The 115,343-nt window shown below is 38.0% G+C and carries 106 protein-coding genes and 2 pseudogenes (2 of these 108 cut by a window edge); 88 read left to right on the top strand and 20 right to left on the bottom strand.

Going from position 1 to position 115,343, the window contains the following annotated elements; all coding sequences use genetic code 11:
- Together LAV82_RS07405 and desA are read right to left on the bottom strand one after the other, a co-directional pair.
- On the bottom strand, positions 1–1,016 hold the 5' portion of the coding sequence (locus tag LAV82_RS07405; RefSeq protein WP_013056198.1) for a sensor histidine kinase. Its footprint begins 127 nt before the window's first position; the window shows 1,016 of its 1,143 coding nt (coding positions 1–1,016); the start codon lies at positions 1,014–1,016; the stop codon falls past the left edge of the window.
- 117 nt (positions 1,017–1,133) lie between these two features.
- Positions 1,134–2,177 carry a Delta(5) desaturase DesA gene (desA, locus tag LAV82_RS07400; protein ID WP_013056199.1) on the bottom strand — a complete coding sequence of 348 codons (1,044 nt, stop codon included), beginning with the start codon at positions 2,175–2,177 and terminating at the stop codon, positions 1,134–1,136.
- Between the two features lie 223 nt (positions 2,178–2,400).
- Between desA and LAV82_RS07395 the strand changes: the two genes are divergently transcribed.
- The 10 genes from LAV82_RS07395 to LAV82_RS07350 all read left to right on the top strand — a co-directional run bounded on the left by LAV82_RS07395 (position 2,401) and on the right by LAV82_RS07350 (position 12,107).
- Positions 2,401–2,796 carry a ribosomal maturation YjgA family protein gene (locus LAV82_RS07395; protein ID WP_499715827.1) on the top strand — a complete coding sequence of 132 codons (396 nt, stop codon included), beginning with the start codon at positions 2,401–2,403 and terminating at the stop codon, positions 2,794–2,796.
- 158 nt (positions 2,797–2,954) lie between these two features.
- On the top strand, positions 2,955–3,509 hold the full coding sequence (locus LAV82_RS07390) for a hypothetical protein (RefSeq protein ID WP_098325709.1): 555 nt from the start codon (positions 2,955–2,957) through the stop codon (positions 3,507–3,509).
- Between the two features lie 257 nt (positions 3,510–3,766).
- Positions 3,767–5,269: a cardiolipin synthase gene (cls, locus tag LAV82_RS07385; protein ID WP_013056202.1), complete on the top strand. Its 1,503-nt coding sequence runs from the start codon at positions 3,767–3,769 to the stop codon at positions 5,267–5,269.
- A 35-nt stretch (positions 5,270–5,304) separates the two neighbouring features.
- Positions 5,305–6,159, top strand: coding sequence for a DUF1206 domain-containing protein (locus LAV82_RS07380; RefSeq protein WP_499715826.1), 855 nt, complete (start codon positions 5,305–5,307; stop codon positions 6,157–6,159).
- An 84-nt stretch (positions 6,160–6,243) separates the two neighbouring features.
- Positions 6,244–6,465: a spore germination protein gene (locus LAV82_RS07375; protein WP_013056204.1), complete on the top strand. Its 222-nt coding sequence runs from the start codon at positions 6,244–6,246 to the stop codon at positions 6,463–6,465.
- Between the two features lie 157 nt (positions 6,466–6,622).
- Complete coding sequence (locus LAV82_RS07370; protein WP_499715825.1) at positions 6,623–8,128, top strand: glycosyl hydrolase family 18 protein; 1,506 nt, start codon at positions 6,623–6,625, stop codon at positions 8,126–8,128.
- 287 nt (positions 8,129–8,415) lie between these two features.
- Complete coding sequence (locus LAV82_RS07365; protein WP_499715824.1) at positions 8,416–9,618, top strand: macrolide family glycosyltransferase; 1,203 nt, start codon at positions 8,416–8,418, stop codon at positions 9,616–9,618.
- Positions 9,619–9,664: 46 nt separating this feature from the next.
- Positions 9,665–10,573, top strand: coding sequence for a UTP--glucose-1-phosphate uridylyltransferase GalU (gene galU / locus LAV82_RS07360; RefSeq protein ID WP_029324171.1), 909 nt, complete (start codon positions 9,665–9,667; stop codon positions 10,571–10,573).
- A gap of 103 nt (positions 10,574–10,676) precedes the next feature.
- On the top strand, positions 10,677–11,888 hold the full coding sequence (locus tag LAV82_RS07355; protein ID WP_499715823.1) for a sugar efflux transporter: 1,212 nt from the start codon (positions 10,677–10,679) through the stop codon (positions 11,886–11,888).
- A gap of 3 nt (positions 11,889–11,891) precedes the next feature.
- Complete coding sequence (locus LAV82_RS07350) at positions 11,892–12,107, top strand: hypothetical protein (RefSeq protein WP_499715822.1); 216 nt, start codon at positions 11,892–11,894, stop codon at positions 12,105–12,107.
- Here LAV82_RS07350 and LAV82_RS07345 read toward each other — a convergent pair.
- A complete protein-coding gene (locus LAV82_RS07345; RefSeq protein WP_013056210.1) occupies positions 12,102–13,325 on the bottom strand; it encodes an MFS transporter in 1,224 nt (407 codons plus the stop codon). The genes LAV82_RS07350 and LAV82_RS07345 overlap by 6 nt on opposite strands.
- Positions 13,326–13,746: 421 nt before the next feature.
- Here LAV82_RS07345 and LAV82_RS07340 point away from each other — a divergent pair, with 421 nt between their 5' ends.
- The 15 genes from LAV82_RS07340 to LAV82_RS07270 all read left to right on the top strand — a co-directional run bounded on the left by LAV82_RS07340 (position 13,747) and on the right by LAV82_RS07270 (position 28,051).
- Positions 13,747–14,118 (top strand): thiol-disulfide oxidoreductase DCC family protein, encoded by a 372-nt coding sequence (locus tag LAV82_RS07340; protein ID WP_098449049.1) that lies wholly within the window; start codon positions 13,747–13,749, stop codon positions 14,116–14,118.
- A gap of 154 nt (positions 14,119–14,272) precedes the next feature.
- Positions 14,273–15,196 (top strand): oxidoreductase, encoded by a 924-nt coding sequence (locus LAV82_RS07335; RefSeq protein ID WP_346254468.1) that lies wholly within the window; start codon positions 14,273–14,275, stop codon positions 15,194–15,196.
- A gap of 154 nt (positions 15,197–15,350) precedes the next feature.
- Complete coding sequence (locus LAV82_RS07330) at positions 15,351–16,451, top strand: amidohydrolase/deacetylase family metallohydrolase (protein WP_064471494.1); 1,101 nt, start codon at positions 15,351–15,353, stop codon at positions 16,449–16,451.
- On the top strand, positions 16,429–17,532 hold the full coding sequence (locus tag LAV82_RS07325) for a DgaE family pyridoxal phosphate-dependent ammonia lyase (protein WP_029324176.1): 1,104 nt from the start codon (positions 16,429–16,431) through the stop codon (positions 17,530–17,532). Before LAV82_RS07330 ends, LAV82_RS07325 begins: the two co-directional genes overlap by 23 nt.
- A gap of 1 nt (position 17,533) precedes the next feature.
- Positions 17,534–18,289: a 2-dehydro-3-deoxy-phosphogluconate aldolase gene (dagF, locus tag LAV82_RS07320; protein ID WP_013056215.1), complete on the top strand. Its 756-nt coding sequence runs from the start codon at positions 17,534–17,536 to the stop codon at positions 18,287–18,289.
- Positions 18,282–19,298, top strand: coding sequence for a sugar kinase (locus tag LAV82_RS07315; RefSeq protein ID WP_029324178.1), 1,017 nt, complete (start codon positions 18,282–18,284; stop codon positions 19,296–19,298). Before dagF ends, LAV82_RS07315 begins: the two co-directional genes overlap by 8 nt.
- An 11-nt stretch (positions 19,299–19,309) precedes the next feature.
- A complete protein-coding gene (locus LAV82_RS07310; RefSeq protein ID WP_013056217.1) occupies positions 19,310–20,026 on the top strand; it encodes a GntR family transcriptional regulator in 717 nt (238 codons plus the stop codon).
- A 78-nt stretch (positions 20,027–20,104) separates the two neighbouring features.
- The gene (locus LAV82_RS07305; RefSeq protein WP_013056218.1) at positions 20,105–21,430 is read left to right on the top strand and encodes a GntP family permease; all 1,326 of its coding nucleotides are present in this window, start codon (positions 20,105–20,107) and stop codon (positions 21,428–21,430) included.
- An 84-nt stretch (positions 21,431–21,514) separates the two neighbouring features.
- On the top strand, positions 21,515–22,327 hold the full coding sequence (locus LAV82_RS07300) for a BtpA/SgcQ family protein (protein ID WP_211078099.1): 813 nt from the start codon (positions 21,515–21,517) through the stop codon (positions 22,325–22,327).
- Between the two features lie 18 nt (positions 22,328–22,345).
- The gene (locus LAV82_RS07295; RefSeq protein WP_013056220.1) at positions 22,346–22,573 is read left to right on the top strand and encodes an HAD family hydrolase; all 228 of its coding nucleotides are present in this window, start codon (positions 22,346–22,348) and stop codon (positions 22,571–22,573) included.
- 253 nt (positions 22,574–22,826) lie between these two features.
- Positions 22,827–23,807 carry a DUF3231 family protein gene (locus tag LAV82_RS07290; RefSeq protein WP_211078097.1) on the top strand — a complete coding sequence of 327 codons (981 nt, stop codon included), beginning with the start codon at positions 22,827–22,829 and terminating at the stop codon, positions 23,805–23,807.
- Positions 23,808–23,947: 140 nt separating this feature from the next.
- On the top strand, positions 23,948–25,204 hold the full coding sequence (locus LAV82_RS07285; RefSeq protein ID WP_211078096.1) for an alkaline phosphatase: 1,257 nt from the start codon (positions 23,948–23,950) through the stop codon (positions 25,202–25,204).
- 143 nt (positions 25,205–25,347) lie between these two features.
- A complete protein-coding gene (locus tag LAV82_RS07280; RefSeq protein ID WP_211078095.1) occupies positions 25,348–26,088 on the top strand; it encodes a DsbA family oxidoreductase in 741 nt (246 codons plus the stop codon).
- 200 nt (positions 26,089–26,288) lie between these two features.
- Entirely contained in the window at positions 26,289–27,251 is a 963-nt protein-coding gene (locus LAV82_RS07275; protein ID WP_211078094.1) for a S8 family peptidase, read from the top strand.
- Positions 27,248–28,051, top strand: coding sequence for an endonuclease I family protein (locus LAV82_RS07270; protein ID WP_211078093.1), 804 nt, complete (start codon positions 27,248–27,250; stop codon positions 28,049–28,051). Before LAV82_RS07275 ends, LAV82_RS07270 begins: the two co-directional genes overlap by 4 nt.
- 49 nt (positions 28,052–28,100) lie before the next feature.
- On the opposite strand, the gene LAV82_RS07265 is transcribed toward LAV82_RS07270, so the two are convergent.
- Positions 28,101–28,562 (bottom strand): MarR family winged helix-turn-helix transcriptional regulator, encoded by a 462-nt coding sequence (locus LAV82_RS07265; protein WP_016763546.1) that lies wholly within the window; start codon positions 28,560–28,562, stop codon positions 28,101–28,103.
- Positions 28,563–28,841: 279 nt separating this feature from the next.
- On the opposite strand from LAV82_RS07265, the gene LAV82_RS07260 reads away from it, so the two are divergent.
- The 4 genes from LAV82_RS07260 to LAV82_RS07245 all read left to right on the top strand — a co-directional run bounded on the left by LAV82_RS07260 (position 28,842) and on the right by LAV82_RS07245 (position 31,873).
- Positions 28,842–29,480 (top strand): biotin/lipoyl-containing protein, encoded by a 639-nt coding sequence (locus LAV82_RS07260; protein ID WP_013082429.1) that lies wholly within the window; start codon positions 28,842–28,844, stop codon positions 29,478–29,480.
- A gap of 33 nt (positions 29,481–29,513) precedes the next feature.
- A complete protein-coding gene (locus LAV82_RS07255; RefSeq protein WP_499715820.1) occupies positions 29,514–31,139 on the top strand; it encodes a DHA2 family efflux MFS transporter permease subunit in 1,626 nt (541 codons plus the stop codon).
- A gap of 62 nt (positions 31,140–31,201) precedes the next feature.
- Positions 31,202–31,630, top strand: coding sequence for a MarR family winged helix-turn-helix transcriptional regulator (locus LAV82_RS07250; RefSeq protein ID WP_211078091.1), 429 nt, complete (start codon positions 31,202–31,204; stop codon positions 31,628–31,630).
- A 45-nt stretch (positions 31,631–31,675) separates the two neighbouring features.
- On the top strand, positions 31,676–31,873 hold the full coding sequence (locus tag LAV82_RS07245; RefSeq protein ID WP_013056230.1) for a helix-turn-helix domain-containing protein: 198 nt from the start codon (positions 31,676–31,678) through the stop codon (positions 31,871–31,873).
- 31 nt (positions 31,874–31,904) lie between these two features.
- Here the strand turns inward: LAV82_RS07245 and ytzI are convergent, their stop codons facing one another.
- The gene (gene ytzI / locus LAV82_RS07240) at positions 31,905–32,039 is read right to left on the bottom strand and encodes a YtzI protein (protein WP_013056231.1); all 135 of its coding nucleotides are present in this window, start codon (positions 32,037–32,039) and stop codon (positions 31,905–31,907) included.
- Between the two features lie 128 nt (positions 32,040–32,167).
- Here ytzI and LAV82_RS07235 point away from each other — a divergent pair, with 128 nt between their 5' ends.
- Complete coding sequence (locus tag LAV82_RS07235; protein WP_499715818.1) at positions 32,168–32,335, top strand: YfhD family protein; 168 nt, start codon at positions 32,168–32,170, stop codon at positions 32,333–32,335.
- A 112-nt stretch (positions 32,336–32,447) separates the two neighbouring features.
- On the opposite strand, the gene LAV82_RS07230 is transcribed toward LAV82_RS07235, so the two are convergent.
- The 4 genes from LAV82_RS07230 to LAV82_RS07215 form a co-directional block, all read right to left on the bottom strand.
- Complete coding sequence (locus LAV82_RS07230) at positions 32,448–33,455, bottom strand: FecCD family ABC transporter permease (RefSeq protein WP_013056233.1); 1,008 nt, start codon at positions 33,453–33,455, stop codon at positions 32,448–32,450.
- A complete protein-coding gene (locus LAV82_RS07225; RefSeq protein ID WP_499715817.1) occupies positions 33,452–34,462 on the bottom strand; it encodes a FecCD family ABC transporter permease in 1,011 nt (336 codons plus the stop codon). The genes LAV82_RS07230 and LAV82_RS07225 overlap by 4 nt, the downstream gene beginning before the upstream one ends.
- A gap of 81 nt (positions 34,463–34,543) precedes the next feature.
- Positions 34,544–35,464, bottom strand: a complete 921-nt coding sequence (locus tag LAV82_RS07220; RefSeq protein ID WP_499715815.1) for an iron-hydroxamate ABC transporter substrate-binding protein — start codon at positions 35,462–35,464, stop codon at positions 34,544–34,546.
- Complete coding sequence (locus tag LAV82_RS07215) at positions 35,465–36,259, bottom strand: ABC transporter ATP-binding protein (protein ID WP_499715813.1); 795 nt, start codon at positions 36,257–36,259, stop codon at positions 35,465–35,467.
- 188 nt (positions 36,260–36,447) lie between these two features.
- On the opposite strand from LAV82_RS07215, the gene LAV82_RS07210 reads away from it, so the two are divergent.
- From LAV82_RS07210 to LAV82_RS07185, 6 genes are all read left to right on the top strand, one after another.
- Entirely contained in the window at positions 36,448–37,497 is a 1,050-nt protein-coding gene (locus LAV82_RS07210) for an NAD(P)/FAD-dependent oxidoreductase (protein WP_013056237.1), read from the top strand.
- Between the two features lie 154 nt (positions 37,498–37,651).
- Positions 37,652–38,839 (top strand): methionine gamma-lyase, encoded by a 1,188-nt coding sequence (gene megL / locus LAV82_RS07205; protein ID WP_499715811.1) that lies wholly within the window; start codon positions 37,652–37,654, stop codon positions 38,837–38,839.
- A gap of 206 nt (positions 38,840–39,045) precedes the next feature.
- Positions 39,046–40,290 (top strand): Bcr/CflA family efflux MFS transporter, encoded by a 1,245-nt coding sequence (locus LAV82_RS07200; RefSeq protein ID WP_064471497.1) that lies wholly within the window; start codon positions 39,046–39,048, stop codon positions 40,288–40,290.
- A gap of 117 nt (positions 40,291–40,407) precedes the next feature.
- Positions 40,408–41,250, top strand: a complete 843-nt coding sequence (locus LAV82_RS07195) for an aldo/keto reductase (RefSeq protein ID WP_057274620.1) — start codon at positions 40,408–40,410, stop codon at positions 41,248–41,250.
- 139 nt (positions 41,251–41,389) lie between these two features.
- Positions 41,390–41,875, top strand: coding sequence for a PaaI family thioesterase (locus tag LAV82_RS07190; RefSeq protein WP_211078083.1), 486 nt, complete (start codon positions 41,390–41,392; stop codon positions 41,873–41,875).
- A 38-nt stretch (positions 41,876–41,913) separates the two neighbouring features.
- Positions 41,914–42,162: a hypothetical protein gene (locus LAV82_RS07185; protein WP_013056242.1), complete on the top strand. Its 249-nt coding sequence runs from the start codon at positions 41,914–41,916 to the stop codon at positions 42,160–42,162.
- Positions 42,163–42,314: 152 nt separating this feature from the next.
- On the opposite strand, the gene zwf is transcribed toward LAV82_RS07185, so the two are convergent.
- Positions 42,315–43,829 carry a glucose-6-phosphate dehydrogenase gene (zwf, locus tag LAV82_RS07180; RefSeq protein ID WP_499715810.1) on the bottom strand — a complete coding sequence of 505 codons (1,515 nt, stop codon included), beginning with the start codon at positions 43,827–43,829 and terminating at the stop codon, positions 42,315–42,317.
- A 164-nt stretch (positions 43,830–43,993) separates the two neighbouring features.
- Here zwf and hxlR point away from each other — a divergent pair, with 164 nt between their 5' ends.
- The 11 genes from hxlR (at position 43,994) to LAV82_RS07125 (ending at position 58,804) form a co-directional block, all read left to right on the top strand.
- Positions 43,994–44,359, top strand: coding sequence for a transcriptional activator HxlR (gene hxlR / locus LAV82_RS07175; RefSeq protein WP_499715808.1), 366 nt, complete (start codon positions 43,994–43,996; stop codon positions 44,357–44,359).
- A 202-nt stretch (positions 44,360–44,561) separates the two neighbouring features.
- Positions 44,562–45,203: a 3-hexulose-6-phosphate synthase gene (gene hxlA / locus LAV82_RS07170; protein ID WP_013056245.1), complete on the top strand. Its 642-nt coding sequence runs from the start codon at positions 44,562–44,564 to the stop codon at positions 45,201–45,203.
- A gap of 362 nt (positions 45,204–45,565) precedes the next feature.
- A complete protein-coding gene (locus tag LAV82_RS07165; protein ID WP_499716128.1) occupies positions 45,566–47,989 on the top strand; it encodes a GcvT family protein in 2,424 nt (807 codons plus the stop codon).
- A gap of 30 nt (positions 47,990–48,019) precedes the next feature.
- Positions 48,020–49,180: an N-methyl-L-tryptophan oxidase gene (solA, locus tag LAV82_RS07160; RefSeq protein WP_053487048.1), complete on the top strand. Its 1,161-nt coding sequence runs from the start codon at positions 48,020–48,022 to the stop codon at positions 49,178–49,180.
- A gap of 66 nt (positions 49,181–49,246) precedes the next feature.
- Entirely contained in the window at positions 49,247–50,395 is a 1,149-nt protein-coding gene (locus tag LAV82_RS07155; protein WP_211078079.1) for an aromatic ring-hydroxylating oxygenase subunit alpha, read from the top strand.
- A gap of 80 nt (positions 50,396–50,475) precedes the next feature.
- The gene (locus LAV82_RS07150; RefSeq protein ID WP_192997566.1) at positions 50,476–51,729 is read left to right on the top strand and encodes a quaternary amine ABC transporter ATP-binding protein; all 1,254 of its coding nucleotides are present in this window, start codon (positions 50,476–50,478) and stop codon (positions 51,727–51,729) included.
- A 2-nt stretch (positions 51,730–51,731) separates the two neighbouring features.
- Entirely contained in the window at positions 51,732–52,595 is an 864-nt protein-coding gene (locus tag LAV82_RS07145; protein ID WP_211078078.1) for an ABC transporter permease, read from the top strand.
- 21 nt (positions 52,596–52,616) lie between these two features.
- On the top strand, positions 52,617–53,498 hold the full coding sequence (locus LAV82_RS07140) for a glycine betaine ABC transporter substrate-binding protein (RefSeq protein WP_499715805.1): 882 nt from the start codon (positions 52,617–52,619) through the stop codon (positions 53,496–53,498).
- Between the two features lie 129 nt (positions 53,499–53,627).
- A complete protein-coding gene (locus tag LAV82_RS07135; protein WP_499715803.1) occupies positions 53,628–54,680 on the top strand; it encodes a pyruvate kinase in 1,053 nt (350 codons plus the stop codon).
- Between the two features lie 497 nt (positions 54,681–55,177).
- The gene (locus LAV82_RS07130; protein ID WP_499715802.1) at positions 55,178–57,931 is read left to right on the top strand and encodes a CHASE3 domain-containing protein; all 2,754 of its coding nucleotides are present in this window, start codon (positions 55,178–55,180) and stop codon (positions 57,929–57,931) included.
- 18 nt (positions 57,932–57,949) lie between these two features.
- A complete protein-coding gene (locus tag LAV82_RS07125) occupies positions 57,950–58,804 on the top strand; it encodes a CheR family methyltransferase (RefSeq protein ID WP_427126867.1) in 855 nt (284 codons plus the stop codon).
- 28 nt (positions 58,805–58,832) lie between these two features.
- Here the strand turns inward: LAV82_RS07125 and LAV82_RS07120 are convergent, their stop codons facing one another.
- The gene (locus LAV82_RS07120) at positions 58,833–59,975 is read right to left on the bottom strand and encodes a SpoIIE family protein phosphatase (RefSeq protein WP_211078075.1); all 1,143 of its coding nucleotides are present in this window, start codon (positions 59,973–59,975) and stop codon (positions 58,833–58,835) included.
- Positions 59,976–60,160: 185 nt separating this feature from the next.
- Entirely contained in the window at positions 60,161–60,775 is a 615-nt protein-coding gene (locus tag LAV82_RS07115; protein WP_211078074.1) for a LysE family translocator, read from the bottom strand.
- A 290-nt stretch (positions 60,776–61,065) separates the two neighbouring features.
- Here LAV82_RS07115 and LAV82_RS07110 point away from each other — a divergent pair, with 290 nt between their 5' ends.
- The 16 genes from LAV82_RS07110 to LAV82_RS07035 all read left to right on the top strand — a co-directional run bounded on the left by LAV82_RS07110 (position 61,066) and on the right by LAV82_RS07035 (position 81,253).
- A complete protein-coding gene (locus tag LAV82_RS07110) occupies positions 61,066–62,439 on the top strand; it encodes an amino acid permease (RefSeq protein ID WP_499715800.1) in 1,374 nt (457 codons plus the stop codon).
- 172 nt (positions 62,440–62,611) lie between these two features.
- Entirely contained in the window at positions 62,612–63,304 is a 693-nt protein-coding gene (locus LAV82_RS07105) for a Crp/Fnr family transcriptional regulator (protein WP_013056257.1), read from the top strand.
- Between the two features lie 36 nt (positions 63,305–63,340).
- Positions 63,341–64,057, top strand: a complete 717-nt coding sequence (locus LAV82_RS07100) for a YjjG family noncanonical pyrimidine nucleotidase (RefSeq protein ID WP_499715799.1) — start codon at positions 63,341–63,343, stop codon at positions 64,055–64,057.
- Positions 64,058–64,287: 230 nt separating this feature from the next.
- The gene (gene ggt / locus LAV82_RS07095; RefSeq protein WP_499715797.1) at positions 64,288–65,976 is read left to right on the top strand and encodes a gamma-glutamyltransferase; all 1,689 of its coding nucleotides are present in this window, start codon (positions 64,288–64,290) and stop codon (positions 65,974–65,976) included.
- Positions 65,977–66,563: 587 nt separating this feature from the next.
- Positions 66,564–68,018, top strand: a complete 1,455-nt coding sequence (gene sacB, locus LAV82_RS07090; protein ID WP_499715796.1) for a levansucrase — start codon at positions 66,564–66,566, stop codon at positions 68,016–68,018.
- Positions 68,019–68,113: 95 nt separating this feature from the next.
- The gene (locus LAV82_RS07085; protein WP_211078068.1) at positions 68,114–69,679 is read left to right on the top strand and encodes a glycoside hydrolase family 32 protein; all 1,566 of its coding nucleotides are present in this window, start codon (positions 68,114–68,116) and stop codon (positions 69,677–69,679) included.
- Positions 69,680–69,786: 107 nt separating this feature from the next.
- Positions 69,787–70,221 (top strand): ferritin-like domain-containing protein, encoded by a 435-nt coding sequence (locus LAV82_RS07080; protein WP_013056263.1) that lies wholly within the window; start codon positions 69,787–69,789, stop codon positions 70,219–70,221.
- A gap of 302 nt (positions 70,222–70,523) precedes the next feature.
- Positions 70,524–71,984, top strand: coding sequence for an MDR family MFS transporter (locus tag LAV82_RS07075; RefSeq protein WP_499715794.1), 1,461 nt, complete (start codon positions 70,524–70,526; stop codon positions 71,982–71,984).
- Between the two features lie 487 nt (positions 71,985–72,471).
- Positions 72,472–73,662 carry a glycine C-acetyltransferase gene (locus LAV82_RS07070; RefSeq protein WP_211078066.1) on the top strand — a complete coding sequence of 397 codons (1,191 nt, stop codon included), beginning with the start codon at positions 72,472–72,474 and terminating at the stop codon, positions 73,660–73,662.
- 37 nt (positions 73,663–73,699) lie between these two features.
- Entirely contained in the window at positions 73,700–74,659 is a 960-nt protein-coding gene (locus tag LAV82_RS07065) for an L-threonine 3-dehydrogenase (RefSeq protein ID WP_211078065.1), read from the top strand.
- Between the two features lie 210 nt (positions 74,660–74,869).
- A complete protein-coding gene (gene hutP / locus LAV82_RS07060; RefSeq protein WP_013056267.1) occupies positions 74,870–75,334 on the top strand; it encodes a histidine utilization transcription antiterminator HutP in 465 nt (154 codons plus the stop codon).
- Between the two features lie 354 nt (positions 75,335–75,688).
- Positions 75,689–76,909, top strand: a complete 1,221-nt coding sequence (locus tag LAV82_RS07055) for an MFS transporter (RefSeq protein WP_013056268.1) — start codon at positions 75,689–75,691, stop codon at positions 76,907–76,909.
- Between the two features lie 261 nt (positions 76,910–77,170).
- The gene (locus LAV82_RS07050; protein WP_499715792.1) at positions 77,171–77,836 is read left to right on the top strand and encodes a type 1 glutamine amidotransferase domain-containing protein; all 666 of its coding nucleotides are present in this window, start codon (positions 77,171–77,173) and stop codon (positions 77,834–77,836) included.
- Positions 77,837–78,040: 204 nt separating this feature from the next.
- Positions 78,041–78,331: a putative quinol monooxygenase gene (locus LAV82_RS07045; protein ID WP_013056270.1), complete on the top strand. Its 291-nt coding sequence runs from the start codon at positions 78,041–78,043 to the stop codon at positions 78,329–78,331.
- Positions 78,332–78,812: 481 nt separating this feature from the next.
- Positions 78,813–80,252: an aldehyde dehydrogenase family protein gene (locus LAV82_RS07040; RefSeq protein WP_013056271.1), complete on the top strand. Its 1,440-nt coding sequence runs from the start codon at positions 78,813–78,815 to the stop codon at positions 80,250–80,252.
- 152 nt (positions 80,253–80,404) lie between these two features.
- Positions 80,405–81,253: an MBL fold metallo-hydrolase gene (locus LAV82_RS07035; RefSeq protein ID WP_029324209.1), complete on the top strand. Its 849-nt coding sequence runs from the start codon at positions 80,405–80,407 to the stop codon at positions 81,251–81,253.
- A gap of 137 nt (positions 81,254–81,390) precedes the next feature.
- Here LAV82_RS07035 and LAV82_RS07030 read toward each other — a convergent pair whose 3' ends face one another.
- On the bottom strand, positions 81,391–81,627 hold the full coding sequence (locus LAV82_RS07030) for a hypothetical protein (RefSeq protein ID WP_013056274.1): 237 nt from the start codon (positions 81,625–81,627) through the stop codon (positions 81,391–81,393).
- Positions 81,628–81,793: 166 nt separating this feature from the next.
- Between LAV82_RS07030 and LAV82_RS07025 the strand changes: the two genes are divergently transcribed.
- The 3 genes from LAV82_RS07025 (at position 81,794) to LAV82_RS07015 (ending at position 84,102) form a co-directional block, all read left to right on the top strand.
- Positions 81,794–82,420, top strand: a complete 627-nt coding sequence (locus tag LAV82_RS07025) for a LysE family transporter (RefSeq protein WP_211078063.1) — start codon at positions 81,794–81,796, stop codon at positions 82,418–82,420.
- A gap of 127 nt (positions 82,421–82,547) precedes the next feature.
- Entirely contained in the window at positions 82,548–83,891 is a 1,344-nt protein-coding gene (locus LAV82_RS07020; RefSeq protein ID WP_499715789.1) for an amino acid permease, read from the top strand.
- A gap of 70 nt (positions 83,892–83,961) precedes the next feature.
- Positions 83,962–84,102, top strand: a complete 141-nt coding sequence (locus LAV82_RS07015; RefSeq protein ID WP_013056277.1) for a hypothetical protein — start codon at positions 83,962–83,964, stop codon at positions 84,100–84,102.
- 44 nt (positions 84,103–84,146) lie between these two features.
- Here LAV82_RS07015 and LAV82_RS07010 read toward each other — a convergent pair whose 3' ends face one another.
- Complete coding sequence (locus tag LAV82_RS07010) at positions 84,147–84,299, bottom strand: YpzG family protein (protein ID WP_013056278.1); 153 nt, start codon at positions 84,297–84,299, stop codon at positions 84,147–84,149.
- A 225-nt stretch (positions 84,300–84,524) separates the two neighbouring features.
- Entirely contained in the window at positions 84,525–86,198 is a 1,674-nt protein-coding gene (locus LAV82_RS07005) for a ribonuclease J (protein WP_211078062.1), read from the bottom strand.
- Positions 86,199–86,416: 218 nt separating this feature from the next.
- Between LAV82_RS07005 and LAV82_RS07000 the strand changes: the two genes are divergently transcribed.
- The 3 genes from LAV82_RS07000 (at position 86,417) to LAV82_RS06990 (ending at position 87,420) form a co-directional block, all read left to right on the top strand.
- Entirely contained in the window at positions 86,417–86,557 is a 141-nt protein-coding gene (locus tag LAV82_RS07000) for a hypothetical protein (protein WP_013056280.1), read from the top strand.
- Positions 86,558–86,625: 68 nt separating this feature from the next.
- The gene (locus LAV82_RS06995) at positions 86,626–86,772 is read left to right on the top strand and encodes a hypothetical protein (RefSeq protein ID WP_155660526.1); all 147 of its coding nucleotides are present in this window, start codon (positions 86,626–86,628) and stop codon (positions 86,770–86,772) included.
- Positions 86,773–87,003: 231 nt separating this feature from the next.
- Positions 87,004–87,420: a hypothetical protein gene (locus LAV82_RS06990; protein WP_499715786.1), complete on the top strand. Its 417-nt coding sequence runs from the start codon at positions 87,004–87,006 to the stop codon at positions 87,418–87,420.
- A gap of 91 nt (positions 87,421–87,511) precedes the next feature.
- Here LAV82_RS06990 and LAV82_RS06985 read toward each other — a convergent pair.
- Positions 87,512–87,715, bottom strand: a pseudogene (locus tag LAV82_RS06985) (KGG domain-containing protein); the annotation flags it as partial.
- Between the two features lie 220 nt (positions 87,716–87,935).
- Here LAV82_RS06985 and LAV82_RS06980 point away from each other — a divergent pair.
- Positions 87,936–88,160, top strand: a complete 225-nt coding sequence (locus tag LAV82_RS06980; protein ID WP_211078061.1) for a transcriptional regulator — start codon at positions 87,936–87,938, stop codon at positions 88,158–88,160.
- Between the two features lie 97 nt (positions 88,161–88,257).
- On the opposite strand, the gene LAV82_RS06975 is transcribed toward LAV82_RS06980, so the two are convergent.
- Entirely contained in the window at positions 88,258–88,989 is a 732-nt protein-coding gene (locus tag LAV82_RS06975) for a ZIP family metal transporter (protein WP_064471505.1), read from the bottom strand.
- 461 nt (positions 88,990–89,450) lie between these two features.
- Here LAV82_RS06975 and LAV82_RS06970 point away from each other — a divergent pair, with 461 nt between their 5' ends.
- The 3 genes from LAV82_RS06970 (at position 89,451) to LAV82_RS06960 (ending at position 91,571) form a co-directional block, all read left to right on the top strand.
- Entirely contained in the window at positions 89,451–90,836 is a 1,386-nt protein-coding gene (locus LAV82_RS06970; RefSeq protein ID WP_064471506.1) for an amino acid permease, read from the top strand.
- A 156-nt stretch (positions 90,837–90,992) separates the two neighbouring features.
- Complete coding sequence (locus LAV82_RS06965; RefSeq protein WP_013056286.1) at positions 90,993–91,214, top strand: hypothetical protein; 222 nt, start codon at positions 90,993–90,995, stop codon at positions 91,212–91,214.
- Positions 91,215–91,370: 156 nt separating this feature from the next.
- Positions 91,371–91,571 (top strand): hypothetical protein, encoded by a 201-nt coding sequence (locus LAV82_RS06960; RefSeq protein ID WP_013056287.1) that lies wholly within the window; start codon positions 91,371–91,373, stop codon positions 91,569–91,571.
- Between the two features lie 89 nt (positions 91,572–91,660).
- On the opposite strand, the gene LAV82_RS06955 is transcribed toward LAV82_RS06960, so the two are convergent.
- Both LAV82_RS06955 and LAV82_RS06950 read right to left on the bottom strand, forming a co-directional pair.
- Positions 91,661–91,870 carry an alpha/beta-type small acid-soluble spore protein gene (locus tag LAV82_RS06955; protein ID WP_013058452.1) on the bottom strand — a complete coding sequence of 70 codons (210 nt, stop codon included), beginning with the start codon at positions 91,868–91,870 and terminating at the stop codon, positions 91,661–91,663.
- A gap of 90 nt (positions 91,871–91,960) precedes the next feature.
- A complete protein-coding gene (locus LAV82_RS06950) occupies positions 91,961–92,944 on the bottom strand; it encodes a LacI family DNA-binding transcriptional regulator (protein WP_499715784.1) in 984 nt (327 codons plus the stop codon).
- Between the two features lie 309 nt (positions 92,945–93,253).
- On the opposite strand from LAV82_RS06950, the gene LAV82_RS06945 reads away from it, so the two are divergent.
- The 12 genes and pseudogenes from LAV82_RS06945 (at position 93,254) to LAV82_RS06890 (ending at position 110,937) form a co-directional block, all read left to right on the top strand.
- Entirely contained in the window at positions 93,254–94,495 is a 1,242-nt protein-coding gene (locus LAV82_RS06945) for an MFS transporter (protein ID WP_211078059.1), read from the top strand.
- A gap of 21 nt (positions 94,496–94,516) precedes the next feature.
- A complete protein-coding gene (locus LAV82_RS06940) occupies positions 94,517–95,974 on the top strand; it encodes a glycoside hydrolase family 32 protein (RefSeq protein WP_499716127.1) in 1,458 nt (485 codons plus the stop codon).
- Positions 95,975–96,246: 272 nt separating this feature from the next.
- On the top strand, positions 96,247–97,707 hold the full coding sequence (locus LAV82_RS06935; protein ID WP_499715783.1) for a protein adenylyltransferase SelO: 1,461 nt from the start codon (positions 96,247–96,249) through the stop codon (positions 97,705–97,707).
- Positions 97,708–98,295: 588 nt separating this feature from the next.
- A complete protein-coding gene (gene sacB / locus LAV82_RS06930) occupies positions 98,296–99,747 on the top strand; it encodes a levansucrase (RefSeq protein WP_211078057.1) in 1,452 nt (483 codons plus the stop codon).
- A gap of 353 nt (positions 99,748–100,100) precedes the next feature.
- Positions 100,101–102,887, top strand: coding sequence for a sigma-54-dependent transcriptional regulator (locus tag LAV82_RS06925; RefSeq protein ID WP_029324242.1), 2,787 nt, complete (start codon positions 100,101–100,103; stop codon positions 102,885–102,887).
- A gap of 254 nt (positions 102,888–103,141) precedes the next feature.
- Complete coding sequence (locus tag LAV82_RS06920; protein ID WP_014460796.1) at positions 103,142–103,582, top strand: mannose/fructose/sorbose PTS transporter subunit IIA; 441 nt, start codon at positions 103,142–103,144, stop codon at positions 103,580–103,582.
- On the top strand, positions 103,579–104,073 hold the full coding sequence (locus LAV82_RS06915; RefSeq protein ID WP_013056296.1) for a PTS sugar transporter subunit IIB: 495 nt from the start codon (positions 103,579–103,581) through the stop codon (positions 104,071–104,073). Before LAV82_RS06920 ends, LAV82_RS06915 begins: the two co-directional genes overlap by 4 nt.
- Before the next feature lie 12 nt (positions 104,074–104,085).
- Positions 104,086–104,892, top strand: coding sequence for a PTS mannose/fructose/sorbose transporter subunit IIC (locus tag LAV82_RS06910; protein WP_013056297.1), 807 nt, complete (start codon positions 104,086–104,088; stop codon positions 104,890–104,892).
- A 26-nt stretch (positions 104,893–104,918) separates the two neighbouring features.
- A complete protein-coding gene (locus LAV82_RS06905; protein WP_013056298.1) occupies positions 104,919–105,746 on the top strand; it encodes a mannose/fructose/sorbose PTS transporter subunit IID in 828 nt (275 codons plus the stop codon).
- Positions 105,747–105,832: 86 nt separating this feature from the next.
- Positions 105,833–109,408, top strand: a complete 3,576-nt coding sequence (locus tag LAV82_RS06900; protein ID WP_499715782.1) for a glycoside hydrolase family 32 protein — start codon at positions 105,833–105,835, stop codon at positions 109,406–109,408.
- Between the two features lie 194 nt (positions 109,409–109,602).
- Positions 109,603–110,398 (top strand): annotated as a pseudogene (gene map, locus LAV82_RS06895) (type I methionyl aminopeptidase).
- Between the two features lie 230 nt (positions 110,399–110,628).
- Positions 110,629–110,937 carry a DUF5634 family protein gene (locus LAV82_RS06890; RefSeq protein WP_013056316.1) on the top strand — a complete coding sequence of 103 codons (309 nt, stop codon included), beginning with the start codon at positions 110,629–110,631 and terminating at the stop codon, positions 110,935–110,937.
- A gap of 867 nt (positions 110,938–111,804) precedes the next feature.
- Here the strand turns inward: LAV82_RS06890 and LAV82_RS06885 are convergent.
- Complete coding sequence (locus LAV82_RS06885) at positions 111,805–112,278, bottom strand: YbaK/EbsC family protein (RefSeq protein WP_499715781.1); 474 nt, start codon at positions 112,276–112,278, stop codon at positions 111,805–111,807.
- A gap of 315 nt (positions 112,279–112,593) precedes the next feature.
- On the opposite strand from LAV82_RS06885, the gene LAV82_RS06880 reads away from it, so the two are divergent.
- From LAV82_RS06880 to hutH, 3 genes are all read left to right on the top strand, one after another.
- Positions 112,594–112,785, top strand: a complete 192-nt coding sequence (locus LAV82_RS06880) for a hypothetical protein (protein WP_034275619.1) — start codon at positions 112,594–112,596, stop codon at positions 112,783–112,785.
- Between the two features lie 37 nt (positions 112,786–112,822).
- Entirely contained in the window at positions 112,823–113,647 is an 825-nt protein-coding gene (locus LAV82_RS06875; RefSeq protein WP_013056320.1) for an aldo/keto reductase, read from the top strand.
- Between the two features lie 360 nt (positions 113,648–114,007).
- Positions 114,008–115,343 carry the 5' portion of a histidine ammonia-lyase gene (gene hutH, locus LAV82_RS06870; protein ID WP_013056321.1) on the top strand. Its footprint extends 176 nt past the window's final position, so 1,336 of the gene's 1,512 nt are visible here — the first part of the coding sequence; the start codon lies at positions 114,008–114,010; the stop codon falls past the right edge of the window.

The following is a 115,343-nucleotide window of genomic DNA, read 5'->3' as shown; positions in this document are numbered from 1 at the left end:
CCGTTTCCTTTCCAGCAGGTTTTCTTCGTATTAATACCAACTCCATTGTCTTCTACCGTTATGCCTACTTCTTTTGCAGACTGATGTAAAGTAATCGTGCAAACTGTGGCTTGACTATGTTTGACCACATTGGTTACTGCTTCTTTTAAGCACATGCTAAGAATATTTTCAATTAGCAACGACACATTCTCTAATGAAATGGCCTCTTCTCCTACAAACTTAATTTCGGCAGCTTCTAAAAGCTCCTGAACGCGTTTTAGTTCTTCACTAAGGCGGATTCCACGCATTTGAGAAACCATGTTTCTCACTTCATTAAGAGCCGTGCGCGCTGTTTGCTGGACATCTTTTAATTCTGATTTTGCTTTTTCAGGATCTTTTGTAATAAGTTTTCTTGCTAAATCACTTTTTAGACCGATAAGAGACAGCTTTTGTCCTAACGTATCGTGCAGATCGCGAGCTATCCGCTGGCGTTCTTCCTGTTTTACAAGCTCAGAAATACGTTTATTTGCATCTTCAAGCTGTTCTTCCAGCCGGTCTCGCTTCTTCCGATTATAAATGCTAAATGGCAGTACAATCACACTGATGGAAATTACAAAAATGAAAGGCAGCTGTTTTAAAAAGATCTCTTCTTGCATAACAACGTTAAAGTTTACCGAAATAACGGTGCTAATTAAATGAACAGCATACAAAGTAAAGAAAGCGAGCCGTTTTTGGATATTTCCAATAAAATAAGCGATAAAAAAAGCAAAGTAAAAGGCAAAGTAAATATAATTGAAAATAGTTGTCAGGGCTAAGGAAATAACGATTAACAAAGCCGTCCATACGTAAACGGACTTGTCCGTTGAAACAAATGCAAAACGATAGAAAATAAAAAATAAGATGGTGAGTAACGAACCAACAATAATGTGATTCATGGATGAAGACTGTAAGATAAAATAAAATGGTAAAATGGCAAATACCGTCCATATGTAAGGAGATAGCCCAGTGATTTTTTGGAAAAACGTATATTTTTTCATAAAGAACCTCGTTTACTTGTTAAAATACACTATTAGTTTACCACAAAGTAGAATGAAATAAGTTTAGACGGATAGATAAAACAGTCAAGCTTTTGAAAGCTTGACTGTTTTGTTTTATTAAAGTTCTGCTTTTGTTTGAGATGACATTCTGCTTGCTTTTGGTACAGCTGAGCGTGTTTTTATTTCTTTAAAGCTCACAAACATTTTGTTTTCTTCATCCCATAGACGGAATCGAAGAGAGCGAAGACTTGTTGCGAGTGTAATGGTTGGTACATTTTGAAGAGGCTGTGTGTGTTGATGAACAGCTTCAAGCTTATAGTTGGGCACTCTTGGGCTTAAATGATGTACATGGTGAAACCCAATATTGCCTGTTAGCCATTGCAATAGTTTTGGAAGCTTGTAAAATGAACTTCCTTCAACGGCTGCTTTTACATAATCCCAGTGCTCATCTTCTTCAAAATAAGAGTCTTCAAACTGGTGCTGTACATAAAACAGCCAAATTCCAATTGAACCTGAAATGAAGAAAATCGGTCCTTGAATTAATAGGAACGCCTGCCAACCTACCAACCAGCAGGTTGCTGCCGCTAATGCAACGATCAATACATTTGTAAGGTACGTATTCATTCTTTCATTTTTCTTCGCATTTTTTTGATTGAATCGGTTTGTAATCAAAAATACATATATAGGTCCCACGCCGAACATAATGAACGGGTTGCGATAGATACGGTAAGCGATTTTTTTCCAAATAGAAGCTTCTTTATATTCTGTTACGGTTAACACCCAAATGTCACCCGTACCTCTTTTATCTAAGTTGCTGCTTGTTGCATGGTGAATTGCATGGCTATGTCCCCATTGACTGTAAGGGAACATCGTTAAGACACCGGTAATTGTTCCGAGAATTTTATTGTGTTGTCTACTCTTAAAGAAAGAGTAGTGACAACAGTCATGAAAAATAATGAATATTCTTACTAAAAACCCTGCTGCGATAACAGTTAGCGGAAATGCTAAAAAATAAGAAATTGAAAGGCTCTCATAAGCGAGAAACCACAGTGTGAAAAAAGGTAAAAAAGTATTGATCAATTGTCTTATGCTGTCTTTCATTACTGCTTTTTCAAAAGGTGCAACTTGTTTTCGTAAATTTTTTTGTTTTTGTATAGTCATATGAAATTCCTTTCATCACCGTATATTACCCTCAGTATAAAGGGATTTTTCTGACTATTTAAGACATACGTGTCATATAGAAACTATGACACTTGTCATATATACGTAGGGGGAAGCTGTAAAAAATGAAAAAAAGCGGTATTTAACAGTCTTCGGTTCTGATAAAATTATACAGTGAAGGCTTATTGTTACGGAGCATTTAAGAAGAAAAAAGGAGTTTGAAATGAGTAAAAGAAATAGATGGGTATATCTGCTTCTAGCTATTGTTATCATGGGAGTAGGCCTTTTATCAAGAAAACTTACCGCGTATCTTCCTCACATCGTAAATATATATGCGGGAGATTCGTTATGGGCCTTAATGATTTTTGTCAGTGCGGGTTTTTTGTTTCCTGCATGGAAGACAAAAACGATTGGTATGTTTGCTATAGTGTTTTGTTACTTCATTGAATTTACACAGCTGTATCACGCTCCGTGGATTGATGACATAAGAAAAAATGCGCTAGGAGGGCTCATTCTGGGGTATGGCTTCTTATGGAGAGATATACTAGCCTATTCGATTGGAGTCGCAGCAGGAATGAGCTGGGAGTATTATAGCTATCAATTTAAAAGATCCGCCTAGCAAATACGGTTTAACGAATCTTAGAACTCAGCTGAGGATGGAATAAGCCGTAAGGTTATGAAGCAGGATGTATATACATAAAAATAAACTTATGCATAAAAATTTTTTATTTAAAACCAATTATCTATTCGTTGAACGAGAGGAAGAGAGGGGATTATTTGAATTTAATAGCCTGGATGATTATTGCATGTGAAATCGCTTTTTGGATAGTCATCATTTTAGGATTAGCAACAAGGTATATGTTTAAAAAACAAAAGCTCAGTTTTTTTATTTTAGCTCTAACACCTGTTGTTGATTTTTTTCTTCTGATTGTGACGAGTGTAGACCTTTACCGAGGTGCTACAGCGACCTATGCTCACGCTATTGCAGCCGTGTATATTGGAATTTCGATCGCTTTTGGAAAAAGTATGATTCAATGGGCAGACGAACGCTTTCAATATTATGTGATAAAAAGCGGGGAGAAACCTCGTAGGCGCTATGGAAAAGAATATGCAAAGCATTATTTTAAGTCATGGATACAGCATCTTGTTGCTTACGCTATTGGAGCAGCTCTTTTAGCGGCGATGATGCATATAGTACCAAATGGAAAAACCAACGTGCTGCAAAATGTAGTGGAATTTTGGACAGTTATTGTAGGAATTGATTTTTTATTATCTCTTTCTAATTTCGTTTGGCCTAAAAAAGAAAAAGAGTCCGGTTATACCAACTCATAAAAAGACATCGTCATGCGTGTAAAACAAAAAACCTCCCCGTAGGGAGGTTTTTTGTTTTACCATCCAGGGTATAGGTATATGAATGATGCTTGTCTGAGGTAGTTCAGTTTAGTTGCTTAAGCGGCTAAACTGCTTTTTGTGCAAATATATGTACATTTTATGTAGCATGCATGATAAGAATTCTGTGTATTCCATATACTACCTCATATGAAAGATAGACAAGTGATACAATACAGTTTGTTTTTAGGAGAGCTTTTATGAAAAAACGCCGGTTGGACTTTATTTTTTTATTTATTATTTTACTTTCCATTTATGCTTTCTTTTTTACCTCTATTGATGTTCATTGGAAGTATGCCTTAGTTGGATTATATGGTGTCATTATTTTCATTTGTATGTATTCACTTATGCTTGAAAATCGAACGCCTGAAAGTACGTTGGTTTGGATGTATGTCCTCTTTTTCTTCCCTGTTGCAGGCTTTTTCTTTTATTTGTATTCAGGACAGCTCTATTTAAAGGGGCATATGTTCAAAAAAAAGCGTATGCATAACCGAGAGATGCTTAGAAAGATGGCAGATAAAGAAACGACGCCTGATCTATCGCCGCTTCAATCTCATCAGCGTTACTTTGCTCAGTATCTTCAATGTGTATCTTTGACCAAGATGAATGTTCATACAAAAACCTACGTCCTTAAGAACGGGCAAGAAACGTTTAATGAAATCAAAAAGCATTTGCAATCAGCAAAACAGTTTATTCATATGGAATACTATATGTTTCACTCAGATTCTCTAGGAAAAGAAATCATTGATATTTTAATAAAAAAAGCAAGCGAAGGTATAGAAGTGCGCTTTACATTCGATACAATGGGAAGCTTTACACTATCGGGTTCAGATATTAAACGAATGAAAAAAGCGAATATTAAAGTGCATCCTTTCTTACCTATTAAGTATGGGTTTTTTAATCAAAAATTTAACTTTCGAAACCACCGTAAAATAGTCGTAATTGACGGGGAAGTAGGTTTTGTAGGGGGATTGAATGTTGGGGATGAGTATCTAGGAAAAAACAAAAAAATTGGTTTTTGGAGAGATACTCATCTGATGCTAAAAGGAGAATCTGTTCAAACCTTGCATTCAATCTTTATGTTCGATTGGGAATACGTTTCTGGAGAATGCTTAATTAACAATGAAGCATATACAAAGCCTCATCCTGTCGAAGGCGAAGGCTTTGTGCAAGTGGTGGCGACGGGGCCGGATACGCAGGAAAATATGAGTGATTATTACTATACTATGATTACAAGCGCGACGAAATCAATCTGGATTTCAACCCCTTATTTTGTTCCAAATGAAGCCATAAGAACCGCCCTTCGTATTGCGGCTAGAAAAGGTGTAGAGGTACGAATTATGGTACCAGAAATTAATGATGGCTTTCTGACTCAATATGGAACGAGGTCATATTTTGCTGAACTTCTTCGATGTGGAATTGAAGTATATTCGTATAGAAAAGGTTTTTTGCATCAAAAAATTGTGATTATAGATGGAGATATGGCTTCGGTCGGTACTGCAAATATGGATATGAGAAGTTTTCATCTGAACTTTGAAGTTAATGCATTTTTAATTGAGGGAGAGACGATTCAAACGCTCATCAAAAATTACGAAGAAGATATTGAAGACAGTCATTTGATCAAACCAGTAGCATTTTACAAGCGAAGCTTAGTAGAACGTTCGAAAGAGTCATTTGCGCGCTTATTTTCAGGTGTTTTATAAAATAAAGTTTGTTTTCAAAAAGCAGGAGGAAACGTATGGGTGAATCTCCATTTGTTAAAAAAGATACGTTTGGTCGAAAGTTACATCGCTTAAAAGAACGTACTAAGCCATTTGTCGGGCGTTTTTCACGGTTTGGTCATGTGGCTCAAGGTGTGGTCTATTTTATCATCGGTATATTAGCGATTCAGACAGCTTTCGGATTAAAAGGCGATTTAGTTACTTCTCAAGGAGCCCTACACACAATTGCAAAGCAGCCGTTTGGATTTTTAATTTTAATTGTTTTGGCAGTAGGTTTAAGTGGATATGCGTTTTGGCAAATCATTTCTGCTATTTTTGATCCTCACCACGTTGGGCATGGGGTAAAAGGCGTTTTTACTCGTTTAGGCTATTTAGTTGTAGCCACGTTTTATATTAGTCTTTGTGTGAGTTCGGTAAAAATTTTGCTTCATGCTCACGTTCATACGTCAGGTAAGCATTATCAAACGGTATCAGCCAAGTTGTTATCTTATCCCTTTGGGCAAACCATCATTGCGCTTACAGGTATCGGCGTTATTATCTTTGGGATTGGACAAGTATATTGGGCTCTTTCAGGACGCTTCCTAAAAAAACTAAAGAAAAACGAAATGTCAAAAGAAGAGTGGCGATGGAGCGGGCATATTGGAAAAGTAGGTATTATTGCTCGAAGTATCGTCTTTGGCATTATTGGTTTCTTTCTTATTCGCACGGCTCTTCAAGCGGATCCAGACGAAACGAAAGGGTTAGATGGAGCCCTTGCTGAAGTAGCACAGCGTCCTTTTGGGTCTGTACTGCTGGCTATCGTATCAATCGGGCTTATGGCATACGGAGTATATATGTTTGCAGAATCAAGGTATAAACGAATTGATCCTTAATAAAATTAAAAAGATGAAAAAGCTACTTTTTGGCCTTCTGCTCATATCATATAGCAGATAGATAATGAACAGGAGGAGAGGCAGATGCCATCGGTAGTAGGAGCCGTAAATATTTCGAATGTATTGGTTTCATCTTCAGTGGAGTTTGGTGATTGTCTGGCTATTAAGCCAAAAAGTACAGCTTTTACAACAGTCGGTTCTGGCAGCGGGAACACAGGGAATTTTATGAATATTACAAGCAGTTCCAGTACCGCTAATACAATTGATATGGATATTAAGGATCAAAATGTAGTGGGAAATGCATAAGAAACGAAAGCTTATCGTCATCGGACGGTAAGCTTTTTTATTTGAATTTTACGTATACCCAGACGTTGCTTTACCACAATGTACCTCTAGGATTCTATCTTATAGGAGTAGTAAACTAGACAGGTGATGTCAAAAAGTGGGGAGGCGAAATTATAAAATGAAGAAAATATGTATGAGCCTGATCGTTCTCTGTCTTTTAAGTGGAGGATTGGCCCCGATGAGTAAAGGAGCCGCTGCTTCTTCAGTGGGCACTGTCAAAGGTGACAACGTAAACGTATATCGTTCTCCTTCCTTACATTCTTCTGTTATGCAGACAGTGAAAAAAGGAGAAGAATTTCCTGTCATTTCATCTGAAGCTGGAGATGCAGCTCAGGTTACTACTCATACGGTAGTGCCGGGAGATACACTATGGCTACTAGCTAAGCAATACGGTGTAACAGTCAGTGATCTAATAAAACAAAATCAGCTAAAAAAGACGGAGCTGATTCCAGGACAAACGCTGAAAATACCACCAAAAGGCTTGTTACATAAAGTAGTATCAGGAGATACGCTTTGGAAAGTCTCCGTAAAGTACGGTGTAAAAGCGAATGAATTAACAAAGTTAAATCAGCTATCCTCAACAAATATTAAGCCCGGACAAATGCTTATTATTCCTGATTACTATGTACAAGTACAGCTTTTGGAAGGGAAAAAGGGCTGGATCAAAAAATCTGATTTAGCGCAAAAGAAGCATCAGACTGTAGTTATGGGTTGGAGCTTTAATGAAAAAACAGCAGGCTATACAGAATCGATGAAGCAAAAGAATTTAGACGTTGTTTCACCTCGTTGGTTTACGCTAACGTCGAATGACAAAGTTGTTTCATCTTCTATAAATGAATCATATGTTCAAACGGCTCATAAAAACGGCAAAAAAGTCTGGCCGCTTATTGGTAACAATTTTGATGATGTACTTACACGTGATGTGCTAAGCAACAAAGCAAAGCGGAAAAAGCTTGTATCATCAGTAGAAAGTTCGCTAGTAAAAACAAACAGCGATGGGATCAATGTTGACTTTGAAAACATTAATATCAAAAACAAACAAGATTTTGTTTTATTTATTAAGGAATTAAAAGCAGCGTTAAAACCTCATGGTATGACTATTTCAGTAGACGTAACAAGAGAAAATAATGATCCTTTTTGGTCGGGAAGCTTTGATAGAAAACAGATTGGTCAAGTGGCAGACTATGTCATTATGATGGGATATGAAGAACACTGGGGAGGAAGTCAGGTTCCAGGATCTGTTGCTTCACTGCCTTGGGTGAAAGAAGGCACACAACTTCTTATGAAAGATGTACCTGCACACAAAATCCTTCTGGGAGTTCCTTTTTATACGCGAGAATGGAAAACGGACCTATCGACCAAAAAAGTTGTCACAAAAGACTTAACGATGAAAGAAGCCGAAGCTGTTATCTCTTCTAAAAAGTTAACTAAAAAATGGGATAGCCAAGCCTCACAGTACTATGTAGAATACACGGAAAATGGTACGAAGCATCAAATATGGCTCGAAGACAAAGCATCTATGCAGCGTCGGGTTAAATTAATTAATGACTATCATTTAGGTGGGGCGGCAGCTTGGTATATTGGTTCAGAAACCTCAGATATATGGGAGTTATACACCTTTTAAATAAAAAACACACCTCTTGCTTGATTTAGTGAGGTGTGTTTTTTATTTGCATCATAATGAAGCGCATACATCTATTTACAAACAAGATAAATTTTACAATATATGTTTTTCTTGAGTTAGTTTATAACTATATTCCAAAATGAGCCTATTTAACCTTTTTTTAGTTGAAAACGCTTAATGACTTTACGATAAAGATAATTTATAGTAAATTCAGTTTCTATACAATAAATTTACTAAATGAACAATTAAGCGATTTAATTATTAACTAAGTGAAAGGAATGGATGTTATGGGAAAAGTATTAGTAATAGGCTTTCCAGGTGAAGGGCATGTGAATCCTTCTTTAGGAATTGTAAAAGAGTTGATGGCTCAAGGGGAAAAGGTCGTCTATTACGGCATTGAAGACTATGCTGAAAAAATTCGGAAATCAGGCGCGGAATTTCGTGAATACGAAGATTTTCGTCCAAGTCTTGATATGAGCAACCGGATGACAAACGAAGAGTCTTATGACCGCTATGAAATAATGAATTTGTTTTTAAATGAATCTGAAAATATTATTACTAAAATTATGAGTGAAACGAAACATGAAACATATGATTATGTACTTTATGATTATCACCTTTTAGCAGGTTCCGCTGTGGCCGACCTTCTTCAGCTTCCGAAGGTTTCTCTTTGTACAACATTTGCGTTAAATAAAGAGTTAGCAACTTGTATGATGCCAAGTGGTCAAACAGAACCTGACCAATCTTCCTTTTATCCTCAATTCGAAAAATCATTAAATAAGTTCAACAACCAATATAATACTCAGTTAAAAGATTCCATTGACATTATGTCGAATCCAGGGGATATTACGCTAGTATTTACGTCAGAATTCTTTCAGCCAAACGTATCTGAATTTACGAGTGAGTACAAGTTTATTGGTCCTTCAATTGTTAAACGATTAGACATTGAAGATCCTTCTTACTTACAAAATGAAAATGAAAAAATTATTTTTGTTTCCATGGGAACTATTTTCAATCAGCAGCTAGAAATCTATAACTTATGTGTAGAAGCATTAAAAGATTTTGAGGGCAAAGTTATTTTATCTATTGGTAAAAATACAAAACCTGAAGAATTAGCACACATTCCAGAAAACTTCGTTGTGAAACAATACGTACCGCAGCTAGAAATTTTAAAACGTGCGGATTTATTCATTACTCACGGCGGGATGAACAGCAGCAGTGAAGGTTTATACTACGATACGCCCCTTGTCGTTATTCCAATGGCAGTGGATCAATTTATGGTTGGCGATCGCGTGCAGGAGTTAGGAGCAGGTGTAAAATTAGATAAAAATAATGTATCTGCTGAGCTAATCAAAAATACAGTTAACGACGTTTTAACTACTCACACATATAAACAGCATGCACAACAAATTGGAGAATCACTTCGCTCAGCGGGAGGATACAAGCAAGGAGTGAAAGAAATTTTCAATGTGGCGCCTGTCAAAGCGTAATAGATGTAAGGCAGCTAGATAACTAACAGAGAGGAGTAAATATAATATGCAGACTATAAAAAAAGCAGTTATACCAGCAGCAGGGTTAGGTACTCGTTTTTTACCCGTTACAAAATCTATCCCAAAAGAAATGCTTCCAATTGTAAATAAGCCCGTAATTCAATTTATTGTAGAAGAAGCCTTAAAATCAGGAATCGAAGATATTTTAATTGTTACAGGAAACGGGAAACAAGCAATTGAAAATCATTTTGATCACAATATTCAACTGGAGCACTTGCTTCATCAAAAGGGAAAAACTGAACTATTAGAAGAAATGGAGCATATCTCTGAACTAGCGAATATTCATTACGTTCGTCAAAAAGAAATGAAGGGCCTTGGCCATGCAATTGGCTGTGCTCGACAGTTTATTGGAAACGAACCGTTTGCAGTTTTACTTGGAGATGACTTAACAGACCCAGACCAGCCTTGTTTAAAACAGCTGATTGACCAGTATAACCAAACGGGATCGTCGGTTATCGGCGTACAGCGCGTAGAGGAAGAATCCGTTCACCGTTACGGGATTATAGATCCAAAAGCAAATAAAAACCGGTTATACGAAGTGAATGGTTTTGTAGAAAAACCATCAGTCGAAGAAGCTCCGTCTAATTTAGGAATTATTGGACGCTATGTATTTACACCTGACATTTTTGATTATCTTGAAACGCAGGAAGCTGGAAAAGGCGGGGAAATTCAGCTAACGGATGCTATTCAGCGTATGAATATAGACCGTTCTATTTATGCTTACGAATTCGAGGGCGAACGTTATGATGCAGGAGAAAAATTAGATTTTATTTTTACGACCCTTGCTTTTGCATTAAAGGATGAAGAATTAAAAGCACCTCTTTTAACTAAATTCAAAGAGCTGATCAACAAGGAAGAACAAAAAGAAAAAATTGCTGTACCAATTGGAAAATAACCTTCATTTACACACCTTTCTTCTACTGTTTCTGGAAGAAAGGTGCATTTTTTTGCGGAAATTGAACGTTTGACAGCTGGATAGAAAGGGTTGAAATGAGTTTATGTCGAAAACAGAAAATTCGTTTGTATCAGGCATAAAGATTGTATTTACAGACCGGGATTTTCTAACGATTTTTATTTCATTATTTATTATTGGATTATCTGTTGGCGGCTTTATGCCTTATTTAACGGTTTGGGCAACTAATACATTGCATGCCACTTCTTTTCAAGCAGGATTTTTATTTGTGCCAATGAGCATTATTGGTTTAATCGTATCGTTTTATTTAGCTTCGTTATCAGACAAATGGGGGAAACGAAAGCCATTTATTATTTGGGCGTTACTGATTGGAACCATTTCAAGAGTGCCGTTAGCGTTTACGCATTCTTATACAATAGCACTCATTTTACTTGCTATAGGAGGGTTTAATGCGTTTTCTTTTTTCTTTGCCCTGCTGAATGATTTTATTGTTAAAAAGCAAGAAAGCAAATCGCAGGCAGGTACGATCACTGGTACCGTGCGAATGGCTTTTTCACAAGGCTATATTTTTGGACCTATGCTTGGCGCTTTAATTATTGACCACGGAGGGTATACTCTTTTATTTTTATTATCAGGGTTGTTATCGCTAGCAACTTTAGGGTGGGTTCTTTTTGCGCTTAAAGAAGACAGTATGCCTCAAACTTCAGCTCATGCATCTTCAAAAGCGCCAGCAGGTATACCTTCTGTATTAATAGCTGTATTCGTAGCAGCTCTTTTTATTTTTGCGGGTGATTCCGGGCGTTCTATGTATTTGCCGCTCTACATAACGGATACGTTAAAACAATCCGTTTCGATTGTAGGGGTTCTCTTTACCGTTACATCTGTTTTTGAGCTAGTATTTATGCCGTTAGGGGGCTATTTTTCTGATAAGATCGGAGTTAAACGATTCTTTATCATTGGAATTGCTTGCCAAGTGCTTTATTTTATTTTAACGAGTCTTCATTTACCGCTGAGTGGGTTAATTGTGCTTCAAGTATTTTATGCTTTTATTCTGTCCGCTACAATGGGAGTGGGAATGGTGTATGCTCAGTCACTGGCTCCGCGTCAAATTGGACTAGCCACAACGGCATATATGACGGCTATACAAACTTCAGCAGTTGTCAGCAGCTTAGCTATGGGGGCGCTAGTCAGCGTGATTCCGCTGCCTTCTACTTTTTACATTTTAGCTGTTTTCGCGGTTATTTCAGGTGTGATGTTCTTGTTTTTTTATAATCATGATGAACGCAGGTGCTTTTAGCTGTTGGTTGAAGGGCAAGGCGAAGACTCCTGCGGAAACAGCGGAACAGATGAGACCCCGCAGGAGCGCAAGCGACGAGGAGGCTCATCGGCCGCCCGCGGAAAGCGAAGCCTTGCACGGAAAGCAACAGCGTTCGAGCAAGCAGTCCAGATCATGTATTCAGATTGTTCGTCTTTGGGTTGGATTCATTTTGGTATGTCCAGCCTCTTTTTTTTATGAGGCTGTTTCTTGAATTTGTTCTCTGCGATTTTTATTTAAAATTTTGCGGTAGCGGTAATTAACAAAAGCTGCCGCTGCCATACCTACTACTGAAAGCATCGCATCAAAGATAAAGATAATTGAAATATGCCCAGTTTTAGACATGAGCCCTGTTGCTAAAGGCAATAAAATAGCAGCTAATCCAGCAGCCGTGGCTACAATTCCAGTAACCGTTCCTTTTTTGTTCCAGAAAAGCTCGGTCATAACAGTAATCGCTAATTGAAAGACCCCAGCCGTAGAAAACCCCATGAAAAAAGCAGCTACAATTGCAATAGTAGGTACTTTAACAAACAGAAGCGTAAGTACGGCTATAAGAGTAATCATCGGGTAAACGAGAATAACCGTTACAGGACGAAGCACTTTGCTTAATAATACAGCTAATACTAAAACAGAGATTAAAGCTCCGATGCTGTAGTAGCTTAAAAGGCGAACCGAGCTGCTTTCAGCCATACCTAATACTTGTTGACCATAAGTAGGAAGCCAAATTTGAGCCACTGTAAACAGCGCTGTAGAAGTAAATCCAATCACAATAAGAGCAATTCCTTCTTGTTTCATTTTAGGAGGAGAGATAAATTTATTCTCCGCTGTATTTTGTTGTTGAACTGTACTCTGTTCGCGTTTATGATTGGGAAAAGGCAGTTTGAACATAAAGATCATATTTAGTAAATAAATAAGAGCCGGAAGGAAAAAAGCATACCCATAAAACAAATCACGATCCGCAAAAAAGGCAATCATAAACGGAAGAAGTGCCGCTCCAGCTGAAATAAATGCTTTTACAAGAACACTGGCTGAACCTGAAGATTTAGGAAAAACTTCAATCAAAGCAGGGTACGTTCCAGCGTCCATAGCAGAATTTGCAATACCCGCAATAATGGCAAAGATAAAGGCTGTTGGATAATTTGGCGATAATGGAATGCCAATTAAGAAAATAGCCATCGTCAGAGACGAAACAAGAATCAAAGGCTTTCGTCCGAATTTATCAGACAAGATGCCTGATAGAGAATATGAAAGCAGCTTTCCAATTCCGATAGCAGAAATAATATAGCTGATTCCGGCGCCGTCGGTATTTAATTGTTTTGTCAAAAATGACATATTTGATGCAAGCATGATATTTACCATGCCAAGTAGAAAGTAGTTAATATACATACCTGAAGCTGACAGCATGTACTTATTTTTCATCGTTTACACATCCTTACGTAAATAAAGCTTATATGAAATGGATAAAAGTAATCACCTGTTTCTCCTTTTTTCTCCGTCATTTATAAACCTACTTCCATGATAAGTTTATGAAGACATTACCTTTACCTTTTATCATTGGATTCATTCAGTTCTTTTTAGTATGTGACTAAATGCGTGCATCTAGTGCTTTAAATCAATATGGAATCTATTCTAACATGTTTTTAGCGCTTTAAACCAAAAAAGTGATATTTTATAAAAAAAACCCTGTCTTCTTTCGCGGCTTCACTAAAGAAACCCCACAAAAAACGTTCGCTTTAAAGCCTGGCTATACAAGAAATGCCTCCTAATGGTGGTTATTAAAAAGGGGAAAAGGGTATTTATAAACTAAGGAAAAAGAAACAAAGGAAGAAAGGTGGAAACAATGAAGCACAAAGTATTTTTTGATGCGGAATGTCCTTTATGTTACAACGTAAAAAAAATAATTAAAGCGCTGGACTGGACGAACCAAATCCAGTGGATTCCAGTTCAATACATTGAACGAACAGAGTATAGTTATTTAAAAAAAGAAGGAAGGGATTTGTATGACCAAATTCATATGGTAACCAAAAAAGGTGAAGTGCTAGCAGGATTTGAGACGGTTAGACGGCTTTTAACTGTTTTGCCTCTTACATTTCCAATCGGCGTACTTCTGCACTTACCATTGATGAAGAAAGCGTTCAGTCCGCTATACAATTGGGTCTCCACAAACCGATACGACTGGTTTGGACGCTACGATTCGCCCCGAACCACATAAACATATAAAAGGGACGAGCTTTGAAAAAGCTTGTTCCTTTTGTTTTGAAGACATTATACTTTATACATACCTTAATTTTAAAAAAACGTTAATTTAGTGTGACTTAGACGCGTAAATTCTAGAAAAACAGCTATAGCTGAAAGGGAGAACTTATATGATAACAAAATGGACAGCTGAACGAATGCCCGATGTAACGGGAAAAACAGCCCTTATAACGGGAGGAAACAGCGGTATTGGATTTGAAGCTGCAAAGGCTCTAGCTGCGCGCGGAGCAGAAATCATTCTTGCTGTACGTAATGAAGCAAAAGGGAAAGAGGCTGAAAAGAGAATTAAAGCGGCTAACGGGAATGCTAAAGTGACGATTATGTCATTAGATCTCAGTGACTTGAGCTCTATTCGACATTTCACCAATCAATTTCTTCAACAATACTCGTCTTTGAATCTTCTCATTAATAATGCAGGCGTGATGGTGCCGCCTCACAGCAAAACGAAAGATGGATTTGAACTGCAGTTTGGCTGTAATCATTTAGGGCATTTTGCATTGACGGGTTTGCTTCTTCCTTTGCTAATGGAAACTCCACATTCACGAGTCGTAACGGTAAGCAGTATAGCTGCTAATTCTGGAGAAATCTATTTTGATAATCTAGACGGGGAAAAAGGCTACAGTCCAATGAAGTTCTATAGACAAAGTAAACTCGCCAACCTGTTGTTTGCAAAAGAATTGCAAAACCGCTTAGAAGCAGCTGGATCAACGACAATTAGTGCCGCTGTGCATCCAGGCATTTCGAATACTAACCTATTATCACGCGGTTCAGGCAAAGAGCCAAACGCTTTGTTGAAATTTTTAGTCAAGCTATTTAGTCAATCTGCAGAAATGGGCGCGCTGCCTACTCTTTATGCAGCCACTGAATCAATAGAAGGAGGTGCGTATATTGGGCCAGACGGAAAAGCTGCTAAAAAAGGATATCCTGTAAAAGATATGATGGGAGATGTTTTATTTAAAGCGGACGTAGCGGAAAAACTATGGAGCGCATCGGAAGAGTTAACAAAAGTGACATATATATTCAAGAAAAGGTAAAAACCAGCGGCTATTGGCCGTTTTTTATCTTTTTTTGAATAAAAACATTATAACGTTATATTTACTTATTTAATTCTTTATGTTATTCTACATTTGTAAAAGCAGAAAAATAATTAACATTAGTGTAAGCGTCATCATAAGGGGAGTGAACGAAATGGAGAATCGGTTTCTATTACGGAATGTCAAATCGGTCACTGAAAAAGAGTTTGATATTGTTATAGAAAATGGAAAAATCTCTGAGATAGCAAAAGCTGGTGAAGGAAAAGCACCGCTTGTTTATGATTACTCAGGAACCTACATATCAAGCGGATGGATTGATTTACATGTTCATGCATTTCCAGATTTCGAGCCGTATGGAGATGAGATAGACGAGATAGGAGTGAAACAAGGAGTAACAACACTTGTAGATGCAGGTAGCTGCGGTGCTGATCAAATAGCAGATTTAGTTCAAAGCCAATATGCAGCAAAAACTAATTTGTTAGCGTTTTTAAATATTTCGCGTATTGGTCTAAAACGCACAGATGAGCTTTCAAATATGGAGTGGCTAAAAGCGGAAAAAATTTTGGAAGCCATGAAAGCATACAGAAGCATTATTGTAGGTTTAAAAGCCCGTATAAGTAAAAGTGTAGTAGGTAAAAGGGGTATTGAGCCTTTATATTTTGCTCGAAAAATGTCTAGTGAAATTTCACTTCCATTAATGGTTCATATCGGATCTGGCCCTCCTGCTATTGAGGAAGTTGTTTCGATTCTAGAAAAAGGAGACATTATTACTCACTATTTGAATGGAAAAGCTAATAATCTATTTGATAATGAAGGAAAGCCGCTTCCACTCCTAATGGAGGCCATCCAACGAGGTGTTCATTTGGATGTAGGGCATGGAAATGCAAGCTTTTCGTTTCAAGTAGCAGAAGCTGCCAAAAAGCATAATGTTAAATTCGATACAATCAGTACAGATATTTATCGGAAGAACCGACTAAATGGGCCTGTATATAGCTTAGCTCATGTATTATCTAAATTTCTTTATTTAGGATACAGCCTTGAAGAAGTAGTTAATGGTGTTACTGTTAATGCGGCAAAATGGCTTAACAGACCCGAGTTAGGAAGGATACAAGTTGGAGAGCGTGCCAATTTAACTCTCTTTACTATAGAAGACGAGCCTGTTCTGTTTATTGATTCCGAAGGAGAGCAGAGAGAAGGTAAGCAAATAATTAAAGCAAAAGGAGTAGTTGTAAATGGAACGTTCATTGAATGCTAAATATGGCTTGAAACGAGTAATTAATGCGAGCGGCCGAATGAGCATCTTAGGAGTATCAGCACCAACTGATACAGTAATGGATGCAATGAAGCAAGGAGGACAAAATTACGTTGAGATTGCTGATTTAGTTGATAAAGCAGGTGACCATATTGCTGACATTCTAGGATCAGAAGCAGCTGTGGTTGTTAACTCAGCTTCAAGTGGAATTGCTCTCTCTATTGCTGCTCTTGTTACACAAGGAAACCGCCGTAAAAGCGAGCGCCTTCATCAAGAAGTCATCTCAAAAAATGAAATTATTATGCTGAAAGGTCATAACGTACAGTACGGGGCCCCAGTTGAAACCATGGTTTATTTAGGTGGCGGAAAGCTTATTGAAGTTGGCTATGCTAATGAGGGTAGAGCAACTCATATTGAAGAAGCGATTTCCGAAAATACAGCTGCTATCCTTTATGTGAAGTCTCATCACACTGTTCAAAAAAATATGATTTCTGTGGAAGAAGCGTGGGAAGTTGCACAGAAGAATAATATTCCATTGATTGTGGATGCCGCGGCAGAAGAAGACCTTCAAAAGTATGTAAAATACTCAGACCTTGCGATTTATAGTGGTTCAAAGGCAATTGAAGGTCCAACGTCTGGAATTGTTGGTGGTAAACGTAACTACATTGAATGGTTGAAAGTTCAATTACATTGCATTGGAAGAAGTATGAAAGTTGGTAAGGAAACAACGTTTGGATTACTTCAAGCTCTTGATGAGTATCGCGAGAAAAAAGATAAAAGTGAACAAGAAAAAGAAAGTTTACAAGCATTGATGTCATTAAAAGATATAGAAGGCGTGAATGTGACAATTGTACAAGATGAAGCAGGTCGAGCTATATTCCGTGCACGAATTCAAATCAGTCCAGAACGGGCTAATACAACTGCGAAAGAGGTTGTAAAAGAGTTGTGTGAAGGTGAAATTGCTATTTATACACGCGATTATGGGATAAGACAAGGATATTTTGACATCGATCCCAGACCTTTAAAGGGCGACGATATACATGTAATTGAGTCTAGAATACGCGAAATTGTGGGAGGAAAGTGACATGTCAAACATTACAAAACGTTTTTATAAAGAGCGCGCAGCGTTAAACGTATTAGCAAACAGTATCGAAAATGCCAAAGAAGTATTTGAGGCTGCAGAAGGGCATGTCTTAGTAGGCGTGTTATCCAAGGATTATTCTACTGTCGAAGAAGCAGTAAAAGCAATGAAAGAATACGGAAAAGAAATTGAAGAAGCAGTATCAATCGGTTTAGGGGCTGGAGACAATCGTCAGGCAGCTGTAGTAGCAGAAATTGCAAAGAACTATGCTGGCAGTCATATTAATCAAGTATTTCCCGCTGTTGGAGCAACACGTGCTAATCTAGGTGAAAAGGATAGCTGGATTAATAGTTTAGTGTCCCCAACTGGAAAAGTCGGCTACGTAAATATTTCGACTGGTCCAGTTAGTGCAGCGCATAATGAACAAGCTATTGTACCAGTAAAAACGGCTATTGCCCTAGTCCGTGACATGGGAGGCAACGCGCTCAAGTATTTTCCTATGAAAGGGTTAAGCCATGAAGAAGAATTCCGAGCTGTGGCACAAGCATGCGGCGAAGAAGGATTCGCTCTAGAGCCAACTGGCGGAATTGATAAAGAAAACTTTGAAACAATTTTGCGTATTGCTTTGGAAGCGGACGTCCCAAAGATTATTCCACATGTCTACTCGTCAATTATTGACCAAAAAACAGAAAAGACAAAAGTAGATGATGTACGTGAGTTACTTGAAAAGATGAAAAAGTTAGTTGATCAGCATGGCTAAGAATTTTGCAGCATTTGGCGAGGTAATGATGCGTTTACAAGTACCAGGATATGAATTACTTTCTCAAGCTAATACATTAAGCTATTCGTTTTCTGGTACAGGGGTAAATGTAGCGGCGGGATTAGCTAACTTCGGATATACGGGATATTTGATTTCTGCTTTACCGGATAATGCTGTGGGAGATGCGGCTTTATCTTATCTTAAAAAGTTAGGTATTTCACAGTCATTTATTAAACGCAGCGGAAAACATGTCGGTATGTATTTTTTAGAAAATGGATTTGGGTCCCGGTCTAGCCGGGTTACATATACCAACCGTTTAGAAAGCAGCTTCAACAGAGCTCCTGAAGGCATATATGATTTTGAGAATATTGCAGAGAAAGTAGATGTGGTGCATTTTTGCGGAATCTCTCTGGCAATGAATGATTCCGTCCGGTCCCATATGAAATCCTTTGCCAAAGCGGTAAAAGAACGCGGTGGTACGGTCGTATTTGACTGTAACTACCGTCCGTCTCTATGGGGAGATGGAGGATATGAAAACGCAAAACCTCATTATGAAGATATGCTGTACCTTGCAGATATCGTAATGATGAATGAACAAGATGCTATGCACATTCTTAAGATGGAAACAGAAGAAGCAAGCAGAAGAGAGCAGCTGATGAAACTAATTCCAAAGGTAGCAAAGAAATACGGCCTTTCTGTCGTAGCCGGCACGCACCGATCTATTAATAAGGACAATAAGCACTCTTTATGCGGTTTTATATATAAAAATCATACATTTACATTTTCTGATACGATTACTTTTTCTGTCTATGATAGAATAGGCGCAGGAGATGCCTATACAAGCGGCATTTTATATGGCGAGTTGGAGAGCTTTTCAGCAGAAAAAACTGTTGCATTCGCTGTAACAGCGGGAGTGCTTGCTCATACAATCGTAGGCGATACTCCTATGTCATCTCAGTATGATATACAAAAAGCGATGACAGAATCAGTAGGCGATGTAGAAAGGTAGAGGATGTAATAGTGAACGTATCTCGAAAAAAAGGACCATTGTATTTGCAAATAAAAAATATCTTAAAAGATCGAATTTTGCATGGCGTGTATCCCATTCAAACAAATATTCCTTCTGAACCGCAGCTGGAAGAGGAATTTCAAGTAAGTAAAATTACGGTTCGAAATGCTATCAAAGAACTTGTGAAAGATGGATATTTAGAAACAAAAAGCGGTAAAGGAACAAAAGTTATTCGAAATACATCCATTTCAAGGCTGTCAAAAGGAAAACGCTTTACCGAAGTGTTGGTGGAAAAAGGGCATATCATTCAAAAAAGGCTGCTTGGGGCAGAGACAATTGAAAATGCACCAGAAACAACTTTATATACGCTGTTCGGTGAGCAATGCATTCGAATAGAACGTCTTTACTATTTAGATAATGAACCTTATATTCATTACACGCATTATTTAACCATGCAGCGCATGGAAGGGATAGAATTAACACACTTAAATGCACAATCGTTATACGATTTGATTGAAGAACAGGATATTTCATTGGAGAAATTTCGAGATCAGTTTGCTGTTGCAAAAGCTGATTCTTATGTAGGAGAAAGACTAAATATGCAGGCCGGAGAAGCGCTATTAAAAAGATCACGATATTCATATGATGAAGAAGGAAATATCATCGAATACAGTGAGGGCTATTATAATACAGAGATGCAGCAATACATTGTGAATTACGATATTTAAGAAGTGCGAGAAGAATACATATTCTTTTCGCCTGAAAAATGAGAGCGTTTACTAAATGGGGGAAAAGAGGAATTTAGTATGGATATGTATCTATTGCTTGTGACATGCCTAGCAATTGTTATTGTTGTATTAGGAGTCTCTTGGTGGAAGTGGCATGCTTTTATCAGCTTAACCGTTGCCAGTTTATTTCTGGCTATTATGTCAGGGCTTTCGATGGACAAAATTGTGGGAGCTTATGAAACAGGAGTGGGCAGTGTTTTAGGTCACCTTGTTGGAATCTTGGCGCTTGGAACGATTTTAGGAAAAATGATGTCAGACTCAGGTGCTGGCATGCAGGTCGCGGAGTTTTTCATTAGGTTTTTTGGAATCAAAAAGTTGCCATGGGCGATGCTCTTTGCTGGTTTTATAATAGGCATTCCGGTTTTTTTTGAAGTCGGAATTGTTATTTTACTGCCGTTAGTAATTTCTATTCATAAAACAACAAGACAAAATATTCTATTAATTGCACTACCTGTAATTGCAGGACTATCGATTGTACACGGTCTTGTTCCCCCCCACCCGGGAGCGATGACAGCCATTGGAATATATAATGCAGACTTAGGAAGAGTTTTGCTCTATTCATTGGTTATTGCTCTTCCAGCAGCAATAGTAGCAGGTCCCGTATTCGCAAAATGGGTGCATAAACGTGTGATTCCTGAAGGGGAACCTGAATTAATTCGTGTCAGCACTTCATCTAAAAAATTACCTAAAACAGGTATTTCATTTTTCATTATCTTATTACCTGTGTTATTAATGGTGTTATCTGTTATGGCTCCGTATATACCGCTTTCTAGCTTTTTAACTAAATTTTTTGTGTTTATCGGCAGTCCTGTCATCGCACTTTTAATTTCTTGCTTTGCCGCATTTTATCTTTTAGGCATGCGTCAGGGAATGAAGAAAAATGTGATTAAAAAATTAGTGGAAGAGTCTTTACTTCCGGTCGGATCTATTATTTTAATTATTGGAGCTGGAGGGGGATTTAAACAAATTTTAATTGATAGCGGTGTAGGTACATCAATTGCTCAAATGTCTGAGCAATTATCGCTTTCTCCTATTGTCTTAGCATTTATGGTAGCAGGATTAATTCGTATTGCTACAGGATCAGCAACCGTTGCATTAACAACAGCCGCCGGCATTGTTTCACCAATCATTGTGCATATGTCTGGAGTTAATCTGGAACTGCTGGTTATTGCGACAGGAGCAGGATCACTAATGTTCTCTCATGTAAATGATGCAGGTTTTTGGCTAGTAAAAGAATATCTTGGTTTAACAGTAAAAGAGACGTTTAAAACTTGGACGGTCCTAGAAACACTGCTCTCGTTTATTGCTTTTGGAGGCGTTTTATTATTTGATATTTTTATTTAAAATTTGCCTCCTTCTAATTATTTTGGAAGGAGGTTTCCTAGTTGACTTGAAATATAGTATTTGTAGAATAAGGGGGCAATGTATATGACGTGGTTAAAAGAAATACTCGGAACGGAAAAAGCTATTATTGCTATGTGTCACTTGTTACCGTTGCCGGGAGATCCATATTTTAATAATGAAAAAGGCATGGACTATGTGGTAGAAATGGCAAGAAAGGATTTGCATGCTCTTCAAGAAGGCGGAGTGGATGCCATTATGTTTTCAAATGAGTTTAGCATGCCATATTTAACGGATGTTAAAACGGAAACTGTAGCTGCGATGGCCCGAATTATAGGTGAATTGATGTCGGAAATTAAAGTGCCCTTTGGGGTAAATGTATTGTGGGATGCTAAGAAATCTTTGGATTTAGCGGCTGCTACAGGGGCTAAATTTGTTAGAGAAATTTTTACAGGCGTATATGCAAGTGATTTTGGTACTTGGAATACCAACGTTGGAGAAACAATTAGACATCAGCATCGAATTGGGGCACAAAACGTTAAATTATTATATAATGTTGTTCCTGAATCTGCTGCGTATTTGGCTGAGCGGGAAATTGAAAGTATTGCTGCATCTACGGTATTTAATAATAGACCAGATGCACTATGTGTATCTGGATTAACCGCAGGGGACAAGACGGACGTGCAGTTATTAATGCGCGTAAAGGAGGCTGTTCCCAATACAATTCTACTTGTTAATACAGGAGTTAATTTCACTAATTTCAAAGAACAGTTATCTATTGCTGATGGGGCAGTTGTAGGTACAACATTTAAATACGACGGCAAATTTGAAAACCATGTGGATGTTGATCGTGTAAAAAAATTCATGGACAAAGTAAAAGTTTTTCGTGACAATCTTTAAACGAAAGAAGGGGTAAAGATGAATCAATTAGCTTTTATTTTTGATATGGATGGCGTAATTGTCGACAGTGAACCTGTATACCGCATCCGTAATAAAGACATCTTTAAAAAGCTGGGAATAGAAGTAGATGAGGATACACAGCTCAATTTCATTGGAGGAACAGCTAAAAGAAAATGGACAATATTAAAAGAGCAATTTTCACTGTCCCCACCCAATTTGGAGAATACAAACTCTCTGGTCAATTAACTTTTATTGTAGCAACGATTTAATAAAAAACGAGCCTTTTCATATTAATTAGAATCTTAACTATACAAATTAAACGTAAAAACAGCTCTGTAATCGGAGCTGTTTTTTGTTGCCTGAAAAGCTGTTTGTTAGAGATTTAAATAAAAAAAAGAATGTTGGATAGCATAATGATAAGTAAATGTACAATGAGTATGCTCTATTTTCAAAGAAACAGACGTACTCAACAAAGCTGAAGAAGCGGAGGGAAGTAACAGTGCCTGACAAACCTAGTATTACCTCAAGCGAAATTGGGACGCTGTGGATGACATATCAGCAGAAAACGTTAATTATTTGCTTGTTAGATTATATGATTGAACATGCGGATGATGAAGATGCTAAAACAATTATGACGGACTTGCGTGAGCAGCTCATTATATACATACGAAAAATAAAAACCATATTTGAAAAAGAAGGAGCGGTAGTGCCAATGGGGCTTTCATCTCAAGACGTAAATGTACAGGCTCCAAAACTATTTACTAACGGATTTGATATTATGTTTCTTCGTGTCATCAAAGAAATTAGTATGGGGATGTATACATTAAGTTTAGGCAAGGCCTACAGAGAAGATGTGGTGAAATTTTATCAAGATTTAACAAAAATTACGCAAGAGTGCTACGATTCCTGTACGCAGTACTTATTGAGAAAAGGAATTTTATCACGTCCACCCTATATTCCAATGCCAACTACCGTTGAGTTTGTTTCGGATAGAAAATATCTGAGCGGCTTAAATGTATTTGCGGACAAAAGAGTACTAAATACGATGGAGCTAGCGCAGATTTATCATGGAGTCGAAACAAACATTGTCGGGATGAAGTTAATGAAGGCTTTTTCTCAAACGGCGAAAGATACCGAAGTGAAAAAGCATTTTTTGAAAGGAAAAGAGCTTAGTAAAAAAATTATTACGCGACTTGAAGAAATAATTATACAAGACGATATTTCACCTTCTGTTGCCTCAACAGGAAGCATAACGACTTCTGAAACGCCTGCTTTTTCGGATCGTTTGATGCTGACATGCGATATTTTACTAAGTAACTTCAGTATCGGAAGTCAGGCGTTTGGAGCAGCATTTAGTTTTCGAAGAGATATTGTGGCTAAAATGATGCTGATAGGAGAAGAGGCGTTTCAATATGCAAGCGAAGCAACAGAAATTATGATCAAAAAAGGCTGGCTTGAAGTTCCGCCAAGTATTGATTAGCTAAAAGGAAAGCCTCTTTCATGCATTGTAAATGGAAGTTTATATATCTTTACACACCTTTAACCTTTTATTCAAGTTGATTTAACAGACTGCGTGTACAGTTAAGTTATGTCAATAATAAACAGTAAAGGGTGTAAACAATGAAAAAACGTGCAATTGGAGCGGCAGTATTATCAGCGGTAACTGTAGCAGCGCTGGCATTTGGAACAAATTTACCAACAGATGCTAAAGCAGCTAAAGGCGTAAATAACCAAAAAGCTAAAAATGTTATTCTTTTTGTTGGAGACGGTATGGGTACCGATCATCGTGATGCGATCCGACTCGCCGCCGTAGGAGCAAATGGAAAGTTAGCAATGGATGATATGCCGGCAGTAGGGAGAGTCCATACATCTTCAGGAAATTCATTTGTTACGGATTCTGCTGCAGCTGCTACAGCCATGGCTTCAGGAGTTAAAAGTTATAATGGCGCTATTGGCGTAAATATGAAAGGAAAGCCTGTTCAAACAGTTTTAGAAAAAGCAAAATTAGCTGGGAAAACGACGGGGCTTGTGACAACAAGTCAAGTAACAGACGCAACTCCAGCTGCTTTTGGCGCACATGTTAAAGATCGAAGTGCTCAAAGTGACATCGCGAAGCAGTATCTTGAAAACAGTAAGATAGATGTGATTCTAGGTGGCGGAGAAGATTATTGGTACACAAAAGGAAATGAAGGTGCACATCCAGATGCCCCGCCAGAAGATAAAACTGAAGGGAGCAAAGGAACGCAAGGAAACTTAGTAAACAAAGCACAAAAACTTGGGTATACGTACGTTAATAACGAAAATGAATTAAAATATGCTAAAGGAACAAAATTGCTTGGTCTGTTTGCTAATGAAGAAATGTTTCAACAAGCTCCTGAAGGCCAAGGTGATGTGTACAACCCTCAAGTATCTCTAAAAGACATGACAAAAAAAGCAATCAATACGCTATCACAAAATAAAAAAGGTTTCTTTCTTGTAGTAGAAGAGGAAGCCATTGATGAAATGGCTCATAATAATAATGCTGAACTCATGATTAAAGCAGGTAAGCAGCTTGATGATACGGTGAAGATGGCTAAAGCTTATGCTAAAACACACCCAGACACTCTCGTATTAGTAACAGCTGACCATGCAACCGGAGGTTTAGCACTTGAAAAAGTAGACAATAAAGATAACGGTGGAGATGAAGTATCAAAAGAAGATGGGCCATTTGCAATCGCTCATTCAAAAGAGCAGTTCGTTGCGGATTGGACAACTGAAGAGCATACGTCATCAGACGTTCCTTTAAATGCAATGGGTGCCGGCTCAGAAAGATTTACTGGAGTATACGAAAATACGTATTTACATGATGCTCTTCTAAAAGCAATGAATTTAAAATAAGCGAGATAAAAGTACGGTGTTGATTTAATATACTTAGTATGTAAATCAACACCGTATTTTTTGCTTTGTGTGAGCAAGTTATGATGGAGTTTCTTCAAAGGTATGCTACGATAAGAATTATCTTGAATTGAAGAGGTGTCACGATGAAAATAGAAGTATGGTCAGATTTTGTCTGTCCTTTTTGTTATATTGGAAAGCGCCGATTAGAGCAAGCGCTTCAGCAATTTGCACACAAAGATGATGTGCAGGTTGAATTTAAAAGTTTCGAGCTGGATCCAAACGCCCCAGTTAATACTGGCAAAACAATTAATGAAGCTCTTGCTGCTAAATATGGAATGACGATTGAACAAGCGAAGCAAGCAAATGAAGGAATCGGACAGCAGGCAGCTAGTGTGGGCTTATCCTTTAATTTTGACGATATGAAGCCAACTAATACATTTGATGCTCACCGCTTAGCTAAATTTGCAAAAGCTCAAGGAAAAGAAGCAGCCATTACAGAAAAACTCTTATATGCATACTTTACTGAATCAAAACATCTAGGTGAAGAAGAGACGCTGGTTGCTGTTGCAGAAGATGCAGGTCTTGACCGAGAAGAAGCACGTCAAATTCTCGCGGATAAAAACGCATACGCAAATGAAGTGCGCAGTGATGAAGCAACGGCGCAGCAATATGGCATTAGCGGTGTTCCATATTTTGTTGTTAATCAAAAATATGCGATTTCAGGTGCACAGCCAGTCGAAACATTTGTAGGAGCTCTCCAACAAGTATGGGAAGAAGAAAATCCGACTCCCGCTTTGAAGAGCCTTTCTCCAGAAGGCGCAGATGATGCCTTTTGTGCAGATGGTCAATGTACCGTTCCTGATTCCTCTAAAAACCAACAATAAATAAAAACCAGAAGCGGAATTTCCGCTTCTGGTTTTTATTTATTTGCAAAAAAATTTACAAAAATACAAACATGCGTTCTGTTTTTGTGTTATAATAAGTTTAGAAGCAACAAACCTCGATGAGTAAGCTCCAAAAATAAGCGATTAAAAGTGATCCCACCATGAACTAGCTTCCATTTAATCCTGCAGGGGGAATCTGAATGAAGAGCAAAGTGCGCATTATCCCATTTCAAGTAGTTGAACAATTGAATCAATTTAATGAAGTCCCAGAAGGAGTCGCTCTAATTGGAGCAGAGCAAGTATGGAAGCAAACAAAGGGACGGGGAATAACCATAGCGGTTTTGGATACCGGCTGTGATGTTACACATCCAGATTTGCAGGAGCGAATTATTGGAGGAAAAAACTTTACACAAGATGATCAACAAAATCCAGATATTTTTCAAGATTATAATGGTCACGGCACTCACGTAGCAGGCACAATTGCAGCAGCGCATAATGGAACGGGTGTTGTAGGAGTGGCTCCTGAAGTGGGCTTACTTATCCTAAAAGTACTTGATGGGAATGGTTCAGGTCAATACGAGTGGATTATTCAAGGTATTAACTACGCCATCGAGCAAAAAGTAGATATCATTTCGATGTCGCTTGGAGGTCCGTCGGATGTGCCTGAGCTACATGAAGCGATTCAAGATGCTGTTGATCAGAATATTTTAGTTGTCTGCGCAGCGGGAAATGAAGGAGATGGAGAAGGCTCCACAGATGAGTTTGCGTACCCAGGCTCATATAATGAAGTGATTAGCGTAGGAGCTGTTGATTTAGAGAAACGATCTTCGTTGTTTTCCAACTCAAACAACGAAGTAGATGTAGTAGCTCCGGGAGAGAAGATCGTATCAACTTACTTGAATGGAAAGTATGCCGCACTGAGCGGAACCTCTATGGCAACACCTCACGTAGCAGGGGCCTTAGGATTGATAAAAGTTCTTTCAAATGAAATGTTTGGAAGAGAACTTACAGAACCAGAGCTTTATGCACAGTTAATCAGAAGAACCCTTCCATTAAATGATGAATCACCAAGAGAAGTAGGAAACGGATTTGTGCACTTGACCGTTGTTGAAAAGCTGTTGCGTGAAATTCAACGTCAAATGACTTCAGAGGTGATCGGATGAGAAGCAGTTTAGATATGCTAATGATGGAAAAGCAGCAGGCAAAAGCTCTTTATCACGAATATGCAAACAATCGAAGTTATTATAATGAAAAGACAGATGAAGAAAATAAAAATCTTTATTATCAAGATACGCTCTTTGAAAGAGAAGCCATGCAAACGTTGTTAAAGGAAACGCATCAGCATTTGCTAAGTTATTCCCCGCATAAATATGTATATCCCTGGGTGGATCTACAGGAGAATGGGGAGCTGAAAAGTCTATACTCAGGGAAAGGGATGGATCCGTTAGAAACTATACAGCAAGATATAGATCAACTTCAGTCGCTTAGTAACTCCTCTCTTTCAAGCAATGATATACTGCTAAACTGTGAGCACGTTGTCCCGCAATCTTGGTTTGGGAAACAAGAGCCTATGAGAGGCGATTTGCATCATTTATTTGCGTGTGAACCTTCTTGTAACAGTCGAAGAGGTAATTCTTCTTATATTGACTTCGCGGATTATACGCCGGAAGTAAAGCAATCAGATGTGAAAGAAGGATGTGGCAAAGCAGAAAAAGGTAAGTTTGAACCTGAATATGGAAAAGGAATTGTGGCTCGATCAACTCTTTATTTTTTAATTCGCTATCATAATAAAATTGACTCTTCGCGAGTAGATATTCCTCTTTTACTAAAATGGCATGAAGAATTTACTGTTTCACTTTATGAAAAACATCGCAATGCAGCAATCTTTGAGTTGCAAGGCAACCGAAATCCTTTTATCGATTTTCCTGACAAAGCAGGTGCGTTAATGAGTTCTGCTTTCTAAAATAGCGAAGAGCTCCGCTTCAATTCGAAGCGGAGCTCTTTTGGATAATCTAATATGAAAATCCATATTTATCACTTAAAAGGGCGTCCATTTTATTTAATAAGCGAAAATATTCTTCTTGTTCTTCTACACTTAGAGCTGCTAGCATATCTTTTAAAAATCCATTTCGCTTCTCTGTAATCATTGAAACAAGTTTCTTTGATTCATCGGTCAGTGAAACCCACACGACTCTCCGGTCTTTTTCGTCTCGCACGCGCTGAATGAGAGATTCTTCTTCCAATTGATTTAATAAGCTAGTTGTAGCGCCCGAGGTTAAGTGAAGTTTATTTGAAATATCTGCTACCATATACTTTGTGCCGCTGGCAATGTAGTTTAAGATATAAAATTTAGTGGGTGTTAAGTGATAAGGCTGTGTTTTTAATGTTTCTTCGACTAAATGCCGCATATATTGAAAAAAAGATGTGTTAATTTGATAAAGGTGTTCAATTTTTGAATCTAAATTGTTATCCATGCTAGCTTCCATCTCCTTGTACACTACGGACGTATATAAACTAACTCTAAAATAAAATGAAACAATTGTAAAGGATGGCAATGATTATCTTTAACCACCATTATTATTTTTAAATTAATATCTTTACGAAAAAATATCTTTATGATAAAGTTATTTAGGCGGTTAACCAAATAGATGATTGTAAAGAAACATATCTCATAATAAATGGAGATAATATCTTTATGAAAAAGCTATATAAAAAAGTAATTTTATTAGTGAAGTATTAAGGAGGAGTAATGAATGTCTAGAAGTCGCTTAATGGTAACAAATTTTATTGGAATTATCGTTATTTTAGCTTTATTAATTGGAGGAGGATATTATTACGTTCAAAAATCGAACTATATTACAACGGATAACGCTAAAGTATCCGGAGATGTATACAATGTAGTTGCACCTGCAGCAGGTAAAGTAGCAAGCTGGACAGTAGAAGAAGGAAATGATGTATCAAAAGATGCTGAAATTGCTAAAATTCAAGCTGAAAAAGGGTCTGTAGCTGCTAAAGTGCCAGCAGATGGAAAAATTATTCAAACAAACGTAAAAGAAAATCAAATGGTTCAAGCTGGACAGCAAATTGCAACGGAAGTAGATATGAAAGACCTATTTATCGTAGCAAATATTAAAGAAGATCAGCTTAAGGATATTAAAGAAGGCGACGATGTAGATGTAACCGTAGACGGAGACAGCAGTGCAAAAATCGACGGAAAAGTCGAAGAAATTGGATATGCAACCAATTCACTTTCATCTTTAACATCGAACTCAAGCTCAGATGGAAACTACACAAAAGTGTCTCAAACGGTTCCTGTGAAAATTTCTATTTCTAATTATTCAGAGCATGTACTGCCAGGTATGAACGCCGAAGTGAAAATTTCGAAAGACTAATTCTTACTACAACAGTTCAAGAAGGGAGGAAATATGATGACAGCCAGTATAGAAAACACAAGTGATGGATCCATCAAAAAGCATATTCCGCTATTAATTGTTTTAATGCTTGGTTTGTTTCTTGCAATATTAAACCAAACGTTACTAAACGTAGCCATCCCGCATTTGATTACTGAGTTTGGCGTAACGGCAAATACAGCTCAGTGGTTGTTAACTGGATATATGCTTGTGAACGGGGCGTTAATTCCGCTTTCAGCTTTTTTAATTGAACGATTTGGTGTACGTCGCTTGTTCTTATTTGCAATGTTTTGTTTTACAGTAGGATCATTGATTTGCGGAATTGCACCTACGTTTCCCATTATGCTTACGGGCCGTTTAATTCAAGCTATTGGCGGAGGTGTCTTATCGCCTCTTGTCATGACTATTATTGTGTTTATTTTCCCTCCTCACATGCGAGGAAAAGGGATGGGGATTTTTGGATTGGCCATGATGTTCGCACCGGCTATTGGTCCAACTTTATCTGGATGGGTTATTCAAAACTATGATTGGCACATCCTTTTTAACGGCATGGTGCCATTAGGTGCCATTGTACTGATTATTGCTTTCTTTCAATTAAAAGATATTCAGCCTCCAAAAGATGTAAAAGTACACATGCCTTCTGTTGTGACATCACTTGCAGGTATGGGGTTATTGCTTTATGGATTCAGTGAAGCTGGAAATGACGGCTGGACGGATCCAGTTGTTCTTTCTACAATCATTGGCGGGGCAGTGCTGTTAATTATATTTGTCCTTCAGCAAATTAAATCTGAAAAGCCGCTGTTGGATATGCGGGTATTTAAATATAATATCTTTTCATTATCGAATATTATTAGTATTGCAATTACAATCAGTATGTACGCAGGTATGTTCTTACTTCCAATTTACTTGCAAAACATCCGCGGCTATTCTGCTTTTGATTCAGGACTCCTGTTACTTCCTGGAGCACTTGTTATGCTGGTTATGTCGCCAATTTCAGGTACATTGTTTGATAAAGTGGGACCTCGTCCGCTAGCAATCGTTGGTATGCTCATTACATCTATTTCAACGTTTGAATTTACGAAGCTGACGATGGATACACCGTTTAATCATATTTTAGGGATTTATATTATCCGTTCGTTTGGTATGTCACTTTTAATGATGCCGATTATGACAGCCGGTTTAAATCAGCTTCCGCAGCGACTAAGCAGTCACGGAACATCAATGTCTAATACGCTTCGTCAAGTAAGTGGTTCAATTGGTATTAGTTTGATGACGACGATTTTTACGAACCGTACAACGTATCATGTAAATGAAATCAGCAGTTCCATGAATATGTCAGATCCATTCTTTATGAATAGCTTTCATTTATTCGTCCAAAAAGTGGCAGCTACTTTTCATTTATCACAAGATCAAGCTCAGCAGCAAGCGCTCACGATTTTATCTGGAAAAATGACGCAGCAAGGTACGATTCAAGGTATTAACGATGCCTTCTACTGGGCAACAGCGATTTCTGTTATCGGTTTGATTTTAAGCTTCTTCCTTCGTGACGTACGTAAAGATAAAGTAGTCGAAGAAAAGAAATCAGAAGCTCAAGAGGAAGATATTCGTATGCTTCCAGCTCCCAAAAGTATAAATTCATAAGGAGCTATAGAAATCTAACGTTCATCATAAGGCATGTTAGAGAGAAAGGGGCGGTGAGGTGGATGGATCCAATGATATTTGGTGAAGAAATTCAAAAAATTTCAATATCTTTAAACAAAAAAGTAATGACAAATGTAAAAAGTCTTTTACAGCATTACGGGATTACCCCTTTTCAATATCATATTTTACTGATTGTTGAACGATCACATACAATACCTGTTACCAAAGTGGCAGACGAAATGAAGGCGAGTCCAAGCGTTATCACAGCATCGATTACACGTTTGTATGAACTGAATCTTGTGGAGCGCTACCATTCAAAAGATGATCGGCGTAAAGTTATGATTGAACTTACAAACAAGGGGAAACAAGTCATTCGAGCTGCTGAGAAAGACGTGCAGCAAGAAGTTGAAAAACTGTTTGCATGCTATAAAGAAGAAGAACAGCAGCACTTTCTTACGCTCTGTCGGCAGCTAGATGAACATGTGACTTGAACTTGAATAGACAAAAGTATATTGAGTTAAGCGGAGTGAGTGTAAATGGATAAAGAGATGGTAAAAAACATTCGGAAAAACTACAATATGAATCAGCGCAGCTTTGCTCAAGCGGTGAACTGCAGTTTTTCTTTAATTGCACTGGTTGAAGTGGGTAAGCGAAGAGTAACAAAAAACTTGGAGGACAAAATTAAACAAGCATTTCAATTGAATGATCATGATTTAAAAACACTGCAGAGCTAATACAAAAAGTAGGTGTGTGAAACGAGCGCACCTACTTTTTTTCGTCTTGTTTTTTTGTAAGAGGATCTACGGTATGTTTGTAATCATAAGCTTTCGAAGTAGTAATTACGCATAGCAGTAAAATAACAAATACAATGATAATAGAGAGCGTAATAATGACAATCATCTAAACCATCCTTTCTTTTTCTCGTTATGTATGCTTTCGGTCTTATTAGTAAAATTCCTTCTTTCCCCACATAGTGCAGAAATGACAAACGCATACTAATAACAGTCTAGAATAAAGGAGTGTTTATAATGAATGAAAAAGAGTTGAAAAAACAATTAAAAAAGGTAGCGGATTATCCTGCATCTAAAGCAGATGGAGTAGACGAAGAGTTTTCTCGTGAATTAGCAGACCAAGCCGATTTAGAAGCACAGGCTAGAGCGAACGCTGCAAATGAAAGACAAAAAAATAATAACTGAGGCTGGGATAAAAGTATTTTGGCCCAAGTGAAAAACGAACAACTAATCAAACATTTTGATTAGTTGTTCGCTTTTAGATTGGATTAATGTTGTTATCTCTCAGCCTCGTTTGTTATTTTTTCAAAAGCAAATAAACAAAATAAGGAGCACCGATTACGGCGGCGACAATTCCTGCTGGTACACCGTTAGGATCGGCAATATTATGTCCTATTGTGTCTGCAATCAGCAAAAGCCAACCGCCAAGTAAAATAGCGACGGGAATAAAAAGCTGATTTCTCGGTCCCACTAAGCCTTTAGCAATATGAGGAGCAAGAAGTCCAATAAAAGCAACGCCGCCCGTCACTGAAACTGCCGCTGCCGCTAATGCAACCGCGGCTAAAAGCAATGTTATACGTTCTTTCTCCATAGAAATGCCGACTCCAATAGCTGCAGCTTCATTTAAATTAAAAATGTTTAATGAGTTTGCTTTGTACAATATAAAAGGAATCAAGACAAGAAGCCAAGGTAGAAGAGCCCATATAAAAGGCCAGTCTGTCCCCCAGATGTTCCCTGCAATCCATTTAGCAATAAAATCAACTTTAGCGCGATCAGCTGATGACATAATCACCACCATCATTCCAGAAAGAGCCATCGAAAAACCTACGCCTGTTAAGATAAGCTTTACAGGCTGCAGTCCTTGGCTTTTACTATATGCACAAAGATAGATGAGACTAGCTGTAAACAAGGCACCGATGAACCCTACTAGCGGAAGGGCATAGACGAAAGAACCAGCTTCAATTGGGGCAAATAAAAAGAATACAGCAATTGCGACTCCTGCTCCTGAATTAATTCCTATAATCCCAGGTTCCGCTAAATCATTGCGCGTAACACCTTGTAAGATAGCTCCTGATAAAGCTAGAGCCATTCCTGCTAGAAGCGTAATGATAATGCGCGGAAGTCGAATTGAAAAAAGGACGAACTCATCTGCAAAATCACCTTTGCCAAAAAGAGTAGGAAACACTTTATTATAAGGAAGGGGTGCATCACCGAGCGCCATTCCTATCACAACCGTTCCAAGAATCAAAACAGTGAGCAGCATCATAATTATTCGTTGTTTTCTAATAAGCACTGGGTGAATCATGAGAATGCTTTTCCTCCTTTACGAACAATGACTAAAAAGAAAGGTAAACCAATCATCGATACAACTGCTGCTATCGGTGTTTCGTAAGGAGCACTTACTGTTCGAGCCAATGTATCAGCAAGCAGCATAAACGCTGCGCCAGTGATAGCGGACATAGGGATGATATAACGATAGTCGGTTCCTACGATTCCTCGTACAATATGAGGAATCATCAAGCCAATAAACACCATGTTTCCGACTAGCGCAACAGAAGCGCCGGCAAGAAGAATCATGACGACAAATAAAATGGTTTTGACTTTTGTTGTTTGCTGGCCTAACCCTACAGCGACTTCTTCATTTAAGCTCAAAATAGTAAGCTGCCGAGAAAGCAAAAGGGCAATGAATATACCGCCGACAATAAAAGGAACGATGATTTGAAGCTGTTCCCAAGAAGTGCCTACAATTCCGCCAGCAGTCCACATGGATACATCTTTTGAAATCTTAAAATAAATACCGAAGCCTTCTCCAATGGCATATAGAAATGCTGAAACGGCAGCCCCCGCTAGTACAATTCGAAGCGGAGAAAATCCTCCTCTTTTTATAGCAGCAATTCCAAACACCAGGATTGCGCCAACCCCGGCTCCTATAAAGCAAGCAATCGTAATACCCAAATAATTTATAGAAGGGATCAAGGCAATTGTTACAGCTAAAGCCGCATTTGCGCCAGACGTTAACCCTAAGAGTCCTGGATCTGCAAGAGGGTTTCTTGTCATACCTTGCATAATTGCTCCTGATACGGATAAAGCAGCGCCAACAAAAACAGCGGCGATTTCACGGGGTAAACGAATATCCCGGATGATCGAGATGTGTTCGTTTACACTGCTTGATGAAAGTGCTAACGACACATCTTTTATAGATATATCAGCAGCGCCAAAAACCATTGAAGAAACAAACATTGTGATGAATACGAACAGCATACCTATTAATTTATATAAAAAGGGAATGAAACGCTGATTGTCTTTTTTCATAAAACACCCATCTTTTCATGTGAGAATAAATTTAGTAACACAAAGCAAGAGGAATCCTAAAAAGAATTCCTCTTGAATGAATTACTTACCAAGAAATTTTTGAGTAAAGAAATCTAGTTGATAATCTAGTGTGATTGGATCATTAAAATAAAATTCTTTTGCATTTGCTTCAAATACGTGATTGTTCTTTACAGCAGGAATATTTTTGTACGTATCTGTTTTCTCAAATGATGTATCTCCATCTTGGTTTTTGCTAAAGATTAAATAATCTCCGGCATATTCAGGAAGAACTTCCGGTGAAATTGCATAGTAACCATCTTTCAAAGCCATGTCCTTTACTTTCTCTGGCATCTTTAATTTCATTTCTTGATAAAGAATTTCCGTTCCGCGTCCCCAGTTATCGCCAAATACATACAACTGCTTGTCAAAGTTCTCAATAACTGAAACCGTGGTATCTTCGCCAATTTTAGCTTTGATGTCAGAACCAGCTTTTGCCGCACGCTTTTTAAAATCGTTTACCCATGACTGTGCTTCTTTTTCTTTATTTAATAGTTTTCCGATTTCTACATGCTGAGTAAGGTAGTCTACTTTATCGTATGTATACGTGACGGTAGGAGCAATTTTTTTCAATTTATCAATGTTTTTTGTAGTAGATAAGCCAATAATTAAGTCAGGCTTTAATTTAACGATCTTTTCTAAATTTTCATCTGATACTTCTTCAACGCCTTTTAATTTCTTTTCAAAGCGGGGATTCATTTTAGACCATGAATCAACTCCGACAATATTGACACCTAACGACATGACGTTACCTGCGTAGGAACCTAACACTACAACACGTTTCGGATTAGCCGGAACTTTTACAGGACCGTCTTCAGATTGATATGTGATCGTCTTGGATTCGCTGTTTTTGCTAGAATCATTTTTGCTTTCAGTTGAACCGTTGCTGCAGGCACTAATAAGTAGTACGAATATGAGCATGAATGGAAGCAGTAATTTTTTCATTTAGTTATCTCCTCTTAGTAAGTTATACGTGATGCACATTGGTTTATTTGTTCTTGGGTCTCGTCCGATTTCAGCGTCGATATGAAACACTTTTTTTAGAACGTCATGCGTAATGACTTCTTCACATTTTCCGGCTTTGACAATTTCACCATCTTTTAAAGCAATAATATAATCCGCAAAGCGAGCGGCTTGATTTAGATCATGAAGCACCATTACAACTGTACGTTCTTGCTCTTTGTTTAGTTTTTGCAGGAGTTCAAGTACTTCTAACTGATGAGCCATATCCAAGTAGGTAGTAGGCTCATCGAGGAATATAATATCGGTTTCTTGAGCTAAAGCCATCGCAATCCACACTCGCTGGCGCTGACCGCCTGAAAGAGAGTCAACGGGACGAAACTTGTAATCTTTTGTTCCGGTTACTTCAAGCGCCCAGTCAATCATTTTATAGTCTTCTTTCGATAGACGCCCAAAACCTTTTTGATAGGGAAATCGCCCATAAGATACAATTTCTCCAACAGTTAGGCCGCTGGCACTTTCTGGTGTCTGAGGGAGAATCGCCATTTTTTTAGCGAGTGATTTTGTATGTTCTGTTGAAATATTTTCGCCATCTAAAATGACGGAGCCAGATTGATGGGAAATAATGCGGGTGATGGCTTTTAAAAGCGTTGATTTGCCGCATCCGTTTGAACCAATAATCGTGGTAATCTTTTTGTCTGGAATGTTAACGCTTAAATTCTTAACTATTAGACGTTCACCATAACTAATATGTAATTTCTCTGTATATAGGCGAACCATATTTGCCCCTCCGTTTGCGTTTAATACAACAATACTTGATAATGATTATCAATGTCGTTTACTTTACATACTATAATTCGAACGTTTTCAGATGTCAATAGTTATTTTTATTGTCAAAACGGTGAAGAAGATGTATATTCAAATGAGAATGATAATCAATAACGATTAATTGCAAGGAGTGGATGTTTATGACAAAAAACGAACTGTTTGACGTGACAATTATAGGAGGGGGGCCGGCTGGCCTTTACTCGACTTTTTATAGTGGACTAAGAGAAATGAAAACAAAGCTGATTGAATATCAGCCAAAGCTAGGCGGAAAGCTTCACGTTTATCCTGAAAAAATGATTTGGGATGTCGGAGGCCAAACTCCTATTACTGGTGCGAAGCTTATTGAACAGCTTGTTGAACAAGGGCTGACGTTTGATCCAACTGTTGTTTTAAATGAGAAAGTTGACTCCATTTCCCGCTTAGAAGATGGTATTTTCCAGCTGACGAGTTCTTCAGGGAAACATCATTACTCTAAAACGATTATCCTTGCTGTGGGAGGAGGTATTTTAAATCCGCAAAAGCTCAAAATCGAAGGGGCAGAACGATTTGAAGTAACAAACTTAAACTATACGGTTAAATCTCTGCAGCATTTTAAAAATAAAACGGTGATTGTTTCCGGAGGAGGTAATTCAGCCATTGATTGGGCAAATGAGCTAGAGCCCGTTGCTGAAAAGGTATATATTACGTATCGAAACAGTGAACTAACTGGTCATGAAGCACAGGTGAGACAATTAATAAACAGTTCAGCTCACTGTCTGCTTAACACATCTATTACAAAATTAGTGGCTGATGCGACGCATGAATTTATTGAAACAGTTGAGCTGACTAATCATCAAACCGGTGAGATTTCTTATTTGCCGGTTGAAGAAGTTATCATTAATCACGGTTATGAAAGAGATACAGAGCTGTTAAAAAACAGTAAACTACATATCAAAACCATTGATGACTATTACATCGCAGGTAATGCAGCAAGCGAAACGTCTGTAGAAGGCGTATATGCAGCGGGAGATATTCTCATGCACGAAGGGAAAGTCCATTTAATTACGGGTGCTTTTCAAGATGCTGCTAATGCCGTAAACAAAGCAAAACAATTCGTTCAGCCTTCTGCGGCTAAGACAGCTATGGTTTCTTCTCACAATGAAGTATTCAAAAAGCGTAATTCAACACTAATTAAACAAATGATGAAGTAAAGCGAGATGCAGGGTGCATGTCGCTTCTTTCTCTACGGTAGAATTATCTAAGTAAGGAGGAAGGGAACGAAAAAAGAAAAGAGAAATATAATAAAAGAAAACGCTTACATTTTTAAAGATGACACAGCGCTTGTTTGCATAAGGGGGAAGCCGTATGAACGGAAAAGAGAAATATCAGTTTGAAACAAAAGCCATTCACGCAGGGTATGAATCAAAACATCATTTTGATAGTTTAGCTCCGCCTATTTATCAAACGTCTACATTTACATTTTCATCTCTAGAACAAGGTGCAAACCGGTTTAGCGGAGCAGAAGATGGTTATGTATATTCCCGGTTATCTAATCCAACAATCACCATTTTAGAAGAGCGTATGGCACAGCTTGAAGAAGGAGAAGCCGCTTTGGCATTTGGATCGGGAATGGCTGCAGTATCGGCTGTATTGATTGGACTTACAAAAGCAGGCGATCATATTTTGTGTTCTAAAGGAGTGTATGGATGCACGTTTGGTCTCTTAGAAATGCTTGAGGAAAAATATCAAATCCGTCATTCTTTCTCCAACTTGGAAACTGAGGAAGAAATTCTTGCTGCTATCAGAAAAGATACAGCATGTATTTATATTGAAACACCGATTAACCCGACTATGACTTTAGTAGATTTAGAGTTAGTTACTTCTATCGCCAAACAAAAAGGAATTCCTGTGGTAGTAGACAATACCTTTTCAACTCCTTATTTGCAACAGCCGCTGAAGCTTGGATGCGACTTAGTCATTCATAGCGCAACAAAATTTATTGGTGGACACGGAGATGTTGTCGCGGGAATTGTAGTAGGGAACGAAGAGGTTATTTCCGTACTGCGCAAAACGACGCAAAAAGATATCGGAGGCATTCTTTCACCGTTTGATGCTTGGCTGTTACTCCGAGGCTTAAAAACGCTGGCCGTTCGAATGGATCGTCACTGTGAAAATGCTGAACATATCGCAAAACAATTAAGTCTCCATCCCAAGGTGAAAGCCGTTTATTATCCAGGTGATAAAAAGAGCACTGCTTATTCTCTCATGCAAAAGCAAATGAAAAAAGGAGGGGGGCTTCTCTCCTTTGAAGTGAAAGGAGGTTATGAAGAAACCGTAAAAGTGGTTAATCAGCTTAAGCTCATTTCCATTGCGGTGAGTCTTGGAGATGCTGAAACACTTATTCAGCATCCTGCCTCGATGACGCATGCAGTTGTGCCGGAAGAAGCTCGAAAAGAAATGGGAATCTCAAACGAACTCCTTCGCTTATCAGTTGGACTGGAAGCATGGGAAGATATTATGAGAGATTTACAGCAGGCATTAGATAGTATATAAAAAAACAACGCTTGAAGTATCTTAAGGATATTTCAAGCGTTGTTTTTTGAATATCAACCGTATGTCATCACTCATACATCCTTTTTTGCGAGTGGAACTTTACCTACATCTTTAGACAAATGTCCTAGACAGAAGAGATGCCTTTCAATAGACTAAAGGTTATCTGTGAAAATACAATATTTAGGTAAGGAAGGTGCTCTGCTATTATGCTTCATAATCCAACTGGGAAAAAACGTCTAGGATTGGCGTTTCTTCTCAGCACGCTTGCGATATTAGGTCCGCTTAATATCGATATGTATTTGCCAAGTTTTCCTGCTATTGCTGATCATTTAGATGCGCGAGCTTCACTTGTTCAGCTTAGTTTAACATCGTGTTTACTAGGCCTTGCCGTTGGTCAAATCGTGATTGGTCCAATCAGTGATGCGAAGGGAAGAAAAGGACCTTTACTCATTTCCATCTCTTTATTTATGCTATCGTCATTGCTCTGTGCGCTGGCTCCTACTATCACGGCTTTAGTTATCGCACGCTTTTTGCAGGGGTTTACGGCTTCGGCAGGAGTTGTTCTTTCTCGAGCCATTGTCAGAGACGTTTTTAGTGGAAGAGAGCTTACGAAGTTTTTTGCTCTGTTAATGGTTATCAATGCCTTTGCACCAATGATAGCACCAATGGCCGGAGGTGCTATTTTACTTCTTCCTTTTGCAAGTTGGCATACTATTTTCTTGTTTTTAAGTTTAATAGGTCTTTTAATTGTTTTAACAATCTCAATGCGTTTAAAAGAAACTTTGCCAATTGAAAATAGAACGCCAAGTTCAATTGGTCATTCCGTTCGCACAATGGGCAGTTTATTACAAGACCGTTCTTTTATTGGTTATGCCTTAATTGTCGGACTGGTCCACGGAGGAAGCTTTGCTTATGTATCAGGCACTCCATTTGTCTATCAAGGGATCTACCATGTTTCTCCGCAAGTTTTTAGCATTTTGTTTGGGATTAACGGCTTGGCCATTGTGACTGGAAGCTTTATTATTGGGCGCTTTAGCGGAATTCTTCATGAAAGAAGCCTGCTTCGCATTGCCGTGATTACGGCTGTAAGTGCTACTAGCGTACTTCTTATCATGACCATGCTTAAAGGGCCGCTGGCTACGATTGTTATTCCCATTTTTATTTACATGATCTCTATAGGAATGACGATCACAGGCTCGGTGACATTGGCAATGAAAAATCAAGGACATAGAGCAGGAAGTGCGAGTGCCGTGTTAGGCATGCTTCCACTAACTTTAGGATCAATTGTTTCTCCTTTAGTGGGTATTAACGAAACCACAGCGATTCCGATGGCTGCTATTTTATTTAGTACGGCGCTTTTGGGTTTTGTAGCTTTCTTTACGTTAACTAAAAACAAGAAAGAAACAGAAAAGTGCGACGTTAACGAGTTTAAAACGGAAGTTTCTCCGTAATCACTTTTTTGATTGTTTGAAAGCATCACTCCTTTGTGAAAATGAGTGATGCAAATTTATTCAAGTATTGGATAATATATGCTAACCTTAGGGCATGATCGGAAGGAGTGGATAATAATGAGTAAAGTAATTCCTGAAATAACCCTTAATGACGGGGTAACCTTGCCTGCTATAGGCTTTGGTACATACAAACTTAACGGAAATGAAGGAGTCAACGCTATAACGAGTGCGATTGATGTAGGGTATCGTCTAATTGATACGGCTTATAATTACGAAAATGAAGGCACCGTGGGCCAAGCTCTTCGAAGAACGCCGGTTTCTAGACAAGAACTATTCGTTACGTCTAAACTCCCAGGGCGATACCATACGTATGACAAAGCAATTCCTACCATCCAAGAATCTTTATATCGCGCGAATTTAGACTATTATGATTTGTATCTTATTCATTGGCCTAATCCTAAACAAGATCATTATGTAGAAGCTTGGCAAGCATTGATTGATGCGAAGCGCTGGGGCTTGATTCGTTCAATTGGTGTTTGCAATTTTCTTCCCGAGCATGTTGAGCGCTTGGAAAAAGAGACCGGCATTTTACCAAGTATCAATCAAATAGAACTGCATCCTTTTTTTAATCAACATCAATATCGAAATTGGTATCAGGAGAAAAACATTCAAATTGAATCTTGGAGTCCACTAGGGCGAGCAAGTGCTGTTTTAGAAAATGAAGCAATTAAACAAATTGCCGACCGTCATAATAAGACAGTTTCACAAGTGATTTTGCGATGGCATTATCAGCTAGGGGCGATTTCAATTCCAAAATCGTCATCTCGCAAGCGGCAGCTTGAAAACATATCTATTTTTTCATTTTCTTTAGATGAAACTGAGATGAATATGATTTCAGAATTGAACCGCGAGGATGGAAGACTTAATAATCAAGACCCCGCTGCTTATGAAGAATTTTAACTATAAGGCCTCACTTATTTTTTAAGTGAGGCTTTTATTCTATGATTTTTCATTATTTAAGAGTGAAAATAGTCCGTTTAGTTCTAACGATTGTAGCAGAAAATGTGTTAAAATATTCCGAAAAAAGGAGTGGTGAACCATGGAAGAAGTAGTAAAAGCGATTCAAGACGAATATCCGGATGATTTTGCATGGTGTTACGGCTGCGGCCGATTAAACCAGGACGGCTATCATTTTCGCACAGGATGGCTAGGAGAAAAAACTATTACCCTTTATACACCTAAGGCTGAACATACAGCTATACCAGGATTTGTTTATGGCGGACTTCTTGCATCACTGATTGATTGCCATGGAACAGGCTCTGCATCTCTTGCTCTATACCGTAAAAATGGCTACGAAATAGGAGATTCAGCAGAGCCGCCGCGGTTTGTTACCGGTTCTCTCCATGTAGATTTTAAAAAACCAACGCCACAGGGTGAAGTACTAAAAGCGATAGGAACGGTTGAAGAAATTCACCCGAAGAAATGGAGAGTTAAAACAGAAGTATACGCGAGTAACATCATTGTTGCGACCGGAGAAGTTGTGGCAGTTGTTATGCCAAGTACGTTTAAACGAAAAGAAGACTAAAAAATGCAAAACAGTTACATAAAAAGGGAGGAAAAGGTATGGGTAAATGTAATTTAGACCACTCGGTAGAAGATGTACAACAGAAGTTTAACTCGCAGTCACAATGGCTGCCAGAAGATATTCGCTCGTTATTTCATGAGTTTCTCGTACGAAATCCTTCGCAAACAACATTAAACGAGATGTTTCATTTGCTGAAGAAATATGATTTGGTTGATGAACAAGAAAGAAAAGAGCGAGATCGAAAAATCAAATGGCTGATATTAAATAAAGAAGAGACGAACAACTAGAAGCAACTACATACAGTAAACCTACGCTTACGACCACAATGAAAAAATCCGAACGAGTTGGATTCTCCATCAAGAATCTCGCTTCATCGTTCGGATCTTTCTTCAAATAAAATGCTTTTACCCCAGCCTCTTTTTAACGAGATTAAAAGTAATCACCACCACTTAAACCCGTCGTCTTCTAACAATTGATTTGAAGCTGCTGGTCCCATTGTACCCGCAGGATAAAAATGAAGAGGAAAGCGTTCATCATTAAAAACTTCTAAAATAGGTTGCACCCATTTCCAAGATAATTTAACTTCTTCCCAATGAGCAAAAAATGTGGAGTCCCCCTGTAAAGCATCAAATAACAGCAGTTCATAAGCTTCGGGTACTTCTTTTTGATTTGTTGAGAAATTGATAAAAATCGGTTCGATTTTATTGTCATTCAAAGGGTTTTTGCTGTTTAATTGCAGTGATATACCTTCATTTGGGCTGATTTCGACAACCAAAAGATTGGGAATAACTTCTTCGTCTGTATAAACATCCTTTAAAGGATGTTTAAATTCAATGACGATACGCGTGCATTTTTTACTCATTCTTTTTCCTGTGCGAAGATAGAAAGGAACTCCTTTCCAAAGCTCATGATCAATCCATACCCGGACTGCTATAAATGTGTCATTAACGGAAGCAGCATTGATGCCGGGCTCATCTTTATATCCTATAACGGAACGATTTTGGATTTTTCCCGCTTCGTATTGACCTCTTATGACGTTAGAATGGATAAACTCTTTTTGTAGAGGACGAAGGCTTTTCATAATTTTTATCTTTTGTTGGCGAGTCTTTGCGATGTTAAGTGTCTTTGGTAGCTGCATGGCAGTCATCATAAGCATTTGAAGCATATGGTTTTGGAACATATCCCTAATTGCACCGGACTGGTCATAGTAATGCGCTCTTTCTTCTACACCAACTGTTTCACTAGCTGTAATTTGGACATTCGCAACGTAGTGATGATTCCATAGTGCTTGTAAAATAGGGTTTGCAGATGCTAGAGCCTCCAAATTTTGAATCATTGGTTTTCCCAGATAGTGGTCGATACGATAAATCTCTTCTTCATTGAACGTTTCAGTAAGCTTTTGATTTAACACTTGAGCAGATTGTAAATCGTGTCCGAAAGGCTTTTCGATAATAAGGCGTTTCCAGCCTTTTGTAGATCCCAATCCGCCGCTATTTATATTTGAAGCAATAACGTCTACAAATTCAGGAGCCACTGATAAATAGAAAAGACGATTTTCAGGAATATTTAATTCTGCTTCGCCTTCTTGAATAGCATGCAGCAACTGGTCATATCCATCACTATTGGTAACATCCATTTTATGATAGCGAACTGTCTTAAGAAATTCTTTTATCTTGGATTCACCCTGGCTAAAGCGCCTTGAAAAAGTCTTTACTGATTCTTCTACATATATTTGAAAGGCATCATCAGACCAGTTGCTTCTACCCGTACCAACCATAGAAAAGGAAGAAGGCAGCTTTTTATCTAAAAATAAATTATATAACGCAGGAAAAATTTTTCTTTTAGCTAAATCTCCTGTTGCTCCAAATAAGATAAAGGTCATGGAATCCACTTCTAACGCTTGTGGCGAATGAGACTTGAGACAATTATCACGTGAACGAGCTACACTGCCCAATTAATCTCCTCCTTTATTTTAACGGTCTATTGCAGTGAATATAGTCTTTTACCACCTTTACAGATTACAGTATAGCAGGTACAATTTTCCTTTATAAGTAGACACTTTATTTTCATATAGTGTCTAAAACTATACTATTACGCATAAAAAGGGAGGAAAAAGGATTGAGCAGACTTTTTAGCAAAACGTTTAACTGTGAAAAGGAATTAACGTTAACGATTATTGGAGGCAAGTGGAAAATGTTGATTATGTGGCACCTAGGAAAAGAAGGGACGAAACGATTTGGGGAGTTAAGGTCCATGATGCCGGGAATTACTCAGCGAATGTTAGTAAGTCAGCTGCGAGAATTAGAAGAAGATCAAATCGTTCACCGAAAAGTCTATCCGGTTGTCCCTCCAAAAGTTGAATATTCCTTGACTGAACACGGGAGAAGCTTGATGCCCATCCTTGAGAGCATGGATGAGTGGGGAAAAAATTATATGGAAACCGTTATAGAGCCTGAAATAAATAATTCCAGCCATATGGGTTAAAATCTTTTGTTGAAAAAGGATAAAACCACCCTTATTATTCAGAATTTTCTAAAATAAATACGAATGATACGCTGCATTGAAGCGTCCATAGTATATTTTTAGTGACTATATGTTTTAAAAGTGCCTACTTTTTTTTTGAAAGTAACGGTTTTACAATGAATTCATGCTAGACAACCCCATTTAATGAAGGAGTGAAGTAGGTATGGAACTTCAATTAGCATTGGATCTTGTAAATATTTCAGAGGCAAAAGAAGTAGTGCAGGAGGTTCAAGAGTATATCGATATTGTAGAAATTGGAACTCCAGTTGTGATTAACGAAGGGCTAAAAGCAGTCAAAGAAATCAAGGAAGCCTTTCCGTCTTTAAAGGTATTAGCTGATTTGAAAATTATGGATGCAGGTGCTTATGAAGTAATGAAAGCTTCTGAAGCGGGTGCTAGTATTATTACCATTCTTGGCGCTACTGATGATTCGACTATAAAAGGCGCTGTAGAAGAGGCCAAAAAACAAGGAACACAAATTCTTGTTGATATGATTAATGTAAAAAACCTTGAACAACGTGCAAAAGAAGTCGATGCACTCGGTGTTGACTATATTTGTGTACACACAGGGTATGATCTTCAAGCTGAAGGAGAAACCCCGTTCGAGCAGCTTCAAACGATTAAACGAGTTGTGAAAAATGCAAAAACAGCGGTGGCAGGAGGCATTAAACTGAATACACTTCCTGAAGTTGTGCAGTCACAGCCTGATCTTGTGATTGTAGGCGGGGGGATTACAAGTGAAAAAGACAAAAGAAACGTTGCAGAAGAAATGAAAAAAGTAGTCAAACAAGCAACTTTGGTCTAAAAATAAGCAAAAGTATTTAGGCCTTCAAAATTAATTAATCGGTAAATGGTTTAAAAAGAAGATAGCTAAGTTATTTTAGCTATCTTCTTTCCGTCATTTTTAGTATAACCATTCATTGATAAGAGTCATTTTGACAGATAGATAGTTTCTTTAAAATTCGTTATTCGAAAGAAAAAGACGGCGGTTTTTCTGGGATTTTAAAGTTAAGAAAGCGTTATCCGAACATTAGCGGAAGAAAGTGCAAAAAAATCTATGTCACACTTTTTGACAAAATACTTTGAAAATTATTAATATTAAAAATATAATTAACTATCGACAATATTTAACATCTTTAAACCAAAAAAGGAGGGAGATATGAAGTGATGGAACATAAGAGGATAGTAGTCATAGGAGCTGGAATTGTCGGGTGCAGCATTGCCTACTATTTAAGTAAAATGGGGCAAAGAAACATAACAGTGATTGAGCAAGGCCCTTTGTTTGAAACGGGAGGATCTACTTCTCACGCTCCGGGGCTTGTATTTCAGCTTAGCTTTTCAAAAATCCTGACAACACTAGCTTCTCAAACGGTCGAGACCTTTAAAGAGTTGAGTACAGATGAACAGCGCTCTTTTTACCCGGTCGGCAGTTTAGAAGTTGCCCGTACATCCGAGCGATTAGAAGACCTAAAGAGAAAGGCTGGTGTTGCCAGCTCATGGGGAATCGAAGCTTTTCTTCTTTCACCGCAGGAATGCGCGGAAAAAAATTCGCTGATTTGTCCTGAGCGTATTTGCGGAGGTCTCTATGTTCCGTCAGACGGTATTGCCAAACCTTTGCATGCCGTTGATAAAATGACTCGTTTTTCTAAAGAGTGCGGAGTAGAATTTTACGGTCATACAGAAGTGACGAATATCGAAGTGACAAATGGTCAAGTAAAAGCAGTGTACACGAGCGCTGGAAAATTTGAAGCAGATGTAATCGTGTGCTGTGCCGGATTTTGGGGACCTCGCATCGGAGAAATGGTCGGTGTAACGATTCCTCTTCAGCCGATGGCTCATCAATATGTGTTTACAAATGATTTACTTGAATTAAACGGAGAAACGGAAGAAACCGCGACTCCTCTTATTCGAGATCAGGATAATGCAATTTATTTTCGTCAGGTAGAGAAAGGGCTTGGGATTGGATCATATCAGCATGAGCCGTTTCCAGTCGAACTCAGTGACATTACAAAATACGGAGAAACAAAAGAAATGCCTTCTGTTAAACCTTTTACACCAAAAGATTTTGAAAAACCGTGGGAAGATGCAATGGAATTAATTCCGGCATTAAAACAAGCAGGAATAAAAAAAGGAATGAATGGCATTTTTTCCTTCACACCTGATGGGATGCCGCTGCTTGGCGAATCACAAGCAGTAGGGGGATTTTGGGTAGCGGAAGCCATATGGGTAACGCACTCTGCGGGTGTCGCTAGGCAAATGGCCGAATGGGTGATGAATGGTGCTCCGACTGTGGATTTGGAGCTATGCGATATTAATCGTTTCGATACGTATGCATGCAGCCCTGTTTATTACAAACAGCGGTCTATTGAAGAGTATGAAGAGGTTTATAGCATTCATCATCCATTTATGCAGCGAAAAGTATCGCGAAACATGCGCGTAAGTCCATTTTATATGCGTCAGCAAGAACTAAAAGCGTATTTTAACGAAAAAGCAGGGTGGGAGCAGCCGCAGTGGTATGAAGCTAACTATCCGCTTATATCCACATATGAAAAGAAGATGGTAATAAGAAAGGGGTGGTCCGCTGAATATTGGTCACCAATTATCGAAGCTGAACAGTTGCATACTCGTCAGTACGCAGCGATTTACGATACAACGGCAGCAAAGAAAAGGTTGGAGATTAAAGGGGAAGGAGCTCTCCAGTTTTTACAGAAGCTAACGACAGGAAATATAGACATTACAGTAGGTCAAAGCATACGTACGTGTATGTTGCATGAGCGAGGCGGCATAAAAGATCAAATAACGGTTATTCGCAAAAATATATCCACTTTCTTGATTGTTTGTACGGGAGCTGTAGAAGCAAGCTGGATTCAAAAACACGTGCCTCAAGACGGTCAAGTTGTTTTTCAAGATGTAACGTCAGGGACATGCAGTATAGCATTAATTGGTCCTAAAGCTACAGGAGTAATGAAGTCCGTGGTTCAACGCTCAGACCTTAGCAGCACTTGGCTTCAAGGGCAAGCGAAAACTCTGTTTATTGAAAATAGTTCAGTTCTTGCTCTGCGTGATTCCTACGGGGGAATGGAGAGCTGGGAGTTGATTACGACTTCTGATCAAGGCCTGAATTTATGGGATTTATTAATTGAACAAGGACAGCCTTATCAGCTGATTGCCGCGGGAGACCGAGCTCTTGAAAACCTTCGAATTGAATCTTTTTCGTTAAAAAGCGGGAAAGACTTTTGGAGCGAGCATCATCCATATGAAGTTAACCTTCATGAAATGGTTGATTTAACAAAACCAGTTTTTATTGGGAAAGAGGCATTGCTTGATCGTCAGCGAAAAGATTCTGAAACAGTATTAGCGACGCTCATATTAGATGATCCCTCAGCGATAGTAATGGGATATGAACCGGTCTTTTATGGGGAAACAGCCCTCGGATTTGTTACAAGTGCCGGCTATTCATACAGCTTAGGAAAAGGAATTGTACACACTTTATTATCTCAAGCTGTACATGAAGAAATGGTTTTAGAAGTTGAATACTTTGGTCAGCGTTATAAAGCAAAAATGATGACACACTCCCCAGCGGTAGTTTAATTGATCAATCGAAAGACAGGAGGAATGCAGATGTCAACACATTATGATGTCATTATTATCGGATTAGGAGCTATGGGGAGTACGGCTGCTTATCAGCTCGCCAAAAAAGGTCAGCGGGTATTGGGGTTAGAACAATACGGTCCCGCTCATGACCTAGGATCGAGTCACGGCGGTTCTAGAATCATTCGACAGTCGTATTTTGAAGACCCTGCTTACGTTCCATTATTGCTTCGCGCCTACGAATTATGGAATGAAATTGAAAGAGAAAGCGGTCAAGAAATTCTTACGGTTACCGGTGGACTTATGATGGGACCTCCTGATAGCTTGACGGTTTCTGGAAGCATCGAAAGCTCTAAACAGTGGAATCTTGCGTATGAGATTCTAGAAGCAAAGGATATTTACAAACGGTTTCCGGCGTTTACACCTTCACCTGCTACGGTTGCTCTATATGAAGAAAGAGCTGGATTCGTTAGGCCGGAAGCGAGCGTATATACTCACCTTCTTCAAGCAGAAAAGTACGGAGCTGAGCTTCATTTTTTTAAGGAAGTGGTGTCGTGGGAAGCTCATCCTTCTGGTGAAGGCGTGCGCGTTGTAACAGCTAATGGAATATACGAAGCTGGAAAAATCATTATTTCTGCAGGCGCTTGGGCACCCGATTTATTACGGGATTTAGGTGTTAGCTTACAAGTAGAGCGTCATGTGCAAATGTTTTTTGAACCAACACAAGGAATAGATGTTTTTTCAGTGGGAAAACAGCCGATTTATATTTGGGAAGCAGATGATTATGTACAGTTGTATGGTTTCCCTTCTTTTGGATTAAAGGCTGAAGGAGCAAAAGTGGCGTTTTTCCGAAAAGGAACAGCGTGTACGCCGGAAACGATTGATCGAAATATATATGAAGACGAAGTGAACATGATGCGGCACTATCTAGCTCAAGGTATTCCGCAGCTTAACGGTCGATTTTTACAAGGGAAAACGTGCATGTATACCAATACACCAGATGAACATTTTGTCATTTCACTGCATCCTGAATATCCTCAAGTAGCGATTGCAGCGGGATTTTCTGGACATGGTTTTAAGTTTGCAAGCGTAGTAGGAGAGATTTTAGCAGATTTAGTGATAGAGGGAAAAACCAACCACCCAATTGATTTGTTTACTCCGCAGCGATTTGCGGCGAATAAAATAGTATAAATCGTCGTCAGCTCTTGCGAATGGTTCTATTTAAATGTTTCTAAAGAAGCGAAGGAGGAATAGTAAATGGTTATGGAACATGGTTTAGTGAATGATAATGGGAGACTTGAGCCCACGTTGAAAGGAGAGCTGTATACATCTTCGGACATTTTTAAGTTAGAAAAAGATCATATATTTTCTAAATCATGGAGTTTAGTTGCATTTGAATACGAAATAGCAGAACCAGGACAATATATTACGACGAAAGTTGAAGGCGAAAATATTTTAATTACTAGAGGAAAAGATCACGTGCTGCGTGGATTCTTGAACGTATGTCGGCATCGAGGAGCTAAGCTGTGCAGCCAAGCATCCGGTAAAGCAGGTGTCATTCGCTGTCCATATCATTCGTGGAGCTATAGCTTAGATGGTGATTTAGTAGGTGTTCCTAACACAAGCCACTGTCGAGAAGAACTCGTGCATAATGAAAATTACGGACTAACATCCGTTCACATTGAAGTGTGGCACGGCATGGTTTGGGTTAATTTATCTGACAATCCTATGTCTGTTGAATATCAGCTAGACGCACAAATTTTTGATCGTTTTGGAGAACTTTATACGTTTGCTAGATATGAAATTCAAAACTTGAAATCCGCTCATCGTGAAGAATATGAAGTCGAGGCAAACTGGAAGCTTATTGTAGAAAACTTTCAAGAGTGCTATCACTGTTCCTCTATTCATCCTGAACTTACGGCAACGCTGCCTGAATTTCGTTCGGGAATCGGCACTCAAAGTTCCGTGGGAGGCGGAGCTAAGTTTGGGAATGAATTAGAAGCTTTTTCAATCAGCGGGAAAGGAAGCCGTCCTATGCTAAAAGGATTGCTTCCTGAAGATGACCGCACGTATTTTGGCATTACCGTTCTGCCGCTTGTATTTATCAATTTAACACCGGATCATGTTATTATTCATCGGATTATTCCAATTAGTGCGGAAAAGTCTAAAGTGATTTGTGAATGGTTATTCGACCCAGAAGAAATGGCTAAGCCTGGTTTTGACCCAAAAGATGCCGTGGAATTGTTTCACCGCGTTAATTTACAAGACTTTGAAGCGTGTGAGTGGTGTCAAGAAAATATGAGCTCAAAATCTTATAAAGAAGGAGGTATTTTAGTACCTATCGAACAGCACGTTTCTCATTTTTACAATTATGTATTGGAAGCAATCGGTATGAAGGTCGAATAGTAAGTAGAAGTGGTCTGACACGTTACCTTGAGGTGTCAGACCACCTCTAACAATCTACTTTAAAATAAGGGGGAAATAAATTGAGTACAAGCTCTAAACTAACAGAACCCATTATCCGCGTTACCGATGTTTCAAAAGTATTTGGTCGCCAAAAAGAACAGGCTCTTAAGCTACGAGAAGCTGGAGAAAGTAAATATGAAGTCGAACAAGCTACTAAGACAACCGTTGCTATTTACAATGCTCATTTCGAAGTAAAAAAGGGAGAAACCTTTGTGTTAATTGGATTATCAGGAAGCGGGAAATCCACTTTACTTCGATGCTTGAACGGGCTTATAGAACCGACAGAAGGGACGGTATATCTAGAAAACACAGATATTTCTCATATGCCAAAAAGACAGCTTCAGGAAGTCCGGAGAAATAAAATTGGGATGGTCTTTCAAAATGTGGGTCTCCTTCCAAACCGCACTGTGATTGACAACATTACATTCGGTCTAGAGATACAAGGTGTATCAGCAAACGAAAGAGAAAAGCGAGGGAAAAAGGCGCTCGAAATGGTGGGCTTAAATGGACAAGCATATAAAAGAATTTATGAATTATCAGGAGGTATGCAGCAGCGGGTTGGACTAGCGAGAGCTCTTGCTTCTGAACAGGAGATTTTGCTGATGGATGAGCCTTTTTCAGCTTTAGATCCTCTTATTCGAAGAGATATGCAAAAGCTATTTCTTGATATTCAGGGAGAAGTACAAAAAACAGTTATTTTTGTGACGCATGATTTGGATGAAGCATTAACTTTAGGCCACCGGGCTGCCGTGATGAAAGACGGGGAAATTGTACAGCTTGGAACCGCTGAAGATATTTTAAGTCAACCGGCAACTGATTATGTAAAGCTGCTTGTTCAAGACGTTAATTACGGCAAAATTCGCCTTGCTAAAGACGCGGTGGTTCCGGTAGAAACGGCTGCCTATGAGTATGAATCACCGCAAGTCGTATTAAGAAGAATGAGAACCAATCATTTATCTACTATTTTTGTTCTTGATAGCGCTGACCGCTTATTGGGCTTAATGAGCATTTATACAGTGATGGAGCTGATAGAAGCTCATAAGCATGATTTAAAAGGGAAAAAAATGATACAGCCGCATTGTGTTAATCCTGATATGTCTTTACAAGAAATGATTCCTTTATTTACAGACAGTCATTCGCCTGTAGTCATTGTTGATAATCATCATCGCCTACAAGGTATGATTTCCCCAAACACTCTTATTGCAAATCTCACTGAACGTACTGCAGTGACCGAGCAACAAGAAGTTAAGTCATATCAAATGGAGGTCCGATAAATATGATGGTAAATTCCGCGACGATTCCTCGTATCCCTTTAGATAAATGGGCAAACTCATTTGTTGATTACATGATTGATAGTTTTTCAGGTGTATTTACTGGAATCAACCAGATAATGACCAGCTTAATAAGCAGTCTCGAATGGGTATTGACCGCTTCTCCTCCGCTAGTAACGGTCGTTGTTTTTGTTCTATTAGCGCTATGGTTAACAGATTGGAAGATAGCTGTATTTACGTGTTTTGGTTTACTTCTTATTATTAGCTTGAATTTATGGGAAGCATCGATGCTGACCTTATCTCTCGTTTTAGCTTCTACTATTATCTCACTTCTATTTGGCGTTCCTTTAGGCATATTATCACACCGCTTTAGCAAAGTTGGAGCAGTGATAAAGCCCATTCTTGATATTATGCAAACAATGCCTGCTTTTGTTTACTTAATTCCGTCCGTACTTTTATTTGGATTAGGGAATGTTACAGCTCTTATTGCTACTTTTATTTTCGCAATGCCGCCTGCCGTTCGTCTGACGCTGCTTGGGCTTCAGCAAGTCCCCCAAACCACTTTAGAAGCTGCAGAAGCTTTTGGAGCGACGGAATGGCAAAAATTAATTAAAGTCCAGCTGCCGCTCGCTTTGCCTATGATTATGTCGGGTGTAAACCAGGTTATTATGCTATCTCTTTCGATGGTTGTTATTTCTTCAATGGTCGGTGCAGGGGGCTTGGGTGCTGAGGTATTAAGAAGCATCAGTATGTTGGATGTAGGCTTAGGATTTATCGGTGGGATTGCGGTTGTCATTATTGCCGTTATTTTAGATCGTCTGACGCACCTTTCTACTCAAAAAAGAAAAGGTATTCAATCAAGTAAATAAAATGAATAAAGGTGGGAGTATATGAAACAATCAAAAAAATTTTCTTTTATTATGCTAACAATTGTCATTATCCTGCTTGTCTCCGCATGTGGCAATAGCAATACGGCAAGCAGCACGACGACTAAAAAAGAAATTACAATTGGATACATACCATGGGACGAAGCCGTAGCTGTTACGTTTCTATGGAAGGAATTGTTAGAGGGAAAAGGTTATAAAGTTAAAGCAGTTCAAAGCGACGTAGCTCCGCTTTTCTCAGGAGTTGCTCAAGGAAACATTGATTTATTTTTGGATGTATGGATGCCGACCACCCATAGTTCTTACATGAAAAGATTTGGAAAACAAGTTGACGTGCTCGGTACTTGGTATGATCAAGCAGATAGCGGACTGGCCGTTCCCGACTACGTAGACGCGCAGTCACTAGCTGATTTAAAAAATAAGAAAGATGAGTTTAACGGAAAGATTATTAGTATTGAAGCAGGATCTGGAATAAACGGTCTTACTAAAGATCATGCGATGCCAAGCTATGGGTTAACAGACTGGAATTTAGTAGAAAGCAGCACAGCCGCCATGTTATCGGAATTAGATAAAGCCATTGCTAATAAAGAACCCATTGTTGTTACGCTATGGCGCCCGCACTGGGCTTTTGAAAAGTATAATCTCAGATACTTAAAAGATCCCAAACATACGATGAATCCAACTGGACCTGAAAAAATACAGTCGATTAGCAAAAAGACATTTAAAGAAGATTATCCAGAAGCAGCAAAGTGGCTGAAAGGTTTTTCTATTAGTGCCGATCAACTAGCATCTTTAGAATCAGAAATTAACAGTGCAAAAGACGAAACAAAAGGTGTGAAAAACTGGATTTCTAAAAATAAAAAAGTGACGGAAAGCTGGGTAAAGTAATAAAAGGGCTGTCTCTTAGGCAAGTTATTGACTAAGAGGCATTTTTTTGTGGTGATATACCTATTTTTGTATAAAGCTTATCTCTTTTATGGAAATGGGCATCCTACATTAAAAGGATGGTGAAAGGCAGTGGCAATCGATAGAATCTGTACAATTGGACCTGCTAGTAATAAAAAAGATGTACTAGAGAGACTGTTGGAAAAAGGAATGACAATTGCTCGGCTGAATTTATCTCATGGGTCGCATGAAAGTCATAAAACAATTATAGATACGTTAAGGTCTTTAAATTCCTCTATTCAAATTTTAGGAGATTTACAAGGTCCTAAAATTAGACTTGGAGTGACAAAGTCAAAAGAAGTAGTGTTAAAAGAAGGCGCATCGTTTATTTTATATACAGAGCAGATGTCAGGAAATGAAAAAGGAGCCAGCGTTGACTATAAGGATATCGTGAAGGATGTTCAAACAGGAAGCAAAATCTTAATGAATGACGGTCAAGTAGAACTGGTTGTTGAAAGAGTAGAAGAAGATACACTTGTCACAAAGGTAAAAAAGGGCGGATCTATTTCGTCTCATAAAGGAGTGAATTTGCCAGGTGCGCGCGTCCGTTTACCAGCCATTACTGACAAAGATAAAAAAGACATCGTATTCTTATTGAAAGAAAAAGTAGATTTTCTTGCTTGTTCGTTCGTAAGAACCCCTGAACATTTAAAAGACATTAAAGATTTTATCCATTTAAAACATCTAAATACACCAAAGCTGATTGCGAAAGTGGAAACAATGGAAGCTATAGAAAATTTCAAGAAAATATGTGAAGAAGGCGATGGAATTATGATTGCACGAGGAGATTTAGGAGTAGAGCTGCCTTATGAATGGATTCCTTTGCTCCAAAAAACATTAATCCATGAATGCCGGATGCAAAACAAGTATGTGATCACAGCGACACAAATGCTTCAATCAATGGTGAGCAGCGCAATTCCTACAAGGGCTGAGGTGACAGATGTGTTTCAGGCAGTACTTGATGGCACGAATGCAGTGATGCTTTCTGCTGAAACTGCTGCTGGAAAATATCCGATCGAAAGTATAGAAGCGCTTTGTAAAATATCGCATTTTGCTGAAACGCTTCAAAATAAAAATGTTTCGAGTCTCTCAGAGATTTTCGCAATGTTAAAGAGCTCGAGATAAAAAGTACAGCAAGTAGATATGTAAGTTTAAAAAATATATTTAAATTAAAAAAAGTGGCACCGTTTTCTACTATCCAAGTACAATTTAATTAATAAATGCTTTACGTTTCATATGTAAGTATTTATTTATACCTATGTTGTCATGATTTATGTGATTCCCCAAAGCATAAATTACTTTTCATTACCTTATTGTGTACAAAAATATTGTAAGATAGGCTCATGCTTTTAACAGCATGGGCCTATTTTTATAGACAGCTTGAAAATAGATATTTGCAAACTGGAAAATTAATCTTTTCCTCTTGTACAATAAATATTCTTCTGTACAAAAATAGAGTGTATAATAGGAATGTTGAAATGATAGGAAAAAGAGAGAAGCCCTATCAAGTAAAGGAAGATGGAGCGGAGAGTGTGTACTGAAAGTAAAATTGTCCAGCGGCAAAAATAAACATGTTTTTCGAATGCTTCTAGAAGAATATCTAGAATGAAAGTAGGAACATTATGGAAAAGAAAATGAGGTTTGGCATCAAATCCAAAATTATTATTGGATATTTAATTGTTATTGTCTGTTTATTTATTGCATTTATTGTTTTAAACAGTCAAATTTCATCTTTGCAAAAAGAACGAAATTTTATCATTGATCATGATATTGAAGTGCATGATCTGACCAATCGAATTGAAAAACACCTGCTCGATATGGAAACCGGACAAAGAGGCTATATTATTACAGGAGAAGCGAGTTACTTAGAACCTTATAACAGCGCAGCATCAAGTTGGGAAAAAGATTATAATGCACTGTATCAGCTTCTAAATAATAATCCAAATCAGCAGGAGAAACTGGAGAAGATTAAAGGAAGCATTCAAGACTGGATTGAAGCCGCTGGTGAACCGACCATTGCATTAAAAAAAGAAAATAATACAAAAGAGCTTCAGCAGTTTTTTGAGAAAGATCCTGGGCGCCAGTATATGGACGATATACGCAGCCAGTTTACTTCTTTTAGAAATGTAGAGAAAAAATCGACTGAAACAAGAGCAACAGAGTTAGACGAGAAAAATCAAAAAATTAAAATTGGACTTTACGGTTTGCTGTTATTTGTTACGCTTATTTCACTTGCTATCGCTATTGTTTTGTCCAATTCCATTGTGAATACGATTAAAGAAGTTACGCAAACGATCAAACGAATTACGGCTTCAAAAGGCGAGTTAAAAGGAAGAATTAAAGTTCGATCTAATGATGAAATTAAAGATTTAGGGATAGCCACGAACGCGTTGTTAGAAAATATTGAAGAGCGAAACTGGCTTCAAACGAACATTGCTCATGCTGTAACGATGTACCAAGGCATAGCATCTGTAGACAAGCTTGCGGAAAAATTTCTCTTTACGGTTTCAGAAATGACAGGAGCTTCTCTCGGAGCATTTTATGTTCGAGAGGAAAATGATAAAGGAGATCTATTCGTTAAACAAGCAGCTTTTGCAGATAGAAAAAGCGACGCGGGAAGAGAGAGCTTTTTGATAGGCGAAGGGCTCATTGGACAAGCTGCTTTAGAAAAAAGAACCCTTCTCATAAACGATGTACCTGACACTTACCAGCTCATTGCTTCAGGGTTAGGAGACGTAAAACCTAAGAGTATTTTTATTGTACCCGTCTTGTTTGAAGATGAAGTAATTGCAGTTATCGAGCTGGCATCGCTGCACGAATTTACAGTTTTAGAGCAAGAACTTATTAGTCAAGTGATTGAAACGTTTGGTCTCACTATCAATGGTGTAATCAGACGTATGGAAATTGCCCGTCTATTAAAAGAATCTCAGGCGATGACAGAAGAGCTCCAGGCTCAGTCTGAAGAACTTCAAACACAATCAGAAGAACTGCAAATGCAGTCTGAAGAGCTGCGTATGATTAATGAACAGCTAGAAGAAAGAACAAAAGATGCAGAAGAAAAATCGTTTGAATTAGAGGCTGCAAAAGAAGATTTAGAAGAAAAAGCGCATCAGCTGGAATTGAATTCTCAATACAAATCTGAATTCCTTGCTAATATGTCGCACGAGCTTCGAACACCGCTTAACAGCATTCTTATTTTGTCTGAAATGCTTGAGGAAAACGCGGCTAAAACGCTATCTGAAGATGAAGAAGAATATGCTCGTATTATTCATTCTTCAGGAAAAGACTTGTTGGCATTAATCAACGACATCTTGGATTTATCAAAAGTAGAGTCTGGAAAACTAGATGTCTTGCTTGCTGAGATGAATATGAGTGAGCTTCCAGATCAAATTGAACGTAATTTCAGCCACGTTGCTGAACAGAAAAAAGTACAATTAAAAATTAATAAGGCACAAGATGTACCGGACATCATTCACACAGATGAAAAGAGATTCCAGCAAATTGTGAAAAATCTTTTATCAAATGCATTTAAATTTACGGCATCGGGATCTGTCACAGTATCCATTCAACGAGTAGCTGACCATCGTCTTACAACAGCTATGCGTACAGTGGATACGGATTGCTGGCTAGAAATAGCTGTAGCTGATACAGGCATTGGTATACCAAAAGAAAAGCATCAGCTTATTTTTGAAGCGTTTCAGCAGGCGGATGGAGCTACGGTTCGCAAGTACGGAGGAACGGGACTTGGCTTATCTATTTGCAGTGAGTTTGCAAAATTATTGGGGGGCTGGATTTCCCTAAGCAGTGAAGTAGGAAAAGGAAGTACGTTTACACTCTATCTTCCTAGTCTCTCTAACGGTCTTGTTGACTATGAAAAAGTAAATTTTGCATATGAAGAAGTAGCAGTATCTGTAGAAGAAGCTGAACCCGAAGCAGAAATAACTGAAATTGACCATCCTGTACAACCAGTTGAACCTTCATTGCAAGATGATGAAAATGTGTTTCAGGATAAGCGAGTGCTCATCGTAGATGATGACCAGCGCAACATCTTTGCTTTAAAAACTGCGCTAGCTAAACAAGGTATGACCATTATGACAGCTCATAACGGAATAGAGTGTCTTGAAATGATGAAGAATAGTGAACCATTTGATCTCATTTTAATGGATATTATGATGCCGCAAATGGACGGATATGAAGCGATGCAGAAAATTAGAGGAGAGCTAAAGCTTGTTGATTTGCCTATTATTGCACTAACCGCTAAAGCAATGAAAAATGATCGTGAAAAATGCTTGGAAGCCGGAGCATCAGATTATATCAGCAAACCTTTAGATTTAAATCAGCTGTTCTCCGTTATGCGTGTATGGCTAGTAAATTAAGCGGGGTATGAAACATAAATGGATATGAAGCACCTAGATTTAAGTGAAGACTTAGTTATGAATAAAAAAACAGATTTAGAGATTGATTTACTGCTGACGGCTATTTATCGATTAACAGGATTCGATTTCAGACAGTACGCTAAATCTTCTATCTGTCGCCGGGTCTATAATCGAATGAAAATTGAACGTATTCCAACCGTCTCTCGATTGTTAGAAAAAGCGATTCATGAAGAAGAATTTATGAATCAGCTTTTAAATGATTTTTCGATAAATGTAACAGAGATGTTTCGCGATCCAAGCTTTTTTAAAGCATTTCGAACAAAAGTGATTCCGGTATTAAAGGATTATCCGGAAATTCGCATTTGGCACGCTGGCTGTGCAACGGGCGAAGAGGTATTTTCTATGGCGATTCTTTTAGAAGAAGAAGGGTTAATGGATAAAACGGTCATTTACGCAACCGATATGAACGAAGATGTATTAGAAAAAGCAAAACAAGGTGCCTTTTCTTTACGTAAAATGAAGTCATATACAAAAAATTATATTCAAGCCGGTGGAAAAAACGCCTTCTCAGAATATTATCAGACGGATCATCACTATGCATATTTTCATCCGTCGCTGTTAAAAAATATTATCTTTGCTCAGCATAATTTAGTCACGGATCAGTCATTTAATGAATTTCACGTCATCATTTGCCGAAACGTCCTTATTTATTTTACAGCTCAGCTGCAAAATCAAGTGTATAATTTATTTTCAGAAAGCCTGTGTGCAAAAGGATTTCTTGGGCTTGGCGATAAAGAAACGCTTCGCTTTACTGAAGGAGCAGCTTCTTATATCGAGTTTGCAGGGAACGAGCGCATCTATCAAAAGCAATAAAAAAAGACCTCATTTATGAGGTCTTTTTTTATTCTGCTTGTGCTTGAATCATAAGCACGCACATGTCATCAGGCTGATTTAATTTTTGTTCTTCTGAAAAAATTTCATTCATAAATGCCTGCGGATTTGTCCATTTTTGTTCAGTAAGCTTTTGAAGACGAAGAGCAGATTCATTTTCGCAAGGGCCCATTGATTCAAGAGCTCCGTCTGTAAATAGCAAAATTTGCACATCGTTCTCAAAGCTGACAACTGATTTCTGAACGTCCATTTCTTCAAAAAATCCTACAGGGCAGCTTCCTCGTTGAAGAGGAACAAGCGTATGTTCATCCACTAACATATAACCTTCTGGATGCCCGGCATTCACATATTCTACTGTCTTAGCTTCCGTATCAATCACTAAATAAATAGCAGTGAAATAGTAAGGGATTTCATCTTTTTCGCTGTGCAATAATTCCATGTAGCGATTCAACTCTGTAATAACCTGCTCAGGGTCTATGAGAGACTTGATAGCTTCTCTGAGCACAGACGAAATAAACATACAAACAAGCGAGGCAGAGATGCCGTGCCCCATCATATCAAAAAGAATAATTCCGTACCGATGCTCGTCAATTTTGTGCCAATAGTACATATCACCCGCTAATTTAAAAGAAGGATAATATGAAACTTCCATTTGAATATCTTTCTCTCGTAAAGGGGGACTGAGTAAGTTTTGCTGTACGTGCGTAGCTAAATCTAACTCAGTTTGAATTTTCTTTTCATGTTCCGTGTGCCAGTCAATTTCTGCTTTAAGGCGTAAAGCTACCCGCATACGAGCCAGCAGTTCCACTTTATTGATCGGCTTTGTGACGTAATCTGTTCCGCCGGCGTCTAGAGCTTCTACTAATTTGCTGCTGTCTTCTAGAGCTGTGACAAAGATAATTGGAATATGTTTTAAGCGTTCTACCTGTTGAATTCGCCTGCAGGCTTCGATTCCATCAATTTCGGGCATCATAATATCAAGTAAGATCAAATCGACCGAATTCGTTTTTGAGTTCTCATCGTCCAGGTTAAGATAGTCGAAAAGGGCATGGGCAGACGTAAGAGACACACAGTTATCGTAGCCAGCGCCTTTTAAAATTTTTTCAATCACAAATAGATTGACTTGATTGTCATCTACTAGAAGAATGGTCATGCTTTATTTCCCCTTATTATGTTTGAAGACTAATCATTGAGTATGTAGTTTTCAAGCATTTTTATACTTTTTCTGTTTTTCTATTTATCTATTATACAGAAAAGACAGCGTTTAGGGTATTTTTTAAGATTATTCTTTTCTATTAAACAAGTTATTCGCTCCCAGAAAAGGAGACAAATGACTTTTTATAGCAACTTGTATAACGCAAATATCCCGAAAGTCAGTACAACCGCTCCCGAAATACGATTTACCCAGATAAAGCTGTTATTCGTAAACTTCGACCGGGCGAGACTAATAGCAAAACTGAGCGAAAGCCACCAGCAGGCCGATCCTAAAAATACGCCTGCAACCATTGTCAAAGCAGAAGCAGCATCAAATGCTGATTTACTAATGCCTACACCAGAAAATACGCCAATAAAAAATAAGATCGTCATTGGATTCGTAACCGTTAAAAAAAGAACGGATGTATAAGAACGAAGCAAACCCCCTCCTTTAGCAGCGGCAGCGTGCTCTGCAGGTTGAGAACGAAAGGTTTGTACACCTAAATAACATAAAAATAATCCCCCAATCAGCTGAAGCCAAATCTTTTGGGTCAGTAAAAAGGTTGTAATGAACGTTAGGCCAAACGCAGCGATGCATCCATAAAGAGCATCTGCTGTAGCTGCTCCCAGCCCGGATACAAATCCGTGTAATCGCCCTTTAGATAACGTGCGATTAATACATAAAATACCAATGGGACCGACGGGAGCAGCAACGGAAAAACCGATCACTAACCCCTTTAGAAAATAAAATAAGTTCATCTTTTACGTTGCTCCTATGAAGTTTTTCTTTAGTATAGTACAAAAGCAATCATGAATGAAGCCAATTTTGAGAAAGTTGTTAACACATGTTTTTAGTCTGTTCGGGTACATCATGATAGTGTTATAAAAAAACATCACTAGTAAATTTGTTTTAATCATTAAAAAGTTAAAAAACTAAATTATTTTACACAGAAATTTAAATGTAGTAAAATAATTCACTGTTACATATATAGAAAGATCTACCACTAAAAAGTAGTCATTCGTAATGAGATAAAGAGAGGTTAGTCATCATGAGTAATCTGTTTGCAAAAAAAGATGTTAACAAGCTGTTAGAGGAAAATGCAGCAAAAGAATCAACTAAGACACTAGGGTTATTTGATGTGATTTTGATGGGAGTAGGAGCAACTATTGGGACAGGAGTTCTGGTTATAGCAGGGTTAGTTGCCGCGAGGGATGCAGGGCCCTCGGTCTCCATTTCCTTTGTTATTTCTGCAGTAGCCTGTATTCTTGTTGCGCTGTGTTATGCAGAATTTGGTTCAGCTATTCCAAGTTCAGGAGGCGCATATACATACATATATGTTTCACTAGGAAAATTTGTAGCGCATTTGATAGGGTGGTCCATCGTGGGATGTTATACGGTATCTTTAGCTTCCGTAGCGGGCGGATGGTCATCTTATGTGAATAATGTGCTTACTGAATTTGGTATTAGACTTCCTGAATCGTTCACGGCCATACCAAGCGGTGGAGGTATTATTAATCTTCCTGCGGTATTTATTGTGCTGTGCATATCGTTTTTACTAACAAGAGGGGTAAAAGAAAGTAAAAAAATAAATAACTTAATGGTTTTAATCAAGATAGGTATTGTTCTTTTATTTGTAGCCGTCGGCGTCTTTTTTATTCATACAAATAACTGGCACCCATTTACCCCTTTTGGTGTGAAAGGAATCTTTGCAGGCGCAGCTTCCGTCTTTTTTGCTTATAACGGATTTGATGCCATTTCTACTTCGGCAGAAGAAGTGAAAAATCCGCAAAGAAACTTGCCGCTAGGCATTTTGATTGCACTAAGTGTTTGTGCAGTCATTTACGTAGTAATTGCATTAGTATTAACAGGAATGGTTTCTTATAAAGAGCTAAACGTAGGTGATGCGTTGTCATATGCGCTCAATAGTGTAGGACAAGAATGGGCAGCGCTCATTGTATCTATAGGAGCGGTTATTGGTATTATGGCCGTCGTATTTGCTTATTTGTTTGTCGTGCCTCGCATACTGATGTCAATGAGCCATGATGGATTATTGCCGTCTCTTTTTGCGAAAGTAAACCGAAAAAACAGCGAACCTGTCATATCCACATGGCTTGTGGGCGCGTTAGGCGCTGTTGTAGCTGGTTTTGTTGATTTAAAACAGCTGGCAGATTTAGCGAATATGCTAGCGATTGTCACGTTTGCTGCCGTTTCATTTTCGATTTTGACTCTGCGAAAAACTCAGCCTAACCTAAAACGCGGTTTCAAAGTACCTTTTGTACCATTTATTCCAATTATTTCTATTCTTTGCTGTATCTTTCTTATGTTCAACTTATCAATGAAAACGTGGATGTATTCAATCGGCTGGATGCTGATTGGCGTCTTTATTTACGTTGGATACGGTAGAAATAAAAAGAGCGTTTAGCAAAAAAAGACTCTAAGCGAACAAGCTAGAGTCTTTTTTGTGTATATATTTATCTTGAAAGTGAGCTATGAACATAACGTAAAAATTAAAAATTTATTTGAGACATATGTCCTTTTTGTTTTAGGAAATGTTATTGTTTAATAAAAGAAACCGTTATGATGGAGAGGAAAACATGAGGGAAATTACGAGTGAGAAACAGCTGATGGAGTATATAAATACTTATAAATTAGAGTCGGTTTTCAAAAAAGAGTTACTACCGCATTTGTCATTGTATGATGTCGAGGCAGGGGAACGTCTTTGTTCTCAAGGAGATGCGTCTCACTGTTTGTACATATTGATGAAAGGCAAGGTTAAAGTTTATACCATATCGCCCGAAGGCAAGACGCTTGTTCTTTCCTTTAAACAGCCCCTTGAAGTAATAGGCGATATTGAGTATGTACAAGATGTTGATATTATGAATACGGTTGAAGCCGTTTCACCTTTAGTTGTTATCGGTATACCGTACAAACGATTAAAACAGCATGCGAGCAATGATCCACAGCTGCTGACGTTTTTACTGGAAATGCTCACAAAAAAGTTTTGTGCAAAATCGAACTCGCTAAGCTTTAATTTAATGTACCCAGTTGAAGTGCGGCTGGCTAGTTACTTGCTCTCTATTTTTTGTGAAGAATCGCATTTGGTTATGAATCAAAAAACAGAAAGCTTAAAAGATATAGCTAACTTAATCGGAACGACTTACCGGCATTTAAATCGTGTTCTTCAGAAATTTGTAGCGCAAGGAGTTATTGAAAAAAAGAAAGGCTCCATTATTCTCAAAGATAAGGAAAAACTGAGCTGTCTAGCAAACGACAATATATACGAGTAGACAAAGTAATAGATTAGTTGAAGGAGAGAGAGAAGAATGAAAACATACCGAACGCTGCTATTTGACATTGATAATACGCTTTTAGATTTTAACGCAGCTGAAGACCAGGCTTTAAAGCTTCTTTTTGCTAACCACGATATTCCGCTGACTGAGGAAAGCAAAAAACGTTATAGCTTGATAAACCAGGGGTTATGGACAGCTTTTGAAGAAAATAAAATAAGCCGTGAGCAAGTTGTAAATACTCGGTTTTCTACTCTATGTAAAGAATATGGAATAGAAAAAGACGGAAAGCTACTTGAAGCGGAGTACCGAACGTATTTGAACAATGGTCATCAGCTAATTGACGGAGCAATTGAGGTAATTAAAAACCTGAACTGTCACTATGAGTTATATGTTGTTACAAATGGCGTATCGGCTACGCAATATAAGCGTCTTCAGGACTCAGGTCTATATCCTTATTTTAAAGAAGTATTTGTTTCAGAAGATACGGGCTTTCAAAAGCCTATGAAGGAATATTTTGATTATGTTTTTTCACGTATAACAGAGTTGTCCGTACATGAAACATTAATTATTGGAGATTCTTTGAGTGCAGACATTCAAGGCGGGCAGCTGGCGGGTATTGACACGTGCTGGTTTAATCCTCAGAAAAAAAAGAATGATACAAATTGGAATTCAACCTATGAAATAGGAAGACTTCTAGAGCTTTATGACCTGCTGAACGTAAATAATGAAGTAGCTTGGGTACAAGTGTAAAAGTGTATAAACGTTAGAAAACGCAAAAAGTGCTAACCTTTTCTTTAAACAAAAAGGGTTGGCACTTTTTCTATTTTACGGCTTTCAAAGGCTTAAAATACGCTAGGGATATTGGTCTATAAATAGGATGGTTAAAGTAATCAATACAAATTTAAACAGTTTTATTTCAAAAGCAATAGGGTATTTTACCAATATCCCAGATAAAGTAAGTAACTAGGAGGTCGTAAAAGATGATTAATGGCAAAAGTTTATCTCGTTCAGGAAAGAGTTCATATAGAAGAGAAACAGCGGTTGGAAAAACAGGAATGGTAGCCAGTGCTCATCCAATTGCAACAGACGCCGGAGAACAAGTGCTAAAAGCCGGAGGCAATGCAATTGATGCAGCAATTGCCGTTCAGTTTGGGCTCAACGTTGGAGAGCCGATGATGACGGGTATTGGAGGCAGCGGCTTTTTTATGGTATACCACAATGAAAGCAAAACAACTAAAATTTTTGACGGGCATTCTCAGGCTCCTAAAGCAGCCTATCCTGAAATGTTTCTTGATGAAAATAAAGAAGTTATTCCGTTTAGAAAGCGTTCTACTCATGCAACGGCAATTGGAATTCCAGGGATTTTAAAGGCGATGGAAGCAGCTCGTAAAGAGTATGGAACAAAACCCCTTGCTGAATTGATTGAACCGGCTGCCAAAGCAGCAGAAGCAGGTGTGGAAACAAACTGGGTTCTTGGAGATATTTTAAAAACATACGCCTACCGATTAGGAGAACATGCTAAGCAGCTATATTCCCCAAACGGCAAGCCTATGCAAGAAGGAGATATGATTAATAAAAAAGATCTTGCTAAAACCTTTCGCATTCTTCAAGAAAAAGGTATTGAGGCTTTTTATGAAGGTGAAATTGCAGAAGCCATTATTTCAACGATCAAAGAGCACGGCGGTTTTATGGAACTGTCGGATTTGAAAGAATACCAGATTAAGATCGATGAGCCCGTGTGGGGAGATTATAAAGGATACCGGATTGCTTCTTCCAACATGCCTAGTGCAGGAGGAACCACCGTGCTGCAAATCTTAAAGCTATTAGAGGACTTTGATGTGTCTCAGTACGACGTGAAATCCTGGGAAAAGTATTATTTGTTTGCAGAAGCTATGCGTATTGCATTTTCAGATAAAATTGCATTCTCTGGAGATCCAGCCTACAGTGATATTCCATTAAAAGGGCTTTTAAATGATGAATATATAAAGGAACGTCAAAAATTGATTAATTGGAAGCATAAAAATGAGAAAGTTGATTTTGGCAACCCGTGGAATTACGAGAAAGGCCAAAAAGTGAATGTTGTACGTCAGCCTTATGAACCTGAACGTGAGCTTAGTGAAACAACTCACTTCACGGTAGTTGACCGCTGGGGCAATATTGTCGCTTGTACATCAACTGTGGAACATCCTTTTGGTACAGGAATTATGGTTAAAGACCATGGGTTTTTACTCAATAACGAGCTTACTGATTTTGATGCTATTCCTGGAGGGTTAAATCAAGCGGATGCAGGAAAGCGTCCGGTTAGCTGTAAAAGCCCAACCATCGTTTTTAAAGACAGCGAACCGGTACTCACTTTAGGGTCTCCAGGCGGACCAACGATTGTAGGGTCTGTGTTTCAAACGCTTATGAATGTCTTAGACTATGGAATGGATATAAAAGAAGCGATTGAAGAACCAAGAATTTTTAATAGTACAGGATCACTTATCGGTTGGGAAGCCGGAGTGGATATGAATGCCAAAGGAGAGCTAGAAGCCATGGGATTTAATTTTGGAGATGAGCCATTCCCAATCGGAAATGTTCAAGGTATTCAAATTGATAAAGAAACCGGCCGTTTATTTGGAGCAGCTGATTCCAGCCGTGAAGGAAAAGCAACTGGTTTAGACTCTTAATATTCAAAAAATGCATTATACGCTCTCCCTTTTGTAAAAAGGGAGAGCGTATAATGTATTAAAAAAGATAAAAATGAGTAGGTAAAAAGAAGGAATATTTTTTTTAAAAAACATACTTTAGACCTTTATTATTATCATTCTAATCTTTAGAAAGGAAAAAGAATAGAACGTTTTCATGTCCGGCTAATAAAAAAAGTACTGATTTTTCAAGAGATTGATGAAAACAGAATGGTCGGAAAGTATAGAAAATGGAATAGCGCTTTCAATGCTGGAAAGATAAAGTGTTTAATCATGTAGAAAGTATAAAACGCAACGGCTGGAAATCGTGGTTTGAAATATAAAAAAAGCCTTACACTTTTGTGGGAAAAACGGTTACATAAAAAAGGCTCTTACACGTAAACTTTGGTCCTAGTTACAGCTCAAGGAGAAAGTTGGAAATGAGAAATAGCTACATTTGGCATGTTTGACTTTCGGCATTTATCCAAGTAATCTTTTGGTTGAACGGAACCGGTTCTGTTTTTGGATTTTTGATAGCTAATTGAATTAATAAATTTATATTCTTTACTAATCACAAAAGGAGAAAACATATGAAAATGAAAAGAGTTGCTAAGCATACAACTGCTGCTACATTGGCTGCAGCCCTACTAGTAGGCGGGGGATATCAAACATTTGCTAAAGGAAACGACAGCAAAGACTTTAATAATAGCTACGGAATTTCGCATATTACTCGCGATAATATGGTGAAAATTCCACAGCAGCAAAACAGTGATCAGTTTAAAGTTCCTGCTTTTGATGAATCAACTATTAAAAACATTGCTTCTGCTAAAGGAAAAGATGCATCGGGAAATACAATTGACTTAGATGTATGGGACAGCTGGCCATTACAAAATGCTGATGGAACCGTAGCGACTTATCATGGATATCAAATTGTGTTTGCCCTAGCAGGTGATCCAAAAGATTCGAATGACACGTCTGTTTATCTTTTCTATAAAAAAGCTGGAGACAAATCAATTGACAGCTGGAAAAATGCTGGAAGAGTGTTTAAAGACAGCGATAAATTCGTTCCAAATGACCCGCATCTTAAAAATCAAACACAAGAATGGTCTGGTTCTGCCACGTTAACAAAAGATGGTAAAGTTCGTTTGTTCTACACGGATTATTCAGGTAAACAATACGGAAAACAAACGTTAACGACAGCTCAAGTGAACATGTCTCAGCCAAACGATAATACGTTAAAAGTTGACGGAGTAGAAGATTACAAGTCAATCTTTGACGGTGACGGAAAGATTTATCAAACGGTTCAGCAGTTTATTGATGAAGGCGGTTATGACACAGGGGATAACCATACGCTAAGAGATCCTCATTACATAGAAGACAACGGACATAAGTACCTTGTTTTCGAAGCTAACACAGGAACAGAAGATGGCTATCAAGGCGAAGACTCTCTATATAACAGAGCATACTACGGAGGAAATAACCCTTTCTTCCAATCTGAAAAGAAAAAGCTTCTTGAAGGATCTAATAAAGAAAAAGCTTCTTTAGCAAACGGAGCTTTGGGCATTATTGAGTTAAATGATGACTATACGCTCAAAAAAGTAATGAAGCCGCTTATTACATCAAACACAGTTACAGACGAAATTGAACGTGCAAACATTTTCAAAAAAGATGGAAAATGGTACTTGTTCACCGATTCTCGCGGATCTAAAATGACGATTGATGGAATCGGACAAGATGATGTGTATATGCTAGGCTATGTTTCAAATACGTTAACAGGAAAATATAAGCCTTTAAATGATACAGGATTAGTTCTTCATATGGATTTAGATCCTAATGATAAAACATTTACGTATTCTCACTTTGCTGTACCTCAAACAAAAGGCGATAATGTCGTTATTACAAGCTACATGACAAATAGAGGCTTTTATGAAGACAACCACTCTACATTTGCACCAAGCTTCTTAGTGAACATTGACGGTTCAAAAACATCTGTTGTAAAAGATAGTATTCTTGAGCAAGGTCAGTTAACAGTGGATGAAGACTGAGCGCTTTGCAATAGCAACAAAAGAAAATGGTGATTGTAATCACCATTTTCTTTTGTTTTATTCGATGTAGACAAAAAGAGAAAGGCGGGGTTTGTTTGAAGAAAAAAGGTGCTTATAAATGGATAATGCTTGCCGTTCTTTTAGTTGTAATAGCCGGACTCATTATAGCAGGCGTATCCAAAAAAGAGGATACAAAAGATCAAGGAAAAGAAAAAGGGAATAAAAGTGAATCCACTTATCGCCCGGTGTATCACTTTAGCACGCCTGATAAATGGAAAAATGATCCTCAAAAGCCTATTTATTTTGACGGGGAGTATCATTACTATTACTTATACAATCATGATTACCCTAAAGGCAACGGGACGGAATGGCGACATGCAACGTCTAAAGATTTGGTTCACTGGAAAGATGAAGGAGTAGCTATTCCAAAGTATACAAATAAAAATGGCGATATATGGTCCGGATCCGTTGTAGAAGATAAAGAGAATACAGCAGGCTTTGGTAAAGGCGCAATTGTAGCGGTTATGACCCAGCCTTCTGCTGATGGACAAAAACAAGAACAGTATCTATGGTATAGTACCGATAGAGGAAAAACCTTTAAATCATATAGCAAAAATCCTATCATGCCTAATCCAGGCACCAAAGATTTTAGAGATCCCAAAGTCATATGGGATAATGAACATGACAAGTGGGTTCTCGTCATGTCAGAAGGTGAAAAAATCGGATTTTATGAATCTTCTAATCTAAAGGATTGGACGTACACGGGAGGACTTGTAACTAAAGATATTGGCATTACCGAATGTCCAGATCTTTTTCAAATGAAGGCAGATGACGGGACAGTTAAGTGGGTTCTCGGGACAAGTGCAAATGGAAAAGAAAGCGGAAAGCCAAACACCTATGCTTATTGGACAGGAAATTACGATGGAACAACATTCACTCCCGATATGGATGAGCCACAATGGCTCGATCATGGCTTTGATTGGTACGGAGCAGTCACGTTTGAAGACGGTAAAAATACAGGTTCCTTAGAAAAACGCTACGCTTTTGCATGGATGAACAACTGGGATTATCCAGATAAGACGCCAACGATGAAAGAAGGGTTTAACGGCTTCGATTCAGTAACCCGTGAAGTTACGCTTTCAAAACAAGACGACGATCAGTACAGCCTGTTATCAAAGCCTGTTAAAGAATTAAATCAGCTAACTTATTCAACAAACTCTCTTGAACAAGTAGAAGTAAACGGAGAGAAAAAGTTAAAGATAAAAGGTGAAGCTTATCAGCTTGATACAGATATTTCATGGTCAGATGCAGAAAATGTAGGCTTACGACTTCGAGAGTCCGCAGATCAAAAGCGGCACATTGATGTGGGCATTTTTGCAAAAGATAACGTCTCGTATGTGAACAGAAGCTATAGCAATCAGCCTGATCAAAGCAAAAAGTATGTGGAAAGCCGTGATTATTTTGATGCAGGCAAGAAAAATGTTCATTTGAAGATATTGGTAGATGAAACAAGCATTGAAGTCTTTATTGATGATGGAAAAACCGTGCATTCTAGCGAGGTGTTTCCGCGTCACAACGACCAAGGAATTACGCTTTTCTCTCAAGGAGGAACGGCTCTCTTTAAAAATATAGAAATCAAACATCTTCGCTCCATTCAGTAATTTCCCTACTTTTAAAAAGAAAGAGCAGAATATCGCCTTATTGCGGTTTAGGACTAGGTAAAAAGGGTACATGTCTACTAACAGCAAATGAAAGGGTGTTTATTCAAATGGAAGAGAAAATGAGACAACTAATAGAGGGACTTAATACCGATTTAGCGGGTGAATATTCGGCGGTTATTCAGTACACTTACTATGCGTCTACAGTAACCGGCCTAGAATATCAAATTTTAAAACCTTTCTTTGAAGGAGAAATTCCTGACGAGCAAGGACACGCCCTTTATTTATCAGAAAAAATCAAAAACCTTGGCGGTGAACCAACAACAAAGCCGGCTGAGGTGAAGCACGTTTCAAACGTGACGGAAATGCTTAAAGAAGCGAGCAAGGCTGAAAAAGAAACTATCCAGCGCTACGAAGAGCGTAAAAAGCAAGCCGAAGAGTTAGGGTTAACAGAGCTTGTTGTAAAGCTTGAAGATATGATTGCAGATGAAACAAATCATATGGAAGAAATGGAACGTTTATTAAAAGATCCCCGACTAAGCTAATCATACAAAATTACAAAAAAGCATCCCGTACCAGGTATTACGGGATGCTTTTTTGCAATTTAAAAAGGAAATAAAACATCATGTAAGCATGTTTCTATCAATGAGAGGAAAGTCATATTTTTGAAATTATCTATCGCTTTGAAAAAATTTATAGTAAAATAATTATTTGGCTGCATATGGCAGCAACTATATGCGGGGTATCACATACATATAAAGGTTAAAAGGGTATCCGTATATTGAAACCGCTTTTATCTTCTATAAGAAAAACCATGGTATGCCCGCAGTTGCAAGGAGAGAGAAAGATGAGGAAACGAATCATGACAGCGCTGCTGCTTGTCACTGTTTTAGCTGCAATGGAAGGAACCATTGTCAGTACGGCTGTTCCAAGAATTACAAGTGATTTGTCGGGCATTGAGCTAGTTAGCTGGGTATATGCCATTTATATGCTGACAACTGCTGTATCTACACCTATATACGGAAAGTTAGCGGATCTATTCGGCCGCAAAAAAGTTATGCTTGTTGGAATCATTATTTTCTTAATTGGATCGATACTTTGCGGACTTAGCTTTTCAATGCAGCAATTAATTGTCTATAGAGCTATCCAAGGGCTAGGCGCCGGGGTCGTTATGCCGCTTACAATGATTATTATTGGCGACTTGTATGAAGAAGCAAAAGAAAGAGCCAAAGCGCAAGGGTGGATTAGCGCAGTTTGGGGAGTTGCGGGAGTTCTCGGGCCTCTTCTTGGGGGATTCTTAGTGGATACGCTGTCTTGGCGCTATATTTTCTTTTTAAATATACCGTTTGGACTAATGGCTTTTTTTGTTCTTTTATTAAACTATAAAGAAGAAGTGGTAAAAGAAAAACGCTATATCGATTATATTGGAGCGGTGACGTTTTCAGTGGGAACAATTGCGTTTTTATATGCGCTTTTAACCGGAAGTCAGCATCAAAACTGGGGAGATCTCACCATTATAGGGTTATTTGTTCTAGCTGTTCTAACATTCATTGGCTTTATTTATATAGAAAAGAAATCTCCCGAACCTCTTATCCCGCTTGAACTGTTTTCCATTCGAAGTGTATCTGTTATAAACTTATTAACACTTCTTGTGGGATCAGTAGTTATTAGTATTACGGTCTACCTTCCAATTTGGAGTCAAGGAGTGCTGGGGAAAAGTGCAACCGCTGCTGGTTTTGTATTAATGCCTATGCCAGTATGCTGGACGATTGGTTCACTGCTTTCAGGGAATTTAGTAGGGCGTCTTAAAACGCACTCCATCCTTACGCTGGGCACGGCAATTGTAAGTACGGCTTGTTTTATGCTGTTTTTAGTTTCCACCCACTCACCCGTATTTTTAATTTATGTAGCCGTTGGGGTCCTTGGGTTAGGAATGGGTATTATTACGCCTATTTTTATGCTAGTTATTCAATCAGCGGTCCCGGCTAGCAAAAGAGGAGTAGCGGTGGCTCTTAATACGTTTACAAATACATTTAGTCAAACGCTAGGTTCTGCGGTGTTTGGTACAATCTTTAACTTAGTGACACTTTCACAAGCAAAGAAATTAGGGCAAGAAAATTTAAATGCTTCGTTTGAGACAGGCGGAGTACCAGCAGAAGAACTGTCAAAGCTGCATGAAATTCTTGCATCGGGTGTTCACATTATTTACAGTGGAACGTTTTTAGCTGCATTACTAAGCTTTGCTGTTTCATGCTTATTAGTAAAAAACGAACATAAAAAAATAAAGACCATATCTATGCAAAAGTAACGGAAGAGGCTGTTACAAAAGTATTTTAGTTGAAGGACCATCCGAACGAGTTTGATTAAGAACCAAACTCGTTCGGATTTTTTTATGGGTATGGTGAGTGTAGGTTTCATGTATGTGGCTGCTTCTAGCTGTTGATTGGATTGATTTCGTTATATATCAGTGTCTTCCTTAAAAGAATTATCAAAGAAAGAAAATAAAAAAGATATTGTCTGATAACGTTCCCGTAAACTCATTCATAATAAGAAAGATTCTTATCAATGCAGAAAATTTTTTATTTTTTGTTTTTTTAGTATGGACATTTATCTAGTTGTTTATTATTATGAATTCTATAAGCATTGAATTTTAAGCGCTTTCAAAAGAAACATTTGTCTTTCTCAGGAATACACTTTATTTTTAACTCATATACTGTAAGTGCTTAGATTAATCTTTTAATGGGGAAAAGAGAAGTTTATAAGACGTGTTGAACAACAATGAGGAGGTATGGAAGATGACAAGCAGACGTTTAAAAGAATTCTTGAATAATAATTTAGAAGATTTAAAAGATAAAGGATTATACAATGTCATTAATCCGGTAGAGGGGCCAAACGGACCTGTGATTCAAATTGAGGGAAAGCAATTAATTAATTTATCATCCAACAATTATTTGGGTCTTGCTACAGACGAGAGGCTTATTAATGCGTGCAACGAAGCCACTGAAAAATACGGAGTGGGGGCTGGAGCTGTCCGAACGATTAATGGAACTCTAGATATTCATATTAAGCTAGAGGAAAAGCTAGCCGAGTTTAAGCATACAGAAGCAGCTATAGCTTATCAGTCTGGCTTTAACTGTAATATGGCAGCCATCTCCGCGGTTATGGATAAACATGATGCGATTTTATCAGATGAGCTGAATCACGCTTCAATTATTGACGGATGCCGGCTATCAAAAGCAAAAATTATTCCTTTTAAGCATTCAGATATGGAAGATCTTCGTGCAAAAGCAGGCGAAGCACAAAAATCCGGTTTATATAATAAAATAATGGTAATTACCGATGGTGTATTCTCAATGGATGGAGACATTGCTAAGCTTCCGGAAATTGTAGAAATCGCAGAGGAATTTGACTTAATCACATACGTAGATGATGCTCACGGGTCGGGCGTATTAGGGAACGCCATGGGCACAGTCAAACATTTTGGCTTATCTGAAAAAGTAGACTTCCAGATTGGAACATTATCAAAAGCGATTGGAGCTGTAGGTGGGTATGTGGCCGGAAAAAAAGACTTAATCGACTGGTTAAAAGTAAGAAGTCGTCCGTTTTTGTTTTCGACTGCTATTACACCAGGCACGGCTGCTGCCTGTATGAAAGCAATTGAAATCCTAAGCACAAGTACAGAACTGCAGCAGCAAATGTGGGAAAACAGCCGGTATTTAAAGCAAGGATTAAAAGAACTAGGCTTTAACATTGGAGAAAGTGAAACACCTATCACTCCGTGCATCATAGGAGATGAAAACCAAACGCAGATTTTTAGTGAGAGATTAATAGAAGAAGGGGTATACGCTAAATCAATTGTTTTCCCAACCGTTCCAAGAGGGACAGGACGCGTTCGCAATATGCCGACGGCTGCTCATACGAAAGAAATGTTAGATGAAGCACTTCGTATCTACAAAAAGGTAGGCAAGGAAATGAAATTAATCTAAACGTTTAGTCTAGGCAGTACACGAGGAGGATATTGACATGAAAAAAGTATTAATAACGGGTTCTTTAGGGCAAATCGGTTCTGAGTTAACGACGAAAATGAGAGAGATATATGGTTCAGAAAATATTATTGCCACTGATATTCGCAAAACGACGAGCGATGTCGTGACTTCAGGTCCATTCGAGATTTTAGATGTAACGGATCAGACTGCGTTATTTACTATCGCTAAAAAACATAAAGTTGATACGATTATTCACTTGGCTGCGCTGTTATCAGCGACAGCTGAGCAAAAACCGCTTCTAGCTTGGAATCTAAATATGGGCGGATTAGTAAACGCGCTCGAAGCAGCACGTGAGCTTCAGTGTCAATTTTTCACTCCAAGTTCAATTGGTGCATTTGGTCCAACGACTCCAAAAGACTGGACGCCGCAGGATACAATTCAACGTCCTACCACGATGTATGGTGTTAATAAAGTAGCGGGTGAATTACTTTGCGATTACTACCACCATAAATTCGGAGTAGATACACGAGGGCTACGTTTTCCAGGCTTAATTTCATACGTAACGCCTCCGGGTGGAGGAACAACGGACTACGCTGTTGAGATTTATTATGAAGCCGTTAAGCATAAGCGATATACCTCTTATATTGACAAAGGAACATATATGGATATGATGTATATGCCTGATGCACTAAATGCTGTTATCCAACTAATGGAAGCAGACGGTTCTAAGCTGAAGCACCGAAATTCATTTAACGTTTCTGCCATGAGCTTTGATCCAGAACAAATGGCGATTGAAATCAGAAAAACGATTCCGGAATTTGTGCTGAATTACCAAGTAGATCCTGTTCGACAAGCAATTGCTGAAAGCTGGCCTAACCATATAGATTCCAGCTGTGCGATGGAAGAGTGGGGATTTAAAGCAGAATATAACCTAGAAAAAATGACGAGAGAGATGCTGGGAAAGTTAAAAGTTGAATCACAGCTTGTCTTAACGTAAGTAGAGAAAAATGATTTCTTCCTTAGAAATAAAGTAAGCGCTTACTAAACGGTGGGTTACTTATTTATGCAAAGTCTACTTCGTAACAGTGGTGGACAGTACACATAGATCTCCTAACCCTTTAAGTGAGCGCTCGTTCGTTGAATAATCAGCACCCTTTTAGGTACCGTCTGTTAAAATAATAAGGGGATAGAAGGGAGGGAATGACAGTTGAGCAATAAATTTCAACAAGTTAATGATTTTTCAATGGGAAGATTAACATCTTTACTCGTTCTTTTACATAATACGGAACTAGCTGAAGGTATTGAAAAGGAAATCAATGAGAGAGGATACAGCTACACAGTAGGAAAAGTGGGAGCGATGGAGCTGTCTAAAGTCGTGGCGGCAATTGAAACGAGCGCCAAGACAAATAAAATTATTAATGCCCAGTCGTACCGGGAAGTTCACGCTCTTTATCATGCTATACTTGAAGCCATTCAAGGAGTTAGTCGAGGAACGCTGCAGCTGGGTGATATTTTACGGACGGTCGGACTCACATTTTCAATCGTACGAGGAAAAATTGAGTTTTCAGGATCAAGCGACGAATGGATTAGCGTTTGTGTGTATGGAACGATAGGTGCGCCTAAAAAAGGTTTTGAACATGATACATTAGGCTTTGGTTTTAACCATATTTAAAAAATAATGAACGAAATAGTATGAATGTAAAAAGTGAGAGATGTACATAGCTGCTTTAAAGAAGATATTTTTCTTATTGAAAGGTTCTGTGCGGCGTGTTAACATAATGATTAATATAATAACTGCCTTTAAGACGGTCCAGAGAGGCCGAAAAGGACGGATCACTTATTTACTGCTTCTATGCCTATCTGTGCCCTTTTGCCCTCTGCGACAAAAGGGCTTTTATGTGTTACTTACCTCTTTTAAACGAAGTCCAGAGAGGCTTCAAAAGAGAATGGAGATATGTTATTTATCCATTCCTTCAAAAAAGAAAGAGCGTTGATACAGAAAGAATACACTGGAGGGTGGAACAACATGAATTATCGTAACAAGACAGTTGTAGCATCAGTAGCAGGTTTGACGTTAGAAGGGATGGACATTATGTTTATCTCGTTTGCTATGTCAATGATTATTGCTGAATTTCACATTGATTTAGCAACAGGTGGACTTATTTCTTCTATTACGAATATAGGAATGCTGATAGGTGGAGTCATCTTCGGAATTTTAGCAGATAAATTTGGAAGAGTGCGGGTTTTTACCTACACGGTTCTTCTATTTGCAGTCGGAACGGCATTGACAGGTTTTGCAGCAAATGTTGAACAAGTGTATGCTTCGCGATTTATTGCCGGAATTGGGGCTGGAGGAGAGTACGGGATCGGTATGGCTCTTGTAGCAGAAGCGTGGCCGAAACATAAGCAAGGACGAGCTTCATCCTATGTTAGTATTGGCGCACAATTTGGAGTGATCCTTGCGGCGCTTTTAAGTTCTCTGATCCTGCCGATTTTCGGATGGAGAGCGCTGTTTTTTGTCGGAATTATCCCCGTCATTTTTGCTTTTATCGTACGAAAAAATTTAAACGAATCTCCTGAGTGGCTACAAGCTCAAAAAGAGAAAACAGCGGTTGTTAAAAATAATGGTAAGCTTCGTCAATTATTCGCTACGCCTAGGACGGCGATGACGACTATTTCGCTGGCAGTGATGGCTACAGTTCAAATTGCAGGCTATAACGGACTCATGATATGGCTTCCGTCTATGCTTCAGCAATCACAAGGCCTCTCTGTTTCAAGTTCAGCTCTTTGGACAATCAGTACAGCCGTTGGAATGATTATAGGCATGCTAACATTTGGTCAATTTATGGATCGTTTTGGTTCGAAACGTACTTTTGGAATCTTTCTTCTCGCTTCAGCTTGTGCGGTATTTTTATACTCGTATGCCGAAGGAAGTGCAGGGCTGCTGATAGGAGGAGCCGTAGTCGGATTTTTCTCAAACGGAATGTTCGCGGGATACGGAGCATTGATCAGCAGCCACTATTCAGTAGAAGTGCGCAGCACTGCAACGAACACTATTTTTAACTTTGGGCGAGCGTTGGGAGGGTTATCACCCATTCTTGTCGGCTATCTTTTGCAAAGCTATGATATGACAGTAGCGATGACGTACTTGGCGGGGCTGTACTGTATTTCGTTTATTTTTATGGTAAGTCTTAAAAGAACGGGAGAAAAGAAAGTGAAACAAATGAACGCTCAATCTGTTCTTTAAAATAAAAGACAGATTCTATGCTTTTCTGGAAAAACCGCGCTTACTCAAAAGGGCGGTTTTTTTGAGTGTATAAAAAATAAGTTCAGGTGTTATATGGTTGTTTCTTTCGGAGATTCTTTATTAACAATGACACATTATCTATAAAAATATTTATGGATAAGCAGATATTTTCTAATTTGTATTATAGTAATTCCTCTTTTACAATATAGTGTGTAAGGCGGAAACAGAAAATACTATCTTTATTTACAGGAGGACGTTACTATGTCTAAACATATATTAATGGTCGTAACAACGGCTGACAAAATGAAAGAAAATCATCCAACAGGCCTTTGGCTTTCAGAATTTGGTGAAGCGTACGTAGAGTTCGAAAAAGCTGGATTTACGATTACGGTAGCAAGTCCTCTAGGAGGAAAAGCGCCGGTGGATGCTCGCAGCCTTGAAGGGGAGACTTCTCAAGAAATCTTAAATACAGCTAAGCATCTAGAGAATACCCTAAAACTTGATACAATTACAGACAGTGCTAAATTCGATGCTGTTTTCTTACCAGGCGGTCACGGCACAATGTTTGATCTGCCAGATAATCAAACGCTCCATGCTTTAATTCGTGAACTATACGAAGGAGACAAAGTAGTAGCCGCTGTATGCCACGGACCCGCAGGCTTAGTAGGTGTTACATTATCAGATGAAAAGCCGTTGGTCGAAGGAAAAGATGTCGCTGCGTTTACAGATGATGAAGAACGTGAAACAACATTGGACCGCTTCATGCCGTTTCTTTTGGAAACACGTCTGGGTGAACTTGGGGCAAATGTAGTAGCTGCTCCAAACTGGACAGATAATGTACAAGCAGATGGCAACCTAATAACAGGTCAAAATCCTCAGTCAACAATCAGTGTAGCAAAAGCAGTCGTAAAGCAATTATTGAAATAAGATGTAAAAAAGCCTGTAGGCTTATAGCCTACAGGCTTTTTTATCAACAGCATCAAGAAAGACCGCTGTAGATAACATGGATGTTTTGCTGTCTTGGACTAGAGAAATCAATCATCATACAAAAAATATGATGGTCAGTGTAATAAATACAAAAAGAGGGAAGCTTTTTATAGGAAATATTTTTTAAAGAAATGAGGAAAAACGATGTCAGAAATTATTATTAACGCCATTTTGAAAGCCAAGCCAGGAAAAGAAGAAGAGCTTCGATCAGAGTTAGTAAAAGTTATTGAACCATCAAGAGGAGAAAAAGGATGTATTCAATACACTCTCCACCAGGATACAGAAAAAGCAGGCACATTTGTTTTTTATGAGAAATGGGAAAGCAAAAAAGATATTGAGGCTCACATTGAAACACCTCACTATCAACAATACAGACAGCAAACAGAACCGTTAATTGAAAGCAGAGTGGTACATCGTTTACAAGAAGTACGTTAATACAAAAGAGGGGAAAACAAAAGTGTTTTAGTTAAAGGAAGATCCGAACGAGGAACCGAGATTCTTGACGTAGAATCAAACTCGTTGGGATTTTTTTGTGGTTATGGTGAATATAGGTTCCATTTAGTGAGACCACGCAGGAGCGTAAGCGATGAGGAGGCTCATCGACCGTCCGCGGAAAGCGAAGGCTTGCACGGAAATCAACAGGGGTATAACAAATAATCCATACTAGCTCCTTTATCCCAATTGTTCAGCTTTAGATGGGATTGATTTCGTTATGACTCAATCTCTGTTTGTTATAAAGAACTAAAAAGCTTCAGGGGGAAAATAATTTCAGCTGCGAAAAGCGGATTGGAAAAGGGATAAGGCAGTGAAAGAAACAAAAATAATAGAAGCGGTGTTTGAGAAGCAGACAGGCGGGTAGATAAAAACTAGATGACATAGTTCAACAATTAACAAACTAAAAGGAGAGATCAAATCAATGCGTACAAATTTAAAACACTTCATTAACGGAGAATGGATTGAATCAACAGGAAACGAAACGTCAGATGTGATCAATCCTGCTACTGAAAAATCAATTGGTAAAATTAGTTTAGGTACAAAAGAAGATCTAGATAAAGCCGTGGCAGCAGCTAAAGCAGCTCTTCCCACATTTTCAAGAACAACAAAAGAAGAGCGAATTAAAATGCTTCGCAATATTGCAAAAGGATATGAAAAGCGTAAACAGGAGCTTATTGAAGTTATGACTGAAGAGCTTGGCGCTCCTTTAAAGATTTCAGAAGAAGTTCACTATGAAATGGGACTTAGCCACTTTAAAGAAGCAGCTAATGCACTTGAAGATTACACATTTGAAAAAGATCATGGAAGCTACAAGGTCGTGAAGGAGTCTATTGGAGTAAGCGGACTTATTACCCCATGGAACTTCCCAACAAATCAGACGTCTACTAAAATTGCAGGAGCTATCGCAGCAGGAAGTCCAATGGTATTAAAACCATCAGAACTTACACCGTATGCAGCGATGATATTAGCAGAGATCATTGATGAAGCTGGTGTACCAAAAGGTGCCTTTAACCTTGTAAACGGAACAGGAAGCACAATCGGTGACGGTATTAGTTCTCACCCGGACATTGATTTTGTATCATTTACAGGATCAGGTGCTGTAGGCGAAAAAATTATGCAAAATGCGGCTAAAACAATCAAAAAAGTAGCGCTTGAGCTAGGCGGGAAATCACCGCTAGTTGTATTAGAGGATGCGGATGTAGAAGAAGCGGCTAAAATAGCAGTTTCACACATTGCAATGAATACAGGGCAAGTATGTACGGCAGCAACGCGCATTATCATTCCTGCCTCTATGAAAGAAAAATTTGAAGAAGCAGTGAAGAAGGTTCTACCATCATTCCCAGTTGGTGATCCATTAAATAAAGACAACGTAACTGGACCACTCGTAGCGGAAAAACAGTGGGATCGCGTACAGGATTATATTAAAAAAGGAATGGACGAAGGTGCAAAACTTCTTACTGGCGGAACGGGCAAACCAGACGGCTTAGAGACAGGATACTTTGTTAAACCCACAGTCTTTACCGACGTTTCAAATGATATGGTTATTGCACAAGAAGAAATCTTTGGACCTGTAACAACTATTATTACGTATAATGATCTAGAGCAAGCTCTTGAAATTGCGAATGATACAATTTATGGACTTGCAGGCTATGCGGTCGGAAAAGACCAAGAAACACTTGACTATGTTGCTAAAAATATTAGAGCTGGTCAAATCATCGTCAACGATGCCGAGCAAGACAGAGCTGCACCATTCGGTGGATTTAAGCAATCTGGTATTGGACGCGAGTGGGGAGCATTTGGTATCGAAGAATATCTAGAGCCAAAAGCGATCATGGGCGTTAAAGTTCCGGCAAAAGTATAATTGGTGTAAAAAAAGAAAGGAGTTTTTCTCCTTTCTTTTTTTATGGATACATAAAAGAAAGCCAGTTAAAGAAAGAATAACGAAAGCAAAGGTGGATAGCATAAACGTGTATCACGTATACGAAGTGACACGTTAAAGGAGGGAATTATAAATTGAATAGAGAGATGCACGGAAGTTCATCAACGGAAAGTTTCATTCCCATGAGCTCTATAGCCAGTGGAAAAGGAGTCGAAGTGGCGCCGGATATCTACAGCTACACTACACAGATTGTTAACGTATGTTTTATAGGAAATCCAGACAAAGAAAATAGTTTTGTACTTGTGGATGCGGGAATGCCTAATTCGGCTTCTATGATTATCAAAGAGGCAGAAGAAAGGTTTGGAAAAGAAAAAAAACCAAAAGCAATTATTCTTACACATGCACATTTTGATCATATTGGATCTATTATTGAACTAGTGGAGAAGTGGAACATACCGGTATATGCACATCCACTTGAACTTCCATATGTGACGGGTAAAAAAAATTATCCTACACCAGATGGTACAGTGGAAGGCGGGCTCGTGGCAAAGCTTTCTCCACTATTTCCAACGGAAGCCATTGATTTAGGCTCTCACGTGCAAGCTTTACCAGCCGACGGCTCCGTACCTCATATGCCGGAATGGGAATGGATTCACACCCCTGGTCATTCTCCAGGACATATTTCTCTTTTTAGAAAGCAGGATCTGGCGCTTATCGCAGGAGATGCTTTTGTTACCACTAAGCAAGAATATTTACTGGATGTACTAGAGCAAGAATTGGAAATTAGTGGACCTCCTCGTTATTTAACTACGGACTGGGCATCTGCCAAAAGATCAGTTGAAGTGCTTCAGTCACTTTATCCATCTGTGGCGGTGACCGGACATGGAAAACCAGTTTCCGGAGAATGGCTTTCAACTAATTTATTGAAGCTTACGAAGAATTTCGATGAAATTGCTCGTCCTGATTACGGAAAGTATGTATAAGGCTAAAGAAAAAATGATACTCTTTACGCAGCTCTTAAAAGCTGCAGGTGAAGATCAAAAGCTCTACGAACTCAGTGAGTTCGTAGAGCTTTTTTAGTTTTTCGTATAAAAGTGAAAAAAGGTGGTTATTATCCTTATTAAAAATTTTGTTGAATAGCCTGCTGGGCTTCACGTAAATGTCTTAAGTGTTCTTCCATTCGTCTTAATTCTTTATCACCAGACGCCGCTTCTTTTTGTTCATTAATTTGCTGCTGAACCATATTCAAATGCATTTGAGCTTTTTGGAAATTGGCTGCATCCAAATTCATCTGTCCTTGATAAACAGCCTGTTCAGCTAATTGTAATGCTTCTTTAATATGAGTGTATGAATTCATGCTTCTCATCCTTCTGTATAGTATTTACAGTTAACATGCGCTGGTTTTTCGCAGGTATACAAAAGGATTTAGAAATAAAATAAAAATTACGTAGTACAAGCTAAGCAGGCTGCATACATTTATCATAGTTCAATTTATAAAACCTCAGAAGCAGGGAGGGATGCATGTGGGAGCTTTTTTCAGCTATATGTTATTAGGGCTATCGTTAGCCGCACCAATCGGTCCAATTAACGCCGCTCAGCTTGATAAAGGAATCAAAAATGGTTTTTTACATGCTTGGTTCTTAGGGATAGGAGCAACATCGGTTGACGCTCTTTATATGCTTGTAGTTTATTTTGGGTCCGTTCATTTTTTAAGCAGCGATTTTATGAAAACGTTTCTTTTTTCGTTTGGATGTTTCGTATTAATTTATACCGGTATTGAAGGGTTAATAAGCACAGGGAAAATTACACAGCATCGGAACGCAAAAGGAGATTCGGTATTAAAGTGTTTTTTTTCAGGTTTTTTAATTTCATTAACAAACCCGCTTACTATTCTTTTTTGGCTTGGTATTTATGGCTCTGTTTTAGCCAAAACAGCTAATACATACGAAACAGAACAGCTCATTTTATACAGCTGTGCTATTTTTACAGGGATTTTATGCTGGGATATTGCTATGGCAGCTTTAGCAAGCACTTTTCGAAGGTACTTAGCAGCGACATTTTTGACTGCAGTTTCCGTTATATCCGGCCTTTCTCTAATAGGATTTGGTATATATTTCGGCTGGCAAGCTGTACAGCAATTCATTATTTAAAAGGGGAGAAAGCAGAACTAAATTTAAAGCGTTTTCTATCTGCTGAAAAATAGTAGAAAGCTGCCTCTTTTTACGCATAAATTTTTCAAACTATCACACACTACATCGAGGTGTAAGGAGTGATAGTATGAAAAAGAAAATAGGCTGCGGAAGTCAGGTTGAAGGGAAATTAAAATGGTGGCAGCTGTCTTTAATCGGAGTAGGGTGCATAATCGGTACAGGCTATTTTTTAGGATCAAGTATTGCAATAAAAGCCACGGGCCCCTCTGTATTAATTGCTTTTTTACTAGCAGCAGTATGTACATTTATTGTATTTGACGCTCTGGCTAAAATGAGTGCTCAAGATCCTCAAAAAGGTTCGTTTCGCTCCTATGCTAAAAAAGCTTATGGAAGATGGGCAGGATTTAGCAGCGGATGGGTGTACTGGAGTTCAGAGATGCTGATCATGGGGAGTCAGCTCACGGCTTTATCTCTTTTTACACGTTTTTGGTTTGACGGTATTCCACTGTGGGTCTTTGCCTCTACTTATGCTGTTTTAGGCATTGCTGTTGTATTAATCGGAACAAAAGGCTTTGAACGAATGGAAAATGTATTTGCTGTTACAAAAGTGGCTGCCATTTTAATGTTTATTGTATTAGCTAGTCTCGCTTTATTTGGATTTCTTGACCAAGGTGCCAAACAAGGATTGCCGCGAACGATAAGTGAAGTACTTCCTCACGGGTTTTTAGGTTTATGGGGCGCTTTGCTTTATGCCTTTTATGCTTTCGGCGGCATCGAAGTCATGGGGATCATGACGGTTCGTTTAGAAAAAAAAGAAGACGCACCGAAAGCGGGAAGAAGTATGCTTATTCTCCTTGGAATTATTTATATTGTTTCACTGAGTTTAGCTATTTTAATTGTGCCATTTCATGATTTTCATGGAAATCAAAGTCCATTTATAACGGCTTTAGAAACATACCATCTTCCATTTTTTCCTCATGTTTTTAATGGAGCAATGATTGTTGCTGGGTTTTCAACAATGTCGGCGTCTTTTTTTTCTGTAACAACAATGATTGTCACTCTTTCAGAAGATGGAGATGCTCCTGCATTGTTTTCAAAACAAAAAAAGAAAAAGCTGCAATTTCCTTTACCGGCTTTACTTTTAACAACAGCGGGATTAGTTGTTTCTATTGTTCTTTCCTTGCTATTGCCCGGGAAAATTTATGAGTACATTACAACAGCAGCGGGACTGATGCTGATTTATAACTGGTTCTTTATTTTAATTTCTTTTCATCGCTTAATTAAACAAACCGTTTGGGATAAAGTAAAACAAGCTGTTGGCCTCTTATTAATCCTGCTTGCAGTAAGCGGTACGCTGTTAGAATCTGCAAGCAGGCCAGGTTTCTTTGCAAGCTTAGGCTTTTTAATTGTTATAAGCCTCGTTATTTTAAAACTGCGCCATAAGTGGAAAGAAGAAGAAGCCGCTAGCTAACATATATTTAATCTTTATGAGGGACACTATGCACGTTGTACAATTACAAAAATAAAAGGTGGTTATGATTATGCCAAAAAACAAGCAGACTCCTTCTTCACAAGTAGATCAAAAACAAATAGTAGATGACAAAGCAAAAGCGCTACGAGAAAATAATTATGAAGATGGTCATATTCGCAAGATAACTCAAAGCGGAGCAGACGGCCAATAATAAAAAAAAGACGCGTTCGCGTCTTTTTTTGTTGAAGTGTATCCTTACCAACGATGAGCTTTTGCATTACTTCGCAAGATGATGTTCGTTTGAGACATCTCTGTATGTCCATTTACTTGGGACTTTGAACGCTTCGGTCTCGTCCAGTTGTGGCGGAATAGTTCTGAATGCTGATCTACTTGATTTTTATCATTCATCATAATCACCTCAAGGATAGGATACTTTCACAAGATATTTACGGTGAAATATCTCTCTTATAGAATGGGATAAAAAAGAAGAAATACACCTAACACTTTTAACCATACATATAAAGGGAGTGCCTATTCATAAACTATAAAGGGCAACTTCTAACTTTGGGCTAAGCTTCGGATTTATAAAGTAAAACTGCCTTAGTGGGGACTAAGGCAGTTTTACTTGAGTAATCAAACTTCAATAATGATGGGAAGGATCATAGGTCTTCTTTTGGTTTGGTTATATAAAAATTGGCCAAGCGTTGTCTTGATTTCTTTTTTCATAATGCTCCATTGGTGAACATGAGTTTTTTGTAATTGATTTACAATTTTAGTCACTTGTCGATTAACATCTTTCAATAACTGCTCTGAATCTCTTGTATAAACAAAGCCTCGTGAAATGGTATCTGGACCAGACACAATTTTCCCTTCCGCTTTATTCAGAGTAACAACAATAACCAGCATACCATCTTCTGAAAGCTGTTTGCGGTCACGTAAAATCGCGTTGCCAACATCTCCAATGCCAAACCCATCTACATATACATTGCCTGCAGGGATTTTTCTTGTTTGAACAGCTTTTCCGCCCTTGATGTCAACAATATCACCGTTATTTATAATAAAAATGTTCTCTTTTTCCACCCCTACAGATTCTGCTAATAAGCTGTGGTGATGAAGCATTCGAAACTCACCGTGAATCGGGATAAAGTACTTTGGTTTCATCAATGTAGCCATTAATTTTAGTTCTTCTTGATAGCCATGTCCTGATACGTGCATACCTGTTGCGCTTCCTGAACCATAAATCACATGAGCCCCGAGTGTGAAAAGACTGTCGACAATACGAGAGATATTACGTTCATTGCCAGGAATAGGCCCTGCTGATAAAATGACCGTGTCTTCAGGAAGAATCTCTACTTGTCGATGATTTCCGCTGGCTAATCTAGATAGAGCGGCCATCGGCTCGCCTTGGCTTCCAGTGCAGAGAATAGCGACTTGTTCAGGCGCAAGTGAATGTACTTCATAAGGTTCAATTAGCATCCCTTCAGGAATGGTTAAATACCCTTTCTCTAACGCAACTGATACAACGTTAACCATGCTTCTTCCTAGCAGCGCAAGTTTTCTGTTCGTTTTAATCGCTGCATCTACAATTTGCTGTACGCGGTTAACATTGGAGGCGAAAGTAGAAATAATTACTTTTCGCTTTGCTTTACGAAAAGCTTCTTCTACATGTTTGCCAACTAGCTTTTCTGAAGGCGTAAATCCAGGGCGTTCAGCATTTGTACTTTCTGATATTAAAGCCAGTACACCTTCACTGCCGATTTTTGCCATTTTATGAAGATCTGGATATTGGTCGTTAACAGGAGTTAAATCAAACTTAAAATCCCCGGTATGCACAACAGCTCCTTCAGGCGTATGAAAGACAATTCCAAGACAATCTGGAATGCTGTGATTCGTTTTAAAAAAAGAAAGCGGAATATTGCCTAATGTAATTTCTGACTCTTCGTTGATTTCAATAAGCTCCGTCTCTGCAGATAATTGATGTTCCTGGAGTTTAATGTCAATTAATCCAAGGGTAAGGCTTGTTGCATAAATTGGAAGGTTCAACTGTTTTAAAAGATAAGGAATACCTCCAATATGATCTTCATGGCCATGCGTAACAACCAGTGCTCGAACTTTTTCTCGATTCTCTTGCAAGTATGTAATATCAGGTATAATCAAATCAATTCCTAATAAACTTTCATCAGGAAATTTAGAGCCGCAGTCGATTACAATGATGTCATCATCATATTGAACCGCATACATATTTTTTCCTATTTCATTAATGCCGCCTAAAGCAAAAATGGATAGTGTGTTTCTATTTGTACTCAAACTTATTTCCTCCTATATTTTCAAAATGAATATGCAGAATTTCTACTCTTAGTATGAACATTTATTTCTGGTGCATTCTGTTAAATATGGAGATTTTATTTTTTATTCAATTTTAGGGATGCAAGCAAAAAGAAAAGCAGGTCATTTTCCTAATACTACCTCTTATTTTCTTTTTATAACTCCATAAGATATAGATGTTACACATGGAGGTGGATGGAATGAGTAAACAAAATAAAAGCACAAACCAAGGAGTCAGCAGCAGTGCAGCTGCTGTCGATAATGTGAATAAAAGTATTTTATCAAACGATATTCATACAGATGAGCTTCAAAAAGCAAAGGTAAGCCGTCATAACAAATAAAAGATTGACAACAAAAAGAGCAGCTTTGAGCTGCTCTGGATAAAATAGAGATAGGGAAGTGAAAAAACGTGTCAGAAAACAAAAATTCTCAATATAAAGAAGAAAATAAGTCAACTCCTAGTCGCCCTCTTGAATATAAAGAACGCACAAATGAATCACAGAGTACAAGTCAAATGCTGCGCAGCATTCTCGAATATTCGAGTCGATATCGTTAATAAAATTTTACATATAAAACTGTAAGGATACGTGGGCAATATAAAAGTTGAAGCACCGCTTTAATACATAAAAAAGCAAGCAGCCATGCTTGCTTTTTTTATGTATAGCTGTGTACATATTGAAAAAAAATCATACATACGTTATTTTAGATAAACGTATGTATAATGGTAAACCTGTACATGTATTTTTCGGAAAAAATTAAAGTTTGGAGAAAAGAAGTGGGGGATTTTATGAATTTACATGATTTTGTTCATGGAGTAGATCCAACAATAAAGCTAGTTATTGAAGATGAGTTTCCTGGAACGCGGTGTGTAGGCGGAAAGTACGTTCCTAGCACGCATTCTATTTTTTTATATGAAAAAGATATTAAAATACAGTGTCGGCACTTGTTTGGTTCAAATGAGTGTTTAGAATCTTATCAATGGATTATTTTAGCTCACGAATTAGGTCATGCGCTAGATGAAGACCTTTTATCTTTGAGTGCAAAATTTGAACAGACAGAAGATATAGGTCTTTTGTATCGAATTGAATGTAATGCTTGGGAGATAGGAAAGAAATTGATTCCTTTTATTAATTCAGAGCTATTCTCATCCATAAAAGATCAATCGTTAGCCCATTACCATAAAGAGATGGAGAAGATTAGTTAGAAGAAGAAAAGTTCCTGTGGCTTATACTATAAGGAACTTTTCTTCTTCGAGCTGTTTATATACTTCAAATACTAGTTAATACTAGTTAATTATTACGCTGGCTGCTGCTGGATCTGCCGCCTTTTTTTCCAATTTCCTCGTAAAATTCTTTACCTTGATTTTTGGAAGTAGCTTCTCCGCCTTTTTCACCAATTTCTTGGTAAAACTCTTTGTCATGATTTTTGGAAGTAGCTTTTCCACCTTTTCTTCCTGCTTCTTCACGGCTCATTTTTTCATTCTTTTTATTAGTTGCCATCTTGCATTCCTCCTAATAAATTTGAATTCATAGTCTGTCTTCCCGGTCAAAAAAGGATTAAACTGGTTATTTTATATTTTTTCTAAAAATTAGATTTTTCTCAAAATTATCAGACCACGAAGCCCTGTATAGTAGTATTTATTAAGTTAAAATTAATCTTAAAAAAATTTATATGAAATATGATATGGTTAATAGAAATAAGAAAAAGGAGCTTAGAAACATGTCAAAATATGTAGAAATGGATAACGCATCGCTGCGACAGAAAATACAAGAATACAAAGAATTAATTTGGAGAGTAGGGCCAGGAAGTGAAAGAACTATAGAAGCTGTTCAAGAGATTCAAGGAATGGAAAAAGAGTTAAAAGCACGCAATGCAGAATTTGAAACTACGGATTGGAAAGCCTTTACTCGGGAAATAAAAGAAAACTACGATTTTACTTATTAAGAAGACACATTCATAATAATGTGATAAGGAAAAATGTCTCCAAGTAGAAGGCTTTCTGCTTTCTACTTGGAAACAGATAGAAATAGTATGAAGACGATTAAGAAAAATGATCTAGTATCAGTGAAGCAAGTAATCCAAGTGCAGCAATTAATCCCGTAATAGAACCTCCTTCTTCATAGGCCTCTGGCATCATTGTAGAACCTACCATAGCAATAATACCACCGCCGGCAAAAGCAGCAATAGCAGCCATAAGTGTCTCAGATGCATGGTCTAAAAAAACAAAGCCTGTCCATGAGCTAAAAGCTGAAATGAACAAAACAGCTGCCCATAGTAAAAAAATTTTCTTTTTAGAGAATCCGCTTTTCAATAGACCGGTCGTACTGGACAGTCCTTCAGGAATATTACTTATAAAAATAGCGATAACTAGAAGCCAGCTAACGGTTGCATTTTCAAGTAAGCTAGCCCCAATCATAATGGACTCTGGGATTGCATCCATTACGGTTCCTATAAATATAGCAATTCCAGAACTATTCGCAGCCATTTGTTTGGTAGACCTCTTTCTTTTATTCGCTCCTTGACGTGAAATTAGATAGTCTAAAAAAGTAAAAACGACAGCCCCGGCAAGAAAACCAAGGGAAGTAGCTTTTAAACCACCGTTATGAACCGAGTCTCCAAGCAGCTCATAGGTAGATGCTCCGATTAATACACCTGTCCCAAAAGCCATAATATAACCAATTATCTTTTTGCCGATAGGCAAAAAAACTGCTGCTAAAGCACCAAGAAGGACAGCTGATCCTGAAATTCCGCCCCACATCGCAGCTTGCCACATGAAAAATCCCTCCTCATCTCTATTTTCTATGGATACTTTCCCTAAGAAGAGAAAGAAAAAACGTAAAAGTAGAAGAAAGGAATTTTTTCGATTAAGAAGTGGTTTCATTTCGTTATCCTTAAGAAATAGAGTGTTCCGGCACCCTGCGTCTATATCTATTTTTAATATTCATAAAATTTAAATTATACTGAAATAAAAAACTATTTCACTGAGATGACTGATTTAACAAAGGTAAATGGTTTACTTGAGTGTTTTTCTGAAAAAAACAATTGTATTTCTGAGGGAAATTCATTATTATAAAATAAGTAATTATACAGTCGAATAGCTAAAAATAGAAAAAATAGTTTAGTTGTAAAGGTGCTGGTTAAAAATGGAAGGTTTTAAAAACGATAGCTGTTCCATCAGCCACAAAAAGTATCTTTCCTAACAGAGCTATAACAAGTTTAGGAGGAGGAAATGGAATGGCAGACAAAGAGCTAAAAAGAGGCTTAGAATCCCGTCACATTCAAATGATCGCGCTAGGCGGAACAATTGGCGTTGGATTATTTATGGGATCAGCAAGCACCATCCAATGGACAGGTCCATCGGTATTGCTTGCTTACGCAATCTGCGGAATGTTTATTTTCTTTATTATGCGTGCCATGGGCGAAATGCTGTACATGGAACCAAGCACAGGTTCATTCGCTACATTTGGCCACAAATATATTCATCCATTAGCAGGTTATATGGCTGCGTGGAGCAACTGGTTTCAATTTGTAATCGTAGGTATGTCTGAAATTATAGCGGTAGGAGCATATATGCATTACTGGTTTCCCCATTTACCAGCTTGGGTGCCTGGTATTATCGCCATGTTAATTTTAGGCACAGCAAACTTAATTTCAGTAAAATCATTTGGAGAGTTTGAATTTTGGTTTGCGATGATTAAGATTGTAACAATTATTTTAATGATTATCGCAGGACTTGGGTTAATTTTCTTTGGATTTGGAAATGGCGGAGACGCAATCGGGTTATCAAACCTTTGGGCACACGGCGGCTTCTTTGCAGGTGGATGGTCAGGCTTTTTCTTTGCGCTATCTCTTGTTATTGCAGCTTATCAAGGAGTCGAGCTAATTGGTATTACAGCTGGTGAAGCAAAAGATCCTAAAAAAACGTTAACAAGCGCAATTCAAAGCATCATTTGGCGAATCTTAATTTTTTATATTGGAGCAATTTTTGTCATCGTGACGGTATATCCGTGGAATGAGTTAGATTCTTTAGGAAGTCCATTTGTATCTACATTTGCTAAAGTTGGCGTTACAGCAGCTGCAGGTATCATTAACTTTGTAGTTATTACAGCAGCGATGTCAGGCTGTAATAGTGGAATTTTTAGTGCAGGACGCATGCTTTATACGCTTGGTGTAAACGGTCAAGCACCTAAATTCTTTACGAAAATTTCTCGTAACGGTGTTCCAATTTACAGCACACTCGCTGTTATGATTGGGTTAGTAATTGGCGTTATTTTAAACTACATCGCTCCACCGAATGTATTTGTTTATGTATACAGCGCTAGCGTGCTTCCAGGAATGATTCCTTGGTTCATTATTCTTATCAGCCAAATTCGTTTCCGTAAAGCTAAAGGTGCTGAAATGAACAGTCATCCTTTCAAAATGCCTTTTGCGCCTGTAACAAACTATATAACTATTGCTTTTTTACTTATGGTGCTTGTAGGCATGTGGTTTAATGATGAAACGCGTATTTCACTTATTGTAGGGGTTATTTTCCTCGCTCTTGTTGTCATTAGTTTTTACGCATTCGGAATAAATAAGCGTATGATACCTGATACAGAGAACGGTCAAATAAAGAAATAAATATACTTTTTCATAAGTGAAAGGCAAAACAAAAAAACGGCTGAGAAAAGCCGTTTTTTTGTTTTGTTTAAATGAAAGATACAAGAAAAATGTCATTGTACGCTGATAGTTTGGATAAACTATATTCGTTCATATAACGTAAAGGGAGCGAATATTATGAGAAGCCACAGATATATTATTAAAGATTCACTAAAAGCTGATGAAGTTGCCCGAGATTTGGAACTGCAGCTGGATATAAACCGAATGTCGGATGTCAGAATCCTTTCGGTAAATGCACAAAACGAAATACTCGTTCAAATGGAGGAGGAGAACGAAGAAGCAGGAGATGTCATTGATGTATTTATGAAAGAGTATAAAACCGCAGAAATTATTGAATAGCATGTAATTGAGAAGAATATTGAGGGGTTTCGTTGAATAAATAAAAAGAAAACACCTTTACTTTTTATTTAAAAAGGAACGCACGAAGAAAACTTCTTGTTTATCAAGAAGTTTCTTTTGTATCTGAACATTTGTTTGTATAGGTAGGGAGAGGTGATGAAGGTGAAAAGAAATGGTGAGGGTCACGTCTTTTTTATTATTCTCGGAGGCCTGTTTATTTTAATAGGCACACTCTTTGCAAATACTTCCGTTTATTTTCTCATCTCCGGATGGATAGCAGCTGTCTGTTGTTTAGGAATCAGCGCTGTACTAAAGAAAGGAAAAACAAAATCAGTCAGTAAAGAGGAGGAAGAATAATAATTTTTATATAAAGATGGAAAGTAAATATATGAAAAGGAAGAATGGATATCCATTCTTCCTTAAGTCATGGTGTGTATGAAATTGTCTTAGAAACGTCCGCCGCCAAGTTGTTGCTCAGCTAATTGTACAAGACGTTTTGTGATTTCGCCGCCTACTGATCCGTTTGCACGTGCAGTAGTGTCAGCTCCTAAATTTACTCCGAACTCGCTAGCGATTTCATATTTCATTTGATCGATTGCTTGTTCAGCTCCGTATACTAATAATTCATTATTATTGCTGCTTTTGTTGTTTGCCATTGTATTCAACTCCTTTCTGTAACGTTAAGGTGTGAACAAAGGAAGAAGAATATGCAACAAACTGATATTTATTTTATAAAAAACGTATTTTTACGTTGTTTGTCCCTCTAGAAGCTTAACGGGAAGGCAGATTTCACGAGGTATATTGATGAATTCTCCTTCAATTTCTTTTAGTAAAATATCAATGGCTGTTTGAGCAATCGATTCAATGGGCTGTTGAACTGTAGTTAGACTAGGTAACAAAGTCTGACTGGCCTCCGTTCCGTCATAGCCCACGATTTTTAAATCTCTTGGGATGTTTTTTCCTCTTTTTTGTGCTTCCGCAACTACTAAAGCTGCAAGTAAGTCATCACTTGCAAAAATACCATCTACTTCCGGATGTTCTTCGAAAACCTTAGAAATAGTTTCTCGCTGAATGTTGCGGTCAAAGGTATTTGAAATTTCATACGTGATAGGCTGTTTTCCGTCCTTTTTCATCACGTTTTCATAAGCTTTCCTTCTTAAGTTAGCTGGAGTTTCAAGTTTAAGGGGGCCGTTAATATGAACAATATGCTTACAACCTTTTGAAATGAGCAATTCCGTGGCTTGTTTTCCTCCAGAATAGTTATCAGAAGATACGGTAGGAATATCTTTCGATAAATAATGATCCACTGCTACCACAGGAAGACTTTGACTTTCTGAATCAAAAATACCTCTATTATAAGTAACGGCAATAACACCATCTACCTGATTTCTAATGAGCATCTCTACATATTTTTTTTCTTTATCAATTCGATTAAGACTGTTACAAAGAAGTACTTTGTAGTTAAGAGAAGCACATATACTTTCAATGTGAAAGGCTAACTCTCCGAAAAAAGGGTTGCTCGTTTGCGGGACAATCATACCGATTAAATTTGTTCGCTTATTAAATAATGAACGCGCAATATCATTTGGGAAATAATTAATTTCTTTCATTGCTTTATAAACATTTTCTCGCGTTTCTTTGCTTATGTAACCACGGTTATTTAATACACGAGAAACGGTAGTCGGTGAAACACCTGCAATTTTTGCTACATCACTAATTTTGGCTTTCATCTAGTTTCCTCCTAATTTCTCCAAAGCATTGCTTTTATAGTATATATCAGACATGTAAAAGCCTTAAAATAAATGCAATCAAGCAAGCAGCTTTCCAGTCGTTACGTTTTATTTTAATCGATAAAAATCTATGTAAGAATTGTAAACGGTTTATTAAACAATTTAAACATACCACAAAGCCCACTTTTACACCTAATACAATCTTTTTGCAATATAAAGTATGAAACCGGTTGACATAAAATCAAATTGAAAGTGCTTTCATTTTGTTAGATAAAAGATTTTATATCTTAAGCTAAAGGGGTAACTAAAATGAAAAGTTCAAAAAGTTTATATTGGAAGCTGAGTGCATATTTTTTCTTCTTCTTTTTTACGTGGTCGTCTAGCTACTCTTTATTTTCTATCTGGTTAGGGCAAGAGATTAAGTTGAACGGATCAGCTACAGGCTTAATCTTTTCTGTAAACGCTATCTTTGCTTTGTGTATGCAGCCTTTGTACGGATATATATCTGACAGGATAGGTTTAAAGAAACATATTTTATTTTTTATTAGCTGTCTTTTAGTGTTTGTAGGACCATTTTATATTTTTGTTTATGGGCCTTTGCTTCAATACAATGTGTTGATAGGAGCTATTATTGGAGGCTTATATTTAGGAGTAGCGTTTTTGGCGGGCATCGGAGCGATTGAAACATACATAGAGAAAGTCAGCCGAAAATATAAATTTGAGTACGGAAAATCTAGAATGTGGGGGTCATTAGGCTGGGCTGCAGCTACATTTTTTGCAGGACAACTATTTAATATTAATCCCCATATTAACTTTTGGGTGGCATCTGTTTCAGCGGTTATCCTAATGGCTATTATTTTTTCTGTAAAAGTAGAAATGAGCAGCTATGAAATGGAAAAAGCTGAATCCGTCAGGCTGAGAGATGTAAGTAATTTATTCTTATTGAAGGAATTTTGGTTTTTTATGATTTATGTTGTTGGCGTTACGTGCGTGTATGGGGTATACGATCAGCAATTTCCTATCTATTATGCATCTTTGTTTCCTACTGAATCGATAGGTAACCAAGTATTTGGCTACTTAAATTCGTTTCAAGTATTTTTAGAAGCTGGAATGATGTTCGCAGCACCGTTTATTGTAAATAAGATCGGTGCAAAAAATAGTTTAATTTTAGCAGGATTTCTAATGGGGTTTCGTATTATTGGGTCAGGGCTTGTTGTTGGTCCAATTGGAATATCTTCGATGAAACTTATTCATGCATTAGAACTTCCTATTATGCTCATTGCCATCTTTAAATATTTGGCAGCTAACTTTGACACGCGCCTATCTTCTATACTTTATTTGGTTGGATTCCAATTCGCTTCACAAATAGGTGCTTCAGTTCTTTCACCTATAGCCGGAGGATTATATGATAGCGTAGGTTTTTCCCGTACCTATTTAATTATGGGAGGTATGGTTTTGGTATTTAACGTTATTTCGATGTTTACACTACTAAACTCTAAAAAACACAAGTTTATAAGAAAAGATGTACAAGAAAAAACGCAGATTATATAGGGGGATATGATGATGTTAACGATAAATAAAATCGAACAAGCTCAACATTCATTAAATGAAGCAGAGAAAAAGGTAAATCATCAATACCGGTTAGGGTATCATATTATGGCGCCAGCGAACTGGATTAATGATCCGAATGGGTTGGTTCAGTATAAAGGAGAATATCATGTTTTTTATCAACATCATCCATATGACGAGAATTGGGGACCGATGCATTGGGGACATGTCAAAAGCAAAGATCTTGTTCATTGGCAGCATTTACCGATTGCTTTAGCTTCTGGAGATACATTTGATAAAGATGGATGTTTTTCTGGAAGTGCCGTGGATAACGAAGGAGAGCTTACGTTAATTTATACAGGACATAATTATATAGACAAAGAGCTGGATACTTTTTTTCAAAACCAAAATATAGCTGTTAGTAAAGACGGCATTACCTTTGAAAAAGCAGAGACCAACCCAGTTATTGCTGAGCCGCCAGCAGATAGCTCTCATCATTTTCGGGATCCTAAAGTATGGAAGCACGAAGATTTCTGGTATATGATTCTAGGAAACTCAACAAAGAAAAAAGAGGGACGTGTTATCTTATACCGATCTTCAAATCTACGAAAATGGGAGTATGTTGGTGTTCTTGCTAAAAGCGGTGGAGATCTAGGGTATATGTGGGAGTGCCCAGACTTCTTTGAGTTAGACGGAAAGCATGTGTTAATGATTTCTCCTCAAGGGATAGAAGCAAAAGGTGATTCTTATCACAACCTTTTCCAAACAGGATATTTAGTTGGAGAATATAATTACGAAACCAATACATTTCATCATGGGTCATTTACTGAATTAGATTACGGCCACGATTTTTATGCTGTTCAAACGCTTTTAGATGATAAAGGGCGGCGAATTGCAATTGGCTGGATGGACATGTGGGAAGCTAATATGCCAACGAAAGAGGATGGATGGTGCGGTGCGCTAACGCTTCCGAGAGAACTAACTTTAAGAGAGGATAAAGTGTTAATGAACCCCGTCCAAGAGCTTACATCACTTCGGAAAACTCAGTATAATATGCTAACCAATAAAGCTCTTTCTAACAGCTATGTAGTAGAAGTAAATGAAGACTTGCTAGAGATACAAGCTGTATTTGATTTAGCGGACTGCCAAGCTTCATCGGTAGGAATAAAAATTCGTGGAATAAATAACGAAGAAACGCTTATGTGTTACAACCTTAATGAGCAAAAGCTATTGCTTGACTGTACTTACTCGGGAAAAGAAGATGGAGTGAGGAAAGTAGCGTTACAAGCAGGTGAGACACTAGCTTTACGAATATTTGTGGACCGTTCTTCCGTTGAAGTATTTGCAAACGAAGGACAAGCGACCATGACGAGCCGTATTTATCCAAAAGAAAGCAGGCTCGGAATTGAGTTATTTACTGAAGGAGGAAACGTAATCGTAAAAGAGTTAACGTATTGGAATTTAAAAGATATTTGGGGGTAAAATACAGAGGAAGAAGTATATTAATACTTCTTCTTTTTTGAGCATTTAATAGCTCGTCAACAAAGTGGAGGTATATAAATGGATAAGGCACTTTAGATTAAAAGTACGAGCAAATACGATATAATAGTAAAAGAGATAATGAATGAAAGAGAAACTGTCCTGCTCTAAGATGCCCAGAAGAAAGTAGGACAGAGAAGGGCTACTGTGCTTATAAAACAACGATCAGTAAAGAAAGAATTATGTTTTAAGACACAAAAAGAAAAGGAGATACGATGACTAATCAAAAAGAAACAGGATGGAATTTACGTAATAGCTATGCGGAGTTACCAAACATCTTTTTTACGCCTCTTGATCCTAATCCAGTGAGTTCACCTAAAATAGTTAAATTTAACGACTCTTTAGCCGCATCTCTAGGGTTACAAAAAGAACAGCTGCAAAGCCCAGAAGGAGTTAGCATTTTGGCTGGAAACAGTGTCCTAAAAGGTGCTTTCCCGCTTGCACAAGCTTATGGGGGGCATCAATTTGGTCACTTTAACATGCTAGGAGACGGCCGGGCTATGCTGATAGGGGAGCAAGTTACGCCTTCAGGTGAGAAAGTAGATCTTCAGCTTAAAGGCTCAGGCCGAACTCCGTATTCCCGCGGAGGAGACGGTCGTGCAGCTCTAGGACCTATGCTGCGTGAGTATATTATTAGTGAGGCCATGCATGCTCTTGGTATTCCGACTACTCGGAGCCTAGCAGTCGTAACAACAGGCGAATACATTGTTCGTGAAAAAGAACTGCCGGGGGCGATTTTGACGCGTGTAGCTTCCAGTCACCTTCGTTTTGGCACATTTCAGTTCGCTGCAAAATGGGGAACGGTCGAAAACCTTCAAGCTTTAGCTGACTATGCATTAGAACGTCACTTTCCCCATATAGAAAAGAATGAAAAAAAATATTTATCATTGCTTCAAGAAGTGATTAAGCGTCACGCTACCCTAGTTGCCAAATGGCAGCTTATTGGTTTTATTCATGGCGTCATGAATACGGATAATATGACAATTAGTGGAGAAACAATTGATTATGGACCATGTGCATTTATGGATACCTATGATCCAGAAACTGTATTTAGTTCAATTGATGTACAAGGGCGCTACGCTTATCAAAATCAACCAGGCATTACAGGGTGGAATCTTGCGAGGTTTGCTGAGGCTTTATTACCGCTATTGGATCAAGATATAGAAAAAGCAGTTGAAATAGCGCAAAGCGCCGTGACGGAATTTCCAAAATTCTATCGGGAAAACTGGCTGGCAGGTATGCAGGCTAAACTTGGGCTTTTTAACGAAGAAAAAGAAGATGAAGCATTATTCCAAGAGCTTCTTACAATAATGAAAACCTATGAAGCTGACTATACAAATACGTTTCGTGCATTAACTTTCGATAAGCTAGAAAATAGTGATCTGTTTAAAAGCAAAGAGTTTGCACAGTGGCATGAGCTATGGCAGAAAAGACTAGGTAGACAACAACAATCTAAAGCGGAGTCACAAGAGCTTATGAAAAATAATAATCCGGCTGTCATTCCTCGAAATCACCGAGTGGAAGAAGCGTTAGACGCAGCACAAAAAGAAGACTACAGCGTGATGGAAACCCTTCTTGAAGTGCTTTCTAGCCCATATGAATCTCCGGGTCAGCCAGAGTATTGTACACCGTCTGCTCCGTCTAATCAGCCTTATCAAACGTATTGCGGAACTTGATTCATTTAAATAAGAACTGCTATTTAAAAACAGCATAAATGATATCAAAAAGAGCTCTTTATAAAGAGCTCTTTTTGATTTTCTGAAAAATGTATTATTGATTATTAAAATGATAACGATTTCTCGTGAAAAGCTACATAAAATTTAACAGGATAAAAGAATCAAATTGAAAAGTAATCATCTAATTCTTTTGTCTCTTATTATTGCCAATAGGAACTATTATATAATAAATTATTCCACTATTTCACAAAAAATACATTAACGATATTTTTTTGAAAACGGCTTACTTTAACAGCTGTAGAAGAGCTTATAAAAAATAGCAGGTTAAATATAATGATGAATTTGCCCATTTAATCAAAAAGTTGAAGGTTTAAGACTTTATAACTAAATAAAAAATACAAGGGGAGAAAAATGAGATAATCACTCCATTTTACCTATTTGACTTTTCAATATTATGCAAGTAATCTTGGAAAGGTAATGGAACCGGTTCTGTTATTTCACCAGATTGATATTACTTCTCGATACATAGAAAATGAATTGCATATGAGTGACACAAGAAAAGGTATTATATAAAAGGGAGAAAAACAGATGAATATTAAGAAAATCGCAAAGCAAACTACAGCTTTATCTTTTGCTACAGCTCTGTTAGTAGGTGCTGGATCTCAAACATGGGCTGCTGAAAGCAATCATAAAGATACCAACAATAATTATGGAGTTTCCCATATTACGCGTGATAACATGCTGAAAATTCCTCAGCAGCAAAAAAGCGAACAGTTTAAAGTTCCAGCTTTTGATAAATCAACAATCAAAAATATTGCCTCTGCAAAAGGGTATGATAAATCGGGCAATTTAATTGATTTAGACGTATGGGACAGCTGGCCTCTGCAAAATGCTGATGGAACAGTAGCCAACTATCATGGTTACCAAGTTGTATTTGCACTAGCAGGTGATCCGAAAGATGCTGATGATACATCTATTTATGTGTTTTATCAAAAAATCGGTGAAGATTCGATTGACAGTTGGAAAAATGCAGGAAGAGTGTTCAAAGACAGTGACAAATTTGTACCGAATGATCCTCATTTGAAAAAGCAAACACAAGAATGGTCAGGATCTGCTACTTTAACATCAGACGGAAAAATACGCTTATTCTATACTAACTTTTCAGGTGCAAACTATGGAAAACAAACCTTAACAACAGCTCAAGTAAATGTATCCCAGCCAAGTGGAGATACGTTAAAAATTGAAGGTGTTGAAGATCATAAATCCATTTTTGATGGTGATGGTAAAAAGTATCAAAATATTCAGCAGTTTATTGACGAAGGCGCATATGGTTCAGGAGATAATCATACGTTGAGAGATCCTCACTATGTAGAGGATAAAGGGCATAAATACCTGGTGTTTGAAGCAAACACAGGAACTGAAGATGGTTATCAAGGTGAAGATTCCCTTTACAATCGAGCTTACTACGGTGGAAATAATCCATTTTTCCAATCAGAAAAAGAGAAATTACTTCAGAGCTCTAATAAAAAGAAAGCCTCTTTAGCAAACGGTGCATTAGGCATTGTTGAACTAAATAACGATTATACCTTGAAAAAAGTAATGGATCCACTGATTACTTCAAACACGGTGACAGATGAAATTGAACGCGCAAATGTATTTAAAAAAGATGGGAAATGGTACTTATTCACAGATTCTCGCGGATCTAAAATGACTATTGATGGTATCGGCCAAGATGATGTATATATGCTAGGGTACGTATCAAATACGCTGACAGGAAAATACAAGCCGCTAAATGATACAGGACTTGTTTTACATATGGACCTCGACCCTAATGACAAAACGTTTACGTATTCACATTTTGCAGTTCCACAAGTGAAAGGAGACAATGTCGTAATCACAAGTTACATGACAAACAGAGGCTTCTATTCAGAGGAACATTCTACTTTTGCTCCTAGCTTCTTGTTAAATATTAAAGGATCAAAAACAGCTGTTGTGCAAAACAGTATTTTACCACAAGGGCAATTAAGTACGGATAAATAATTTTTAAAAACGAAAGAAGATGGCGACAACTGCTGCTGTTTTCTTTCGTTTTATTATTTAATCAAAAATGTACTGTAACCGCAGCGGTGATTAAAATAAAAAAGCAGTATCTACATTAATAGTTATTTAAAGAAAATGAAACATTCAGACAGACTATAACTTTAAGAATGAAACCGGTTGACATGCAGGTTTGACTAACTTAATATATTTACATATAATGGTTTGAAGCGTTTTCATAGATTAGTATGACATGAGGGTACTTGTAGATGAAATAGCTTGTAGTAGTAGGGAATGATCATTTCTTTGAAAGAGAAAATCCCAATCGTGAACTGAAAATAAAGAAGGTGCTTCTAATGAAACGAATTGATAAGGTATACAATCAGCTGTTGAGTAATTTTCAAGAGTTTACAGAAGTGGAACTTTTACATAAACAAGGAAGCTCAGCGATTGAAATTGCTGAACAGTTAGATTTAGAGAGATCTAATGTAAGTCTTGAACTTAATAAACTTGTCCGCATGCAAAAAGTAATCAAAATTAAAATGTTCCCCGTTCGCTACGTTCCGCTAGAGGTTGTCGAAACCATTTGTCGTCAAAAGTGGGATACGAATAAGATGGAAGTAGAAAAACTAGAACAGCTATCTAATGTGGGAAAAGAAGAAGCTCTTCCTGCTAATCCTTTTGAATTAATGATTGGAGCTACAGGCAGTTTGAAAAAATCGATTTCTCAAGCAAAAGCTGCTGTTCTTTACCCGCCTAATGGATTACATATGCTGCTATTAGGTCCCACGGGATCGGGAAAATCTCTTTTTGCAAAACGAATCTATCAATTTGCCTTATATTCAGAGAGGCTAAAAACAGATGCCCCGTTCATTACCTTTAACTGCGCTGATTATTACCATAATCCTCAATTACTTCTTTCTCAGTTATTTGGTCATAAGCAAGGGAGTTTCACTGGAGCAACTGAAAGTAAAGTAGGTTTAGTAGAACAAGCAAATGAAGGGATTCTCTTTATGGATGAAGTACACCGGCTTCCTCCCGAAGGCCAAGAAATGCTTTTTTACCTCATTGATCAAGGTACGTACAATCGCCTAGGGGAAACAGATCACAAGCGAACGTCTAAGGTATTAATTATTTGTGCTACAACTGAAAATCCCGGTTCAGCCTTACTGCAAACTTTCTTAAGAAGAATTCCGATGACTATCCATATTCCCTCATTAGAAGAGAGGTCTTTAAAAGAAAAAATTCGCCTCACCACGTTTCTTTTAGAACAAGAGGCTAAACGAATTAATAAAAAGCTAAGTGTCCACATTGATGTATTAAATGCTTTAATCCACACTGAAAAATTCGGGAATGTAGGGCAGTTAAAGTCGAATGTGCAGCTCGTTTGCGCACACGGATTTTTAAATAACCTTGATAGTAAACATATGGTGGAACTTACAGTGCGAGATCTGCCTGATGATATTAAACGAGATTGGATTTCGAATAGTAAAAATATGGAGCGCAGCAAAAAAATTTCTGAATATGTAAACCTTAAAACGATTATCTCCCCGGCTATGGAGAGCCAAGAAATAAAAATGGAGGAAGACGTATCATTTAATTTATATCAGTTAATAGAAGAAAAAGTAGATGTTTTAACAAAAGAAGGTTTATCTCAAGAAGACATCAATCAGTATATTCTTACCGACATTCATTTGAATGTCCGGAGCTTTTTTAATCAAAAAAATGGCCAGAGCTCTAATTTAATGAAATTCGTAGAAGACGATGTGATTCAGCTTACAAAAGAATTAAAACAGTTGGCTGAAAAAGAATTGAACTGTAAATTTGATCGCAGGTTTATTCATTTTTTAAGTATGCATATGGAATCCTTTTTAAAGCGAAAAAAACAAGTAGACGTATTAAATACAAAGGAGATAGATGAAATTCGCGAAACATATCCAAAAGAATATGCGGTAGCACTGCTTTTTAAAAATCGAATTGAAAAGTGGTTTAACATTAGCGTGCCAGAAATAGAAGTCATTTATCTCACAATGGTTATTCAATCGATTCGAACGTTAGAAGAAAATAAACGAGTAGGGATTGTAGTTGCTGCGCATGGAAACAGCACGGCAACTTCTATGGTTGAAGTTGCTACGGAGCTTTTAGGAAGCACTCCTATTATAGCTATTGATGTGCCTTTGACGGTATCTCCGGTTGAAATTGTAGACAGGTTAATCCAAGGAATTAAGAAAGTAGATGAAGGAGAAGGCGTATTAATGCTTGTGGACATGGGCTCGCTTGCCATGTTAGAAAGCAAGTTGGAACAAAAAACAGGGACTAAAATTAAAACCATCAGCAATGTGACGACGTCTATGGTGTTAGACACTGTTAGAAAAGTAAATTATTTAGATTTAAATTTATATGCCATATTTGATTCGGTGCAAAAAGACTTTATGGAATTTATAGATAAGCAGCAGCACGTGTTTGGAAAAAAGAAAGCACTTGTTTCTATTTGTACAACAGGAAGCGGTACAGCAAAACAATTAGAAAAAATCTTAACGATTATTTCACGCAAAGTATCTCAAGAACCTATTAAAATTCTAACCGTTTCTTCTATTAAATTAGCAGCAAACATTCGAGAAATTCAAAAAGAATATGAAATTGTTGCAACAGCAGGTACTAAAAATCCAAGGATTGATGCGCCTCATGTATCATTAGAAGTCCTCATTGAAGGGCAGGGAGAGCGAATACTTCAACAGGCAATTACAAAAGAAACGATACGCTATGATGACGAGAAAACCGAAGCGAATATTGTGGTGCGTGAACTTTGCGAAGAAAACTTGCGAAAGTACCTTCTATTTATTAATCCGTACCTCATAAGTGAGATTCTGTTAGAGTGGTTAAGTCATGTACAAGATGAGTTAGAAATGGAATTAAGCAACACTGTTATGATTCGAATTGTGATGCATACAGCCTTTGCTTTAGAAAGAATGATAAAAAATGAACCTCTTACTTTTCCAGAGGATGAAGAAATCACTCATCAGTTAGAAAATATTTATCAAAAAACGGAAAAAACATTACAAGCCGTCGAAAAAAAGCTGAAACTTACCTTAACAAGAGATGAAAAATTATTTATTGCCACCATTTTTGCGGATGAAATGTAAAAATCATATTATAATTCTGAGAAACTAGTTTGATTTATATGCCACTAGTTTCTTTTTTTATCCCACTTTTTAAATAACAGAAAAACCTGTATTAAAACGCATGACGTTTTGATACAGGTTTGTTTATTTTAAGAAACTTGTATCAACAACACAAAAAAAGGTATTGAAAAATAAATGAAAGCGCTTAATACTCTTTGTTGGCACGATACTTGCAATAAATAAGTGTAGAACGTAAAAGAGAGGAGCAAGTGTACATGATTTCAGTCATTATTAGTGGACATGGTGATTTCGCGCCAGCGTTAGAGGGGTCTTCCAAAATGATATTTGGTGAAGAGAATCACGTAGTAGCCGTACCTTTTCTAAAAGGAGAGGGTATCCAAACCCTTGAAGAAAAATATAAACAGGCACTAGAGGAAATGCCCTTAGAAAATGAAGTGCTTTTTTTAGTCGATATTTTCGGAGGTACACCCTACAATGCGGCTACTCCATATATCCTTAAAAATAAAACAGCGGATATGGTATCCGGAGTTAACTTGCCTATGCTATTAGAAGTGTTAGCCATGAGGGAACACGTTACATTAAAAGAGATGCTAGGAAGATTAAAGCAAGTGAATGAAGAAAGTTTTCAAGTGTGCAGTGAACATTTGGAGAAAATCCAGCAAGCAAACCAAATCGGAGAGGATGGATTATTATGAAAATCGTTTTAGCAAGAATTGATGACCGCTTTATTCACGGGCAGGTATTAACAAGATGGATCAAAACAAATGCAGCAGATCGAATTATCATTGTTTCAGATGAGGTGGCAGCGGATGAAATGCGAAAAACGCTTATTCTTTCTGTGGCCCCTTCGAATGTAAAAGCGAGCGCTGTCTCGATTTCTAAAATGACAAAAGCATTTCACAGCCCTCGTTATCAGGATACAACAGCCATGCTGCTGTTTGAAAATCCCGCAGACATTGTCGCTCTTGTTCAAGCGGGCGTACCTATTGAGACAGTAAACGTAGGCGGCATGCGTTTTGCTAATGACCGAAAACAAATCACTAAATCTGTAAGCGTTACCGAAAAAGATATCGATGCTTTTGAGAAACTGCAGGAACTAGGCGTAAAGCTTGAGCTGCGCCAATTACCTTCAGATTCTAGTGAAAATTTTATTCAACTACTGAGAAATGAAACAAAAATCAAATAAGGAGATGAGTTTATGTCTTCCATACAAATTATTTTATTATTAGTCATTGCAGCGGTAACTGGCATCGCAAGCGTGTTGGACGAAGGGCAATCTCATCGTCCTCTCATTGCCTGCACATTAGTAGGCTTGGTGCTTGGAGATTTAAAAACCGGCATTATTTTAGGTGGAACACTGGAATTAATGGCTCTTGGATGGATGAATGTTGGATTGGCGATGGCACCTGATACGGCTATTGCTTCTGTTATTTCAACTATTTTAGTTATCACAGCTGGTCAGGGTATTGGTGAAGGCATTGCGGTAGCCATAGCTTTAGCAGCTGCAGGGCAAGTGCTCACCATTTTTGTTCGTACCATTACAGTATTTTTAATTCATCGAGCTGATAAGTATGCGGAAGAAGGAAATTTTAAAGGAATTGAAATTATGCATATTACTGCTATGGGTTTTCAAGCTCTCCGCGTTATGATTCCAACTTTAATTGTTACATTAATCAGCGTAAGCGCCGTGCAAACTTTCCTCGGAAATATTCCGGAAGTTATTACAAAAGGCCTGCAAATTGGAGGAGGCATTATCGTGGTCGTAGGATACGCCATGGTTATCAATATGATGAACATTCCTCATTTAAAGCCCTTTTTCTATATCGGGTTCTTATTGGCGGCATTTACAGGGTTTAACCTGGTAGGATTTGGAGCGCTGGGTCTTTGTTTAGCACTTCTTTATCAGCAAGTAATGCAGCAGCGAAATCAAATGCAGCCCGCAGGCGTTCCCGCAGCTACAGGGAGCGAACAAGTATATGATGATGACGATGATTTAGATGCCTAAACGGCGAACTTAAGGGAGGGATAGAGTTGGAAAATGAAAAAAGATTAACGAAAAAAGATATCTTTAGCATGTTCATTCGTTCGAATTTTTTACTCGGTTCATTTAACTTTGAGCGTGTTCAAGCAATGGGCTACTGTTATGTTATGATTCCAGCAATCAAGCGCTTATATGGACCAGGAGCTCAGCGAAATGCAGCATTAAAGCGTCATTTAGAATGGTTCAATACACACCCATGGATTTCCGCACCTATATTCGGCGTCACGGCAGCAATGGAAGAAGAAATGGCAAACAAAAAAGATTTTGATGAAAAAGCTATCAGCGGAATGAAAATTGGATTAATGGGCCCGCTTGCTGGTGTAGGAGACCCTATTTTCTGGGGAACGCTTCGACCAGTTCTCGCAGCCCTAGGCGCATCGCTTGCGTTAGGAGGGAATATTGCCGGGCCACTGCTGTTTTTCATCTTAATTAATGCAATTCGATTAAGCACAAAATATTATGGATTAAAATATGGCTACTTAAAAGGAACAGAAATTTTAAAAGATTTAGTAGGCAATCGAATTCAAAAACTGACAGAAGGTGCATCCATTTTAGGACTCTTCGTAATGGGAGCGTTGGTTTCGAAATGGACCACTATTAATATACCAGTGGTTGTTTCTAGGATCAAAGATGATTCTGGTAAAGTTGTGGTAAAAACCGTGCAAGACGTACTTGATAGTATTCTACCGGGGCTACTTCCTTTAGCGCTAACTTTATTAGTAGCATGGATGCTTCGAAAAGGTACAAATCCGCTGCTTATTATTTTCGGTATTTTCTTAATTGGTATAGGAGGTTATTGGATAGGCTTTTTAGGTTGATAAATAAGAGGAGTCATCTATTCTTCTAACATCTGCTGGTGAAAATGTTTTACATAACCAGTATGCAAATAAAGGAGGAAAGGAAGATGAAAAGAACCGTTAAAAAGTTATTGATGATTGGAGTCGCTTGTTCTATAAGCTTGTTTTCTGCATGCCCTGTATTAGCTGATAATACAGGGTATTATCAAGAAAAATACCGGAATCAATTTCATTTTTCTCCAGAAGCGAACTGGATGAACGATCCAAATGGAATGGTTTATTATAACGGAGAGTATCACCTTTTTTATCAGTATTATCCTTACGGTACCACTTGGGGGCCTATGCACTGGGGGCATGCGGTTAGTACAGACTTGGTGAAATGGAAACACCTGCCGATTGCTCTTTCTCCAGACGAGAACGGAGAGATCTTTTCAGGCAGTGCCGTTATCGATTGGAATAATACCGCAGGGTTTGGAAAAGAAGCAATGGTAGCTATCTTTACACACTCGGGCAATAAAGGACAAGTGCAAAGTCTAGCATACAGCAAGGACAGCGGAAGAACGTGGACCAAATATGAAGGAAATCCTGTTATTCCGAATCCCCCAGTTCCTGACTGGCGCGACCCAAAAGTGTTTTGGCATGACCAAACCAAGCAGTGGGTGATGTCTTTAGCTGCTAAAGATAAAATTATGTTTTATACATCACCTGACTTGAAAAATTGGAAATACGCAAGTGAGTTTGGACCTGATGGAGGCATCCAAGCAAACGGTCAAAGTAGTGCCTACTCATATACTTTATCCGAACAAAAAGGTCAATCCTTTACTCTAGAGGGAGAAATTACGCTTGTAGAAAAGAATGGACGCGCAGGCGCAGGCGGTCTTGTTTTTCGTTCTAATAAAGACGCAACAAATGCATATACCGTCAATTTAGATGCTGAAAAGAACCTCTTAACACTTAACAAAGTAGAGAAAGGAAACGTAACAACCGTTGTTTCAAAGTCGATGAGGCTTGATACATCACAAGCATATCATGTAAAAGTAGAAGCAAACAGTCACTACTTTAAGGTATTGCTAAATGGCAAACAGGTTCTAGAAGGCAGTGATGCATCTTTTGAAAATGGTCAGTTTGGATTAACAGCATGGAATTCCACAGCTGTCTTTCGTCATGTTAAATTTACGAATCAATCTAATTTTATAACCAATCTATCTAACTGGAAACCTATTACTGGAACGTGGAATGATACTGCTGCTGGAAAACTTGGTAAATCTGACAGCGATGGATATATCATAAGTGAAGAACAGGGAGATCAGTTCATTTTCAAGTCAAATATGACATTTTTAGATGCAAATGGTTCAGGTGCACTACTCTTTCGAGCAGACGCGGAAGCCAAAAACGGATATATAGCTAGCGTGGATGCTTCTAAAGATACAGTCAAACTAGTAAAGCTTCAAAATGGCATTTCAACTGTCCTTGCCGAAACAAACGAAAAAATTGATACGAGCAAATCACATCAAGTAAAAGTAACTGCATCGGGAAATAAACTTGATTTGCATATAGACGATAACTTCACCCTTACTGCAAAAGATGAAACTTTTTCAAAAGGATTGTTTGGTCTACACATTAATCAATCTTCAGTCCAGTTTCAAGACGTTAATATGACTAAGTTTATTGATACGGATGAAAAAGAAATTAAAAATAAAAGTTTTGAAACAGGAGATCTCACCGGCTGGAAAACGATAAAGGGAAATGCATTCACAAACGATCATGTAACGGATGCAACCGCAAATTGGAGCGGTCTTTTTGAACAAAAAGGAAAATATCATTTATGGGGTTTTTCTGATAAGCAAGATGGTGATAATGCCACTGGAGAATTACATTCGTCTTATTTTAAATTGAGCGGCTCAGGTGAAATCAATTTGTTAATGGGAGGCGGAAACGACCCCACAAACCGCTATGTCTCCTTAGTCAGAGCATCTGACGATAAAGAATTGATTCGTCAAGCGAATACAAAGTTTGCAGATGAAAAGTATCAGCCCTACGTGTGGGATGCTTCTAAGTATATAGGAGAAGTACTGTACATTAAAGCCGTTGATCAAGCTGTAGGCGGATGGGGGCATATTAATCTAGATGATGTTAATGTATTTAATACAGAAAAAATGCCGGATAAAGTAGACAGTGTAGCAAAAGAACCGGAGGAAGTTAAACAAAGGGAAAGCGGAGAGCTTTCAGATTGGAATACTGTGTCAGGAGAATGGGTGAAATCAACTCATGGAAGCAACGGAGGGATTTGGGAGTGTCCTACTTTACTCGAACTGCCGGTTGATGGAGACAGCACAAAGAAAAAATGGGTGCTGCAGGTAAGCATCAATGATGGAGCGGCAGCTGGAGGTTCAGGTATGCAGTACTTTGTTGGTGATTTTGACGGAAAAACATTTAAAAATGAAAACCCGCCAGAGGAAGTGCTTTGGACAGATTATGGTGCCGACTTTTATGCTGCTGTAGATTGGAGCGGAGTTGAAGGAGATAACGGAGAAAAGTATTGGCTAGGCTGGATGAGCAACTGGCAATATGCCAACAATACCCCAACTACTACTTGGAGAAGCTCTATGTCAATCCCAAGAAAAATAGAACTCACCAACACAGCAAAAGAGCTTCGTTTAAAACAAATACCTGTTTCAATTGATTCAATTCGCAATAAGCAAGAAAAAAAGGTGTTGAAGAATCTGATGGTTACTGAAAACAAAAATCTTCTTTCAGGCATACAGGAAAACAAATATGAAATCATTGCAGAATTCGATGTTTCAAATACAGATGCACAAGAATTTGGTTTTCAAATTCAAAAAGAAGGCAGTGAAAATACAAAAGTCAGCTATAACGTAAACAAGCAGCGATTATTTGTTGATCGAACAAACTCTGGAAGTTTTGATTTTGGTGAAAATGTGAAAGACAAACACTCTGTTTCCATGCTTCCAAAAGACGGAAAGGTTAAGCTTCATATGTTTGTAGACCAGTCATCTGTAGAAGTATTTGGTAATGACGGCACTGAAGTAATAACAGATCAGCTCTTTCCAAAGCTTTCAAGCAATAAAATAAGGCTTTATAGCAAAGGAGGAGGTGTAAAATTGAATTCTCTAAAGATGTATCCATTAAAATCTATTTGGAATAAAAGTCCTGTTGATACAAACTTATCAGGGTGGAAAAGCATTAGCGGACTATGGGCCGATACGATTAATGGAAAACAAGGACGAAGCAAAGAAGATGCCTTTGCTTTATCATCAGAAAAAGCAAAGAATTTTATATATGAGGCAAAGATAAAGGTGTTAGCCGATTCTGTTTCAAATTCTACAGGAGCAGGAGCGCTAGTATTCCGTTCGGATGAACAGGCAAATAACGCTTATGCTGCGAATGTAGATGTGCTTAATAATCAAGTAAAACTCATTGCGTTTAGAGACGGAATAGGCAAGGATCTCATTATTTACGATGATGGGGGAAAGTTGGATTTAAAGACAAAAACGGATTATCGCTTGAAAGTAACGGCTGAAGGAGAACACATTCAAGTTTATCTCGATGATAAGCTTGTGATTGATGCAGTGGACCATACCTTTTCAGAAGGCTATGCGGGGTTGAATGTGTGGAATTCTACTAGTTTGTTTAATGAAGTGAAGTTTGAAACAGTGGATTAAGGGATTGTGAAAGCTTCTGCTTGTTTTAGGGAGCTTTTATATACCATAAAAAAGCATGCTGCGGTGAAGTAGCATGCTTTTTTGAATTTCATAGGTTAATGAAGAGGGTTTTGACATATGATAAATATCTTACTAGTCTAATTAATCGTACATTTTAGTTCTTAAAAGGTCTTTTGAAAAATCCTCATAAAAATATGATAAAATCGGATAGGATATATATTTCGAGGAAGGAAAGTGTTTTTTATGATTATTGGTAACGAACAAGATTTAGAAAGTTTACGCAAAATTGGACGCATCGTTGCACTTGCGCGCGAAGAGATGAAAAACCAAGCAAAAGCAGGCATGACAACAAAAGAGCTTGATATGATCGGTAAAAAAATATTGGATGAACACGGTGCTATTTCTGCACCTGAAAAAGAATATAATTTCCCAGGTGTAACGTGCATTAGTGTAAACGAAGAAGTGGCTCACGGTATTCCCGGAGACCGAGTATTAAAAGATGGCGATTTAGTCAATGTGGATGTATCTGCCGTACTTGATGGCTATTATTCAGATACGGGTATTTCATTTGTTATTGGGCAAGACGAAGAAAAAGAAAAGTTGTGCCAAGCTGCAGTAGATGCATTTTGGGCAGCCATGAAAAAAGTAAAAGCTGGTTCAAAACAAAACCAAATTGGTCGTGCTGTATCTAACTTTGCACATCAAAACGGATATGCTGTTATTGAAAACTTAACGGGTCACGGTGTGGGCCGCAGCTTGCATGACGCTCCTAACCATATTTTAAACTATTATGATCCAATGGATAAAGCCCTTTTGAAAAAAGGCCTTGTTATTGCTGTAGAGCCGTTTATCTCTATGAAAGCTGATCATATCATTGAACGCGGAGACGACGGCTGGACATTTGTTACGCCGGATAATAGTCTTGTGGCACAATGTGAACATACCATTGTTGTAACAAATGGTGAACCGATTATTTTAACTGAACTATAATCAAGTTTCGCACGTCTTCTTATTTTTATAGATTCCATTAATTAATAAAAAGCCACTTCACTTAGCAATGTTTTTTCATTGTGTTATAGTGAGGTGGCTTTTTTGATTTATTATGCAATGAATAATGATCATATTGGTTTGCTTTGTTCAGATAACGTTTGAAAGATAGTGTAATTGAATATGCTCAAGGGAATGCTAAACATAAATCAAAATGAAAAGGGGTATAAAATGTGGAATATGTAAAAAGAGAAACGGCTATAAGTGAACTGACTCATCATATGGATGACATTTTAAACAAATATAACCTTCAAGGCGTCTCCGTATATGAGGAAGAAGGAGAAGGTAATCACTATTATCTTGGCTACACAGTAAAAAAGGATGATCATGTGTTTATGCTTAACAGACCTTATATAAAAGATAAAGACGGGAAACTAGCAGTAGAAAAGCAAGAATGGACCGTTCAAGGTAACGAAGGAGAAACAAATGGATATACTTCACTTGAAGATGCATTTCAAAAAATTGATGAAATCATACATTAAATAAATTTGATGAATTTCACTGCGGATGCTTTTCTTTGAACGCTTGAGTACGACCAGTAGAGGAGCTAATAGGTGACGGGTGTCTTTCATCTATACTATCTAAATTTTCTTTGCTTTGAAGTCTAGAAAATTATATAATAAAAAATTGTTTTTTAAGGTTTTACTATATAAATACGGGGTACACATATAGTACAGCAGCTATCATGCAAATGGTTGTTGTGAAAGGTTAAATACTTAGTGTATGAAGGGACTGATTAGTTTTGAAAGGCTTAACAGCGACTTCAGCAAATGTATTACCGCAAATTGAAAGTAGATATTCGTATCTCACGCAAGGCACTTTGGTTATGAACCGATATACGTAACGAAAGGGCCTGACTAGGCAAACAAAGGAAAGACTGAATCAACGAGAAGAAGCCTGCATCTAAAAATGTAGGCTTCTTCTTTTTTACAGATGAAACTAAGATGATGGATGAGTACATAGCGGATATAAATTGAAAAGATTCACATTCAATCAATTTTCCGTGCACGTTTTTCTTGAAAAAAGGTCATAAGTTGAAGATACTGTATATAACTATGTAAAAGAATTTTTGAATACAAAATAGTAAATCTGCTTGAGGTGAAAATGATGAGAAAAGCAAATAAAAGTGAATTTCTGTGGAATACGTTAGACGGCTGGCTTTTTATCCCTAGGAACATTCCTTTACTATTTCTTTTTGTATTTCTCTTAGGGGTTTCTTACCTAGGTTGGGTTAAGCTGTTTCATAAATTCGTTTAGATACACCAATGAGCTGAAACAAAAAACTGTTTCAGCTTGTTGGCGTGCTGATTTATTTATTTTATGTATAGATGTACCGTAATTTACCTGAATTATTCATTCCATCCTTTGCAGACATCAACCCACTTTAAGCATTTCGAAAATTCTTCTAGTTCAGGTATTGTTAATTCGATTGCACTATTTCCACTTCCACAGGCAGGGAAAACGGTGACGAAACGTTTCAGAGATTCATCTAGATACACGTGAACACCTTCATTAACGGCAAAAGGGCATACTCCGCCTACAGCATGACCAATCAGCGTTTCTACTTCACTTGCTCCAAGCATTTTTGCTTTGGTTCCGAACTCTTCTTTATATTTTCGGTTATCAATTTTTGCATTTCCTGCTGCCACAATCAATAGAACAGTTCCTTCGGCGTTAAAAGAAAGACTTTTTGCGATGCGTTTCGGCTCGCATTTCAAAGCTTGCGCTGCCAGTTCTACAGTAGCACTGGACTCATCCATTTCGATAATTTGATTCTCCATACCATATTGTTTAAAATATGCTTTTACTTTTTCAATCGCCATTTTTTATATCCATTCCTTTCGTTAACTCTTGCAAATATGTATGATTGCCTTACAGAGAATGTGCAGTTGTTATTTATAGTGAAAAAATCTTATTATTTTAATATACAGAAATTATACACAACTTTGAAGGTAAAAGCACATATTCGTTTTAACTAAAAAAGTTACGTAGGTAAAGTATTTTTAACTGATTAAAGCAGGATTACGGAACCCTTTGACGAATGTAACTATGTCGGCTGCGAAAACATAGGCATTAGAACGAAAGATAAATGATGAAATTGAAAAGGCGCAAACGTTCTAGTGAAATGAGGAGAAGTAATGCCAAATTTACACACTGTCGTCAGTTTTTTTAGCAGTACATGTATGGCAACGATGAGTATGATTTATTTGTTTTCCCTTGTGCCGCGCGCATGGTCTTTTAAATTTCGATTTGGAGCCATGATTATAGGAATCCCAGTCGGCATTATAATGGGACAGGTTGCTATGCTGATCGGCTGGCACCATCATTAAAACTTTGAACTTTTTAACAAAAAAGGAGACGTGTAAAATGAATATTGTTACATTAAACAACGGTTTAAAAATGCCTCAGCTTGGATTTGGCGTATGGCAAGTAGAAGATAACCAAGCAGCATCTGCAGTGTCAAAAGCAATTGAAGTTGGGTATACCTCTATTGACACAGCCATGATTTATAAAAATGAAGAAGGAGTAGGTCAAGCGATTAAAGAATCTTCTGTTCCTCGAGAACAGCTGTTTATTACAACAAAAGTTTGGAACAGCGATCAAGGCTATGAAAATGCATTACGTGCATTTGACGAAAGCTTAGAACGATTAGGACTTGATTATGTCGATTTATATTTGATTCACTGGCCTACGCCTCAATATGATGAGTATGTGGAGACGTATAAAGCATTAGAAAAGCTTTATCACGATGGAAAAGTAAAAGCAATTGGCGTCTGTAACTTTGAAATTGAGCATTTAGAGCGCTTGTTAAACGAATGTGATGTAACACCTGTTTTAAACCAAATTGAGTGCCATCCGTATCTAGCTCAAAATGAATTAAAAGAGTTTTGTGCCAAACATAATATTTTTGTGGAAGCATGGAGCCCCCTTGATCAAGGAGGAGAAGTGTTACAAGACGAAGTCATTCAAAAAATTGCTGAAGTACATAGCAAAACTCCGGCTCAAGTTGTATTGCGCTGGCACTTACAGAACAACACAATTGTCATCCCTAAATCAGTTACACCGTCTAGAATAGAAGAAAACTTTAACGTGTTTGATTTTGAACTCACTGCCGATGATATGGCAGAGATTAATGAGTTAAACAGCAATCGCCGCAAAGGTCCGCACCCAAGTGACATGAACGTCCGATAACGTTTAAAGAAATAAGAATGTGCAGCCGTGAATCATCGCTGCTATAAGAAATAACGATTTTATTTCAGATTATTTAAAATTTTCTTAAATAATAATTGACAAATGATTAATTCAGCGTAATACTTAGTGTAGGTACCCTAGTTGCTTTAAGTTGTACAGCTTAAAGTGTATAGTGATTTAGTCATTTAGCGATTGTTTGTATGTATAAGGTGAAGTGCTGATTATTAATAAAAGCCCATAGTGTAAGTAGGTTAGTTTATAGGGGGCTATATCAAAAGGAGCTTGTTTCCTCTTTGATATAGCCCCTTTTTGTGTTCAAAAAGAAAAGGTAGTCTACAGTTTAACAAGGGAGCGAGTATGATGTTTATTCAAATCGATGGAAATTCACTGACGTTCGACCAAATCTACAAAGTTATTTACCAAGGATACTCCGTGAAAATTAGCGATCACGCAGTTGAACATATACAAAAAAGCAGAACGTTGGTTGAAGAGAGTATTACGAACAACAACGTAATTTACGGAGTAAATACTGGATTCGGAAAGTTTAGCGATACGGTTATTTCAAAAACGGACTTAGCTGATCTGCAGATTAACTTAATTCGCAGTCATGCCTGCGGACTAGGAGAACCATTTTCTTTAGAAGTAAGCAGAGTGATGCTGCTGTTACGAGCGAATGCATTGGCTAAAGGGTATTCCGGCATACGACTGGAAACCTTGCAGCTGCTTATCGATTGCTTAAACCAAAATATAGTGCCGGTTATCCCAAGTCAAGGTTCACTTGGAGCTAGCGGTGACTTAGCTCCATTATCACATCTAGCGCTGCTGTTAGTTGGAGAAGGAGAAGCTGTATATAATGATCAGCGAATGCAAGGAGAAGAAGCTTTAAAGCTAGCTGGGCTTAAACCTATCCAATTACAAGCGAAAGAAGGGTTAGCTTTAATTAACGGCACTCAGGCAATGACAGCTGTAGGAGTAGTTTCGTACCTTGAAGCTCAAAAGCTAGCAGATCTTGCTGACGGAATTGCAGCACTGACGTTAGAAGGTCTGCAAGGCATTTTAGATGCATTCATGCCCGAGTCTCATGCGGTAAGACCTTATCCGGAACAACAGCAGGTAGCTGCCCGAATTCTTTCGTATTTAGAAGGCAGTCAATTAACTACTTCTCAAGGTCAAATAAGAGTGCAAGATGCGTATTCACTGCGCTGCATTCCTCAAGTTCATGGTGCTATTTATCAAGTTTTAAATTATGTAAAAGAAAAGCTGTTAATTGAAATTAATTCAGCAACCGATAACCCGCTCATCTTTGCCGACAGCGGCAAAGTAATTTCTGGAGGGAACTTTCACGGGCAGCCCATTGCGTTTGCTATGGATTTTCTAGGAATTGCAATGGCGGAGCTTGGGAATATTTCTGAACGGCGCATCGAACGAATAGTAAACCCTCAGCTTAGCGGGCTGCCAGCATTTTTAAGTGCAGATCCTGGTTTAGAGTCTGGACTCATGATTACTCAATATGCTGCTGCTTCATTAGTTTCCGAAAATAAAGTATTAGCGCATCCATCAAGTGTCGATTCCATCCCATCTTCAGCGAATCAAGAAGATCATGTCAGCATGGGAACGACTGCTGCACGTCACGCTTATCAAATTATCCAAAATACACGAAGAGTTTTATCAATTGAAGCAATTTGTGCGGCTCAAG

This window comes from Bacillus sp. ILBB4, assembly GCF_035064545.1.
Lineage (GTDB): Bacteria > Bacillota > Bacilli > Bacillales > Bacillaceae_H > Priestia.
This window is presented reverse-complemented; position numbering and strand designations above follow the sequence as displayed.

Excerpts from the sequence above, each read along its gene's own strand:
- LAV82_RS07270 (WP_211078093.1), top strand. The coding sequence starts at position 27,248 with ATGAGAAGCAGTTTAGATATGCTAATGATGGAAAAGCAGCAGGCAAAA.
- LAV82_RS06990 (WP_499715786.1), top strand. The coding sequence starts at position 87,004 with ATGAATTTACATGATTTTGTTCATGGAGTAGATCCAACAATAAAGCTA.
- LAV82_RS06955 (WP_013058452.1), bottom strand. The coding sequence starts at position 91,870 with ATGGCAAACAACAAAAGCAGCAATAATAATGAATTATTAGTATACGGA.
- LAV82_RS07195 (WP_057274620.1), top strand. The coding sequence starts at position 40,408 with ATGAGTAAAGTAATTCCTGAAATAACCCTTAATGACGGGGTAACCTTG.
- LAV82_RS07040 (WP_013056271.1), top strand. The coding sequence starts at position 78,813 with ATGCGTACAAATTTAAAACACTTCATTAACGGAGAATGGATTGAATCA.
- LAV82_RS07200 (WP_064471497.1), top strand. The coding sequence starts at position 39,046 with ATGCTTCATAATCCAACTGGGAAAAAACGTCTAGGATTGGCGTTTCTT.
- dagF (WP_013056215.1), top strand. The coding sequence starts at position 17,534 with ATGTCAAACATTACAAAACGTTTTTATAAAGAGCGCGCAGCGTTAAAC.
- LAV82_RS07305 (WP_013056218.1), top strand. The coding sequence starts at position 20,105 with ATGGATATGTATCTATTGCTTGTGACATGCCTAGCAATTGTTATTGTT.
- LAV82_RS07300 (WP_211078099.1), top strand. The coding sequence starts at position 21,515 with ATGACGTGGTTAAAAGAAATACTCGGAACGGAAAAAGCTATTATTGCT.
- LAV82_RS07380 (WP_499715826.1), top strand. The coding sequence starts at position 5,305 with ATGGGTGAATCTCCATTTGTTAAAAAAGATACGTTTGGTCGAAAGTTA.
- LAV82_RS07125 (WP_427126867.1), top strand. The coding sequence starts at position 57,950 with ATGGATATGAAGCACCTAGATTTAAGTGAAGACTTAGTTATGAATAAA.
- solA (WP_053487048.1), top strand. The coding sequence starts at position 48,020 with ATGTCAACACATTATGATGTCATTATTATCGGATTAGGAGCTATGGGG.
- LAV82_RS07365 (WP_499715824.1), top strand. The coding sequence starts at position 8,416 with ATGGGAAAAGTATTAGTAATAGGCTTTCCAGGTGAAGGGCATGTGAAT.
- LAV82_RS07070 (WP_211078066.1), top strand. The coding sequence starts at position 72,472 with ATGACAAGCAGACGTTTAAAAGAATTCTTGAATAATAATTTAGAAGAT.
- ytzI (WP_013056231.1), bottom strand. The coding sequence starts at position 32,039 with ATGATTGTCATTATTACGCTCTCTATTATCATTGTATTTGTTATTTTA.
- LAV82_RS07220 (WP_499715815.1), bottom strand. The coding sequence starts at position 35,464 with ATGAAAAAATTACTGCTTCCATTCATGCTCATATTCGTACTACTTATT.
- LAV82_RS06970 (WP_064471506.1), top strand. The coding sequence starts at position 89,451 with ATGGCAGACAAAGAGCTAAAAAGAGGCTTAGAATCCCGTCACATTCAA.
- LAV82_RS06975 (WP_064471505.1), bottom strand. The coding sequence starts at position 88,989 with ATGTGGCAAGCTGCGATGTGGGGCGGAATTTCAGGATCAGCTGTCCTT.
- LAV82_RS07100 (WP_499715799.1), top strand. The coding sequence starts at position 63,341 with ATGAAAACATACCGAACGCTGCTATTTGACATTGATAATACGCTTTTA.
- LAV82_RS07115 (WP_211078074.1), bottom strand. The coding sequence starts at position 60,775 with ATGAACTTATTTTATTTTCTAAAGGGGTTAGTGATCGGTTTTTCCGTT.
- LAV82_RS06885 (WP_499715781.1), bottom strand. The coding sequence starts at position 112,278 with ATGGCGATTGAAAAAGTAAAAGCATATTTTAAACAATATGGTATGGAG.
- cls (WP_013056202.1), top strand. The coding sequence starts at position 3,767 with ATGAAAAAACGCCGGTTGGACTTTATTTTTTTATTTATTATTTTACTT.
- LAV82_RS07140 (WP_499715805.1), top strand. The coding sequence starts at position 52,617 with ATGAAACAATCAAAAAAATTTTCTTTTATTATGCTAACAATTGTCATT.
- LAV82_RS06915 (WP_013056296.1), top strand. The coding sequence starts at position 103,579 with ATGAAAATCGTTTTAGCAAGAATTGATGACCGCTTTATTCACGGGCAG.
- LAV82_RS07260 (WP_013082429.1), top strand. The coding sequence starts at position 28,842 with ATGTCTAGAAGTCGCTTAATGGTAACAAATTTTATTGGAATTATCGTT.
- LAV82_RS07010 (WP_013056278.1), bottom strand. The coding sequence starts at position 84,299 with ATGAATGATAAAAATCAAGTAGATCAGCATTCAGAACTATTCCGCCAC.
- LAV82_RS07285 (WP_211078096.1), top strand. The coding sequence starts at position 23,948 with ATGAAAAAACGTGCAATTGGAGCGGCAGTATTATCAGCGGTAACTGTA.
- hxlA (WP_013056245.1), top strand. The coding sequence starts at position 44,562 with ATGGAACTTCAATTAGCATTGGATCTTGTAAATATTTCAGAGGCAAAA.
- LAV82_RS07015 (WP_013056277.1), top strand. The coding sequence starts at position 83,962 with ATGCCAAAAAACAAGCAGACTCCTTCTTCACAAGTAGATCAAAAACAA.
- LAV82_RS07315 (WP_029324178.1), top strand. The coding sequence starts at position 18,282 with ATGGCTAAGAATTTTGCAGCATTTGGCGAGGTAATGATGCGTTTACAA.
- LAV82_RS07120 (WP_211078075.1), bottom strand. The coding sequence starts at position 59,975 with ATGACCATTCTTCTAGTAGATGACAATCAAGTCAATCTATTTGTGATT.
- LAV82_RS07105 (WP_013056257.1), top strand. The coding sequence starts at position 62,612 with ATGAGGGAAATTACGAGTGAGAAACAGCTGATGGAGTATATAAATACT.
- LAV82_RS07165 (WP_499716128.1), top strand. The coding sequence starts at position 45,566 with ATGGAACATAAGAGGATAGTAGTCATAGGAGCTGGAATTGTCGGGTGC.
- LAV82_RS06965 (WP_013056286.1), top strand. The coding sequence starts at position 90,993 with ATGAGAAGCCACAGATATATTATTAAAGATTCACTAAAAGCTGATGAA.
- LAV82_RS07190 (WP_211078083.1), top strand. The coding sequence starts at position 41,390 with ATGGAAGAAGTAGTAAAAGCGATTCAAGACGAATATCCGGATGATTTT.
- LAV82_RS07215 (WP_499715813.1), bottom strand. The coding sequence starts at position 36,259 with ATGGTTCGCCTATATACAGAGAAATTACATATTAGTTATGGTGAACGT.
- LAV82_RS07020 (WP_499715789.1), top strand. The coding sequence starts at position 82,548 with ATGAAAAAGAAAATAGGCTGCGGAAGTCAGGTTGAAGGGAAATTAAAA.
- LAV82_RS07280 (WP_211078095.1), top strand. The coding sequence starts at position 25,348 with ATGAAAATAGAAGTATGGTCAGATTTTGTCTGTCCTTTTTGTTATATT.
- LAV82_RS07000 (WP_013056280.1), top strand. The coding sequence starts at position 86,417 with ATGAGTAAACAAAATAAAAGCACAAACCAAGGAGTCAGCAGCAGTGCA.
- LAV82_RS06920 (WP_014460796.1), top strand. The coding sequence starts at position 103,142 with ATGATTTCAGTCATTATTAGTGGACATGGTGATTTCGCGCCAGCGTTA.
- ggt (WP_499715797.1), top strand. The coding sequence starts at position 64,288 with ATGATTAATGGCAAAAGTTTATCTCGTTCAGGAAAGAGTTCATATAGA.
- LAV82_RS07225 (WP_499715817.1), bottom strand. The coding sequence starts at position 34,462 with ATGAAAAAAGACAATCAGCGTTTCATTCCCTTTTTATATAAATTAATA.
- LAV82_RS07145 (WP_211078078.1), top strand. The coding sequence starts at position 51,732 with ATGATGGTAAATTCCGCGACGATTCCTCGTATCCCTTTAGATAAATGG.
- LAV82_RS07245 (WP_013056230.1), top strand. The coding sequence starts at position 31,676 with ATGGATAAAGAGATGGTAAAAAACATTCGGAAAAACTACAATATGAAT.
- LAV82_RS07355 (WP_499715823.1), top strand. The coding sequence starts at position 10,677 with ATGTCGAAAACAGAAAATTCGTTTGTATCAGGCATAAAGATTGTATTT.
- LAV82_RS07230 (WP_013056233.1), bottom strand. The coding sequence starts at position 33,455 with ATGATTCACCCAGTGCTTATTAGAAAACAACGAATAATTATGATGCTG.
- LAV82_RS06910 (WP_013056297.1), top strand. The coding sequence starts at position 104,086 with ATGTCTTCCATACAAATTATTTTATTATTAGTCATTGCAGCGGTAACT.
- LAV82_RS07395 (WP_499715827.1), top strand. The coding sequence starts at position 2,401 with ATGAGTAAAAGAAATAGATGGGTATATCTGCTTCTAGCTATTGTTATC.
- LAV82_RS07265 (WP_016763546.1), bottom strand. The coding sequence starts at position 28,562 with ATGGATAACAATTTAGATTCAAAAATTGAACACCTTTATCAAATTAAC.
- LAV82_RS07075 (WP_499715794.1), top strand. The coding sequence starts at position 70,524 with ATGAGGAAACGAATCATGACAGCGCTGCTGCTTGTCACTGTTTTAGCT.
- LAV82_RS07345 (WP_013056210.1), bottom strand. The coding sequence starts at position 13,325 with ATGAAAAATAAGTACATGCTGTCAGCTTCAGGTATGTATATTAACTAC.
- LAV82_RS07055 (WP_013056268.1), top strand. The coding sequence starts at position 75,689 with ATGAATTATCGTAACAAGACAGTTGTAGCATCAGTAGCAGGTTTGACG.
- LAV82_RS06945 (WP_211078059.1), top strand. The coding sequence starts at position 93,254 with ATGAAAAGTTCAAAAAGTTTATATTGGAAGCTGAGTGCATATTTTTTC.
- LAV82_RS07155 (WP_211078079.1), top strand. The coding sequence starts at position 49,247 with ATGGTTATGGAACATGGTTTAGTGAATGATAATGGGAGACTTGAGCCC.
- LAV82_RS07030 (WP_013056274.1), bottom strand. The coding sequence starts at position 81,627 with ATGAATTCATACACTCATATTAAAGAAGCATTACAATTAGCTGAACAG.
- LAV82_RS07110 (WP_499715800.1), top strand. The coding sequence starts at position 61,066 with ATGAGTAATCTGTTTGCAAAAAAAGATGTTAACAAGCTGTTAGAGGAA.
- LAV82_RS07080 (WP_013056263.1), top strand. The coding sequence starts at position 69,787 with ATGGAAGAGAAAATGAGACAACTAATAGAGGGACTTAATACCGATTTA.
- LAV82_RS07235 (WP_499715818.1), top strand. The coding sequence starts at position 32,168 with ATGAATGAAAAAGAGTTGAAAAAACAATTAAAAAAGGTAGCGGATTAT.
- LAV82_RS06950 (WP_499715784.1), bottom strand. The coding sequence starts at position 92,944 with ATGAAAGCCAAAATTAGTGATGTAGCAAAAATTGCAGGTGTTTCACCG.
- galU (WP_029324171.1), top strand. The coding sequence starts at position 9,665 with ATGCAGACTATAAAAAAAGCAGTTATACCAGCAGCAGGGTTAGGTACT.
- LAV82_RS06880 (WP_034275619.1), top strand. The coding sequence starts at position 112,594 with ATGCCAAATTTACACACTGTCGTCAGTTTTTTTAGCAGTACATGTATG.
- LAV82_RS06960 (WP_013056287.1), top strand. The coding sequence starts at position 91,371 with ATGAAGGTGAAAAGAAATGGTGAGGGTCACGTCTTTTTTATTATTCTC.
- sacB (WP_499715796.1), top strand. The coding sequence starts at position 66,564 with ATGAAAATGAAAAGAGTTGCTAAGCATACAACTGCTGCTACATTGGCT.
- desA (WP_013056199.1), bottom strand. The coding sequence starts at position 2,177 with ATGACTATACAAAAACAAAAAAATTTACGAAAACAAGTTGCACCTTTT.
- LAV82_RS07295 (WP_013056220.1), top strand. The coding sequence starts at position 22,346 with ATGAATCAATTAGCTTTTATTTTTGATATGGATGGCGTAATTGTCGAC.
- LAV82_RS07250 (WP_211078091.1), top strand. The coding sequence starts at position 31,202 with ATGGATCCAATGATATTTGGTGAAGAAATTCAAAAAATTTCAATATCT.
- sacB (WP_211078057.1), top strand. The coding sequence starts at position 98,296 with ATGAATATTAAGAAAATCGCAAAGCAAACTACAGCTTTATCTTTTGCT.
- LAV82_RS07050 (WP_499715792.1), top strand. The coding sequence starts at position 77,171 with ATGTCTAAACATATATTAATGGTCGTAACAACGGCTGACAAAATGAAA.
- LAV82_RS06875 (WP_013056320.1), top strand. The coding sequence starts at position 112,823 with ATGAATATTGTTACATTAAACAACGGTTTAAAAATGCCTCAGCTTGGA.
- LAV82_RS07255 (WP_499715820.1), top strand. The coding sequence starts at position 29,514 with ATGATGACAGCCAGTATAGAAAACACAAGTGATGGATCCATCAAAAAG.
- LAV82_RS07210 (WP_013056237.1), top strand. The coding sequence starts at position 36,448 with ATGACAAAAAACGAACTGTTTGACGTGACAATTATAGGAGGGGGGCCG.
- LAV82_RS07185 (WP_013056242.1), top strand. The coding sequence starts at position 41,914 with ATGGGTAAATGTAATTTAGACCACTCGGTAGAAGATGTACAACAGAAG.
- LAV82_RS06980 (WP_211078061.1), top strand. The coding sequence starts at position 87,936 with ATGTCAAAATATGTAGAAATGGATAACGCATCGCTGCGACAGAAAATA.
- LAV82_RS07370 (WP_499715825.1), top strand. The coding sequence starts at position 6,623 with ATGAAGAAAATATGTATGAGCCTGATCGTTCTCTGTCTTTTAAGTGGA.
- LAV82_RS07330 (WP_064471494.1), top strand. The coding sequence starts at position 15,351 with ATGGAGAATCGGTTTCTATTACGGAATGTCAAATCGGTCACTGAAAAA.
- LAV82_RS07275 (WP_211078094.1), top strand. The coding sequence starts at position 26,289 with ATGAAGAGCAAAGTGCGCATTATCCCATTTCAAGTAGTTGAACAATTG.
- LAV82_RS07130 (WP_499715802.1), top strand. The coding sequence starts at position 55,178 with ATGGAAAAGAAAATGAGGTTTGGCATCAAATCCAAAATTATTATTGGA.
- LAV82_RS07065 (WP_211078065.1), top strand. The coding sequence starts at position 73,700 with ATGAAAAAAGTATTAATAACGGGTTCTTTAGGGCAAATCGGTTCTGAG.
- megL (WP_499715811.1), top strand. The coding sequence starts at position 37,652 with ATGAACGGAAAAGAGAAATATCAGTTTGAAACAAAAGCCATTCACGCA.
- LAV82_RS06900 (WP_499715782.1), top strand. The coding sequence starts at position 105,833 with ATGAAAAGAACCGTTAAAAAGTTATTGATGATTGGAGTCGCTTGTTCT.
- LAV82_RS06935 (WP_499715783.1), top strand. The coding sequence starts at position 96,247 with ATGACTAATCAAAAAGAAACAGGATGGAATTTACGTAATAGCTATGCG.
- LAV82_RS07045 (WP_013056270.1), top strand. The coding sequence starts at position 78,041 with ATGTCAGAAATTATTATTAACGCCATTTTGAAAGCCAAGCCAGGAAAA.
- LAV82_RS06925 (WP_029324242.1), top strand. The coding sequence starts at position 100,101 with ATGAAACGAATTGATAAGGTATACAATCAGCTGTTGAGTAATTTTCAA.
- LAV82_RS07335 (WP_346254468.1), top strand. The coding sequence starts at position 14,273 with ATGATAACAAAATGGACAGCTGAACGAATGCCCGATGTAACGGGAAAA.
- LAV82_RS07325 (WP_029324176.1), top strand. The coding sequence starts at position 16,429 with ATGGAACGTTCATTGAATGCTAAATATGGCTTGAAACGAGTAATTAAT.
- LAV82_RS07340 (WP_098449049.1), top strand. The coding sequence starts at position 13,747 with ATGAAGCACAAAGTATTTTTTGATGCGGAATGTCCTTTATGTTACAAC.
- LAV82_RS07375 (WP_013056204.1), top strand. The coding sequence starts at position 6,244 with ATGCCATCGGTAGTAGGAGCCGTAAATATTTCGAATGTATTGGTTTCA.